The 115,343-nt window shown below is 38.1% G+C and carries 115 protein-coding genes and 1 pseudogene (2 of these 116 cut by a window edge); 28 read left to right on the top strand and 88 right to left on the bottom strand.

Annotated features, from left to right (window positions below; translation table 11 throughout):
- Positions 1-525 carry the 3' portion of a helix-turn-helix domain-containing protein gene (locus MMB68_RS11495; protein ID WP_221782914.1) on the top strand. The gene continues 711 nt to the left of window position 1, outside the view, so only the last 525 of its 1,236 coding nucleotides appear in the window; its start codon lies beyond the left edge, outside the window; it ends in the stop codon at positions 523-525.
- Positions 526-598: 73 nt separating this feature from the next.
- On the opposite strand, the gene MMB68_RS11490 is transcribed toward MMB68_RS11495, so the two are convergent.
- The 9 genes from MMB68_RS11490 to MMB68_RS11450 form a co-directional block, all read right to left on the bottom strand.
- Positions 599-2,086 (bottom strand): FAD-dependent oxidoreductase, encoded by a 1,488-nt coding sequence (locus MMB68_RS11490; RefSeq protein ID WP_221782912.1) that lies wholly within the window; start codon positions 2,084-2,086, stop codon positions 599-601.
- Between the two features lie 116 nt (positions 2,087-2,202).
- Positions 2,203-2,793, bottom strand: coding sequence for a superoxide dismutase family protein (locus tag MMB68_RS11485; RefSeq protein WP_221782911.1), 591 nt, complete (start codon positions 2,791-2,793; stop codon positions 2,203-2,205).
- 188 nt (positions 2,794-2,981) lie between these two features.
- Complete coding sequence (locus MMB68_RS11480; RefSeq protein WP_014460317.1) at positions 2,982-3,467, bottom strand: YusW family protein; 486 nt, start codon at positions 3,465-3,467, stop codon at positions 2,982-2,984.
- A gap of 116 nt (positions 3,468-3,583) precedes the next feature.
- Entirely contained in the window at positions 3,584-4,966 is a 1,383-nt protein-coding gene (locus tag MMB68_RS11475; protein WP_221782909.1) for an aspartate kinase, read from the bottom strand.
- A 197-nt stretch (positions 4,967-5,163) separates the two neighbouring features.
- A complete protein-coding gene (locus tag MMB68_RS11470) occupies positions 5,164-7,032 on the bottom strand; it encodes a PTS fructose transporter subunit IIABC (RefSeq protein WP_277447873.1) in 1,869 nt (622 codons plus the stop codon).
- A gap of 12 nt (positions 7,033-7,044) precedes the next feature.
- Positions 7,045-7,959 carry a 1-phosphofructokinase gene (pfkB, locus tag MMB68_RS11465; RefSeq protein WP_025752144.1) on the bottom strand — a complete coding sequence of 305 codons (915 nt, stop codon included), beginning with the start codon at positions 7,957-7,959 and terminating at the stop codon, positions 7,045-7,047.
- Positions 7,956-8,708, bottom strand: coding sequence for a DeoR/GlpR family DNA-binding transcription regulator (locus tag MMB68_RS11460; protein ID WP_013056834.1), 753 nt, complete (start codon positions 8,706-8,708; stop codon positions 7,956-7,958). Before MMB68_RS11460 ends, pfkB begins: the two co-directional genes overlap by 4 nt.
- Before the next feature lie 381 nt (positions 8,709-9,089).
- On the bottom strand, positions 9,090-9,230 hold the full coding sequence (locus MMB68_RS11455) for a hypothetical protein (protein ID WP_013056833.1): 141 nt from the start codon (positions 9,228-9,230) through the stop codon (positions 9,090-9,092).
- Between the two features lie 122 nt (positions 9,231-9,352).
- On the bottom strand, positions 9,353-9,706 hold the full coding sequence (locus MMB68_RS11450) for a YolD-like family protein (RefSeq protein WP_195780209.1): 354 nt from the start codon (positions 9,704-9,706) through the stop codon (positions 9,353-9,355).
- 248 nt (positions 9,707-9,954) lie between these two features.
- Between MMB68_RS11450 and MMB68_RS11445 the strand changes: the two genes are divergently transcribed.
- Complete coding sequence (locus tag MMB68_RS11445) at positions 9,955-10,794, top strand: YitT family protein (RefSeq protein ID WP_251396551.1); 840 nt, start codon at positions 9,955-9,957, stop codon at positions 10,792-10,794.
- Between the two features lie 31 nt (positions 10,795-10,825).
- Here MMB68_RS11445 and MMB68_RS11440 read toward each other — a convergent pair whose 3' ends face one another.
- The 18 genes from MMB68_RS11440 to MMB68_RS11355 form a co-directional block, all read right to left on the bottom strand.
- Positions 10,826-11,560, bottom strand: coding sequence for an ABC transporter permease (locus tag MMB68_RS11440; RefSeq protein WP_221782905.1), 735 nt, complete (start codon positions 11,558-11,560; stop codon positions 10,826-10,828).
- Positions 11,561-12,268 (bottom strand): ABC transporter permease, encoded by a 708-nt coding sequence (locus MMB68_RS11435; RefSeq protein ID WP_025752139.1) that lies wholly within the window; start codon positions 12,266-12,268, stop codon positions 11,561-11,563.
- Positions 12,243-13,178 carry an ABC transporter ATP-binding protein gene (locus MMB68_RS11430; protein WP_047751073.1) on the bottom strand — a complete coding sequence of 312 codons (936 nt, stop codon included), beginning with the start codon at positions 13,176-13,178 and terminating at the stop codon, positions 12,243-12,245. The genes MMB68_RS11435 and MMB68_RS11430 overlap by 26 nt, the downstream gene beginning before the upstream one ends.
- Before the next feature lie 85 nt (positions 13,179-13,263).
- Entirely contained in the window at positions 13,264-14,628 is a 1,365-nt protein-coding gene (locus MMB68_RS11425; protein WP_221782903.1) for a HAMP domain-containing sensor histidine kinase, read from the bottom strand.
- Positions 14,625-15,293, bottom strand: coding sequence for a response regulator transcription factor (locus MMB68_RS11420; protein WP_264409104.1), 669 nt, complete (start codon positions 15,291-15,293; stop codon positions 14,625-14,627). Before MMB68_RS11420 ends, MMB68_RS11425 begins: the two co-directional genes overlap by 4 nt.
- 82 nt (positions 15,294-15,375) lie before the next feature.
- Positions 15,376-16,371: a ketoacyl-ACP synthase III gene (locus tag MMB68_RS11415; RefSeq protein ID WP_277447876.1), complete on the bottom strand. Its 996-nt coding sequence runs from the start codon at positions 16,369-16,371 to the stop codon at positions 15,376-15,378.
- A gap of 108 nt (positions 16,372-16,479) precedes the next feature.
- Entirely contained in the window at positions 16,480-17,553 is a 1,074-nt protein-coding gene (locus tag MMB68_RS11410; RefSeq protein ID WP_221782897.1) for a sulfate/molybdate ABC transporter ATP-binding protein, read from the bottom strand.
- Between the two features lie 19 nt (positions 17,554-17,572).
- On the bottom strand, positions 17,573-18,439 hold the full coding sequence (cysW, locus tag MMB68_RS11405; RefSeq protein ID WP_269871313.1) for a sulfate ABC transporter permease subunit CysW: 867 nt from the start codon (positions 18,437-18,439) through the stop codon (positions 17,573-17,575).
- 12 nt (positions 18,440-18,451) lie between these two features.
- Positions 18,452-19,288, bottom strand: coding sequence for a sulfate ABC transporter permease subunit CysT (cysT, locus tag MMB68_RS11400; protein ID WP_028413543.1), 837 nt, complete (start codon positions 19,286-19,288; stop codon positions 18,452-18,454).
- Positions 19,289-19,382: 94 nt separating this feature from the next.
- Positions 19,383-20,447 carry a sulfate ABC transporter substrate-binding protein gene (locus tag MMB68_RS11395; protein ID WP_028413544.1) on the bottom strand — a complete coding sequence of 355 codons (1,065 nt, stop codon included), beginning with the start codon at positions 20,445-20,447 and terminating at the stop codon, positions 19,383-19,385.
- A 252-nt stretch (positions 20,448-20,699) separates the two neighbouring features.
- Positions 20,700-20,852, bottom strand: a complete 153-nt coding sequence (locus tag MMB68_RS11390) for a Fur-regulated basic protein FbpA (RefSeq protein WP_013056825.1) — start codon at positions 20,850-20,852, stop codon at positions 20,700-20,702.
- Positions 20,853-21,195: 343 nt separating this feature from the next.
- Positions 21,196-21,360 (bottom strand): YezD family protein, encoded by a 165-nt coding sequence (locus MMB68_RS11385; protein WP_013056824.1) that lies wholly within the window; start codon positions 21,358-21,360, stop codon positions 21,196-21,198.
- A gap of 370 nt (positions 21,361-21,730) precedes the next feature.
- The gene (locus MMB68_RS11380) at positions 21,731-23,119 is read right to left on the bottom strand and encodes a sensor histidine kinase (protein WP_277548856.1); all 1,389 of its coding nucleotides are present in this window, start codon (positions 23,117-23,119) and stop codon (positions 21,731-21,733) included.
- Position 23,120: 1 nt separating this feature from the next.
- Positions 23,121-23,795, bottom strand: coding sequence for a response regulator transcription factor (locus MMB68_RS11375; RefSeq protein WP_013056822.1), 675 nt, complete (start codon positions 23,793-23,795; stop codon positions 23,121-23,123).
- A 144-nt stretch (positions 23,796-23,939) separates the two neighbouring features.
- Positions 23,940-24,827 carry a UTP--glucose-1-phosphate uridylyltransferase GalU gene (gene galU, locus MMB68_RS11370; protein WP_221782891.1) on the bottom strand — a complete coding sequence of 296 codons (888 nt, stop codon included), beginning with the start codon at positions 24,825-24,827 and terminating at the stop codon, positions 23,940-23,942.
- Positions 24,824-25,228 carry a GtrA family protein gene (locus tag MMB68_RS11365; RefSeq protein WP_269871315.1) on the bottom strand — a complete coding sequence of 135 codons (405 nt, stop codon included), beginning with the start codon at positions 25,226-25,228 and terminating at the stop codon, positions 24,824-24,826. Before MMB68_RS11365 ends, galU begins: the two co-directional genes overlap by 4 nt.
- The gene (locus MMB68_RS11360; protein WP_221782887.1) at positions 25,221-26,186 is read right to left on the bottom strand and encodes a glycosyltransferase family 2 protein; all 966 of its coding nucleotides are present in this window, start codon (positions 26,184-26,186) and stop codon (positions 25,221-25,223) included. Before MMB68_RS11360 ends, MMB68_RS11365 begins: the two co-directional genes overlap by 8 nt.
- Before the next feature lie 13 nt (positions 26,187-26,199).
- Positions 26,200-28,440: a glycosyltransferase family 39 protein gene (locus MMB68_RS11355; RefSeq protein ID WP_277447878.1), complete on the bottom strand. Its 2,241-nt coding sequence runs from the start codon at positions 28,438-28,440 to the stop codon at positions 26,200-26,202.
- 242 nt (positions 28,441-28,682) lie between these two features.
- Here MMB68_RS11355 and MMB68_RS11350 point away from each other — a divergent pair, with 242 nt between their 5' ends.
- Together MMB68_RS11350 and MMB68_RS11345 are read left to right on the top strand one after the other, a co-directional pair.
- Positions 28,683-29,255, top strand: a complete 573-nt coding sequence (locus tag MMB68_RS11350) for a GNAT family N-acetyltransferase (protein WP_014460341.1) — start codon at positions 28,683-28,685, stop codon at positions 29,253-29,255.
- A gap of 68 nt (positions 29,256-29,323) precedes the next feature.
- Positions 29,324-29,800 carry a hypothetical protein gene (locus MMB68_RS11345; protein ID WP_221782881.1) on the top strand — a complete coding sequence of 159 codons (477 nt, stop codon included), beginning with the start codon at positions 29,324-29,326 and terminating at the stop codon, positions 29,798-29,800.
- A gap of 134 nt (positions 29,801-29,934) precedes the next feature.
- Here the strand turns inward: MMB68_RS11345 and MMB68_RS11340 are convergent, their stop codons facing one another.
- The 3 genes from MMB68_RS11340 to MMB68_RS11330 form a co-directional block, all read right to left on the bottom strand.
- The gene (locus MMB68_RS11340; protein ID WP_221782879.1) at positions 29,935-30,807 is read right to left on the bottom strand and encodes an STAS domain-containing protein; all 873 of its coding nucleotides are present in this window, start codon (positions 30,805-30,807) and stop codon (positions 29,935-29,937) included.
- 270 nt (positions 30,808-31,077) lie between these two features.
- Positions 31,078-31,710, bottom strand: a complete 633-nt coding sequence (locus tag MMB68_RS11335; RefSeq protein WP_260506628.1) for an LrgB family protein — start codon at positions 31,708-31,710, stop codon at positions 31,078-31,080.
- Positions 31,711-31,739: 29 nt separating this feature from the next.
- On the bottom strand, positions 31,740-32,144 hold the full coding sequence (locus MMB68_RS11330) for a CidA/LrgA family protein (protein ID WP_221782877.1): 405 nt from the start codon (positions 32,142-32,144) through the stop codon (positions 31,740-31,742).
- 194 nt (positions 32,145-32,338) lie between these two features.
- Between MMB68_RS11330 and MMB68_RS11325 the strand changes: the two genes are divergently transcribed.
- A complete protein-coding gene (locus MMB68_RS11325) occupies positions 32,339-32,770 on the top strand; it encodes a MarR family winged helix-turn-helix transcriptional regulator (RefSeq protein ID WP_221783425.1) in 432 nt (143 codons plus the stop codon).
- Between the two features lie 99 nt (positions 32,771-32,869).
- Positions 32,870-33,157 (top strand): phospholipase, encoded by a 288-nt coding sequence (locus tag MMB68_RS11320; protein WP_306460855.1) that lies wholly within the window; start codon positions 32,870-32,872, stop codon positions 33,155-33,157.
- 36 nt (positions 33,158-33,193) lie between these two features.
- Here MMB68_RS11320 and MMB68_RS11315 read toward each other — a convergent pair whose 3' ends face one another.
- The 4 genes from MMB68_RS11315 to MMB68_RS11300 all read right to left on the bottom strand — a co-directional run bounded on the left by MMB68_RS11315 (position 33,194) and on the right by MMB68_RS11300 (position 36,730).
- Positions 33,194-33,673: a GNAT family N-acetyltransferase gene (locus MMB68_RS11315; protein ID WP_221783424.1), complete on the bottom strand. Its 480-nt coding sequence runs from the start codon at positions 33,671-33,673 to the stop codon at positions 33,194-33,196.
- 139 nt (positions 33,674-33,812) lie between these two features.
- Positions 33,813-34,724 carry a manganese catalase family protein gene (locus MMB68_RS11310; protein WP_221782875.1) on the bottom strand — a complete coding sequence of 304 codons (912 nt, stop codon included), beginning with the start codon at positions 34,722-34,724 and terminating at the stop codon, positions 33,813-33,815.
- Positions 34,725-34,919: 195 nt separating this feature from the next.
- The gene (locus MMB68_RS11305; RefSeq protein WP_047751084.1) at positions 34,920-35,156 is read right to left on the bottom strand and encodes a YuzF family protein; all 237 of its coding nucleotides are present in this window, start codon (positions 35,154-35,156) and stop codon (positions 34,920-34,922) included.
- A 149-nt stretch (positions 35,157-35,305) separates the two neighbouring features.
- Positions 35,306-36,730, bottom strand: coding sequence for a phospholipase D-like domain-containing protein (locus MMB68_RS11300; RefSeq protein ID WP_221782873.1), 1,425 nt, complete (start codon positions 36,728-36,730; stop codon positions 35,306-35,308).
- Positions 36,731-36,903: 173 nt separating this feature from the next.
- Between MMB68_RS11300 and MMB68_RS11295 the strand changes: the two genes are divergently transcribed.
- Positions 36,904-37,170 carry a diaminopimelate epimerase gene (locus MMB68_RS11295; RefSeq protein ID WP_221782871.1) on the top strand — a complete coding sequence of 89 codons (267 nt, stop codon included), beginning with the start codon at positions 36,904-36,906 and terminating at the stop codon, positions 37,168-37,170.
- A gap of 2 nt (positions 37,171-37,172) precedes the next feature.
- Here MMB68_RS11295 and MMB68_RS11290 read toward each other — a convergent pair whose 3' ends face one another.
- From MMB68_RS11290 to MMB68_RS11275, 4 genes are all read right to left on the bottom strand, one after another.
- Positions 37,173-37,772 (bottom strand): DUF3298 and DUF4163 domain-containing protein, encoded by a 600-nt coding sequence (locus MMB68_RS11290; protein ID WP_221782869.1) that lies wholly within the window; start codon positions 37,770-37,772, stop codon positions 37,173-37,175.
- Between the two features lie 57 nt (positions 37,773-37,829).
- Complete coding sequence (locus MMB68_RS11285) at positions 37,830-37,985, bottom strand: hypothetical protein (protein ID WP_221782867.1); 156 nt, start codon at positions 37,983-37,985, stop codon at positions 37,830-37,832.
- A 147-nt stretch (positions 37,986-38,132) separates the two neighbouring features.
- A complete protein-coding gene (gene folD / locus MMB68_RS11280) occupies positions 38,133-38,987 on the bottom strand; it encodes a bifunctional methylenetetrahydrofolate dehydrogenase/methenyltetrahydrofolate cyclohydrolase FolD (protein ID WP_028408722.1) in 855 nt (284 codons plus the stop codon).
- Between the two features lie 248 nt (positions 38,988-39,235).
- Positions 39,236-40,636 (bottom strand): alpha/beta hydrolase, encoded by a 1,401-nt coding sequence (locus MMB68_RS11275; protein WP_221782865.1) that lies wholly within the window; start codon positions 40,634-40,636, stop codon positions 39,236-39,238.
- 201 nt (positions 40,637-40,837) lie between these two features.
- Here MMB68_RS11275 and MMB68_RS11270 point away from each other — a divergent pair, with 201 nt between their 5' ends.
- Positions 40,838-41,308: a staygreen family protein gene (locus MMB68_RS11270; protein WP_221782863.1), complete on the top strand. Its 471-nt coding sequence runs from the start codon at positions 40,838-40,840 to the stop codon at positions 41,306-41,308.
- Between the two features lie 52 nt (positions 41,309-41,360).
- Positions 41,361-41,840 (top strand): hypothetical protein, encoded by a 480-nt coding sequence (locus tag MMB68_RS11265; RefSeq protein WP_221782862.1) that lies wholly within the window; start codon positions 41,361-41,363, stop codon positions 41,838-41,840.
- Between the two features lie 33 nt (positions 41,841-41,873).
- On the opposite strand, the gene gltD is transcribed toward MMB68_RS11265, so the two are convergent.
- Both gltD and gltB read right to left on the bottom strand, forming a co-directional pair.
- Positions 41,874-43,355, bottom strand: coding sequence for a glutamate synthase small subunit (gene gltD / locus MMB68_RS11260; protein ID WP_050689958.1), 1,482 nt, complete (start codon positions 43,353-43,355; stop codon positions 41,874-41,876).
- Positions 43,356-43,371: 16 nt separating this feature from the next.
- The gene (gene gltB, locus MMB68_RS11255) at positions 43,372-47,925 is read right to left on the bottom strand and encodes a glutamate synthase large subunit (RefSeq protein ID WP_221782860.1); all 4,554 of its coding nucleotides are present in this window, start codon (positions 47,923-47,925) and stop codon (positions 43,372-43,374) included.
- A 134-nt stretch (positions 47,926-48,059) separates the two neighbouring features.
- On the opposite strand from gltB, the gene gltC reads away from it, so the two are divergent.
- Both gltC and MMB68_RS11245 read left to right on the top strand, forming a co-directional pair.
- A complete protein-coding gene (gene gltC / locus MMB68_RS11250; RefSeq protein ID WP_013056801.1) occupies positions 48,060-48,962 on the top strand; it encodes a glutamate biosynthesis transcriptional regulator GltC in 903 nt (300 codons plus the stop codon).
- Between the two features lie 160 nt (positions 48,963-49,122).
- Positions 49,123-50,193, top strand: a complete 1,071-nt coding sequence (locus MMB68_RS11245) for a DUF3900 domain-containing protein (RefSeq protein ID WP_208756400.1) — start codon at positions 49,123-49,125, stop codon at positions 50,191-50,193.
- Positions 50,194-50,264: 71 nt separating this feature from the next.
- Here MMB68_RS11245 and MMB68_RS11240 read toward each other — a convergent pair whose 3' ends face one another.
- Together MMB68_RS11240 and MMB68_RS11235 are read right to left on the bottom strand one after the other, a co-directional pair.
- Entirely contained in the window at positions 50,265-50,444 is a 180-nt protein-coding gene (locus MMB68_RS11240; protein ID WP_043982127.1) for an H-type small acid-soluble spore protein, read from the bottom strand.
- Between the two features lie 77 nt (positions 50,445-50,521).
- Positions 50,522-50,881: a hypothetical protein gene (locus tag MMB68_RS11235; RefSeq protein ID WP_221782858.1), complete on the bottom strand. Its 360-nt coding sequence runs from the start codon at positions 50,879-50,881 to the stop codon at positions 50,522-50,524.
- A 220-nt stretch (positions 50,882-51,101) separates the two neighbouring features.
- On the opposite strand from MMB68_RS11235, the gene MMB68_RS11230 reads away from it, so the two are divergent.
- From MMB68_RS11230 to MMB68_RS11220, 3 genes are all read left to right on the top strand, one after another.
- Positions 51,102-51,410 (top strand): hypothetical protein, encoded by a 309-nt coding sequence (locus tag MMB68_RS11230; RefSeq protein ID WP_014460362.1) that lies wholly within the window; start codon positions 51,102-51,104, stop codon positions 51,408-51,410.
- Between the two features lie 141 nt (positions 51,411-51,551).
- The gene (locus MMB68_RS11225; protein ID WP_013056796.1) at positions 51,552-51,698 is read left to right on the top strand and encodes a hypothetical protein; all 147 of its coding nucleotides are present in this window, start codon (positions 51,552-51,554) and stop codon (positions 51,696-51,698) included.
- Between the two features lie 129 nt (positions 51,699-51,827).
- Complete coding sequence (locus tag MMB68_RS11220) at positions 51,828-52,040, top strand: hypothetical protein (protein WP_013056795.1); 213 nt, start codon at positions 51,828-51,830, stop codon at positions 52,038-52,040.
- Between the two features lie 60 nt (positions 52,041-52,100).
- Here the strand turns inward: MMB68_RS11220 and MMB68_RS11215 are convergent, their stop codons facing one another.
- The 4 genes from MMB68_RS11215 to MMB68_RS11200 all read right to left on the bottom strand — a co-directional run bounded on the left by MMB68_RS11215 (position 52,101) and on the right by MMB68_RS11200 (position 54,617).
- Positions 52,101-52,535: a MerR family transcriptional regulator gene (locus MMB68_RS11215; RefSeq protein WP_221782856.1), complete on the bottom strand. Its 435-nt coding sequence runs from the start codon at positions 52,533-52,535 to the stop codon at positions 52,101-52,103.
- A gap of 523 nt (positions 52,536-53,058) precedes the next feature.
- Positions 53,059-53,667, bottom strand: a complete 609-nt coding sequence (locus MMB68_RS11210) for a methyltransferase (RefSeq protein WP_221782855.1) — start codon at positions 53,665-53,667, stop codon at positions 53,059-53,061.
- Between the two features lie 60 nt (positions 53,668-53,727).
- Positions 53,728-53,907 carry a hypothetical protein gene (locus MMB68_RS11205; RefSeq protein WP_133177156.1) on the bottom strand — a complete coding sequence of 60 codons (180 nt, stop codon included), beginning with the start codon at positions 53,905-53,907 and terminating at the stop codon, positions 53,728-53,730.
- A 92-nt stretch (positions 53,908-53,999) separates the two neighbouring features.
- Positions 54,000-54,617, bottom strand: coding sequence for a poly-gamma-glutamate hydrolase family protein (locus tag MMB68_RS11200; RefSeq protein WP_221782853.1), 618 nt, complete (start codon positions 54,615-54,617; stop codon positions 54,000-54,002).
- Positions 54,618-55,005: 388 nt separating this feature from the next.
- Here MMB68_RS11200 and cyoE point away from each other — a divergent pair, with 388 nt between their 5' ends.
- A complete protein-coding gene (cyoE, locus tag MMB68_RS11195; RefSeq protein ID WP_013056789.1) occupies positions 55,006-55,923 on the top strand; it encodes a heme o synthase in 918 nt (305 codons plus the stop codon).
- A gap of 24 nt (positions 55,924-55,947) precedes the next feature.
- Here cyoE and MMB68_RS11190 read toward each other — a convergent pair whose 3' ends face one another.
- Together MMB68_RS11190 and MMB68_RS11185 are read right to left on the bottom strand one after the other, a co-directional pair.
- A complete protein-coding gene (locus MMB68_RS11190) occupies positions 55,948-56,886 on the bottom strand; it encodes a carbohydrate kinase family protein (protein ID WP_221782851.1) in 939 nt (312 codons plus the stop codon).
- 1 nt (position 56,887) lies between these two features.
- Complete coding sequence (locus MMB68_RS11185) at positions 56,888-57,097, bottom strand: cysteine-rich CWC family protein (protein WP_221782849.1); 210 nt, start codon at positions 57,095-57,097, stop codon at positions 56,888-56,890.
- 169 nt (positions 57,098-57,266) lie between these two features.
- On the opposite strand from MMB68_RS11185, the pseudogene MMB68_RS11180 reads away from it, so the two are divergent.
- Positions 57,267-58,645 (top strand): annotated as a pseudogene (locus MMB68_RS11180) (D-serine ammonia-lyase).
- 35 nt (positions 58,646-58,680) lie between these two features.
- Here MMB68_RS11180 and MMB68_RS11175 read toward each other — a convergent pair.
- The 3 genes from MMB68_RS11175 to MMB68_RS11165 form a co-directional block, all read right to left on the bottom strand.
- Entirely contained in the window at positions 58,681-60,063 is a 1,383-nt protein-coding gene (locus MMB68_RS11175) for a PH domain-containing protein (RefSeq protein ID WP_260506600.1), read from the bottom strand.
- Positions 60,056-60,538, bottom strand: a complete 483-nt coding sequence (locus tag MMB68_RS11170) for a PH domain-containing protein (RefSeq protein ID WP_013056785.1) — start codon at positions 60,536-60,538, stop codon at positions 60,056-60,058. Before MMB68_RS11170 ends, MMB68_RS11175 begins: the two co-directional genes overlap by 8 nt.
- 142 nt (positions 60,539-60,680) lie before the next feature.
- Entirely contained in the window at positions 60,681-62,012 is a 1,332-nt protein-coding gene (locus tag MMB68_RS11165) for an NAD-dependent malic enzyme (RefSeq protein WP_014460373.1), read from the bottom strand.
- Positions 62,013-62,322: 310 nt separating this feature from the next.
- Between MMB68_RS11165 and MMB68_RS11160 the strand changes: the two genes are divergently transcribed.
- Complete coding sequence (locus tag MMB68_RS11160; protein WP_029321425.1) at positions 62,323-62,901, top strand: LOG family protein; 579 nt, start codon at positions 62,323-62,325, stop codon at positions 62,899-62,901.
- Between the two features lie 29 nt (positions 62,902-62,930).
- Here the strand turns inward: MMB68_RS11160 and MMB68_RS11155 are convergent, their stop codons facing one another.
- Positions 62,931-64,142, bottom strand: coding sequence for a cytochrome P450 (locus MMB68_RS11155; RefSeq protein WP_221782842.1), 1,212 nt, complete (start codon positions 64,140-64,142; stop codon positions 62,931-62,933).
- Between the two features lie 286 nt (positions 64,143-64,428).
- On the opposite strand from MMB68_RS11155, the gene MMB68_RS11150 reads away from it, so the two are divergent.
- The gene (locus tag MMB68_RS11150; RefSeq protein ID WP_221782840.1) at positions 64,429-65,160 is read left to right on the top strand and encodes a ZIP family metal transporter; all 732 of its coding nucleotides are present in this window, start codon (positions 64,429-64,431) and stop codon (positions 65,158-65,160) included.
- 83 nt (positions 65,161-65,243) lie between these two features.
- Positions 65,244-65,789, top strand: a complete 546-nt coding sequence (locus tag MMB68_RS11145) for a DUF4825 domain-containing protein (protein ID WP_221782838.1) — start codon at positions 65,244-65,246, stop codon at positions 65,787-65,789.
- A 20-nt stretch (positions 65,790-65,809) separates the two neighbouring features.
- Here the strand turns inward: MMB68_RS11145 and MMB68_RS11140 are convergent, their stop codons facing one another.
- Both MMB68_RS11140 and MMB68_RS11135 read right to left on the bottom strand, forming a co-directional pair.
- The gene (locus tag MMB68_RS11140) at positions 65,810-66,712 is read right to left on the bottom strand and encodes a GNAT family N-acetyltransferase (RefSeq protein WP_221782836.1); all 903 of its coding nucleotides are present in this window, start codon (positions 66,710-66,712) and stop codon (positions 65,810-65,812) included.
- Positions 66,713-66,867: 155 nt separating this feature from the next.
- Positions 66,868-68,727, bottom strand: coding sequence for an N-acetylmuramoyl-L-alanine amidase (locus MMB68_RS11135; RefSeq protein WP_221782834.1), 1,860 nt, complete (start codon positions 68,725-68,727; stop codon positions 66,868-66,870).
- 472 nt (positions 68,728-69,199) lie between these two features.
- Here MMB68_RS11135 and MMB68_RS11130 point away from each other — a divergent pair, with 472 nt between their 5' ends.
- Complete coding sequence (locus tag MMB68_RS11130; protein ID WP_013056777.1) at positions 69,200-69,580, top strand: plasmid mobilization protein; 381 nt, start codon at positions 69,200-69,202, stop codon at positions 69,578-69,580.
- A gap of 56 nt (positions 69,581-69,636) precedes the next feature.
- Here the strand turns inward: MMB68_RS11130 and MMB68_RS11125 are convergent, their stop codons facing one another.
- From MMB68_RS11125 to MMB68_RS11070, 12 genes are all read right to left on the bottom strand, one after another.
- Positions 69,637-69,816, bottom strand: a complete 180-nt coding sequence (locus MMB68_RS11125; protein ID WP_025752091.1) for a DUF8096 family protein — start codon at positions 69,814-69,816, stop codon at positions 69,637-69,639.
- A gap of 99 nt (positions 69,817-69,915) precedes the next feature.
- Positions 69,916-70,914 (bottom strand): N-acetylmuramoyl-L-alanine amidase family protein, encoded by a 999-nt coding sequence (locus MMB68_RS11120; RefSeq protein ID WP_221782832.1) that lies wholly within the window; start codon positions 70,912-70,914, stop codon positions 69,916-69,918.
- Positions 70,915-71,010: 96 nt separating this feature from the next.
- Positions 71,011-71,547 carry a hypothetical protein gene (locus MMB68_RS11115; protein ID WP_221782831.1) on the bottom strand — a complete coding sequence of 179 codons (537 nt, stop codon included), beginning with the start codon at positions 71,545-71,547 and terminating at the stop codon, positions 71,011-71,013.
- Between the two features lie 135 nt (positions 71,548-71,682).
- Positions 71,683-73,005 carry an LLM class flavin-dependent oxidoreductase gene (locus MMB68_RS11110; RefSeq protein ID WP_221782829.1) on the bottom strand — a complete coding sequence of 441 codons (1,323 nt, stop codon included), beginning with the start codon at positions 73,003-73,005 and terminating at the stop codon, positions 71,683-71,685.
- Position 73,006: 1 nt separating this feature from the next.
- Positions 73,007-73,729 (bottom strand): riboflavin kinase, encoded by a 723-nt coding sequence (locus MMB68_RS11105; protein WP_221782827.1) that lies wholly within the window; start codon positions 73,727-73,729, stop codon positions 73,007-73,009.
- A 165-nt stretch (positions 73,730-73,894) separates the two neighbouring features.
- Positions 73,895-74,668, bottom strand: coding sequence for an amino acid ABC transporter ATP-binding protein (locus tag MMB68_RS11100; protein WP_221782825.1), 774 nt, complete (start codon positions 74,666-74,668; stop codon positions 73,895-73,897).
- Entirely contained in the window at positions 74,665-75,375 is a 711-nt protein-coding gene (locus MMB68_RS11095; protein WP_013056770.1) for an amino acid ABC transporter permease, read from the bottom strand. The genes MMB68_RS11100 and MMB68_RS11095 overlap by 4 nt, the downstream gene beginning before the upstream one ends.
- 27 nt (positions 75,376-75,402) lie before the next feature.
- On the bottom strand, positions 75,403-76,101 hold the full coding sequence (locus MMB68_RS11090; protein WP_013056769.1) for an amino acid ABC transporter permease: 699 nt from the start codon (positions 76,099-76,101) through the stop codon (positions 75,403-75,405).
- 74 nt (positions 76,102-76,175) lie between these two features.
- Positions 76,176-76,997, bottom strand: a complete 822-nt coding sequence (locus MMB68_RS11085; protein WP_115653713.1) for an amino acid ABC transporter substrate-binding protein — start codon at positions 76,995-76,997, stop codon at positions 76,176-76,178.
- Positions 76,998-77,066: 69 nt separating this feature from the next.
- Positions 77,067-77,333, bottom strand: coding sequence for a glutaredoxin family protein (locus MMB68_RS11080; RefSeq protein ID WP_115653712.1), 267 nt, complete (start codon positions 77,331-77,333; stop codon positions 77,067-77,069).
- A 26-nt stretch (positions 77,334-77,359) separates the two neighbouring features.
- Entirely contained in the window at positions 77,360-77,884 is a 525-nt protein-coding gene (locus MMB68_RS11075; protein WP_221782823.1) for a GNAT family N-acetyltransferase, read from the bottom strand.
- Positions 77,885-77,894: 10 nt separating this feature from the next.
- Positions 77,895-78,425 (bottom strand): hypothetical protein, encoded by a 531-nt coding sequence (locus MMB68_RS11070; protein ID WP_221782821.1) that lies wholly within the window; start codon positions 78,423-78,425, stop codon positions 77,895-77,897.
- Positions 78,426-78,752: 327 nt separating this feature from the next.
- Here MMB68_RS11070 and MMB68_RS11065 point away from each other — a divergent pair, with 327 nt between their 5' ends.
- A complete protein-coding gene (locus MMB68_RS11065; protein WP_221782820.1) occupies positions 78,753-79,778 on the top strand; it encodes an LLM class flavin-dependent oxidoreductase in 1,026 nt (341 codons plus the stop codon).
- 398 nt (positions 79,779-80,176) lie between these two features.
- Positions 80,177-80,998 (top strand): Cof-type HAD-IIB family hydrolase, encoded by an 822-nt coding sequence (locus MMB68_RS11060; protein WP_221782818.1) that lies wholly within the window; start codon positions 80,177-80,179, stop codon positions 80,996-80,998.
- A gap of 47 nt (positions 80,999-81,045) precedes the next feature.
- Here the strand turns inward: MMB68_RS11060 and MMB68_RS11055 are convergent, their stop codons facing one another.
- On the bottom strand, positions 81,046-82,389 hold the full coding sequence (locus MMB68_RS11055; RefSeq protein WP_013082898.1) for a 2-hydroxycarboxylate transporter family protein: 1,344 nt from the start codon (positions 82,387-82,389) through the stop codon (positions 81,046-81,048).
- Positions 82,390-82,532: 143 nt separating this feature from the next.
- Positions 82,533-84,242 (bottom strand): NAD-dependent malic enzyme, encoded by a 1,710-nt coding sequence (locus tag MMB68_RS11050; RefSeq protein ID WP_221782816.1) that lies wholly within the window; start codon positions 84,240-84,242, stop codon positions 82,533-82,535.
- 496 nt (positions 84,243-84,738) lie between these two features.
- Here MMB68_RS11050 and MMB68_RS11045 point away from each other — a divergent pair, with 496 nt between their 5' ends.
- Complete coding sequence (locus tag MMB68_RS11045) at positions 84,739-85,143, top strand: hypothetical protein (protein WP_221782814.1); 405 nt, start codon at positions 84,739-84,741, stop codon at positions 85,141-85,143.
- Positions 85,144-85,169: 26 nt separating this feature from the next.
- On the opposite strand, the gene MMB68_RS11040 is transcribed toward MMB68_RS11045, so the two are convergent.
- The 7 genes from MMB68_RS11040 to MMB68_RS11010 all read right to left on the bottom strand — a co-directional run bounded on the left by MMB68_RS11040 (position 85,170) and on the right by MMB68_RS11010 (position 95,137).
- Positions 85,170-86,660, bottom strand: coding sequence for a peptide MFS transporter (locus MMB68_RS11040; protein ID WP_221782812.1), 1,491 nt, complete (start codon positions 86,658-86,660; stop codon positions 85,170-85,172).
- A 527-nt stretch (positions 86,661-87,187) separates the two neighbouring features.
- A complete protein-coding gene (locus MMB68_RS11035; RefSeq protein WP_221782810.1) occupies positions 87,188-88,552 on the bottom strand; it encodes an allantoinase in 1,365 nt (454 codons plus the stop codon).
- A gap of 513 nt (positions 88,553-89,065) precedes the next feature.
- A complete protein-coding gene (locus tag MMB68_RS11030) occupies positions 89,066-90,493 on the bottom strand; it encodes a sensor histidine kinase (protein WP_013056757.1) in 1,428 nt (475 codons plus the stop codon).
- Positions 90,483-91,157 (bottom strand): response regulator transcription factor, encoded by a 675-nt coding sequence (locus tag MMB68_RS11025; protein WP_221782808.1) that lies wholly within the window; start codon positions 91,155-91,157, stop codon positions 90,483-90,485. The genes MMB68_RS11030 and MMB68_RS11025 overlap by 11 nt, the downstream gene beginning before the upstream one ends.
- A gap of 368 nt (positions 91,158-91,525) precedes the next feature.
- Positions 91,526-92,401: a peptidylprolyl isomerase gene (locus tag MMB68_RS11020; protein ID WP_014460409.1), complete on the bottom strand. Its 876-nt coding sequence runs from the start codon at positions 92,399-92,401 to the stop codon at positions 91,526-91,528.
- 25 nt (positions 92,402-92,426) lie between these two features.
- Positions 92,427-93,428: an acyltransferase family protein gene (locus MMB68_RS11015; RefSeq protein WP_209369018.1), complete on the bottom strand. Its 1,002-nt coding sequence runs from the start codon at positions 93,426-93,428 to the stop codon at positions 92,427-92,429.
- Positions 93,429-93,724: 296 nt separating this feature from the next.
- The gene (locus MMB68_RS11010) at positions 93,725-95,137 is read right to left on the bottom strand and encodes an amino acid permease (RefSeq protein ID WP_025752074.1); all 1,413 of its coding nucleotides are present in this window, start codon (positions 95,135-95,137) and stop codon (positions 93,725-93,727) included.
- 363 nt (positions 95,138-95,500) lie between these two features.
- Here MMB68_RS11010 and MMB68_RS11005 point away from each other — a divergent pair, with 363 nt between their 5' ends.
- On the top strand, positions 95,501-96,154 hold the full coding sequence (locus tag MMB68_RS11005) for a GntR family transcriptional regulator (RefSeq protein ID WP_221782806.1): 654 nt from the start codon (positions 95,501-95,503) through the stop codon (positions 96,152-96,154).
- Between the two features lie 179 nt (positions 96,155-96,333).
- On the opposite strand, the gene nhaC is transcribed toward MMB68_RS11005, so the two are convergent.
- The gene (gene nhaC / locus MMB68_RS11000) at positions 96,334-97,740 is read right to left on the bottom strand and encodes a Na+/H+ antiporter NhaC (RefSeq protein ID WP_221782804.1); all 1,407 of its coding nucleotides are present in this window, start codon (positions 97,738-97,740) and stop codon (positions 96,334-96,336) included.
- A gap of 325 nt (positions 97,741-98,065) precedes the next feature.
- On the opposite strand from nhaC, the gene msrA reads away from it, so the two are divergent.
- On the top strand, positions 98,066-98,971 hold the full coding sequence (gene msrA / locus MMB68_RS10995; RefSeq protein ID WP_221782802.1) for a peptide-methionine (S)-S-oxide reductase MsrA: 906 nt from the start codon (positions 98,066-98,068) through the stop codon (positions 98,969-98,971).
- Positions 98,972-98,974: 3 nt separating this feature from the next.
- Here the strand turns inward: msrA and MMB68_RS10990 are convergent, their stop codons facing one another.
- Entirely contained in the window at positions 98,975-99,670 is a 696-nt protein-coding gene (locus MMB68_RS10990) for a YqjF family protein (protein WP_221782800.1), read from the bottom strand.
- Between the two features lie 19 nt (positions 99,671-99,689).
- Entirely contained in the window at positions 99,690-100,643 is a 954-nt protein-coding gene (locus tag MMB68_RS10985; RefSeq protein WP_221782798.1) for an NAD(P)/FAD-dependent oxidoreductase, read from the bottom strand.
- A gap of 199 nt (positions 100,644-100,842) precedes the next feature.
- Here MMB68_RS10985 and MMB68_RS10980 point away from each other — a divergent pair, with 199 nt between their 5' ends.
- The gene (locus MMB68_RS10980; protein ID WP_013056747.1) at positions 100,843-101,175 is read left to right on the top strand and encodes a hypothetical protein; all 333 of its coding nucleotides are present in this window, start codon (positions 100,843-100,845) and stop codon (positions 101,173-101,175) included.
- A gap of 35 nt (positions 101,176-101,210) precedes the next feature.
- Here the strand turns inward: MMB68_RS10980 and MMB68_RS10975 are convergent, their stop codons facing one another.
- From MMB68_RS10975 to MMB68_RS10965, 3 genes are all read right to left on the bottom strand, one after another.
- Entirely contained in the window at positions 101,211-102,044 is an 834-nt protein-coding gene (locus MMB68_RS10975; RefSeq protein WP_221782797.1) for a flagellar motor protein MotB, read from the bottom strand.
- The gene (gene motA, locus MMB68_RS10970) at positions 102,037-102,831 is read right to left on the bottom strand and encodes a flagellar motor stator protein MotA (RefSeq protein ID WP_013056745.1); all 795 of its coding nucleotides are present in this window, start codon (positions 102,829-102,831) and stop codon (positions 102,037-102,039) included. Before motA ends, MMB68_RS10975 begins: the two co-directional genes overlap by 8 nt.
- Before the next feature lie 129 nt (positions 102,832-102,960).
- Positions 102,961-103,104: a hypothetical protein gene (locus MMB68_RS10965; RefSeq protein ID WP_014460421.1), complete on the bottom strand. Its 144-nt coding sequence runs from the start codon at positions 103,102-103,104 to the stop codon at positions 102,961-102,963.
- A 140-nt stretch (positions 103,105-103,244) separates the two neighbouring features.
- Between MMB68_RS10965 and MMB68_RS10960 the strand changes: the two genes are divergently transcribed.
- Positions 103,245-103,523, top strand: a complete 279-nt coding sequence (locus tag MMB68_RS10960) for a hypothetical protein (protein WP_014460422.1) — start codon at positions 103,245-103,247, stop codon at positions 103,521-103,523.
- Positions 103,524-103,536: 13 nt separating this feature from the next.
- Here MMB68_RS10960 and MMB68_RS10955 read toward each other — a convergent pair whose 3' ends face one another.
- From MMB68_RS10955 to MMB68_RS10925, 7 genes are all read right to left on the bottom strand, one after another.
- The gene (locus tag MMB68_RS10955; protein ID WP_277447890.1) at positions 103,537-104,196 is read right to left on the bottom strand and encodes a serine/threonine-protein kinase; all 660 of its coding nucleotides are present in this window, start codon (positions 104,194-104,196) and stop codon (positions 103,537-103,539) included.
- A gap of 119 nt (positions 104,197-104,315) precedes the next feature.
- Positions 104,316-105,602, bottom strand: a complete 1,287-nt coding sequence (locus MMB68_RS10950) for a cytochrome P450 (protein WP_277448056.1) — start codon at positions 105,600-105,602, stop codon at positions 104,316-104,318.
- Positions 105,603-105,709: 107 nt separating this feature from the next.
- Positions 105,710-107,203 (bottom strand): aldehyde dehydrogenase family protein, encoded by a 1,494-nt coding sequence (locus tag MMB68_RS10945; RefSeq protein WP_013082880.1) that lies wholly within the window; start codon positions 107,201-107,203, stop codon positions 105,710-105,712.
- Between the two features lie 128 nt (positions 107,204-107,331).
- Positions 107,332-110,313: a type I pullulanase gene (pulA, locus tag MMB68_RS10940; RefSeq protein ID WP_277447891.1), complete on the bottom strand. Its 2,982-nt coding sequence runs from the start codon at positions 110,311-110,313 to the stop codon at positions 107,332-107,334.
- A 79-nt stretch (positions 110,314-110,392) separates the two neighbouring features.
- Entirely contained in the window at positions 110,393-111,787 is a 1,395-nt protein-coding gene (locus MMB68_RS10935; protein ID WP_269871267.1) for an L-cystine transporter, read from the bottom strand.
- Between the two features lie 253 nt (positions 111,788-112,040).
- Positions 112,041-112,409 (bottom strand): hypothetical protein, encoded by a 369-nt coding sequence (locus MMB68_RS10930; protein WP_013082877.1) that lies wholly within the window; start codon positions 112,407-112,409, stop codon positions 112,041-112,043.
- Positions 112,410-112,513: 104 nt separating this feature from the next.
- Positions 112,514-113,797 (bottom strand): ATP-binding protein, encoded by a 1,284-nt coding sequence (locus tag MMB68_RS10925; protein WP_269871268.1) that lies wholly within the window; start codon positions 113,795-113,797, stop codon positions 112,514-112,516.
- Between the two features lie 325 nt (positions 113,798-114,122).
- Between MMB68_RS10925 and MMB68_RS10920 the strand changes: the two genes are divergently transcribed.
- Positions 114,123-115,343: the 5' portion of a M28 family peptidase gene (locus tag MMB68_RS10920; RefSeq protein ID WP_277447892.1), read on the top strand. 156 nt of this gene lie beyond the right edge of the window; 1,221 of the gene's 1,377 nt are visible here — the first part of the coding sequence; its start codon is at positions 114,123-114,125; its stop codon lies off the right edge, out of view.

The following is a 115,343-nucleotide window of genomic DNA, read 5'->3' as shown; positions in this document are numbered from 1 at the left end:
GAAATGGTGGAGTCGGTCGGGGCATACATTTCTGAGTCTTCAGAACGCAGCGCAAGAGATGTAGAAAATATGTCTAAAAAAATTATCCGTTCTAACGAAAAATCGTTTGATGAAGTCACTTCTTTGATTGAAGATTATTCAACAATCGCTGAAGAGAAAACTGAGGATATGCGCCTGTTCATGAAAGATGTCATGGAGAATGCAGATGAATCCTCTAAAGAAATGCAGTATTTATTAGACCGATTCTCAAGCAACTCCACCGTTGCGATGAATCAAGTAAAATTTATGGTTGAAAAATTAAATAATTCTTCAACTAATACGACAGAAGAGCTTCGTGATTTAATTGATTCAATGAATGAGGAACGAGTCTATTATTTAAAAGAAATGGAGAAAGAACGTAAGCTTCATCGTCAAAGCGTAGCTGAACGCGAAGAGATGTTTAGTGATTTTGTCCAAACCTTTAGACAAACCGCGGCTGCTGATATGAAGCGAAAACGGAAGTGGTGGAAGCTGTTTCTCTCCTGAAAACACCGGCCCTATGGTAATGGGGCCGGTGTTTTTAATGGTATGAACAATAGTAGTTTGTATGTAAGAAATGTTAAGGTAACGTATGGCGGTGAGACGTTATACTTTGAAACACATGATAGCCGCTTACCGATACGCCTATAGTTCCCGCTCCTGGAAACACTGTATCTCCGCATAACCACAGTCCTTGTAAGCCAGATCGATGCGAAATACTGTTGAACAAGGCATGATCTAACGTTTGCGGAAAGCCTCCCACTCCGCCGTTTGGGCGAGAAGTGAACCTTTCCCATGCTTTAGGAGCTCCCGAAATTTGATGCTCTGCTTTTTCAATGCTAGGAATAATGGTTTTAATGCCTGCTACCATTTTTTTCTCAAGAACTTGTTTTTGAAGGTCATAGGCTTCTTTATTACTCCACTTGCTAAGATCAATGTGAGTAGACGCTGTAATTGTACGCTTGCCTTCAGGCGCTCGAAAACGATCATCAGGATGAGAGACTGAGATAAATAAATGATTTCCTTCTGTCATTTCCCCTTGTTCGGATTGAAGTACTTGCTGAAACAACTCTACCTTTTGCGGCAGATCTCTTTCATCAATGGCAAAATACATCGAAAACGTTCCCCACTGCGGAAGCTCGCTTTTTTCTTTTGCCCGCTTATGAATATGTTGGTAATCTTCATCATGCAGCAAAGACTTTAAGCTTTGAACCGGGGCGTTGCATACAACGTCTGATGCACGGTAACGGTTACCTCTATGATCATGCACGATCCACCCGTCATTATCACGCTCTATCTTTACTACTTTCCTTCCTAGAGTCGTTTTTCCTCCGTTGGCTTTAATCGATTTTTGCAGCGCTTCTGCGACTTTGTATAAGCCGCCATTCACATAAAAAGCTCCTTCGTGATAAATATCCAACGCTAAACATCCAATAAGCATTGAACAGTTCTCACTCGTTGTCTGCATGCTGTCTATTAATTGACCATCAACAAAATGAAGAAAGTCCGCTTCGTCTAACAAGCTGTGTTTTTTTAGTAAATAACTAAACGATTGATAAAAATAAGGCAACAGCTTCACAGAACCAAAATTCAACGAACTTACCAGCCTGCTCCACTCACCTACTGTCAGAGGAGGAAGAACCGGCAGAGACTGCATAAGCTTGCGAATTTCTTTTGCCATTCTAAACACATTTTCATAAAAGCTCCTAATATTTTTTGCTTTATGAGGAAATTGTTTTTGAAGATAGGAAATATGCTGATACCGGTCTTGATAATAAATCAGTGTACGATGAGGAAGATGAACTTTCATGATTTTCTCAAGAGAAACCTTTTCAATTTCTAGGCCAAGGTACGTGCCGATTCGCTCATGTATCCCTCCGTGCTCAAATCCCATTCCAAGCGTCGCTCCAACAGGAAACGTATACAAATGGCGCTGAAATTTCCCTGCACAGCCTCCCCATTCTCGAGAAGCTTCTAAAACCGTCACTTCATAGTCATGTTTAGCTAAAAGCGCTCCCGCTGTTAACCCACCTATTCCTCCGCCTATTACGACAACTTGCTTATGCATGTTTTCACCTTCTTTAGTTCTTTCTTCTATTGTGCAAAAAAAAGAAGCTCACCGCAATTTAGAAGCGGCTCGTTACTGAAATAAAAAAGCCGTGAATGATTTCACAGCTTTTTGGCCTATTTTGTAATCACTCCACAAACAATCCGATCTCCTGAGTTTCCTGAAGGATCCGTTGTGTAATCGTCGACTTTATCATGTATCACTAATGCTGATCCATCCATATCCAAAAGAGAATTCGGCTTTCCTTCTTGCAGCGTGACAAGAGAAGCAAAAATTTCTGTATCTACTTTCCCATTTGGAGCAACTTCTAGATTGGGCAAATCACCTGCATGCGGGCCTTTTGTATTTTTAAAGCCGTGTTCACGTTTAAAAGGATTAAAATGGGCACCCGCTGTTTTAAAATCCGGCACCTCACATTTTCCTATTTCATGAATATGAAATCCATGTCTTCCCGGTGAAAGACCTTGAGCAGTTAATTTAATGTGCACGCCGTTCTTTGCTTCTGACAGGGTAGCCTCTCCTACTCTTTTGCCTGACGTATTTGTTAAATCCACTTTAATAGGTTCTACCGATACTTCGCTTGTTTCTTTCGCTTCCTCTGTTTCCAAGTGGTTTTCATGAGCGTTATTTTGCTCTTTTACCATGCTGCATGCTCCCAGCAGTAATAAGATAAAGACTACACATCCGTTCATTATCAACTTTTGCATCCGTGATTCCTCCTTTTTCTTATTTATCACCATCCTTTCACTATTTTCCTTTTTTTAGACATCAAAAATAAGATTGAGACATACGTTCACCTTACCAATGAAAAAATCCAAACGAGTTGGATTCTTAATGAAGAACCTCGATTCATCGTTCGGATTTTCTTTCAACTAAAATACTTTGCTTTAACGTCTTACTTTTGTTTAAAGTTGTATTCTTTTTCCGTTCCGTTTGAAAAACGAACTTCTAATTCAAACGACTGAAAATCTTTTTTTAGACCAAACGCATCGATTACTTCCTTTTTTACATCTTCATCGGGGGTGCGCTGATCAAAATTTAACTTTTTAAATTTTGAAGATAATTTATTAAAAGCTTTGTCTCCGTTCAAGTGCTCATCGTTAATATTATCATCCACTTTGGCTTCTATCTCATCATTTTCGTTTTCATAGTCGGCTTCATAATCATTATTAAGTCCCTTGTAGTCCACTTCTAAATCAAATTTTGAAAAGTTAAAAGACGTGTTTTCACTTTGATTATCATAGCTCATCGGCGTTCCGCCATTCGTCACGCCTTGTTTATTTTGAGCTTCTCTCGCCGGTGCCGCATCATCATTGTGGCAAGCTGAAAGTACGCTCATACCTATAAGGGAAAAGAATATGAAAAAGGGTCTTTTCTTCACTGTATTTCCTCCTTTGACTTCACTCTTCCTTCCCTTTATGTCCACAAATTTAATTTTTATACGCCTTCACTAGAAAACCCCGCTCTCTAAAAAGAAAGCGGGGTTTTTCGTCTTGTTTATTTTACATTCGAATAAGAAATACTGTACATGCTGTTAAAATACGTATTGTAAAGAGCTTGAACAGCACGGTCTAAAGCGTCTGCTTTCACACCAAACATCATGCTTACCTCAGAAGAACCTTGGTTGATCATTTCAAGATTCACTTCAGCACGAGCAAAAGCTTCTGTAGCTTTTGCAGCAATTCCTACTGTGCTATTCATTCCTTCTCCTACTACCATAACCATAGCAAGATCACGTTCAATAAAGATTTCATCTACTTCAAGTTCTTTTTCAATTCGAGCAAATACACGTTTTTCCACATCTGGCGTAAGCTGATGCTCGCGCATGATGACAGAGATATTATCAATTCCTGAAGGGGTATGTTCGTATGAAATACCTTCATCCTCTAAAATTTCAAGCAATCTTCTACCAAAACCAATTTCACGGTTTAATAAGTATTTGCTCACGTGGATGTTGCAAAAACCTTTGTCCCCAGCAATTCCAACCACCGGCGTATCTCCGTGAGGACGCTCAGCTACAATGAATGTCCCCTTTGCTTCCGGATTATTTGTATTCTTTACACAAACAGGAATGCCTAGTTTATAAACCGGCTCTAGCGCTTCATCATGAAAGACAGAAAAACCTCCATAGGATAGTTCACGCATTTCTCTGTATGTTACTTCTTTCATTTCATGAGGCTTTTCCACAAGTCTTGGATCTACACTATAAATAGCATCTACGTCGGTAAAGTTTTCATACAAATCAGCTTTTACTCCCGCTGCTACAATTGAGCCTGTGATATCTGACCCACCGCGCGAGAAAGTAACCATGTTCCCTTCTTCAGAGTAGCCAAAGAATCCTGGAATCACCAAAATGCCTGAACGCTCTCTTAGCTGCGGTAATTTTTCATAAGACAGTGGAAGCACTCTTGCTCTTCCGGGTTCATCAGAAACAAAAATACCTGCTTCTTTTGGATTTACATAATGAGCTTCAAAACCTAAATGGTTTAGATAAGCAGCCATTACCTTTGCGTTATTATCTTCTCCACTTGCTTTTAGACAGTCTAATAAGCGAAATGGATCGTTTTTATGTAAATCAATAAGTGATTGTAAATTCGTAATAATGTCAGTAATAATCGTTTCTGGCATAGACAAGTCCACAACGATTTCACGATAGCGATCAATTACTTGCCCAAACTCATCGACGTAATCTTCTCCAAGCTGTATTTTGGCAGAAAGTGCGATTAGCAAATCTGTCATTTTTGTATCTTCTCCGTATCGCTTACCCGGAGCTGATACAACTACCAGCTTTCTCTCTTTATCAGACGTTACAATATGCGCAACCTGTTTAAATTTCTCTGCGCTTGCAACTGAACTCCCGCCAAACTTCGCAACCTTCATGTTTGAGACACTTCCTTACTTTGTTTTTAATATTCGATTATTGTACCATATTTTATCAAGTAGAAAAGCTTATCTATCTAACTTTTCTAAAAATTAAAGGAATACTAACGTAATTGTACTCTCATAAAGAACAAATGTCTACCACAAAAACACAAAAAAAGACTGATTTTACATCGTGTAAAATCAGTCTTTTTTTGTTATTCTGCTTTTGGCTTTTTTAATACACCTACAAGGACCGCTGTTACAATTGCACCAATTAAAATTGCTAGTGCATATAAAAGAGGATTTCCTTGTACAATTCCGATAACGAATACGCCGCCGTGTGGTGCTGGTAAACCGATGTGGAACATCATTGTTAAAGCACCTGCTACTGCAGCACCGATAACCGATGCGGGAATAACACGGCCTGGGTCAGCTGCTGCGAATGGAATCGCACCTTCTGTAATAAATGAAAGACCCATTACATAACACGTTTTACCTGTTTCACGCTCTTGGCGAGTAAATTTGTTTTTGAACAAAGTTGTCGCAATAGCCATACCTAATGGTGGAACCATACCGCCTGCCATAATCGCTGCGTGTGGTGCATAGTTTCCAGCATCAATCATTGCAATACCAAATGTAAAGGCTGCCTTATTAATAGGACCACCCATATCAATAGCCATCATACCACCTAAGATAATACCCAATAATACTAAGTTACCTGTACCAAATCCACTTAACCAGTGCGTTAATCCTTTGTTAATTGCACTAACTGGTTCATTTACAACATAAAGCATAATCAATCCTGAGATAAAAATCCCAAATAGCGGATAGAGAAGAACTGGCTTAATTCCATCAAGCGCTTGCGGTAAACCGCTGAATAATTTCTTTAATCCCACTACTACATAACCCGCTAAGAAACCAGCGATTAAACCACCTAAGAAACCACCTCCACCAGAAGCTGCTAAAAGACCTGCAACCATACCGGGAGCTAAACCAGGACGATCAGCAATACTCATTGCAATGAACCCTGCTAGTACTGGTACTAGTAAGAAGAATGCATTATCTCCGCCAATTGTTTTTAGCGCCGCTGCAAATGCATTGTACGTTGGATCTTTCGGCTCTGCTGAGTGAATGCCAAACATAAATGAAATGGCAATTAAGATCCCGCCCCCTACAACAAACGGAAGCATTGCGGATACACCGCTCATTAGGTGCTTGTAAAACCCTGTACGCTCTGATCCTTTACTTTCTCCGCCTTCTTTGCTGCCACCGCCGCTGTATACAGGAGCGTCTCCTTTTAACGCGCGGTTAATTAATTCTTCCGGCTTGCGAATTCCTTCAGCTACTGGAACTTGAATGACTTTTTTACCTGCAAAACGTTCCATTTCTACTTGCTTGTCAGCTGCAACGATAATAGCGGTAGCGTTTTCAATTTCTTCCTTCGTCAACGCATTTTTAACACCGCTGGAACCGTTTGTTTCAACTTTGAGCGTGACATTCATGTCTTTCGCTTTTGCTTTTAAGCTGTCCGCTGCCATATATGTGTGGGCAATTCCCGTTGGGCAAGCCGTTACAGCAAGCACTAATTGATCTGAAGCTGTATCTACTTCCTCTTCCGGCGCTTCATTTTCAGTTTCTTTATCATCAATTGCTTTGATGACTTCATCAATTGATGATGCTGTTAGCAACGTTTTTCGGAACGATTCGTCCATTAATAACGTAGACAAACGAGATAGTGTTTCTAAGTGAGCATTATTCGCTCCTTCACTCGCTGCAATCATGAAGAATAGGTGTGCAGGCTGTCCGTCTAATGATTCATAATCAATACCTTCTGTTGAGCGTCCAAATGCAATGGCCGGTGTTTTTACCGAGCTTGTTTTTGCATGTGGAATAGCAATGCCTTCCCCAATTCCCGTTGTGCTTTGAGATTCACGGTTTAAAATTGCTTCTTTATAGCCAGCTCGGTCGCTTAAGCGACCAGCTTCATCTAATTTTCCAACTAACTCATCAATAACATCAGCTTTTGACTTGCTTTTTAAATCAAGAATGATTGTATCTTTTTTTAATAGTTCTGTAATTCTCATTCTCGGTTCCCCCTACTCTACCTTTGTGATTGACACTTGTTCACGAAGCGTCTTTACATCTTCTGCTGTACATAATTCAAGTGAGAATGCTGTGGCACTTCCTGAAGCAACTCCTGTTTGAAAGGCTTCTAATAAATCCCCTTGTTTTACATAAGAAGCAATAAATCCAGCTACAAGTGAATCTCCAGCTCCAACAGAATTTTTTACTGTTCCTTTAGGGACTGTGGCACTGTAGACACCGCTTTCGTTAATAAGAAGTGCTCCATCTCCTGCCATGGATACAACGACGTTTTGCGCTCCTTGTTCCACGAGTTTTTTACCGTATACCAGCGCATCTTCTGCACTGTTTACTTCTACATCAAACAATTCTGCAAGTTCATGATGATTTGGTTTGATAAAAAACGGCTTGTGAGACACGACGTCTAGCAAAGTTTTTCCACTTGCATCTACTACTACTTTTACTCCGTTCGCCGCTGCTAGTTCAGTTAACGTTTCATACACAGAACTTGGAAGCGTTTTCGGTATACTCCCTGCTAATACGAAGATATCGCCTTCAGTCATTTGCTTCACTTGAGTCAATAAAGACTGAAGCGCTTCGTCTGTAATAGCAGGTCCTTGACCGTTAATTTCTGTTTCTTTTTCTGTTTTCAACTTTACGTTAATGCGCGTATCTCCCTCAACTCTTGTAAAAGCTGTTTCGATATTCTCCGCTTTTAAGTAGTCTTCGATATAAGTTCCTGTAAAGCCGGCTACAAAACCGAGGGCCTTATTATCAACACCTAATCGCTTTAAAACGCGAGAGACGTTAATGCCTTTTCCTCCTGGAAACTTGGCTTCATTCGTTGTGCGGTTAAGCCCGCCTTCTTCGAATGCTGAAACATGTACTACGTAATCAACGGATGGGTTCAACGTACATGTATAAATCATGATTTCACAACCTTTATGTCTGTTTTGTTTGCATACTGTATAAGTACATCGCTAGGTACGTCATTTGTTATAATTTTTGCTTCATGTAAATCGGCTATTTTCGCAAAACTTGTTTCAAAAAATTTAGTGGAATCTGATAAAATATAAGATTCTCTAGACAGCTTCATTGCCGTTTGCTTGATCAATGCTTCTTCTGGATCAGGAGTTGTATATCCGTATTGATGATGAATCCCATTCGCTCCCATAAAACATTTATCAAAACGATACTGTTCAAGACTTAAAAGGGCTCCATTGCCAATTAAAGCGCCCGTTTTATGTTTAACCGATCCTCCAATTAAATAGAGGGTGATACCTTGTTCTAGCATCGGGTTTAAATGCATTAAACCATTTGTCACGACAACTACATCTTTTTGCTTTAAAAAAGGAATCATTTCATACGTTGTAGTTCCTGCATCTAAAAAAATACAGTCACCTTCATTTATAATGGAAGCCGCATACTCTGCAATGTTTCGTTTATCTTGAACATTTTTAGCAGATTTTTCGATAACGCTCAGTTCGATTCGTTTACTGCGAATAAGCGAAGCGCCACCGTGAACACGTTTGAGCATTTGCTCTTCTTCTAGTTGACTCAAGTCTCTTCTAATTGTGGATTCCGAAGCGCCTGTAACTTCGATAAACTCTTGCACTTTTACAAGTTCTTTCTCTTTTAAAAGTTTTAAGATTAGTTGATGTCTCTCCGGCGTTAACATGTTCTAGCTCCTTTTTCAAAAAAGCGTTTTCATTTATTTCATGTACTTACTTTATCACGGTTTACATTCAAAATCAATCATAAAAAATCAAAAACATTCATTTTTTTAATTACAAAATAAAGTTTTTTGAACAAACAATTAGATTTGCATTTGGTTTAATAATAGTTAATATAAAAGGAAATATGCTGGTAATTCAAGAATTTGTCTACTTTTCTCATTATATGTAAAGGTTTTCTTGCAACTAATTAGCTATGACTGTTTTTGACTATTTCTTGACCGGTTGAATTTTTCTGACTGAATCGAGTATAGCTTGTCCTGACTTCATAAAAGCCTACACACTAAAAAAGTTGTCCACCTTTTTGGACAACTCGAAGTGACCCATCATTTAAATAAAAACAGAAGCATATATAATATGGAAGCAAGGGCAGAAGAAATAGCTAAACTTGAGATAAAACGAACGAGTCTTTTCTTAATGAACTGCGTTAATTCGATTTCTCTTACTTGAGTTTTTTCATTTTGCATACAATAATCCCTTCTTTAATTAAGATTTCCTAGTAGCTAGAAGTTACTACTCGCAGAATATGCTTTTATGTATTGTATGCATGCGTTAAAAAAAAGATACAAAACGAACAAAAAAGCTACTCTTAGCTAGAGTAGCTTTCGTCTTTCCATACATTTGCTTCAATTACTGCATCCGCTCGAATCGAATATGTATAACAAGGGCCTGTGACCATCAGCGTATTCGACTGCAGCGAGACTTTATCAATCGTCACTCGTTCATACCTTTGAATATGTCCTGCTTCATAGACGTGAAGCGTTACTGGATGATGCTCCGAGTAACTGTTCATAATGACATTTTCAATATGCTCAATCTTTTCTTTTTTCAACCCTAAGGACTGCTTATGTGCCTCGGGACTGTACATTTTCTTCATTTTCTCTAAATGCTCGGGCATTACTAACTTCGCATACTGTTTTAATTCATCTTGATACACGTTCATTCTCCCCCTTGACTCTTGCTTCTATTTTACCGAACGAACATTCTCATTGCAAAACTTTTTAATCAAAATAAAAGCAAACAATTTATTTTTTCATACTCCATAAAAACTGTCAAAAGATTTTATGTTGATAGCAGAAATTGATTTTTTAAAAAATAATAATATCCCATCTTTAATTCAGCCTCTAGAGTTGGTATAATACATTGTCATGACTGTGTTTTCGGAGTTTTTGATGATTGGAGGTAACGTTCATGATTAATAAAATAAAAGAAATTATCCTCATTATTCTAGGAAGCCTCATTTTTGCACTGGCCATTAATTACTTTGCTATTCCAAATGAATTAGCAGAAGGCGGCGTAACCGGTGTAACAATGATTACCTATTATGTACTAGGCTGGTCTCCTGGTATCACAAACTTTATATTAAACGGTTTGCTGGTACTGATCGGATACAAATTGCTTCACAAACGTGTGATTGCTTACACAATTATATGTATTATTTTCACATCTCTATTCCTACATATAACTGAAGGACTGGGAAATCCTCTTGACGATACGCTACTGGGGGCTATTTTTGCTGGTATTTTTGCTGGTGTAGGACTCGGACTTGTGTTTAGAGGCGGCGGAACTTCCGGAGGCTCTGCAGTTATTGCCCGCTTAGCTAATCAATATTTAGACTGGAATATTAGCAAAACGATGCTGGCAATTGATTTATTAGTTGTAGCAAGCGCTTATTTTGTCATCGGTGGAGAAAAGACGATGTATACGGTTATTTCTCTTTACATCGGAACGAAGGTGCTGGATTATATCATTGAAGGTCTCAACCCTCGCAAAGCAATCACTATTATTTCACACCGTTCAGCTGAAGTAGCCGAACAAGTCAATAAAAAGATGCAGCGCGGCGTTACTGTCTTTTCTGCTCATGGAAGCTATACAAAAGAAGCAAAAGACGTATTGTACGTAGTTGTGAACAAACAAGAACTGCTAGAATTAAAGCGTATTATTCATAAAGTCGACGAACAAGCTTTTGTGGTCGTACACGATGTACGCGACGTCTTTGGAGTAGGTTTTACCATTCCAAAAGCCAGTTGAAAACCCGCTATAAAAAAGCGGGTTTTTTCTATTATATATGTTTGCGCTGAAAATACAGCAAACCTGCTGCTCCAAAAAGCAGAAAGCTGCTTATAACAACCACTAAGAAATTCTGTGTAGTCAGCATCAACCCCCATGATGCTTTTCCGGTTACACCTAACATTCCATACATCGGCTGAGTCCATGGGTACCAGGGGCCAAATCGTTCAGAGTTAGCAACGAATAAATTCGGTAGTGTTAAAATGACGTTGACTGTCAAAGATGCTCCAAAGCTAGAACATGCCATCGACACAGCTAGCATAAACGCAAGAATGGGCAACACCGCAACCCATCCGCCTAGCATATTTCCAGCTATCATCTTTAACGGCACAGCGCTCGGATAGTCTTTTAACATGCTAACTCCTAATAAAACAACAAATACAAGCACTTGAAGAATTCCCATGAAAGCTGCTGCTGTAATCAATTTTGCTCCGTATACCGATGTCCTTGTCACAGGAAGAGATAATAATTGCTTCCACCCTCCCGCTTCGTGTTCATACCGACAGATGAAGGATGTTACTAACCCGCCAATTAACGGATAAAACAGCAATCCGTGAACATTGGCAATCAAGGCATCTGCCATTGCCCATTTCATTCTCCCGCTTGGCATTGCCTGATCACCTACAAAAAGGATAATAGCGATTAGAATAGGACTCACAAAAAGGTACGTCCAGGCTTTTGTTTTAAACAATTTAAACCATTCTATCTTACATAATTGCAAAAACATTTAGGCCACATCCTTTTTGATAAAGTGCAAGGCGCCTGCAGCATATAAGAAAATACCGATAATTACACCTGCTATCATGTACATATTTCGATAGTCAGAAAACGCTAGCATTGGCCATTGCCAGAAAAACCAGCTTGGTAATTCTCTCATACCACTCATCGTCACACTCATCACAATACCTAGTGCAAGAGAGCGGCCTTGATTTTTAAAAAGCATAGATAACCATATTTGAATAGCTACAAATGGAATGGCAGAAAAAAAAGGATAAAAGGTATACACAAAGAGATTTTTCCAAGAAGACGGAAAACCAAATCCTAACCACCATCCTAACCCAATTATACCGATTAATAGAACAGCAGAAGCGATAAGTAGCATAAACATAACTACTACAAATTTTGCTGTATAAACACTCAGTCTGCTCACAGGTAAGCTCAGCAGCTGCTTCCATGAGCTTCTATGATATTCAATATGCGCTACATTTGAAGCAAGAATCGTTCCTCCCAGTAAAAAAGCTATTGGAAGCGTGATGTTTAGTTCATGCAAAAGACCTTCCCACACATTCGGATTTTGCTGAATTAAATATTCATATCGAACGCTATAATCAACTAGCGTTAAGCCAATTACACCCGCTGGACCTAAAAATAGTAAAAACCAGAGCCATTTTCTTTTTAACTTTATACACTCAGCCTGCAGTATTTTTGTGAACATATCTATTCTCCTCGCTCGTCAGCTTTAAAAAGATATCTTCTAATGATTTCGATTTTTCTTCAACTCGGTAGATTGAGACATTTTCTTGCACAAGCTGATAAACAAGATGTGCCACTTGCTCATGATCAATATAATCTAAAAGAAGACTATGTTTGTCGATAGTAGGTACAAACCCGTTTGCTAATAGTATTGTTTTAGCCTTTTCTATCTCTCCCGTTGTAAATGCCACTTGATGCTTAGCTTTTTTGCGAAGCGATTCAATCGATCCATTAAATAGCATCTTTCCTTTTGTAATAATACCTACTTGAGTCGCTAAATGGTCAATTTCATAGAGTAAATGACTTGAAATCAATACGGTAACTCCGTTTTCCCCTGGCATTTCTTTAATTAACGAACGAATTTCTTGAATTCCTGCAGGATCCAGTCCGTTGGTTGGTTCGTCTAAGATTAATAAACGAGGATTTCCGAGGAGTGCAGAAGCAATACCAAGCCGCTGTTTCATCCCAAGAGAAAAGCCTTTGACTGGACGATTTGCTTCTTTTGTTAATTTTACAATATTTAGTACTTCATCCACTCTGTTTTTAGATACACCTAGTATTTTACGAAGTACCTCTAGATTTTCTCTTGCAGTTAAATGCGCATAATAGGAAGGGCTCTCTACAAGTGAACCTATCTTTTTTAAGGCTTGAATATGCTGCCTGTGATTTTTTATTCTTTCTCCGAACAGCTCAATTTCCCCGCTCGTTGGCTTCATTAGCCCGAGCAGCATTCGGATCGTTGTCGTCTTCCCTGCTCCATTAGGTCCTAAAAACCCGTAGATTTCTCCTTCTTTAATGGATAAATTCACTTCATTTACAGCTTCTGCTCCTTTAAATACTTTTATCAGCTGAGTCGTTTTAACAATTTCCACTTTTATCACCTCTCCTTTACTATAAACAGCTAAAGTTAAGAGGACGGAAAAGAAAGGTTAAAATTTGTTTAAAAAAGCGAGTGAATTAATCACTCGCTTTGTACACAATTTGAATATCCGTTCCATGTTTTGTAGAATGAATTGACCACGTTAACCCCATTTCTTTAATCATCGCATCCACAATCGCTAGACCTACACCGTTTTGCTTCGTATGGCTATTCTTTTTAAAGCCTGACCCTTTATCAGAAATGGTAAGAGAAGATAAATCATGCTCTTGAACAAGACGAAAGCCAATAAAGTTACCTTCTTTGGCATGACGAATGACATTTTGACATAAATTATCTATTATTCTTTCTAACCACTGAACATCTCCGCGCCAATATATGGACTGAGAAGACAGTTGAATATCCACTTCCATATTCTCTTCTTCAAATAGTGGATACCATTGCGCAATGCTTTTTCTAAGAAATCGAGCCATATCAACTTCCTCTTCCCGATATGGATATTTTCCATTTAACAGCAGCGTATAGGAAAATAAATTATCTATTAAATCACTAACAAATTCTACTTTTGTATCAATTACCTCAAGAGATTGTTGAACGTTCAAGGCCATTTCTTCGTTTTTCAGCTGATAAATATGCGTTCGAACAGTCGTGAGCGGTGTTCGTAAGTCATGCGATAGACTCATAATTAAGTCTTGCCGCAGCTGTTCTTCTTGCTGCTCTCGGTCCCGGCTTTCATGAAGCTGTTTAACCATTTGATTAAACGATTGTTCTAGCTGACCAATTTCATCCGTGGACTCAGATACAACAGGTAAAGGAATTCCTTGCTCGCCTTTGTTGTTCATAGCAGCTTGTAACACTCGCAGTCTTTTTCGAATTCGAAGAAAAAAGAACAGAGAAAATACAATAAAAGAAAGCACAATGATAAAAACAAATCCTAAATAAATATTATAGTAGGCTGGGTCTAGCCTTTGAATAGGGGGCTCAACGGCTTTTTCTGGCACTTCAATGACCATAAAACCTTGCTTTTTATCTGTTCCAATAAAGGTAATAACCGTATACGGATCGTTTCCGTATCGTTTTTTTATAAATTCAGCCGTATAAGACGATGACCATTGCTTCGGAAGGGATTCATGATAAGGAAGCGGAAGCTGTGTTTGTCCAGCTTCGTTTACCCAGAACATTGAAGCTTCAGGGTATTTTTCTTTTAATAATTTCAGCTTTTGATTAATTGTTTTCTCATTTGCTCCTTCTAGCTTTTGGGCTTCTTCATTCCACATTTGTTCGTAGTAGCTTTTTCCTTTATACTCTTCATTTAATAATCCTTGAATATGCATAAAAGGGACGGTGATCAGCCATGAGCCTGCAAAAAATGATACCGGTATAATTAGTACAGCTGCAATCATAATTAAGATATACTTCGTGATAAGAGACTGTGTAACGTTCATTGCTTCACCCTGTACCCAATCCCTCGTATTGTTTCAATAATTTCAGGATTAGCTGCATTTTTCTCTAATTTTTCTCGTAAATAGCGAATATGTACCATTAAGGTTTTATCTCCTTCTATATAACGCTCTTTCCATACCCCTTCATAAATTTGTTCTTTTGTTAAAATTTGATTTAAATGCTGAAGGAAATAAGTAAAAATATGAAATTGCTTACCTGTTAAACTAATTTCTTCACTTGTCTCTCTGTTCATCACGCGATAGTCTATCATTGAAATATGCAAATGTTTTACAATAAGCTCTTCTTTCTTTCTTGAAAATCTTCTTAACAATACTTCAAGCCTTGCAAGCAGCTCTTCTGGATGAAACGGCTTTGTGACATAGTCATCGGCAAACTCTAGTCCCATGATCTTATCTTCTAGAGCTGTACGAGCTGAAAGCATTAAAATTGGGACATCAGGTGCTAGTTTTTTAAGCTTTTTTCCCACTGTAAATCCATCTAACCCAGGAAGCATTACATCTAAAATGACAATATCCGCTTGTTTAATAAACTGACTGGCGATATCTCCTGATTGTAACCAAGTAACTTCATAGTTTTGCTTTTTAAGCTCATTTTGAATCATTAATCCAATTTCTTCATTGTCTTCAATGTATAAAACGTGATTCATATGCACACCCCTTTACTTCTTTTTCCATTTTATCGAATTCTCCTTAGCAGTAAAAGACAAAAAAGCTAAAAGGCATCGCCTTTTAGCTTTTTTCTTTACACGCCCATTTAATTAACAAGCCGCAGTGCGTTAATCCTCCTCCAAACCCATAGAGAATAAGAAGGTCATTATCCCGTACTTTTCCTGTCATTATTCCTTCGTTCAAGGCAAGCGGAATAGAAGCTGAAGATGTATTTCCGCAGTATTGCACACTCGTTAACGTTTTATCCATTGAAACACCTGTTTTAGCACAAATAGCTTCAATCATCCGAAGGTTTGCACTGTGCGGAATAAACCAATTTACATCTGAAAGAGAAATGGAAGTATTCTTTAATAATGCTTCTACTCCTTTTGGAATCGTTCGGACGGCAAAGCGATATACTTCACGCCCGTTTTGAACTAAATTCCCGCTCGAGTTAATTTCTTTTCCTAAAAGAGTGTTAGATAAGTTAGAACGGTATAAATTTACCCCTCCGCTTCCGTCCGTTCCGTAGTGACATCCTAAGAAACTTGGATTATGCTCATCGTACTCTACAAGCATAGCTCCCGCTCCGTCACCAAACAGCACGCATGTGGCACGGTCCGTATAATCTGTAATTTTCGACATGACTTCGGCACCAATAACTAAAATCTTTTTATGAAATCCCGACGTCACTAAGCCGTTCGCCACATGAAGGCCATATGTAAACCCAGCGCATGCGGCACTTAAGTCAAATGCTGCAGCCTGCTCAATATGAAAGTATTCTTGAACCTGACATGCTACGCTAGGAAAAAAGTGATCCGGCGTTGTTGTCGAAACAATAATTGCATCTACATCTTCTATTTCTACAGCATATCGGTTAAGCAAATTTTTAACGGCTTGAATGGCAAGCGTGGACGTGTATTCACCTTCCCCTGCAATTCGCCGTTCTTTCATTCCCGTGCGCTGCACAATCCATTCGTCACTTGTATCAACCATTTCTTTTAAATGGTCGTTCGTTAATTTTTGCTTTGGTGTATACGTCCCCATTCCTGCGATTCTAGCTTTTGATTGTATCATTTCTCCACCTCAAATCAGTTGATACTTAATTATAACACCTACTTTTAATATCTGATACTAATTTATTGTTAGATAAAAAGCGCAAAGGCATACCCTTTACGCTTTTTATTAAATAGAATAATCTTCTGGAATAAATACTTTTAGCTGCTTAGGCTTTACATACACCTGCTCTCCCACTTGAAGGCTGAGGACTTTATAGTGCTCTTTGCTCAATTCAGCTTCTAAAAATTCTTCTGCATCTTCTCTTTTTAATTCAATTTGCACAATAGGACCTATCACATGAATATGGCTAACGGTTGCAGAAACAGCATCTGCGCTTGTTTTTACCTTTTCAAGGTGAATATCATGAGGTCGTACATATCCAACAGCTGCTTCTTCATTTCTTCCGCTGAATTCTGGAACATCCATTTCAAAGCTTCCTTGTTTTAGTCTGCCTTTATGAATGCGACCCTTGAATAAATTGACGTTCCCTAAAAAATCGTACACAAATGGACTATTAGGATGATCATATACTTCCTCAGGACTTCCAATCTGCTCAATTTTACCGTTGTTCATCACAACAATACGATCGGCCACATCTAAAGCTTCTTCTTGATCATGCGTAACGAAAATACTCGTAATATGAAAATCATTATGCAATTTACGCAGCCATCTGCGCAAATCCTTACGAACTTTTGCATCCAGAGCGCCAAAAGGTTCATCTAGTAGCAGTACTTTTGGTTCCACTGCTAACGCTCGAGCAAGTGCTACTCGCTGACGCTGCCCGCCGGATAATTGAGAAGGATAGCGATTTGCAAGCGGCTCTAGCTTCACAAGCTGCAGCAGCTCGGTTACTTTCTTGTTAATGTCTATTTTAGCAGGTCTTGTTTTTTTAGGTCGTACTTTTAAACCATACGCAATGTTATCAAACACAGTCATATGCCTGAACAAAGCATAGTGTTGAAAAACAAACCCTACATTTCGCTCCTTTGGATTTACGTGCGTAATTTCCTTTCCATCAAATAAAATAGCTCCTTGATCAAGGTGTTCAAGACCGGCAATGATGCGAAGCAAAGATGTTTTTCCAGAACCGGACGGACCGAGTAAAGCTACTAATTCACCCGTTTGAATATCAATGTTAATAGAATCCAGCGCTTTAAAATCACCAAAGTTTTTTGATACGTGCTTAATATGGATACTCATCTCATAAGCTCCTTCCTATTTAAATATGTTTGGCTTTCCACTCAATAATATTTTTTACAATCAATGTAAATATAGCTAAAACTGACATTAAAGATGCTACCGCAAACGCTGCTGCAAATTGATATTCATTGTAGAGAATTTCAATATGAAGAGGCATCGTATTAGTCATTCCTCGAATGTGCCCAGACACAACGGAAACAGCTCCAAACTCCCCAATTGCACGCGCATTACATAAAATAATGCCATATAATAAGCCCCATTTAATATTAGGTAATGTCACTAGAAAAAAAGTTTTGAAACCGCTGGCTCCTAACGTTAACGATGCTTCTTCTTCGGCTGACCCTTGAGCTTGCATGAGTGGAATCAATTCTTTAGCAACAAACGGAAGCGTTACAAAAAGGGTAGCTAATATAATACCGGGAATAGCAAAGACAATTTTGATGTCGTGATTAAACAGCCATTCTCCGAATAATCCTTGTGCACCAAATAATAAAATAAAAACCAATCCAGCAATAACAGGCGAAACGGCAAACGGTAAATCGATAAGCGTAATTAAAATATTTTTCCCTTTAAAATCAAACTTCGTAATTAACCATGCAGCTACCACGCCAAAAACGGCATTTAACGGAACGGTAATCAGCACAACAACTAACGTTAGTTTAATAGCAGCTAAAGCATCCGGATTCGTAATCGCAGCTAGATACGTTTCCAACCCTTTTTGAAAAGCTGTCATAAAAATGGTGATGAGCGGGAGCACTAAGAATAGAGCTAAAAAAGCCAGTGCAATAAATGTAAGCAGCCACTGGACGACTTTGGGCTCTTTTAAACTAGAATGATTAAGTTTAACAGTCGTTTTTGCATGCTGCATTGGAACATGTCCTGCCAATGTCATCCCTCCTTAACTATGTACAAATTTGCGATTTGTCCACCATTGAATAATATTAATAAGTAATAACAGAAAAAATGATACAACGAGCATGACTGATGCAATAGCAGTAGCGCCCGCATAATCGTACTGCTCGAGTTTTGTCATAATAATAAGCGGCGTAATTTCAGTTTTCATCGGCATATTTCCAGCAATAAAAACAACTGATCCATACTCTCCAAGCGCTCTTGCGAATGAAAGAGAAAAGCCTGTTAGAATAGCAGGCACCAGCTCTGGAAAAATAACTTTTCTGAACGTTTGCATTCGGCTGGCTCCTAAACTAGCAGATGCTTCTTCGATCTCTGCATTAAAGTTTTGCAATACTGGCTGCACCATTCGGACGACAAACGGCAGACCAATAAACGTCAGAGCGATAATAATTCCGATAGGCGTAAATGCGATTTTAAACGTAAATAATTGACCAATCCATCCTTTCGGGACGTAAAGAGTGGTCAAGGCAATGCCGGCAACAGCCGTTGGTAAAGCAAACGGCAAATCTACAAGCCCGTCAATAAACCTCTTTCCAGGAAAATGATATCTCACTAATACCCATGCAATAATGGTTCCAAAAATAACATTAATAATGCCTGCTGCAAATGCTGCTCCAAAACTTAATTTATATGATGCTACTACTCTAGGGTCTGTAACAGTTTTAATAAAGTCGCTCCATCCCATAGATGCCGTATTAAAAAAAATCATAGCTAACGGAAAAAGCACAAGGATACTTGCATAAAACATCGTAAAACCTAAAGAAAGCCCAAATCCAGGTAAGATGCTTTTCTTTTTCTTCTGTCGTTGTAACACGCTCACGTCTTACACCTCTCTCTGCTTTCAAGATACATGTACACAGAAGATACGAATCACCATTCGTATCTTCCTCGTTCTACTTTTTTAATGAATCATATTACTTTGGCTGATAAATCTGATCGAATGTTCCCCCATCATTAAAATGCGTTTCTTGAGCTTTTTTCCAGCCGCCAAAATCTTTAATAGTGACTAGGTTAAGCGAAGGGAATTGATCTTTGTGTTTCTCTAATACTTTTTTATTTCGAGGACGATAGTAGTTTTCCGCTGCGATTTCCTGACCTTTTTCTGTATATAGGTATTTTAAGTATGCTTTTGCTACCTTTGTCGTGCCTTTCTTTTCAGCTACTTTATCTACTACAGCAACAGGTGGCTCTGCTAAAATACTTAATGACGGTGTTACAATTTCAAATTTATCTTTTCCTAGCTCATTTAACGATAAGTAAGCTTCGTTTTCCCATGCAATTAACACGTCTCCAATGCCTCGTTCTACAAAGGTAGTGGTAGCTCCGCGTGCACCTGAGTCTAACACTTCGACATTTCCATAAAGCTTACTCATGAAGTCTTCAATCTTTTTGTTATCGCCGTTATATTTATCCTTCGCATATGCCCATGCAGCTAAATAATTCCAGCGCGCGCCTCCAGACGTTTTTGGATTTGGCGTAATAACAGATGTACCTTTTTTCGTTAAATCATCCCAATCTTTAATTCCTTTTGGATTTCCTTTACGAACTAAAAAAACAATCGTTGAAGTGTATGGTGTAGAATTATGAGCCAATTCTTTTTCCCAGTCTTTGTTTAATAATTGGCGAGTTTGAGCGATTTCATCAATATCGTAAGCAAGCGCCAGCGTTACTACATCCGCTTCTAAACCGTCAATAACGGCTCGGCCTTGCTTACCAGATCCACCGTGTGATTGCTGTATCGTGACGTCTTGCCCTGTTTTATCTTTCCAATAAGACGCAAAGCTCTTATTGAACTCCTGATAAAGCTCACGTGTAGGATCATAGGAAACGTTTAAAAGTTCTACCGGTTTTTTTGAATCGTTTTTACTCGCAGAACTATCTTTTCCTGCTGTTTCAGTAGATTTTCCATTACCGCAACCTGCTAGCACCACGAGCAGTGCTGTCAGCACCATTAAAAACTGAACTGCTTTTTTCTTCATGTTTTACTCCCCTTTTTATAAAAAAATACAAAAAGGCCGCTATCTCTTTGAAAAGAGAAGCAGCCTTCAGTTAGTCTGATCAGCGTATATGCTCTTAAATTATTCTTATTAAATTTATTAGTAAGAATAAAAAGAAAATAATTTCTGAAAAGACAATTTATTCTTGTTTTTATAATAAACACACTTTACCTATTAGTCAACTAGGTTTTTAATCTTTTTTACACTTATTTTAGTTCTTTTTGCGTATTTTCCTTACTTACTGCGTGCCTGATACTCTTTTTCTAAGTCAGAGAGTGTGAGTTCAAAAAGATGATGATTTTCTTTTTTGTAAATCCCTTTTTTGAGTAACTCTTCAATGAGGTATTGTTTTCTTTGCCGCACCGCTGCTCGTAATAAATTTTCCATCTTTTCTCCTCCTATTATATTAATTTAAGAATAAAAAAAGACTCCTAACACAGGTCAGAAGCCTTCGGTAATCCGATCAGCACAGGAATGAAACTGTCAGATCTTTATCATTTTAAAAAGTACAAAGCTGCTTTAGCAGCTTTACACTTCTCATCGTCATACTCATACAACCTATAACTCAATTTTAATTCGAAAAATTCTAAATCTTTGACCGGAAAGAAAGTCAATTCTTCTTCGAATACGCACGTTTTCTATATTTAATACAGCACTTGCTTGCCCCGCCGTCAAGCGTTCGCTATCTAGGCCGGCCCTTCAGTTTCTCTAAATACGTATTTAAATAGGCTTATTTGTGGCTTGCTACTTTGCTTTTAGCTAAAAAGCGGTTTTTTTCCGTGCTGTCCACTTGAGTAATTTGTCCGTCGTGAAGAGTAATTAGTACAGATCCATAGTTGATTTCAGTTAGTAATTTAACAATATAATCTAATTTTTCTTGTGTAATTGAAGCCATTTTATCATTCTCCTATTCATAGATAAATTTATATTTTAGTTGCAGTTGAATAAACAAAGGGAACAACATCTATAAGTACTTGTATAATGTGCAGAAGATAAATACATGGTAATCCTCCCCATATGTTCAGTTGAAGATTGAGATTTTAATGACCACAACCAATGTACAGAAAAGGCCCACACTAGTAGCGAACAAGTATGAGCCTTCGGTTGACCGATCAGCTTCTTTAGCATCCCAATTTTTTCAAAAGATTTATACTATCTATATTATTTACACTTTACCTATATGTCAAGTAGGGATTAAAAAAATAAATAGATATTATTAAATTTTTTTATATCTTTGACCTAATAAAAAACTCATCTGTATGAATTTACACAGATGAGTCTTTTTTATTCCTATTTTTTTGGATAGGTAATGTTACAGTAAAGGTGCTTCCTTGATCACTTTTGCTTTCTACATGTATGGATCCCTCATGCAGTCGAACAATTTTTTTGGTAATAGCTAAACCAAGCCCGCTTCCTTTTAACGTTCTGGATTTATCTACTTTATAAAAGCTTTCAAAAATATATTTTTGATCTTCTTCGGCAATACCAATTCCATTATCTTTTATTTTCACGTCTATTTCTTCGTTTTTTAGAGAATTTAGAGAAATGGATATTTTCAAAAATCCATGTTCAGGCGTATATTTAATAGCATTTGTTACTAAATTTAGCCAAACTTGCTCTAACAAATCTTTATCTGCTTCCATTTGAACATTGGCTAAATCAAGGTCAATTTCTATGTTCTTTTTTGTCCACTGAGGTTCTAAAGCCATGACTACATGCCTGATTTGTTCATCTAACCGGTAGTGCTGCAGCATTAGCGTTTGATGTTCAGAGTCAAGAGAAGCAAGCTTTAGCAAATTGGAACTAAGCTGAGATAGTCTTGTACTTTCTTTTTCGATAATCGTTAAATATTGTATCTTTTTATCTTCACTGACGATATCATCTTTAAGTGCCGCTGAAAAACCGCGAATAGAGGTCAGCGGTGATTGAATTTCATGCGAAACGCTAGCAATAAACTCTTGCCTCATCGTTTCTATTTTGTTTAATTCTTTAGTCATTTGATTAAAGTTTTTAGTTAACAGACCAATTTCATCATTCGCTGCGTGCTCGACTTGCACATTGTATTCGCCTTGTCCGACAACTTTCATCGCTGTACTGAGACGCTTAATCGGTTTAATAATAATCGTTGAAACATATGCAAACAATACAATACCTACTAATAAAATCGTAATAAGCTGAATATTTTGAACATCTTGAATAACTGAAAATTGCCGCTGTGGATGAGACTGAATAAATAGAGCATACGACCGTCCATTTTCTTTAAAAGGAAGACCCACTACGTTTGGCTGTGGACGATCACCTTTTTCCTCGTTTAAATTAGAATAACGCTTCCCGTCTAATACTTGATCTACTTCTTTCGGTGTAATTGGAATAGGCGGTCCTGGCTGTCCTAATACTTTTTCTTTATGCTGATCATCAATAATAATAAACGAAAAATGAATGAATGATGAATTAGATAAAAACCTTGCAGCTTTGTCGGAGTCTTCTGCTCCGTACAAATCGATAAAATCTTCTCCCATCTTCACCATATCCTGACCTAATCGCATTTCGAGCTTCTGCTTGCTAAGAAATGTCGTAACGACAACGGTAATCACAACGCTCAATAAAATTGTAATGATGAACGACAGAACCAGCTTTACATAAATTGATTTCACGTTAACACCCTTCTGCTCTATAGCCTAGTCCGCGAATTGTTTTGATTTCCATACCGACGTTTTTCATATGATTAAGCCTCTCTCGCAGACGTTTTATGTGAACGTCTACCGTGCGCTCATCGCCTTCATAATCATATCCCCAAATTAATTGAATAAGCTGATCACGAGTAAAAATCTTTCCTGGAGAACTAACGAGCGTGAACAGTAATTCGAACTCTTTTAACGGCAGCTGTTCGCTTGTTTCTCCTGCACTCATCTCTAATTTGGTACGGTCTAGTTTTATATTCCCCATATAGATTACATTGTTGGCTTCTACTCGGTACCTGCGTAAAAGCGCCTTTACACGAGCAACCATTTCCTGAGGATCAAAAGGCTTGACGACATAGTCGTCTGTTCCGATATCAAATCCTTTTAGTTTATCATGCGATTCGCCTCTAGCTGTTACCATCAAAACCGGTATATCAAAATACTCCTTAATTTCCTTTGTTAGTTCCCATCCGTCTTTAAATGGCATCATGATATCAACGACCGCTAGATCAATTCGAAACTCTTCCATTTTCGCCCACGCTTCTTCACCATCTGCTGCTTTTATAATTTTAAATCCTTGATTTTCTAAATATAATGATATCAGCTCTCGAATATGTTGATCATCATCTGCAACTAATATTTGAATCATACATGTCTCTCCCTATTCCTAAGTTTGTCCAGCTTTTACGCACAGTAAGCTCTCTGTTTATACCAAACAGAGAGCCGCATAAGATCATACAATGATTTTATACTTCAAATATGAACTGAATATGAACAAACTGATTAACTCTTATTAGCTGAAGTTGTTTGCTTGTTCTTTTTCTACAATTCCCTCCAAATACGATAAAAACGTTTGACGTAAATCTCTGCGCTTTAACGCAACTTCTACCATCGCTTTCATATAGCCTACCTTATCTCCAATATCAAAGCGCTGCCCTTCCAGTTCAAGAGCAAACAATCGCTCTTTTTCACATACCACACGCAGTGCATCTGTTAATTGTAATTCATTTCCTACCCCTCTTTCAATCGTTTTTAGATAAGAAAAAATAGAAGGATTTAAAATGTAGCGGCCCATAACGGCAATAGTTGACGGAGCTTGTTCTATCGATGGTTTTTCAATCAAGTCATTCACTTCATGAAGGCTGCCAGATTTATTTTTCGGCTGAATGATTCCGTATTTTGATACCTCTTCAACATCCACTTTTTGAACTCCGATAACTGATTGATTATTCGTTTCATACGCTTGGATCATCTGTTTGAGCGCAGGTTCTTCAGAAGTCATAATATCGTCTCCAAGAAGAACAGCAAACGGCTCATCTCCAATAAACTGTTCGGCACAAAGAATAGCATGACCGAGTCCTAACGGCTCTTTTTGACGAATATAGTGAATGCTGGCCATTGATGAGATCGTTTGTACTTCTTTTAACATGTCAAACTTGTGTTTTTCTTCAAGCATTTGCTCTAACTCAATTGATTTATCAAAATGGTCTTCAATTGATTTTTTGTTTCGTCCTGTAATAAAAATAATACTTTCAATGCCTGATTTCACAGCTTCTTCTACAATATATTGTACAGCAGGCTTATCGACAATTGGCAGCATTTCTTTCGGCTGCGCTTTTGTCGCTGGCAAAAATCGAGTTCCTAAACCGCCTACTGGAATAACTGCTTTTTTTATCATCATATATGAATCCCTCTTTCTTTTTTAGTAGTAAATACAAATAATTTAGTACCAATAAAGTTGATACCGACACTTGCGATTGTAATTAAAAGTTTACTGATTAGCAGCGGTATACCCCATTTATTATAGAGAACAGTCAACAGAAATGATGTTAGGGATAAAGTGATCAAATTTACGATCACGAATGAAATCACTTCACGCTTACTGCTTTTTTCTTTTCTCTCAAACGTCCATTTGCGATTCATGACATAACTGTTTAAAATGCCCGCACTGTATGAAATCCACTGCGCTAGTATGTAGTTAACACCGATTGTTGTTAAAAGTGCGTATACTACAAAATCAATCAGTGTATTTACAACTCCTACTAACGCAAATTTAATAAAAGATATCCATTTGTTAGTCACGAAGTGATACTTCCTTGCGTGTTTCAAGCTGATACTTTTCACGGACGATATAGAGTGGACGATTTTTTGTTTCATCGTAGATGCGGCCAATATATTCTCCAATCATCCCAAGAATAATTAAAATGATGCCGCTAAAGAATAGCTGAATGACAATTAATGACGACCACCCAGTGATGGTGCTGTCTGTAAATAACTTCAAATACACCACCACTAAAAGATAAATAAAACCGATACCAGATAGAGTTACACCAGCATAGCTAGCTAGCTTTAATGGTTTATAGGAAAAAGATGTAATGCCATCCATTGAAAGCTTCAGCATCTTTTTCAAAGGGTATTTCGACTCCCCGGCCAAACGCTCGTCTCGCTCATATTCTACTGCTATTTGCTTAAAGCCAACCCAGCTTACTAATCCGCGAACAAAGCGATTTTTTTCTTGAATGCTATTCATTTGGTTGCATACTTTGCGATCTAGCAAACGAAAATCCCCTGTATCGAGCGGAATATCAATATCGGTCATCGCACGTAAGAAACGATAAAACATAGCAGCCGTTTGTTTTTTAAAGTATGTTTCTCCTTTTCGCTTTGTACGCTTAGCGTATACAACGTCAAACCCTTGCTTCCATTTTTCAATCATCTCTAAAATCAATTCGGGCGGATCTTGCAAATCAGCATCAATCACAACGACCGCCTCTCCTCTTGCATAATCCATACCAGCTGTAATAGCAATTTGATGACCAAAGTTACGGGCAAAATCTAATAAAACAACCGCTGGGTCTTGCTCACTGTACTCTTTAATGATTTCTGCTGTTCGATCTCTACTGCCGTCGTTCACGAAAAGAAGCTCGTAAGCTTCTTTCGTTGAACGCATCACTTCTGTGAGACGGCGGTAGGTTTCATGTATCACTTCTTCTTCGTTGTAGACAGGAACAACAATAGAATATTTAACAATTGAACTCATGTTCATGCCCTCCTTATTTAAGCGTTATTTCGTATAGTGTTCCGTTTCCAGATGGCCCTTGCTGAGAACTTGATGAAGTAGACTGCCATTTGGAAGAAGGAATCTCCTTACTATTTTCTTTAATCCACGTGATAACGTCAGATTGACCTCCCTTGCCCATTCCAGACAAGTAGAAATATTTCACTTCACCTTTTTTAATCATGGCTTTTAATTTACTCACCGTTAGAATTGGGTCTGAACCGCTAAATCCTCCCATTGCCATGACTGGCTTACCCGTTTTAATAATGTAAGGCGCAGCTGAAGTTGAATCCGTTGTGGCAAATAAATATTTTTCACCTGTGTTATTTTTTGTTAAATAGTTTAGTAGCTTTTGGTTTACTTCTGCGTTCATCCCTCCACTTTTTCGTTTTAAAGATGATGATTTGCTTGAAGAGCTATTTGGCATTTGACCGCTGTTTGACGATCCACTTGGCGGCTGCATTTGACCATTATTGGACGAACCGCCCGGCATTTGCATTTGACCGCCGTTCGATGAACCGGTTGGCGGCTGCATTTGATTGTTTGAAGATGAACTGCTGCTAGAGCTTCCTGGAGGCTGCATGCCGTTAAAGCCAGACTGTTTGCTATTTGTAGCTGTGCTTGGAGGTCCTCCCATACCGCTTGAAGAATCAGGACCTGCTGCTGGAAGCATGCTATTTCCACCATAAATAATTGGTGTCATCGCCCAGTAAGCCGGCATTGCAAGCAAGACAACCATTGCTGCTACTCCTAAATAATTCGTTACAGAATTTTTACGCTCTTTACGAATAGCTAAAACAAGAGCTAAAATGACGCCCAGTGCCCCTACACCTGCAATTGGCGCTACGCCGATTGAGCTGACATAAGGAGACATAATATATACTTGAAGCGCTGCTGTTGTTAAAATACCGCCCGGCAACAGCCATGATTTCCAGCCACGCTGTTTGTACATACTCCATAAAGCTACTGCTCCCGCTCCTGCAAATGCTGCGATTGGAGGTGCCAGCATAATTAAATAATACTGATGGAAAAATCCTGCGATACTAAAGAAGACAGCCACTGGCAACAGCCACGCTAACCAAAATAAACTTTCTTTTTGTTTTGTCGTGTAAGGCCCTTTAAATTTCACTCCTGCAAATAGACCCACGATTGAAAAGATTACAAATGGCAATAACCAGCTGATTTGATCTGATAACCCTTTTTGGAACAGTCGGAATGGACCAGGGTTCCCCGTGTTGAACATTCCGTTTTGATTTCCTCCACCTGGAGCCTGCATCTTTTTAGAAGAGCTGCTCTTGCTTTGATTTGAGCTTTGTGAAGAATCAGCATTTGAATTACTAGTTTGTTTTGTTTCACTGCTTGCTGTTTGCTGCTGAGTTTGAGCAGGTTGTTTATGACTGCTTCCCGTCACGCTTGTATTTCCAGTTAAACGATTGATACCGTTATATCCAAAAGCAAGCTCTAGAACTGAATTTGTTTGACTGCTTCCCATATAAGGCCGCTTATCAGCAGAAGTTGAATCTACCACAACTGCCCACGAGACAGAAACAGCGAGCATCAGTGCAGTTGCTGTTGTTAAAAAAGCAATTTTCTTTTTCCACGTAATTTTGGTTGCCACTACATAGAAAACATAGAATGCTGGTAAAACCATGTATGCTTGAAGCATTTTCATGTTAAATGCAACACCAATCATCGCAAAAGCCGCTAACACCCAGCCAAATTTAGCCGTACGCACAGCACGAAACAACATCCACGTTGCTACTAATAATGTAAACACAAGCATACTATCAATATTATTTGTTCGGCTTACCGCGGGCACAATTGGCGTCAGAGCCATGGCAAGAGCAGCAAACCTCCCAGCCCATACGCCAAACGTACGTTTTACGAGTACGTATAGTAAAAGAACTGAACCGATGCCCGCTAAGGCTTGCGGTAAAATGACGCTCCATCCGTGAAACCCAAATATTTTGGCGCTAATTGTCTGAATCCAAAACACAACCGGCGGCTTATCAATCGTTACATAGCCTCCTGGATCAAAAGATGCGTAAAAGAAATTATGAAAACTTTGAAGCATACTTTTGACAGCTGCCGTGTAATAAGCGTTGGCGTATTCATCTGTCCAAATTTTAAATAAATTCAAAAACGCTGCAATTAAAACAATGGGAACTAAAAATAAGTCTATTCTTTTTTTGTTTGAAGTCCGTTCTTCTTTCACTTCACTGTTCATGTGTTTCATTTCACTCCTTCGTAATTTCTGACTTTAGTCTAACAAGCTTATGTGAACTGATTATGAACAGTAAAAATAATGTTTTTATTTTTTTAAAAAGCTATTTGACCTCTTACGCTCAGCAATGAAATATTTTACAATTAAAGAATCAAGTACATGAAATGAAAAGCATCTTTCTTGGATGCTGCAGCTTCTATGAAACATTATTATCAACACTTCATCCACTTCTTGCCGAGAAAGGAGACAACTTTATGATTCAAGTAAAAGATATATACGGAAATTTACCCACACTAGAAACAGAAAGACTACGCTTGCGGAAAGTTACCAAAAAAGATGTGCGTGACATGTTTGAATATGCCTCAAATGAAAAGGTAAGCAGATATGTAAATTGGGAAAAGCACCGAAAGCTTCAAGATACAAAAGAGTTTGTTTCCTTCGTTTTAAAGCAGTACAGCAACCAATCCATTTCTCCTTGGGCTATGGAAATCAAAGCCTTGAAAAAATGTATTGGCACCATTGACTTTGTCACTTGGAACCCCACTCATCGCATTGCGGAAATTGGCTATGCGATTTCTGAAGCATATTGGAATAAGGGATTTGTTACGGAAGCAGCTGAAAAAGTAATTGCGTTTGGATTTGAAGAAATGGATTTGGTCCGCATTCAGGCGAGGTGCTTTGTTGAGAATGCCGCATCTGAGAAAGTGATGAAAAAAATCGGTATGTCTTATGAAGGAACGATTCGAAAAGCCATGTTTATTAAGGGCGCTCATCAAGACTTAAAGTTATATTCAATCTTGCGAGAAGAATATACGCGCAACGCGTAGAAAATGTATAAAATACTTTCCATAACATAGGCTAACTTCAACACTAACTCTTCCTTTTGAGGTGAACAATGTTGGAGCAAGCAATTCAGCATTTAGACTTATCTGCACATGGTTTGTGGTTTCCGATTACCGTTAGTTTATGTTTATTTATTCTTGCCTTTGTTTTATTTAAACGACAGCTAACTTGGCGAGATTTTTATATCACGTTTAGCGCAGTTGGATTTGTCGGATGGCTTTGTGATGTTATCATTACGCGTGTTTTTAACATGATTGATTTGGGAGATCCAAAAGTTACAGGACTTGGAGATATTCTAAGCTATACGTTTATTCCACCTTCCCTTTCCATTTTATTTTTGACTTACTTAACAGCTAAAAATAAATGGGTTTTATCACTTCTCTTTTGCGCTGGTTCACTACTCATAGAATACGGAATGATTAAAAGTGGCTATATGCATTTAAACGGCTGGTTTTTTATCTATTCAATCGTGGTATACTTCCTCGTTTATGCTTTTGTGCTGCCATGGCATATGGCATTTATTAAGTAAAAAAGCGGATGTTAATTAACATCCGCTTTTTTACTATGCGCTTACTTTCTATCTGCTGAAATCCATATTTCCTACGACGTTTAGAAGAATGGATCTCTACATATGTAACACAGGTTCCGCGTGTTCATAGCCGGTCATTTTATTCGCCGTGATGACACATGCGCGCGGCTATGTTCTTCAGGGCGTATAAACCCAATTTTTAAAAGCGCCGCTTCTAAATTTGCTTCTGTTTTAATTTGATTAAAATCAATTCCTAGTTTCACTACCGTTTGGGCAATTTCCGGTCGTATCCCCGTTATAATAGCTTCCACTCCCACCAATTTAAGAGATCGATGAATTTTAAAAAGATTGTCTGCTACCATTGTATCAATAATCACCACACCTGAAATATCCAAAATAAGATAAGATAATTGAAGGCTTGTCCCTTTTTTTAAGCAAGTTTCCATAATAACTTGCGAGCGGTGGGTATCAATTTCTCCAATAATCGGCATAATAGCAATCCCTTTTGTGACAGGTACAAGCGGAACTGAAAGTTCTTCTAGTGACGTATAAGCTAGATTCATCATATATCGATTATGCTCGTCATAAATTTGACCAAAAACACATGTTACCGTATCTAAAAGTGGATCAATTCGTTCACTGACATGCAGCATGGTAATTGCAGCAAACTGATGCTCCTCTAGTTCTCGTGTAAATACATCCCAAATAACGCTGCGATAGATTGGAAGGATACCTAGTGCTTTTTCTAAAGGAATATTTTTTTCCACTGCATATTTTCCCGTTTCTAGTGCCCATTCTTTAACAAGTTTAAGTAAAGTCTCTTGTTCTTCAAATAGAGATCTTCCAAAGTATTCCATAATTAACACTCGCCACTTCAAAATTTCCTTTTCTTTCAATTCCTCTAGACTTAGCGTATGTGTAGCATCTAAACGTTCGGCTAATTTTTCTGACAAGCTATATTTATGTTCAAGAATCTTTTTTCCTATATACACGAGCTCCTCTTTCATAAAATACGCTCAGCTCCTCTTTTCTGCTATTTTTACTGCGTATATAACCTTGACTAAGCCTACTTACTCACTCGAAAATTGACTAGCCTTCCTAAAAATAACAAAAAAGCGGTTATTTTATGAATTTTCTTTCTTTTTATTATAGTACCTGAAAAAGAGCTGCACAACTTAAAGTTTGATGCGGACAAAATTTATGCTTTTATAAAAAAAACCAATCCTGTTCCAATTGGAACAGGATTGGTTTTTATATTCACTTTCTTTTACCTCACCTTACACTTGGAATAGCCAGACAACAATCGGTCCAAAAACCGATCCTAATACAGCACTTAACGTCATTGATACTGAACTCATCGATACCGTTAGCTCACCGTATTCAAATGCTTTAGAAGTTCCTAGGGCATGAGAAGCACTGCCTAGTGCAATGCCTTTTCCTAAAGAACTTTTGATCCTAATCCATTTTAAAAGTAGCGGTCCAAGGATTACCCCTGAAAAGCCTGCAATCATAACAAATACCACGGTCATCGATGGAACGCCCCCTAGTCCTGTGGCAATTTGAATCGCTACCGGGGTAGTAATAGATTTAGGAATAATGGATAAAATCAGGCTTCGATCAATGCCAAATACTTCAGCAAACACAAGTCCGCTGATCATGCCTGCGAATAACCCTACAAATACCCCTCCAATAATAGGAACGCTGTATTTTACTAGCATCTCACGCTGTTTATAGAGTGGATACGCTAATGCAACAACAGCTGGTCCTAGAAGTGAATTAATCCATTTGCCTCCAATCATATACTCATCATAGGAAACATGAAAAGCAAGCAAAAGAAGAATAACAAATATGGTTGTAGTTAAAACAGGAATAAGAATCGGATAGGAGAACCGCACGTATACTTTTGCCATGACTAGATACAAAGCAACTGTAGCTACGATTATAAAGACCGCGATAAAGAATTCTTGCACTGTTGTTTCTCCTTTCGTTTGTTCGATTTCTTTTCCAAAAGTTGGCTAGCAGTCCCTGCGGCGGCCATCGTAACAATCGTACTAAGCACAATAATTAAAAATAGAACCGCTCCGCTGCTTGAAAGAAGCGAAGGATAATTCATCACACCTGCCATAGCTGGTATGAATAATAGCGGTAAAAAAGATAACAAGAAACTTGCTCCGTCTTCAATTATTTTGATGGGAACAACTTTGCACGTTAAGCAAATGAGCATTAAAATTAAGCCTATAATACTGCCTGGAATAGGCAGGTGAAGCACATGGTGAACAGCTTCGCCAATCATAGAAAAAGCATAAAGAATCGCAATTTGTAAAATGATTCGTATCACTTTCATTATAGGTCACTGTCCTATAGATAAAGAACAGCTGTCCTCCTCTCTTTATTTTGTCATGTTGTCTAACATTTAACTATATAAACACCTTTACTTTACCTATTTTTACTTGTACTATACAACTATATATATATACATTTGTATTATACAAGTATATATTTCTTTGTCAATGAATGATTTTGTAAGGGGCGATTATGATGCAAAAAAAGAATTCAATTGAATTGATTGAATATGAACTTACTACCTTTATTAGACGAGCCGTCTATCTTGATAATTCTGAAAATAAAATAGGAAACCTAGAAAGATCAGCTTATTTATTATTGCGGCAATTAGATGAATTTGGACCAGCTCGTGTAAAAGAACTGGCAGAAGCATTTAAACTCGACATTTCAACTCTTTCTAGACAAGCAGCTGCTCTAGAAAATAAAAAGCTTATTTCTCGCTCCTCTGATCCTTCGGATGGACGAGTCAGCCTATTTGACATCACAACACGCGGGAAACAAATGCTGCAAACTGATAAGCAAATGCGTCTTGAACGCTATCATAGTATGTTGAAGAAATGGTCCAGTGAAGAAAAGGAGCTGTTTGGCAAACTATTAATGCGGATGAATGACGCATTTATCGATTAAATAGAAATTCATGAAAATTAGGCTGCTGCTGCAAGGTGTTTGTCCCTGTCCCTTTTCTTCTTATTGCATTTAATGTAAAGAGACTATTGAAAAGGATGTATGATTATGTCTGTTCCGAACAAACGGAAAGCCACGCCCTGCCTCTTCCCCGGCTATAAATGGTGTGGCCCCGGATGCAGTGGTCCCGGATGCCCCGTAAATGATGTAGACTGCTGCTGTAAATACCATGATTTATGCTATGAAGATTACGGATCATGCCGCTCATGTGATGAGCAATTTCTTGAGTGTCTTTGCTCCAAAGCAAATCCGTACAGTTTAAAAGGAAGACAGGCATACGCTATGTATACCTATATGCGGCTGAAGTTAGCTTTAAAACAATATGACTAAGCAGAAAAGAGATGAATTAAAAAATTCATCTCTTTTTTATGCCATTTTATCCGTATGAATCCAAAAGCGTTGAACAATAGCCCCGTCCTCTTCTATATAATCCTCGTCTTGTACACCACCGTTTGCCAAAATGGTTCGACGAGAAGCGGTGTTCCAATCATCACACACAACTAATGCCCGTTGAACTCCCAGCTTTTTAATTTCTTGAAGAGATAACTTCAGTAGCAGCTTCGCATATCCTTTTTGTCTTTCGCTAGGCCGAATACCATAACCTATATGTCCTCCGCTGTTTCGAAGTATTTCACTTAGCTCATGACGGATATTAACTACGCCTATTACTTTTTCGTGATGCATTAGCCAGTAGGTGGAATCGGGTACATATCCTTTTTTTAACCCGATCCCTTTTTCTGCATCTAACAACTCTTGAATCATTGCTTCAAAATGAGTAGGATCTTTAGCAATTACCCATGGAATCATTTTTTCTCCACTTGCTTTCCATTCATGATAAAAACTCATATAAGCGTTTCGATAAGCTGCATCTGGTTTTATTAATAAAGCTGCCTGCACGTACCCGCCCCTTTTTTCATTTACTATCTTTATATTACCTGTGGTCTCCAATAAGTAAAAGAGAATAGTGGAAAATTTTTCACTGAATTTATTTTTTATAGTCTGAAATTCCTGCAGACTGCTGCAAACGACGGGCAATTTCTGCAAATTCATCCGGACCGATGCCAGGAGCAAACTCTTCTGGTATGTCATCTAAATCAGGAATGCTGCTTCCGTTAGGCGTTCCTTCGATGACTTCTAATAAACTGCCATCTTCGGGATGCGTACCTTTCCATATTTGAGCTATTTTTTTGTAATCGCCGTCGCTGAACGTATAAAGTCGACGATGAATTCCTTGATCTTCAAATTTCCTTGCTGTATCAAATGCCTTGTTGCTCAAATTAGGAATTGGAATAAGCTTTGTCATCTCCACGCCCGTTGCTATTTCGAGTGCTTTTGCGTAGGCAATAACATGGACTCCGCCTCGTACTAATAAATACCCAATCATTTCACGAGCTACGGGATTATCCGTCATTTCGTATACACGCATTTTATGTGTACGTGCTCCGCATTCTAAAAAGAAATTATGAAGTAAATCTAAGATTAAATTTCCGCTGTTAAACACGTTACTCCCTGTCCATGGTCTTCCCATCGAATCAAAAGGGTACGCTGTTTGAGCGGTTTCAATAAAATGAGAAGTATTTCGAAGGTTCTTCGCATTTTGTAGTGGTGCAATGTTTGGGTCCCCTGGAAATGTTGTTCCTTGCAGCATAAGATTGATTGTATTGGACACAAGTTCCACATGTCCAAATTCTTCTGCAGTAATACTTGCTACTAAATCATAAAACGGTCTTAGCTTTTTCTTGGAGCGAAAATTGAATGATTGATACATGTAATTATTCAGCGTTGACATTTCTCCAAACTTGCCGCCCAACAATTCTTGAACGGCAGCAGCCGCATTTGGATCTGGGTTTTTGGATTCGGGTAAATCGATGAGTAACTTATCTATTCGTTTGAACACAGCACATTCCCCCAACCTAGTATAATTAGATATTGACTTATTTCGATACATGTAAATAAAATTAAAACGTAAATCCGTCTATTTACTTGTATGTGTCCAAAAGGTTGTTTCATTCTCTCTATAAGAATTAAGTATGAAGAATTAAGTATGTTTTCCACATAAAAAAACAGCAGAGATAACTCTACTGTTCATTACTTATTCGGGCATAATCCACACAATTTGCTGAATTCGAACAAAAAAGGTGGAGCCTTTAGCTGCAATCACAACATGATCAATTTTCACATCTTTCACTCTGCCTCTTACACTTCCTCTTACCGTCTCAATCACAACATCCTTCCCTTGAACAGACTGCAGTGTAGCATATACATAAGGATCGACGTGTGTCACCATCGACGGCGTTTCATAGTTGCGTTCATCTTCTTCATAAGACATGAAATCGCTCCTTTCACTTTAAAGATTCGCTTTAATGTATGCTTTTAACATCGCCTCCTGAACCAAAACTTCTTTCTTCTTAGGATATAATAAAAAACAGCCAATGAATGAACATTCATTGGCTGTTTTTTTATTATATCGTCACTCGTTTAAATAAATTCCTTAAAAAACCTCGTTACTTTTGCAAGGGTGTACAGTAATGTTCGCTTCATAAAAGGTTCTTCTTTCTTTTGGATGTCAGGAGATTTAATCCATCGCTTATGGTTAGCAATAAGGATACTTTTATCCATTTTGTTTTCCATCGCCATCGTCAGCTTTTTTGCAAATTCCTGACTATCGATAATGACCATTGATTCATTATTCAAAAATGTAGAACGGGAATCTAAATTAAAAGAGCCTACGGCACTGAGTCTTTGATCATAAATCACAGACTTTGCATGAATCGAATAAGGTCCTTGGTATTCGTAAAGCTTTACACCTGTCTTCATAATCGTATCACGCATACTTATATACCCGGAAAAAGCCAACACATTGGGCGTAGATGTAACTGAATTTGTGAGTAGCGTCCATTGAACAGCTGGATTCTTTTTCATTGCTATATACTTTCTCATCGCATTGGTTGGCACCACATAAGGACTTTGAATAAGAACAGAGCGGTTAGCTGCTTCTGCCAGATTAATAAACGTTTTCCACATAAAAGGTCTTTTATTAAAGCGTTCAATTGGATTATGAATAAAAGAAACACGCTTTGTAGGAACGGTGGAAGCATTCCACTTAATCTTAGGCGTCGCAAACGTTTCTCCTACTTGCTTAGCTTTATCATATTGCTGCAGCAGCAAAGCTTTCATCCTCTTTCCCTGATCGACCTGGTACTGCGTGAGATGATAAAAAGCTTTTTTAGTGTAAGGATGAGCCCATAATTCATTTATATAATTTTGCATTTGAGTGATGACGCTATCTTGTTTATGTTTGCTGTTTGTAATAAAGACATCACGATCATAGACGAAGTCTGGAGGAGGCTTTTTAGCCAAATATTTGTCCCCTATATTCCGTCCTCCTATTATACCTAGTCTCCCGTCTACAATCATTATTTTGTCATGCATACGATTTTGCCACGCCCAAGGTTTAAACAATTGAAACGGTTCGTAATACTTCACTTCAATATTAGGATGTGAAGCTAATGCATAGAGCACGCCTCTTCGATTTCCTCGTAAGCCGTTAGCTATCCCATCTAAAAGAACGCGAGTATGGACGCCTCGATCAGCTGCTTTAAAAAGAGCGGCCATAATTAAATCAGTTGACTCTCCTTTTCCTATTGAGTAATAAGCAATATCAATCGATTTCTCAGCTTCTTGAATCATTTGAATACGAACTCTTCCTGCCTCATAACCATCTTCAAGAAGTCTCACTCGATCCGTAGACTCCCTGTGACCAAAAAAGCTAGCCGGTTTAATTGAGGTCGTTTCCTCTCCTGTTTTTAAAGGTACATAAAAGAGAACCACCGCTGTTATAACCACATACAGAATATATAAAGATAAAATAATAAGTAATCCTTTGACTGCTATTTTTATCATCGCAACTCCAGCTTTTTGTCTTTTTCTGTTATCGTTCACAAATAGTGATCATTACATGCAAGAAACTGCTTCCTTGATTGCTTTGCGCTTTGTCTTTTTGACACATTTATTTTTTCTGATTCACTATTTGTATAGTATGCTAGTACATATCATAGAAAAAAAGGATGATGGTGATGGAGGAATATTCTTTTCGTTTTCATATTACAGACTCTTACCCTTTGCAAAATGAAAACGATAAAATAGAAGCTGTTGTACGCACCAAAATCAAGCATGCGGAGCAGGGATGCTTGTATGAGGGTTATCTTCGTGTTCATATCACTAATGTTGGGGTATTTCCTGTAGCAAAAGATATTGCTGAAGCGATTAGCGTTCGTTCGCTTCGTCAGCAGTTAGCGGCCGAATTAAAAAGATACGTACGGCCGCACCGCAATTTTTTATAACTTTATCCAAACATTTGTCCAAGTGGACTTTCATCTGCAATAATATCTTGAATAGCATAGATAGAAATTGGAAAGTAAGGAATTCCATATACGTAAGGAGCCAGGTCATACAGCTGATAAAATAGTACAAGTGATTTATCGGCGATATAAAAATCTTGATCTGGTTTAATTCCTTTATATTCTCCAAGAACCATAATATCGCGCTCTTTTATTTGCTCTCCTACTATTTTAGAAAGAACACTCGCGTAATTACTGTCTTTTTTAAATAAATCTTTTAGTTGATACGTTTTTCCAGTCAGCACATTAAACGTTAACGGAACTACCACGGTCAATCCGTGCGCTCCCCCGGAATAAGCAAAATTAACAAGCGTTAAGCTGAGCACATTTCGCTCGTTCGTTTTCAACTCATAATAACCCGTTTCTTCTGTATCCGGATTTTCTCCATATCCCTGCTGACGAATTAATTCATTCGTGCGCTGCAAGATCTTACTGTTTATGCTATGCTGAACAGCTTGATTGGTCAAATGAACAACTGGATAGTAAACGTTTAACTTCTTCTTCACTATTTGCTGAGAATATACCGTTGCAGGTAACGTAACCATCGCTTCCTCCTCTTTCTATACAGATTGTTACATTCTATTCTTTTAGCTTTCATTCCATTACTGAAGCAAAAAAAGAGATTGAGACATAATAAAATCAGTCCAACCTAAAGACAAATAAATGGGATAAATGATCTGGACTGTTTGTGACACCGCTTTTGATTTACGCGCAGGACTTCGCTTTTCTTGGGAGTCTTCGCCTTGCCCTCCAATCACCAGCTAGAAGCACCTCCATACATGAAACCTATGTTGACTTTATCAATGAAAAAATCCGAACAAATTTGATTCTCAATCAAGAATCAAACTCGTTCGGATCTTTGTTCAACAAAAATACCTTTGTCTTAGCCTCTTTTTAACTTCTTATTATTTTACGTTGTTAATTGTTTTAGCAGCGTCTACCGTATTTTTCAATAACATAGTAATTGTCATTGGACCAACTCCGCCTGGTACTGGTGTAATATAGCCTGCTACTTCTAAAGCCGCTTCGTAATCAACGTCACCAACGAGCTTGCCATTTTCCATTGTGTTACCTACATCAATTACAATGGCACCCGGCTTAATGTCATCCGCTTTAATAAGTCTAGGTTGTCCCACAGCAGATACAAGAATATCAGCTTGTTTTGTTAAAGCAGATAAATCTTTTGTGCGAGAGTGAGCAATTGTTACCGTTGCACTTTCTTGAAGTAAAAGCATAGATACTGGTTTACCCACGATATTACTTCGTCCGATTACTACCGCGTGTTTACCTGAGATTTCTTCACCTGAACGTTTAATTAACTCCACGATACCGTGTGGTGTACATGGTAAATAGCACTCATCGCCAATAACCATATTCCCTACGCTTACCGGATGGAAGCCATCTACATCTTTTTTAGGAGATACAGCATTTAATACTGCCTTTTCATCAATATGTTTTGGTAATGGAAGTTGAATAAGAATACCATGAACAGATGGATTTCCATTCAAGTGATGGATTTCGTTTAAAAGCTCTTCTTCCGTAATCGTTACGTCACGTTTGATAATTTCAGACGCAACACCGATTTCTTCACAAGCCTTTGCTTTTGCTTTTACATATGATTGCGAAGCAGGATTTTCTCCTACTAAAATCACAGTTAAACCAGGAACGATGCCTTTTGTTTTTAATTGAGCTACCTCTTCTTTTAATGCGGCGCGCAGTTCTTGCGCTACTTCTTTTCCTTTAATTACTTTCGCTGTCATGATGTTTTTTGCTCCTTTCAACTGTAGCCATTTAATAAATGTACGAATTATAGTTATTAATCTAACACAAAAGTTCGGTTTTGTTCAATGTTTTTATTATTTTTATTTTAAATAGATGAAAATAAATAACAAATAACGTATATTCCGTTCTTATCGTACTATAATATTTTGCATTCACCAAAGGTGTTTTTATTCAAACATTGCTTTTCCAAATTAAAAACCGCACCTTCGGCACGGTTTTGAACGATTTATTTTTCTGTTGATATGCTTTTCTTTGTAGTCAACGGCAGCACGTCTTCCTCTGTTTTTAGATCCTTTACATGCATTTCCTTGAGAGGCGCACTTATTTTCTTATTTTTCGGAGGTTCTTCAAAATTCTCCACCCAATCACATAGCAGTTCAAATCCTTGATACACATAAGGCAGAAGAGGCTGAAGCTTTCGATCTGGATCAATTTGATGATTCCACACTAAGCTATCAATATGGTTTCCATTTTCAATTACATAGTGACGATGAAGGTGCTGTTTACCAGAATCTTTTACTAGTTGTTCATAAGGATAAGCATGAATATCCGGAAAAATAAGTGCATCTAACGACCCTGTAATGCTTATCAATGGAACGGAAATATCACCTGTATTTTCAATTTCACGGACGCGTTTCTTTACATCTTGCGGTCTTTCTCGATAATCATATTTTTCAAAAATAGAATCTAACGAGCGATCTCTCACTCCGTTTTCAAAAAGCGTTAAGTATTTTTGCCACGGAATACTTCCGGGTGCTTGACTGTCAAACTCATCTATATATATATTAAGCGTTAAAAACCAATAATACTGGTCATGATATGGCCATAAAAATTCAGATCCTTTTGGCAATCCTGCTTGATACAACCGGTGCAAAGCTTCTTTTTGCGATTCACCTACCGTGTACAGTGCTTCTTCCGCATGATTTACAACAGGTGTTAAGGAAGTAATCAAGTTATCGTGATCAGCTCGCCACATAACCCCTTCCCATTCAACGCCTCCATTAAAAAGCTGAGGCTCTCCATTTTTTCCATCGTTTTCTAAAGCATAGCGAACAACATAACCCCCGTTAGAAATGCCTAACGCATACGTTTTTATATCAAAATATTCTGTCACTTCTTTTTGAAGTTTGTGACGATAATTTTCAAACAAAAATCTCTGAGCTATTTTTGTCACTTCTCGGTATTGAATATGCCATTTTCTAATAGAGTCTTCTTCTTTGACTAGAGCGTTCTTTGCTTTAGCAAATGGATCATCTCTCACTTCTTCTCCCTGAGTTCCTTTATCAGAAGCAGCAAACGCAAACCCTTTTGCCAACACATAGTCGCTGAATAGTAAATCCGTTGATTTCTCATCTCGGGTAGCTGGGACTCCTGACATAACTAACTTTCCATTCCAATCATCAGGAATTCGAATGAGAAACTTACCACCATCAACTTCACCTTCTACTTGAACGCCCGTTATTTCTTCAGGCTGATACATGTAATACCATCCATTTTTTTCTTCTTTTGTTCCCCAATAGATAGGAGCCAGCCCAATGTTCCCATAGGCAGTCGCTGCTTGAAATTGAAGAGGGTTTTTAGTCGTTAGCCAGTTTCCATACTTACCGTCAAACGTTGTGATATTCAAGTGATAACCTCCATTCACATTTGCTTTTGAAGACACTCTTGGGGACTGTACACGCATAATTTTAGCTAAATATTACCATCTATTTCTCAAAAAGTACATCAAAACGCCTTTCTTACAGAAAGAAAGTAGACATTTATCACAACTGATCCTATAGCGCCGTATAATATTGAAATTTATTCAAAAAAAGGAGTGTCAATGACTATGAGTTCGTTTAATTCTTCAAAACTTTCTACGACTCTTATTCCCCCTGCTACTTCCTCCTATCCGGTTTCCGGAAGAAAATATACTCTTACTCATTCTGATACAACCGGTCAGCTTTTTTTAAGCATCGGATGCTCATATAACAACAAGGCGATAGATGAAAATATGCGTGATGAAGTACTGGCTGCTCTTCACGTAACAGACCGACAAGCAGTTATTCAAGGCGAAGTTTTTGTTAGCGGAGGTGAGTTCAGCCGCGAGCAGGCGCAGCTTCGTTATCAGATTTTCCGTCGTGAACTCCCCCTTGCTTTAGAAGCAATGTTTTACGGAGACCAAGCGTTTTTTCAACATTATCCCGACTTGCTAAATACACCGATTTACATTTATTTTGTATCGACTTATCAAGAATTTAGAGGGTGGTCCTATTATCAAACTCCTAAATTTTATTTAAAACAAACATGCAGCAGCTAGCACGCTAGTGCATAAACTAATGGGAAATGAACGAGGAAGGTGTGAATGTTTCATGTACAGTCAATGGGTTTACCCCTATATGCCGCGCTATTACCATTCAGTGGTTCCTACTACGAATGAAAATTATTTAGAACCTTATAGATACAATGAAGACTTATTTTCTTATATCCTGCATGAGGAAGAGGAAGTTAGATCTACACGCGATGTAGACAGAGTGATGAAAATTTTAAAACGCCAGTATCAGTCCATCTACAGAGATGCTCAACGAGGCGGGATGGATAGCAAACTAACAGAATACTTATTTCGTTCCATTGTAAGATTTGTTGATGATAACTATAACAATTACAGCGGATCTATTAACGAACGTGTCGAAAAAGCCGCGCGACAGCTGAAAAAACGTGACCCCTGGATATTTGAACTTTTTAACTTATACACCGTTTCCCCCGCTTCACAAGTTCGAATTACCAACACGATTTTAACCGTTTCATTTGAAAATTTACGTAGAGGAAATGAAGTGCCAAATCCTAGATAAACAAAAAACCGCCACAATTGTGGCGGTTTTTTGTTATGGTAATACAGTTGCTCCCATTAGATGACTATCAACTTGTTTAGCTACTTCACGACCTTCATGAATAGCCCATACGATTAAACTTTGCCCACGACGAGCATCACCAGCAGCAAAAACACCTTCAACATTTGTTTTGTAATTTCCATACGCTGCATCTACGCGACGATTTTTCGTTTCAACACCAAACGCTGATAGAACCGGATGCTCTGGACCTTCAAACCCAATCGCAATAAAGACAAGCTGAGCTGGCCATACTTTTTCTGTTCCTGGAATTTCGGTAAAGATGTACTGTCCATTTTCACCTTTTATTTTTTCCATTTGAACCGTATGAAGTTCTTTTAGATTGCCTTGCTCATCTGCCACGATTTTTTTCGTTTGAATTGAATATTCACGTGGATCGTCCCCAAATTTTGCCTGTGCTTCTTCATAAGCATATTCAAGATTAAATACATGTGGATATTCAGGCCACATATTATCTGCCGTACGCTCAGCAGGAAGCTGAGGATGTTTACCAAACTGAACAACGCTGCGGCATTTTTGACGAAGAGCAGTAGCTACACAGTCAGCTCCCGTGTCTCCGCCTCCAATAACAATAACGTCTTTTCCTTCTGCATCAATAAATTGACCATCTTTGAAGTTAGAGTCTAAAAGGCTTTTTGTTGAAGTTGTTAAGTAGTCCATTGCAAAGTGAACTCCTTTTGCTTCACGACCTTCTAATACTAGATCTCTTTGCTTCTGAGCTCCTGTACACAAAATTACAGCATCATATTGTTCTTTTAACTCTTCAGCAGTAATGTCTTTTCCAACTTCCGTATTCGTTACAAAATCAATACCTTCTTGCGTCAATAAACGAACACGTCTTTCCACTACTTCTTTATCTAGCTTCATATTTGGGATTCCATATGTTAATAAACCGCCAGCACGATCTGCTCTTTCATATACCGTTACTGAATGACCCGCTTGGTTCAGCTGATCTGCGCTTGCTAAGCCTGCTGGCCCAGAGCCAATAACAGCAATTTTTTTGCCTGTTCTTTTCTCCGGAATTCGCGGAGTAATCCACCCATTCTCAAAGCCTTTATCAATAATAGCGCGTTCGATATTCTTAATCGAAACGGCTGGATCTGAAATAGCAAGCGTACAGGAACCTTCACACGGAGCAGGACAAACTCGTCCTGTAAACTCCGGGAAGTTGTTCGTTTTCATTAAACGCTCTAAAGCTTCTTTCCAGCGTCCTTTATAAACTAAATCATTCCACTCTGGAATTAAGTTATAGATTGGACATCCAGAAGTAAAAGCATTAATATCCATTCCCATGTGGCAAAAAGGTGTGCCACAATCCATACATCGTGCCCCTTGACGGCTTAGCGCTTCATCAGATAAAGGAGCAGCATACTCTTTCCAATCACCTAAACGTTTTAACGGGTCACGTTCCTTCCCTTTTTCACGTTTGATTTCCATAAATCCTGTTGGTTTTCCCATCGTACTCTCCCCTTTCTTACTGAGCTACCGCTTCTTGTTGTTTTGCCGATGCTTTCTTTTCTTGTTTTGCATTTTCCTCAAACGCACTCATAGCTGCTTCTTCTTCCGTTAGTCCAGCTGCTTTTTGCTCTTCAATGCGATTCATCATGCGTTTATAATCATTCGGAATCACTTTTACAAATTTTGAAAGTGATTGCTCCCAATTTTCCAAGACAAATGCTGCTTTATGGCTGTTCGTATATTTCAGATGATTTGAAACCATCTCTTTCACTTCTTCTGCTTCTTCGCCTTTTAAGCTCTCAAACCCAATCATGTCTTTATTGCAAAGGTTTTTGAATGATTCTTGATCATCAGCAAATACGTAAGCAATACCGCCTGACATTCCCGCGCCAAAGTTTTTACCTACATCGCCTAATACGACAACACGTCCGCCAGTCATATATTCACAGCCATGATCGCCAATTCCTTCAACCACTACGTTCACACCGCTGTTACGAACTGCAAAACGTTCCCCTGCTAGCCCGCTAACATAGGCTTCACCGCTTGTTGCACCGTAAAATGCAACGTTCCCGACGATAACATTCTCGCCTGACACAGCTGTTGTTTCCTTAGGTGGAGCAACAATAATTTTACCTCCTGATAAACCTTTTCCGATATAATCATTTGCATCTCCAGTTAGATACATAGACATTCCTTTTGGAACAAATGCACCAAAACTTTGTCCTGCAGAGCCAGTGAATCGAAGAGTAATCGTATCTTCTGGCAGACCTTTCTCACCGTAACGTTTTGTAACTTCACTTCCTACAATTGTTCCAGCTACACGGTTAATATTAGAAATTGGCAGTTCTAACTCAACTTGATACTTATGCTCGATTGCTTGCTGTACCGCAGGCAAGATTTTTTGCATATCAAGAGATTCGTCAATTTTATGGTTTTGAGGTGTTTTAAAGGTACGTACACCTTCAGCTTGATATAAAAGAGTTGTTAAGTCTAAGTGCTGCGCCTTCCAGTGATTTTTTGCACGTTCGCTAACGCTTAATACGTCTGTACGTCCAACCATTTCATCTACTGTTTTAAATCCAAGTTCAGCCATAATTTCGCGCACTTCTTGTGCAACAAATTTCATATAGTTAACGATGTGATCCGCTTCTCCTAGGAACTTTTTACGAAGCTCTGGGTTTTGCGTCGCCACTCCAACTGGACATGTATCTAAGTGACACGCACGCATCATGATACAGCCTAAAACAATTAAAGGCGCCGTAGCAAAACCAAACTCTTCTGCTCCTAAAAGTGCTGCCATGACTACATCTTTACCCGTCATTAATTTCCCGTCTGTTTCAAGCACAACTTTTTCACGAAGACCGTTTAACATAAGCGTTTGATGAGCTTCTGCTAAGCCAAGTTCCCACGGTAGTCCCGTATGTTTAATACTTGTTTTTGGAGATGCTCCTGTACCTCCGTCGTAGCCGCTAATAACAATAACGTCCGCTACTCCTTTTGCTACTCCGGCAGCAATCGTTCCTACTCCTGCTTTTGAAACGAGTTTGACGCTGATTCGTGCATCACGGTTTATATTTTTCAAGTCATGAATAAGCTGTGCTAAATCTTCAATCGAGTAAATATCGTGATGTGGAGGAGGTGAAATTAAGCCTACTCCTGGCGTTGATCCACGCACATCTGCTACCCATGGATATACTTTGTTTCCTGGAAGCTGACCGCCTTCTCCGGGTTTTGCACCTTGTGCCATTTTAATTTGAAGCTCATCCGCATTCACAAGGTAGTGACTTTTCACCCCAAAACGGCCAGAAGCAATCTGTTTAATCGCACTGCGGCGATTATCTCCATTTTCATCCACAGTGTAGCGGCTAGGATGCTCGCCACCTTCTCCACTGTTACTGCGTGCTCCTAAACGGTTCATTGCGATCGCTAATGTTTCATGAGCTTCTTGACTTAAAGAGCCAAACGACATAGCACCTGATTTAAAACGTTTTACAATCGAATCAACTGATTCCACTTCATCAATGGAGATAGATGAACGCGTTCCATTAAACGAGAACAGGTTGCGCAAGAAACCGATGCGTTCTTCATTAGCCGATTCAGAGAATTTTTTAAATAAGCTGTAATCTCCCTTACGGCAAGCCCACTGCAGCGTATGAATTGTTTTTGGATTAAACGCATGATGCTCGCCCGTGTGTCTCCACTGAAAGTCACTTCCTGATTCTAACGTTTGCTCAATTGTTTCAACATAAGCATTGTCATGACGCGTTTTCGCTTCTTTTGCAATAACATCTAAACCGATACCGCCAAGCTGCGAAGCAGTACCTGTAAAATATTGCTCGATAACCTCTGCACTGATTCCAACTGCTTCAAAAATTTGTGCGCCCCGATAACTTTGCACCGTTGAAATACCCATTTTAGACATTACTTTTACGACACCTTCAGTAACGGCTTTTACATATTTCTCAACAGCATAGTCATACGATACGTTCAACGTACCGGCGTTAATTTCATTTTGATATGTTGCAAAAGTAAGATATGGATTAATTGCGTCTGCGCCGTAACCAATCAGCGCTGCAAAATGGTGCACTTCACGCGCTTCTCCTGTTTCCACAACAATGCTCGCCTTTGTACGGTTTCCTTTTCGCACTAAGTGCTGGTGCAGCCCGCTGACCGCTAATAAAGCTGGAATAGCTACAGATTGAGCTCCCGCTTCACGGTCTGTCAGAACAAGAATGCTAGCACCGGCGTTAATTGCCGCTTCAGCTTCAGCAAATACGCGATCAAGATCTGCTTTTAAATCATTTGTAAACACAGCAGATATAACAGCACTTTTGAAATCTGGATGAATGGCAGACTTCAGCTGATGAGTTTGGTCGTTTGTTAAAACCGGCGTCTCAAGCTGAATTCGATGAATATTTTCTTTAGTTGGATGCAGTAAATTCCCTTCTGCACCAAGCAATGTCATTGTTGATGTAACCAACTGTTCACGAATAGCATCAATCGGTGGATTTGTTACTTGAGCAAACAGCTGCTTAAAGTAATTGAACAGCGATTGAGGACGATCAGACAACACGGCTAATGGAGTATCATTACCCATTGAACCAAGCGGATCTTTTCCTTCTGTAATAACTGGAACTAAATATTTATGAATATCTTCATACGTATAGCCAAATGACTTCTGGCGAATGACCAAATCATCGAAGTATTCAGATTTTTCTCCCTGCACTTCTGGCAACGTTACCAGCTGTTCATCTAACCACTCTTGATAAGGCTCAGCCTGTGCCATTTCAGATTTAATTTCTTCGTCTGAAATAATTCGGCCTTCCTCTAAATCGATTAGAAGCATTTTACCTGGGCTTAAACGATCTTTATATAATACATTTTCATCTTCAACATCAATGACGCCTACTTCTGATGAAAGTATGATGTAATCATCTTTTGTAACGTAATAGCGAGCTGGACGTAAACCGTTACGGTCTAAAATAGCACCGATTTGCTTTCCATCCGTAAACGAAATAGCAGTCGGACCATCCCATGGCTCCATTAATGCGCTATGATACTCATAGAAAGCACGTTTTTCTTTTGACATGTGCGGATTCTCAGACCAAGGCTCTGGAATAAGCATCATCGCTGCATGCGCTGGCTTGCGGCCGGCCAATACAAAGAACTCTAGCGCATTATCTAACATGGATGAGTCGCTTCCTTCAGCATCTAAAATTGGAAGAACCTTCGGCAAATCCTTACCAAATGCGTCCGAAACAAACTGCTGTTCACGTGCTCTCATCCAGTTTTGATTACCGCGAAGCGTATTGATTTCACCATTATGAATTAAATAACGGTTTGGATGTGCTCTTTCCCAGCTTGGGAACGTGTTTGTGCTAAAGCGAGAATGCACTAAAGCGAACGCTGAAGTAAAATCTTCATCTTGTAGGTCAAGATAAAAAGCATCAACTTGCTCAGGCGTTAATAACCCTTTGTACACAATTGTTCTACTTGAAAGACTCGTAAAATAAAAACGGTTTTGACGCGCCTGCGCCCAATTTTCCGCTTGCTTACGAATAACATATAGCTTGCGTTCAAACGCTAAGTCATCTTGAATACTGTCATTTGCCCCAATAAATACTTGTCGCACGTACGGACAGCTTTCTTTTGCAACTTTTCCGATTTTTCCGACATTTACAGGTACAGTTCTCCAACCTAGTAACGTTTGTCCCTCTTCTTCAATTAATTTATTAATATAAGCTTCGATTTCTCGACGCTCGTCTTCGTTATTTGAGAAAAAGATCATTCCAACTCCATAACGACCTTTTTGTGGCAAGTTCAATTCAACGCATGTCTTTTTAAAGAACGCGTGTGGAATTTGTACCATTAATCCAGCTCCATCTCCTGTTAACGGATCGCTTCCCTGTCCGCCTCGATGGTCAAGCTGGCAAAGCATATTTAGTCCTTTTTTAACGATATCATGTGACGCTACGCCTTTCAATTGAGCGTATAGTCCGATTCCACATGCATCGTGCTCAAATTCAGGACGGTAGAGACCTTGAGCTTTTGGCATTTGATTGTATGTCATCTTCTTCTCCCCCGTTCGTTTTCTTTATCTTTTTAAGATCACCTGTTTACATTGTAAGTTTTCAAATCAATATAAACAATATATAATTTAGATAAAACTAATCTAATTTTGATATATATAGATGGAGGATGCCTATGGAACTGCGTCAATTACGCTATTTTATGGAAGTTGCAAAAAGAGAACACGTATCTGAGGCGGCAGAATATCTGCATGTAGCTCAATCAGCGATCAGCCGTCAAATCGCGAATCTGGAGTCTGAGCTAGGTGTTAGTTTATTCAAACGCGAAGGAAGAAATGTCAAGTTAACAGCAATAGGAAAAGTCTTTCTTGAGCATACGGAGACGGCTATGAAAGCTATTGACTATGCGAAAGAACAAATTGATGAATACCTGGATCCTGAAAGAGGAACGATTAAAATCGGATTTCCAACAAGCCTTGCTAGTCACCTTCTTCCTACTATTATATCAGCCTTTAAAGAAGAACACCCAAATGTTGCTTTTCATCTTAGACAAGGTTCGTATAAATTTTTAATTGAATCGGTTAAAAAAAGAGATATTAATATCGCTTTTTTAGGCCCTGTACCTGTAGAGGACCAGAGTATAGAAGGGCATATTCTATTCACTGAAAATCTTTTAGCCCTTGTTCCTTCTCATCATCCGCTCGCTGAACGGGATAACATTCGGCTGCGGGATTTAAGAAATGAAGATTTTGTGCTATTTCCAAAAGGATTCATTTTACATAAAATGGCCTTTGACGCTTGCAAACAAGCAGGATTCATGCCCAATATTTCATCTGAAGGAGAAGATTTAGATGCGATTAAAGGTCTTGTATCCGCAGGAATCGGCGTCACGCTTCTTCCTGAAAGCACAGTGTCTGAAACGACTCCTCGTTTTACAACTAAACTTCCTATTCATACGCCGCAGCTTCAGCGTACAGTCGGGATGATTATTCCTCGAAATCGTGATTTAGCACCTTCTGATAAAATTTTTTATAAGTTTGTCAAAACCTTTTTTGAACGGTTGGAGCAGTATAAATAAGAGAGGCCCCCTGCCTCTCTTATTCTTTGCTTTATACACTATTCCTCAGCTGATCAATTGTATAAATAGATCTTCTTCCCCTAAAGCTAACAGGCATTGACGCTTACCGGACTCTTTCTTATACTGAAGTAACTGACTAAAAAGAAACAAGGTGACTGCTATGGATTTTAAAATTAATTTTTTATCATTTTACGTAATACAAGTAGAAGGAAAAGAAGAACAAGCTTCTAAACAATATAAGCATTTTCAAACGCTTGATACAGAAGAATATGAAGAAAGTTCCATCAAAGATTTTTTAGACGGTGAATTTAAAAAAATTGTAAAGCGCAAAGTAGAGCGACACCCCAAAGCAGAACAAGTGCCTACAAAGCTCGGGTATTTTATAGTTGAACCAGGACACGCTCTCGACTCAAACCCTAATTATAATTTATTTCACCGCACTCGTTTTGCCACAACCAAAGAAGAATTTGAAGAAAATAGCGAACAGTTTATCAATGCATACCTTGATACTGCAGCCGTTCGAGGAGGAGCATTTTTAGTTGTATCTGCTGTTCCAAGAAAATATTTTGATCATGCTTTTGTGTTTATTTTAAAATGTGACTTCGAACCAAAAGTGGCTTCAATTTCAGATGAATCAACCCTTATTCGTCACGTAGAAATGGCGATTACTACTAAAAACATGAAATCTATTCAATACCCATACATGCCTGAAGAAGGCATGGTCGAAGAAAGCGAACTTGTCATCCATCAAGCGTCTCACGCCCGTTATTTTGAAGACTTTTTGAAATTCATTGACTACAATGAGCCGATGCCTGAGATTATGAAAACACAAGTGATGGATATGGTGCGTGAACACGTCAGCGAAACGTTTGAAGCAGAAAGCGTAGAACTTGAACAGTTTGAATCGGACATGGAACTGTGGGCAACAAGTGAAAAGCGTGAGCTTCAAGAACGTTTAGATACGCATCAAGTCATGGAAGCTGCTGCTCATATCGTCGAGCATACGCCTGATGCAGAGTTAAAAATGAAGCTTGGTGAAACAGAGATTAAGGGACTGTTAGCTGATTTCGGGGAAAATATTCACTTAGCGAAAGTGAATGGACGCTACGTAGCTGTAATTGAAGCCGAATCGATTCTGTTTGAAAAAGGCGCGTCTCCGATTGAGTTTCATAAGCCCGATGATTTGCACGGAATTATTGAGAAAATCAGCAGTAAGAAATGGGAAGAATAAATAAAAGCCAGAGAGTACAACATAGCTCTCTGGCTTTTATTTAACTGAAAAACCAGCTCTATTTATCCACCTTAATTCTCTACTAATTGGCTCACGGAAACATTTTGTTCATTTTCTGGCTGACCTAGCGGATAAATTCTTACCATATCATTTTCTTCGCTTACATGTTGAATATAAACGGCCGTATCGTTATACGTAACGTTAGCCATAACGGGTGAATCAGCAATTTGTTTTGCTCGCTGCTTGTCCACGTTTCTTCCCCCCTCTATGCTGATATACATATAAGGTTTGTTTAAAGAATAGATGCTATTCGCCCCCTAGAGCAGTTCTACCGTTTTTTAGCGGTGCGGTAGCCAAGGTAAAAAACGAAAGAAGTATAGGTAATGAATGCAACTCCAGCCAGCAAGAGCATTTTGTGATGATGCCAAAGGGCCGCATATGTTTTGATGAAGATTCCCTTTGTAAGTAAAATATATTGATACACAATAAAAGCAACCACTAAAGCAAGAAACAGCACTCGAAACAAACGAATGAAATCAATGTTAGATAAAGTGGAAGCAGCTTTTACCCAGGGCGATGCAGGAGGCTGCGCTTTTTTAGTGCTTCGGCTCTTCGACTTTTGTTTCTTTGCAGGCGGAGCTTTTGATTCTTCTATTTTAGGTGCTGGTTTTTGTTTTCCTTGAGCCATTAGTCACTTTCCCTCTTTCTTAAATAAAGTGTCTAAAAAAGAAGCTTTTCTATTTTGCATATTCAAGAAGAGACCGGCTATCTCCTTTTGACTTTTAAAAATACTTTCCTTTTTTAAATACAGAATGTCTTTAGGTATGTGCCTATAGCATTTTTCTTATCTTCGCATACGTTATATCGTGTTTGATTTGAAATTACTATGTAAAAGGAGCGGTGCCCTAATGAACCCTTATTATTTCAACTCTGGATACATTCCTCAGCAAGTTGATTACTCAGTTCAACAATACTATCCCCCTTACGTACCACAGCATGAAGAATACGATGAAAGACAGCAGCTTCAAAATCTTGGAGGATTTGAACGAAGAATTCGTGCCCTTGAGAGACAAAATGAGGAGCAAGTCAGAGAAATTACTCGTTTAAATCGCGTTGTGGAGCGACATACTGATCGTATAAACAGATTAAATCAGCGCTTACGCAATGTAGAAAGAAGACTTAACATTCCATTTACAGCAAGCCAGGACGGATTTTAAACTCACCTTAAGCATTCCCGTTTCTTTTGAGCGAGAATGCTTTTTTACATGTCTTCCGTCGTTTTTGATAGCACAAAGGATATTTGAATAAACTTTACATAAAATAAAATTTGACTATGAAAAAGAAAAGGAGAAAATCACATGAAATCCCCTGTTGTTATTTGTCCTAACTGTCATTCTCAAAAAGAGCTTGCTACCGTTTTAACTGCTCAGTCCAATCAAAACGTTATCTACACATGCTCAGCTTGCGGCTATAAGCTGACAAACATTAAAACAAGCAAAGGATAATTAGTATCTCTCACCTCACTTAGTACCTATACTCAATACGTTCTTCTGTCCATATACAAAAATTAACGTTTACGTAAATGTTATTAATTTTGTATACTGATAGTATTATGGGAAAGGGAGTTGAAGAAGTTGAAGTTTAAAATGAAGGAACGCGGGCAGCTGCATTTGAGTCCCGAAGGAAAACAATTAATTTTAGACTTGTACGAATCAAATATGATGGAATCTGTAAATGAAGCTTTGGATGCTGAAACAAGAAGCTTTCACAGTGGAAAAGCCGATGGGATACAGGCTATTTTACTTCTTTTAGGGGTACAGCTAGAAGAAAACACTTCACAATCGTAAATCAATGCCCTATAAAAACCGTAAAAGCAGACGCACTCTTCTGGTGAATGCGCCTGCTTTTTATAATTCTTCCTGCTCAAATTTTACAATTGCAGTCTTAGCACGATCTCTCAGTGACAGAAGGTCAGACTCTACTTTTAAGATATTTTTCTTTTTCTGTTCAATCAGCTTGAGCTGTTCTTCTACCGTATGTAACACTTGCTCTAACTTTTCTTTTTGTTGACTTGTTCCTTTCACTTGCCTATAATCCATCTTTTGTATTTCAAGAGTATCACTTAAAGCAAGAAATTCCTGTAATTCTTGAAGTGAAAAACCCATGACTTCTTTGGCATTCGTAATTTTCTTTAAAAATTCTACATGTTCTTCGGTGTACAGACGAAATCCACCTTCACTTCTTGGAGGTGCTGGCATCAGTCCAATTTGTTCATAATAACGAATCGTACGTTTTGTTAAACCGCTTTGCTTCGCCACATCATCTATTTTTAGTTCACTCATTTTTAAATCCCCTTTAATCAATTCACAATGTCAACTTTTCGTACTTGTTACTATTATACACTAACGCTAGATATCTCAAAACAAATCTGAACAGCTGTACACTTATTTAAAAATAAATAAGCAATTTCTTTACCCTTTTTTAGAGTAAAAAAATTGCTTATACAGTATATGCTGGGTTCTTTTCTCTAAAACCTTATCATAAATGCCGTTTTTGTTAATTTACGATTTAGCATACAAATTAATAAATTTGTGTTTGAGAGTTCTTATTTCTATCCATTAAATGTTTATTAACCTGTATGTAGCCTTCTCTTTCTGTACTAGCCCCGCCTGCGCTGAGTACACCGATAGCCACGCATGCTATCCAACCTAATTTCATTATAACAGAAAGCGCTTACATAATAAAGTGTTATGCTTTAATTTCTAAAAAGTTATAAATAAAATCAGCAGGTCTTTTTCCACTTCCTGCTGATTTGTTAAATAGAACCGGCACGATACAGCTTTATCAAACAGTAAATAGTTCGTCTTAATAAGCTACTTTATAAATCAAAAACCGTTCATATGGGTTTTTACGATCCAACTCTGGCAGCATTACCTCTTCTTTTAAAATGAAAGAAGGATGTTTTTCGAGGTGATGAAGATAATCCTCCGAACTATAATACAAAATCAAATCAATCTCGCGTTTATTCTCTTCCCACGAAAGCAAAATATTGTTCACTACTTGGATAAAAATTTGAACTGAAAAAGGATTAAAAAAATAAAAGCAGTTGTCTAGCGGATGAATCTTATATTCTTGGGCTAAACAACATTGAAAATGAATATGATGTTTGCGGCCCTTGGCTTTTTTTAAATAGCGCCTCTGATTATCTATGGCCTGCTCATAAAAGTGCTCGTTCATTTCTACCCCTACAGCGGTGGCATTGCACAGGTAGTTCACATAAAAATTTAGCCTTCCTTTTCCACACCCGAAGTCGACAATTCTATCGCGGCTTGTTAGCTCATACTGAGTGAAAAGTGTTTCTAATGCACTATAAGGCGTGGGTTCATAACGATGGTAATGAAATGAATCATTGAATCCCTTTTGTTCTCCCGTTGTTTTTATATTTAATAAAGCGTCATAATATTGCTCATTCATGGCCAATCTCCTGTTTATAGTTGTTGAAAAAGAGAAGGACAGATGTCCTTCTCTTTTTTCTCACTCTACTTTCACACGCATTTCTGATATTTTAAGACCAATCTCTTCAATTAACTGCACAGCTTCCGCTCGTTTTTGATCATCTAATGTGCTGATTCCCCGTACGTCTACGCTTTTTAAATATCGATAAGAGGCTTTAAGACGTTCTAGGGTATCTTCTTGGTCAAATGTTTTCATCATTATCTCCTCCAGTATATGTAGTTACTATATGTATACCACAAACATGTCCGTAATAAATCTAACCTGTTTAATAAATACTAAACGTATCTGACTTATCTAAGAGGAAATGCACTTCTAATAGCTGATATATACTCAAAAAATTCCTGGGTTTTCGAATTTTTACGTTCATTTCTCGTGTTAGTTGCAAAAAAAGCTTCTCTTTGGGCTTTACTTATCTCAATTTGCACACCCATCCGCCTAGCTGTTTTATTGGTTATATTTCTAGGGCTTGTACCGGAAAACGGGTCTTGATCTGATAAAATTTCTGTACTAAAACCTTTGGAAATAAGCGCTTCATACACTTTGGATCTTAATGCCTTGTCAGCACCGCCGATTTTAGTGTGTTTTTCACTTTTATCATTGTATCCATGAAAAGATACGGCATAGTCTTCTTTCGATATAATAGTTAGCGCATGAGGTTCATCAAAATGAGTGGAGGTGATATGAAGATCGGCATTTCCTGATTTCTTTAACCCTTCAAATATATAGTACGAGTATTCGTTTCCTGCTAGCCCAACAGCAAGTTCGGTTGTTCCAGTTTCGATACCTCCGCCGTGTATCGCGAGCATAATAATGTTAGAAGGTCTGATTTCGAATTGAATTTTGTAGTCTTGGTTATATACTTCATGAGAGGCAAGTTCAGAGAAGCTAGCATATTTATCTGGCATCATATATCCTCCTTGTGAATAAGACATAGTAAATAAACTTATTAGTTCTTTCTTTAATGTACCACATCTTTTCTTTCATCACATACTATGTGATTGCAATTACCAATAAATATGGTACGATTAAGTTCGAGTTTCTTGCTCGTTAAAAGTTCACCAGATAGTCAAAATTTTCATTTTTAAGCCCTCCATTTTTATCTTATAATAAAGGATGTACTTATTTTTAATTGGTAATTCGACATTATTCTTTGTTTTTTTAAAAAGTTCAAGGAATGTTAACAAATTTTACGAGCAACCTTGATGTAATTACGATATTTTTTTGTTAAAATAGTTTAGTTGATTAATAAAGATTAGGTTTATTCATTTAGGAATAAGCTCAAAAAGGAGAATTGCTGTGAAAAATACCGAAGTTATCACAAAGGAATCACTTCCTATCAATCAGTATTTTTCCCGGGAAGTAATCAGTGCTATTATAAAAACTGGGATTATTAAATCGAACTCACTAGGAATGGTTGCTGGGCTTTGTCTCGCAATTGCTGTTAATGACTTAAGCTTTGTGACACAAATTCCTATCATTATTTTGGCTTTAATTGGGACATCCTTTGTCGTAGGAGGAGCTGGGGCAGTTAATAACTTCTATGACCGTGATATTGATGCGATCATGAAACGTACGAAAGACAGACCGACGGTAACAGGAGCCGTCAACCCTAAATTTGCTCTATGGTTAGGACTGGCTTTATTTGTTATCGGTGTAGGCATTTTATTTTTAGTTTCTAACATGGCCGCCATTATGGGTATTTTAGGATTTTTCTTTTATGTAGTGCCTTATACTATGCTTACAAAACGTACAACTATTTATAATACCGAAGTCGGAAGTATTTCTGGAGCTATGCCTCCAATCATTGGCTGGGCCGCTATTTCACCAGACTTATTTCATCCGGTAGCCATTGGATTGTTTGTATTTATGTTTTTATGGCAGCCTCCTCACTTCTACGCTATTGCGATTAGAAGACTTGAGGAATATAAAGCCGCAGGTGTACCAATGCTTCCTGTAGTAAAAGGTATCCGTCGTTCCAAAGTCCAAACGCTTGTATATCTAGTTATTTTACTAGCGGCATCTTTCTTATTTTTGTCGTTTAGTAAAATTATCGCATTTACAATGTTCGGTTTAACACTAGTGTGGATGCTTCTTGGGATTGTTGGATTTAAAAAATTAGAAGATACAAAATGGGCTACTTTAATGTTTGTGTTCTCATTGAACCATCTTACGATTATTTTTGCCCTTATGATTATACTGTCATTTTTTAAATAACAAACTTTCAAAAGCAGGTAGCTATCAGCTACCTGCTTTTATACTAGATACATCTTTTGCTTTAAGCGAAATCATTCCTCCGTACCTTGCCGAAACTGCTCCAGCTAACGCGTTAGCAAACATTGTGTACTGCTTCTGTGACTCCTCACTTTCAGGTAATCCTTTTTCGTGAACACACCATAAAATTCCTGCCATAAACGCATCACCCGCTCCCGTCGTGTCTATTACCTGCACTCCATTTGCACTCACATGAAGCGTTTGATTTGCAGTAACGGCTACTGCGCCATTTTCTCCCTGAGTCACCCATACGTACGGAATATGATACGCTCTCAGTTTTTCTAGACTTTCTGTCAGGTCTGCTGAATTCATCAAAAATAGGAGCTCATCTTGAGAGATTTTCAAAATGTCTGTTTCGGACAAAAACGGTGTCACGATATTTCTACATGCTACTTCACTTTCCCATCTTTTCATTCGAATATTTGGATCAAACGCTACAAGCATACGATGTTTTTTTGCGAGCTTCACAGCTTCTTTTGTAGTTTCCTGGGAAATCGGATGAAACAACGTACCTGATCCAAAATAAAAAATCGCTGCCTGCTCAAATATAGCTTCCTGCAGCTCATGTTTACACACTTGCTCATGAGGTGTAGAATCTATGTAGGAATGGAAGTAACGATCTCCTTCTTTACTTTTATGTACATACACTTCACAAACTTTTTTAATCTCCGATATTACACAGCCGCTTTGATTCACTCCTTCAATTAAAAGGTTTTTTCTTACAAAATCACTTGTTTCATCACTGCCCAACTTGCAGATATAATATGCTTTTGCTCCTAACTTCTGAACTCCGACTGCTACATTAACGGTTGTGCCTCCTAAAAAAGAGTCAAAGCTGGTGTTAAATTCGTTTTTAGCGATATAATCAATAAATGCCTCACCGTATGAAATAATTCCTTTTTTCAAGTTAATCCTCACCTTCTTTCTTCTGTCTCCCAACGCATTTGACACATACACACGCTTTTCCTCTGCTTTCTAAAGGAATTTGTTTAAATAGATCAGGGGTAAAAACTTTCTGCATACACCAACACTTTTCTATTTCTCTACCTTGTACAGAAGCACAGTTATTTCTCTCTCCGCAGATAGGGCATCTGCTATCATCGCCTGAAAATGCCATGAATTCATCTCCTTTTTTCTATGCAGTTGTATAGATTATCTTTATTAGTATACAAGAGGTGGTTAAAATGCGCTTTCTGCTTTCTATTTTTTGATATTTTCGTTTTCAACTTCTTTTATTCTTGATACTATACATATAAAGGAAATAACATATTGCGAAAGGAGCCTTTATGACGACACATTTATTTCACCAAAAACCCCTTGCTACATGGATGCATGAATATCCTTTATTAACACCTTTAATCAATAAACAGGAAATACTTTGGATAAATCCTTATATAAAACCTGCTCAAGAAGCACTTTCTTCTCTTTCTTTACATACCAAAGATATAAAAGATGCAAAAGAACGTCTTTCTCGCTTTTCTTCTTTTCTTCAAATCGCTTTTCTTCTTTTCTTCAAATCGCTTTTCCGGAGCTGAAAGCATCAAAAGGAATCATTGAATCACCTCTTCAAGAAATTGCATACATGAAAGACTATTTAAATCAACAAATGAATAACATGCTGCAAGGAAAATTACTGATGAAATGCGATCATGATCTTCCCATATCAGGTTCTATTAAAGCAAGAGGCGGCATTTATGAAGTATTAAAATTTGCTGAAAGTCTTGCTATCAAAGAAGGACTGCTTACCGAGGAAGACAGCTACGCTCTTCTAGCTGAAGACCGATGTAAAAAGTTATTTTCTTCTTATTCTATTGCAGTAGGATCTACGGGTAATTTAGGTTTAAGCATTGGTATTATGAGCGCTACTCTCGGCTTTAACGTCACCGTCCATATGTCAGCGGACGCTAAAAAATGGAAAAAAGATCTGCTTCGTTCTAAAGGTGTAACCGTTATTGAATATCAGTCTGACTACGGAAAAGCCGTGGAAGAAGGACGAAAGCAAGCCGAAGCAGACCCCGCCTGTCATTTTATTGACGATGAGCAGTCTAGAGATTTATTTCTCGGTTATTCCGTCGCTGCTTTACGTTTGAAAAAGCAGCTAGCCGAGCTGCGGATTCAAGTAGACGCCGAACACCCTTTATTTGTCTATTTACCTTGCGGAGTGGGCGGAGGTCCTGGCGGTATTACGTTTGGATTAAAAGCAATATACGGTGATCACGTTCACTGCTTTTTTGCTGAACCTACTCACTCTCCTTGCATGCTGCTTGGATTAATGACCGAGCTGCATGATGGCATTTCCGTTACGGATATTGGACTTGATAACGCAACAGCTGCCGATGGACTAGCTGTAGGAAGGCCATCTAGCTTTGTAGGCGAAACGATAAAATCGCTTATTAGCGGAATTTATACCGTAGAAGATGATCAGCTTTTCCGATTTATTTATGAGCTAGCCAATCGTGAAAATATGTATATAGAACCTTCAGCAGCAGCTGGTCTACAAGGACCTCTCCACCTGATGAAAAACGGGTCTTCCTATATACAAGCGCAAGGACTAGAAAACGATATGTCAAAAGCTACTCACCTTGTATGGTCAACTGGAGGCAGTATGGTGCCAGTTGAAGTGATGAATAGCTATTACGAGCAAGGGAAAAAATTTAATGAATAGATAACGTCAAAAGGCATGGAGAACAATGATGTTCTTCATGCCTTTTTAGACGAAGTAACTTGCAGAAAGATAGGATGCCAAATCTCAAATGGAAAATATCCCGACTTATAGCTGCCGCTTGTACCCATAGTTGCAATTTTTATTTTTCTGTATCCTTTTTTCCATAAAAAGGTGCCTGCAAACACCTCAATTTCTTCTATTTTCTTTTTTCTAATAATCGTTGTTTTTCGTGTTAAAAACTGCGATCGAATACTGACAAATACATCGTTCATCATTAAGCCGCCTTGACGATAGCCGCCCCAGTGAATAAGTACGTATACAAGGCATAGCACAGCAATAATCCACACAAACATGGATTTCCAAAAGCTGATGCCAATCCCTGCCGCGGCAAATAACAAGACCGGTACTAGTAATGGATACCACGCATATTGAATTGCTGTATTTCTTGGACACTTTATATATTCATAGTGCGGCACATATACCTTCATTAACGCTGCAATCTTTTTTTGCTGGATAAACGGGTGCAAATAGACCTTTTCTTTTAAATCAGAGGTTACGACGTTTAACGAAACGGAAGACCATCCAAATAAGCGTCGAACCAACCCTTCCTCTATCGTAACAGCCTGTATTTTATGAAAAGGAATCGTAAGGGATTTCTTATTTAACAGTCCGTATTTAATATGTAGATAATGATCGTAGCGTTCTACGGTAAAACCACCAAATCGTATCACATATAAAACGATAGACAGCAAATAAGCAAGCACCACAATTACAGCCACTAATACAAATAAACCAAGCATCGATTGATGAATCACTTCTTCGTAAGCTGTCTTCACCCAGCGGTTGATATACGTATCAATATACTGATAGAGAAAACCAAGAGCAGCAAATATATAGCCAAAATTCCCGGAAAACGCAGCAGCTAACGCCAGCTGTTTCACCGACACTTTCATCGTACGTTCAGGACTTTTTTCTGTTATTTCCGGCTGACTCCCTGACAGCTTTAATGTATCTTTAAGATGGTGCGCTTCTTTTAGTGAAATACCAGATAAATCAATTTCAGCATCCGTACCGCTGCTGGCCGTGTCAATACGAAGCCGGGCTAAGCGAAGAATTCTAAAAATAAACGGCTGATCTAACTGAATCGATTGGATGCGATTTCGTTGAATAAATCGTTTTTCTTTTTTAAAAATCCCTTTATACAGACGCACTTCCGTTTCCGTTACTTCATAACGAAATTCCTTCCAAGTAAAAAAAGCAAATAAAGCGACTACGCCTCCCGCTAATAGCGTTGCCCACCAATATGTAAACAACAGGTGCCGATTGACGATAAATACAAACACAAAAGGCAGGATATTATTTTTTATATGTTCAATAAATGCTATTGCAATATATAACGGATGCAGCCGCTTACTCATCTTCATCATCTACCTCTGCTAGTCTAGCAATATATTCTCGCAGTGCTTCAGCATCTCTTTGTACAAGTGCAGGAATTTCAACGCTTCCAGCTGCTGTGATGATTTTAACAGATGCCAAGTCAAATTTTCGAAAAATTGGCCCTGTCAACGTTTCAACGTGCTGCACTTTCACAAGCGGAATTTTCGTATGATACCAGATGAATAGCCCTCTTTGTACATCAATTTGAGTATCTGTGACTTCATATGAATATACATTCATATATACATTTGGAGCTATAATTGTATATATGATAAAGCTCACGACTAATAGTCCAGCTGATATCCATCCAATAATTGACCACCAATCAAAAAAATGAACGAGTAGAAAATAACCCGCTGTTGCAAGAAGCCACAGGCTATGCGTAAAAATGGATTGCCAGCGCATTGCTTTTTTAGCTTCGAGGGGCAATTTGCCCTTTAAATGTTCAAACTCCATAAAAACTCCTTTCTCTACCTTTTTTACTATTTCTATTACTATATTACGTTAAAAAAGGAAAAAAGTTTCATAGTTTGCTATTTTCTTATTATTTTTTGATAAAAAACAAACAAGGCTGCCTATTTCGAGGCAGCCTTGTTTATTATCGATAAACGCCGTCTTTCTCTCCGTGTACAACAGCTGCTCTTTCAACTGCTTCAGATACTGCTTCATGTACAGCTAGATTAAGAGGATGAGGAACTAAATCGCCTGGACGCGTTGAATTCGCAATGGCTTCAGCTGCAGCTACCAGCATCGTATGCGTAATATCGCGCACCCCCGCATTTAACACTCCTCTGAAAATACCTGGGAAGCCAAGTACATTATTCACTGACCTTCCGTCAGTAGCGTAAATAGCTCCTGCTTCAAGAGCATCTTCAGGTTCAATTTCTGGCTTTGGATTAGAAAGTGCTAGAATGATTTGGCCTTTTCGGATCCATTCTTTTTGTATTAAGCCAGGTACACCTGTTGTCGCAATAACAATATCGCAGTTCTCCATAAGCTCTTCTAATGAATCCGCTACTTTTCCACCGTAGCTGACTAAGCGCTCATTCGCTTCAGGAGACTTATCAGCTCCTATCACCTGTTTGACACCGTAAGCCATGAACATTCTGCAAGTAGCGATGCCGGCAGCTCCTAAGCCAATCTGCCCTACTTTAGCTTCTTTCAAATTCACACCTGTGCTGCGGCAAGCTGAAATAGCTGCTGCTAGTGTCACCACCGCTGTTCCGTGCTGATCATCATGCATAACTGGAATATCGAGCTCTTCTTTTAAACGTTCTTCAATTTCAAAGCAGTGAGGCGACCCTATATCTTCTAGTAAAATACCGCCAAATCCCGGTGAAATATTTTTAACCGTTTGAATGATTTCTTCCGGCTCATTTACATTCAATAAAATAGGGATAGCGTTTACATTGGCAAGTTGATCAAATAACGCAGCTTTTCCTTCCATAACGGGCATTCCTGCAACGGGACCAATATTTCCTAATCCTAGTATAGCGGTACCATCTGTTACAATCGCAACCGTGTTTCCAATGCTCGTGTAAATTTTAGCTTTATCAGGCTGTTCTTGAATAGCACGGCAAACGTTTGCTACACCCGGTGTATATACTCTTCTTAAGTCAGCGATCGACTCAATTTTCATTTTGCTTTTCATTTGAATTTTACCGCCTTCATGCGCATGAAGAACTTCATCTGATACTGTATGTAAAGTAATGCCTTCTAAACTGCGAACCGCTTCAAGCAATTCCTCAAGCTGGTCTTCACTTTCTACTTGAACCGTAATGCTTCTCATGGTGTAATTATGTCCTACTTTAACGGTTTCAACCTCCCCAATATCTCCTCCAACATTTCCAATAGCTGTCGCTACTCTTCCTAAGTTTCCCGGTACGGTCGGTGTTTGTACCATTAATGTGCGTATTAAATTGTTCATCATATCCCCATATCCCCCTTGTCCTAATCCTGCAAGTACGTATGCTTACTAAACGAAACGTTTAAAACAGTCAAATTCCCTATAAGTTCATGTTATCTACTTATCTTACAAGTAGATCTATACGTACTGTCTTTTCCATTAAAAGAAAAAGCAAAAGATAACGCTTTCAAACAGACGTTTCGCTTTGATTATAAGCAAAGTTTTTAGAATAATCAAGCGATGACATTGTGAAAATTCATAAATTATTAAGAAGGAATTTGTTCTTCACAAACAGAAAAGACTTATATAGAGAAGAAACAAAGGAGTGAATCAATTGAAATCAATTTGTGTGTTTGCAGGATCAAGCGCTGGAATAAAAACAGAATATAAAGAGGCCGCCGTCTCGCTAGGGCGCTACATGGCCCAAAAAAACTACCGGCTGATTTACGGAGGCTCACGAATGGGCCTGATGGGAGAAGTCGCAAATGAAATGCTTCAGCATGGAGGCGAAGTCATCGGCATTATGCCCCGCGGTTTGTTTAGCGGTGAAATTGTTCATACCGCGCTGACAGAACTCATCGAAGTAGAGAGCATGCATGAGCGAAAGGCAACTATGCACGAGTTAGCTGATGGTTATATTGCGCTTCCTGGAGGTTTCGGGACATTTGAAGAGTTGTTTGAAGCTCTTTGCTGGGCTCAAATTGGTATACATAAAAAACCAGTAGGGCTATTAAATGTGAACGGCTACTACAACCCGCTTATGCAAATGGTTCAGCATGCCGTAGATGAAGGGTTTTCTACGGATTCTGCTATTCGTCTCATCAACATTTCTGATACTCCCGAGCAGCTTATCTCTTCAATGGACACTTACACGTCCCCTTCAGAGGACCAAAAATGGAACACTGAACGCTAAAAAGCAAGCGCATAATTTGCGCTCGCTTTTCAAGCGTTATCAAAAGCAATTTCATATTTTTTTACGCCAAAAACAAAAGGGCTGTCTATTGGCTTTAAAGACTGATTCTCAACTTTTAAAAACTCGCCTTTCTCTAGTAACTTAGTAAAAGCAATTTTCCCTTCCATTCTTGCAAGCGGTGCCCCTAAGCAAAAATGGATGCCAAACCCAAAGCTCACGTGAGGATTTGTTTTACGATGCACGACAAAAGTGTCAGGACGTTCAAACTTAGCTGAATCTCTATTTGCACTTGCTGCCCAGCTAATTACCTGCTGCCCTTTTTTAATCTTACACTCTCCAAGTTCTACATCTTCAGCAGCTATGCGTCCAATCGCTTGAATAGGAGGATAATAGCGAAGCGTTTCTTCCACCAGGTTCGGCACTAGCGATATGTCTTGACGAACTTCATTCTGCACGTCTACGTCTTCTGTCATATACCGGACTCCGTTCGTAATTAAGTTTGTGGTTGTTTCATTGCCTGCTACTAGTAATAAAATACAAAATCCCAGTACTTCCCCTTCTGTTAATTTCTCGCCGTCAATTTCTGCTTCTAAAAGCAGCGAAATGAGATCTTCTTGTTTATTTTGCTGACGCTCAGCGATAATTTCTTTAAAATACCCTTGTAAAAAAAGCATGCCTTCATTACGCTTTTGCATCATTTTTGCAAAAGCTTCGTCTGAATTATTTTCAGCACCGCTCACTAAATCATCAGAGTACTTTTTAAACAGTGCTCGATCTTGTATAGGTACCCCTAGCAGCTCTGCTATTACAATAATCGGGAGTGGTCCAGCAAAGTCTTCTACTATATCAAACTGTTTTTTACTGCTCACTTCATTTAATAAATAATCTGCAATCTCTTCAATATGACCCTCTAAGTGCTGAATAGCTCTTGGCGTAAACGCTTTGTTTACTAAGTTTCGTAACTTTGTATGTTTTGGAGGGTCCATCATTAAAATACTTTCTTGGCCCTCTTCCATTGCTCGTTTGGACGAAAAAAGCGATGGTTTTTTTAAAATATATTTTACTGTTTCATAATCAAATACATCCCAGCAGTTTCGGCTTTTATCGTAACGAATAGGTGCCTCCTGACGAAGACTATTATAAATATCAAATGGATAAAGCTGCTGTTCAACGGATTGGATTTCTTGCATAGGAATCAAATTAGCATAGCGATTTTCTCTTTTTACTGCTTTTGAATTCATCTCTTATTCCTTCTTTCGTTTAAAAGTGACCTCGTTAAGTTTTTTAATCTTCTACAGATGAAAAGAATTTTTTTCCATATTTATATCTTTTGATCAGACTATCACAAGGTTTTTTCACTTTCAACGGACATAATAAGAAAATTTTGTCAATTATACAGAAGACTTATTTTATTTAAGGTCTAAATCAGTGATTTTTTTACATTTTTCCAGTTCGTTTATCTTATTTCATAATAATTACATAGATGGTTACACTACAAATAAGTACGCAAGAAAGTAGGGATCTCATGTGATAGATGCCCTTATCTGGGGTGGTGTCTCAGGCTCAGCTGTATTAATTGGAGCTATTATAGCTATTTTTGTACCTTTAAAAAAACAGTTGACCGCTTATATTATGGCTTTTGGCACGGGCGTTTTGTTAGGAGCTGCTGCTTACGAGCTCATTCAAGATTCGGTAAAAGAAGCGGGAATCATTGCTTCTTCTTTAGGCTTTTTAACAGGCGCAGCTCTTTTTACTCTTCTTGACATCTCTTTAGCTAAAAAAGGCGCTCACAAAAGAAAACGTTCGGACCACCTTGTCCCAGCTAGCTCGGGACTAGCCATTTTTATTGGTACCATTATGGATGCTATACCTGAGTCACTGATGATTGGCGCAAGTTTGATTGAACAGCACCACGTTAGCTGGCTGCTTGTTGTTTCTATTTTTATCAGCAATATACCCGAAGGAATCTCCGGGACAAGCGGACTACTTAAAAGCCAATATAAGCAAAAGAAAATTTTTTCATTATGGCTTTCTGTCTTCTTTATATCGGCTCTTTGTTCTTGGATTGGATATCTATTTCTTCAAAATGCTACCCCAAACATGATGGGTTTTATTGCCTCATTCGCCGGGGGTGGAATTGTGTCAATGGTTGCTTCTACGATGTTGCCGGAAGCTTTTGAAGAAGGTGGCCCTGTTATTGGTTTTATTGCTTCATTAGGGTTATTAACTTCTATTATTTTGGATTATCTGTCTTTTTAATGAATAAACTTATATTTTGTATGAAACAAAATATATAGGTCTTTCGTCTTTACAAGTAGATATAAACAAAAGGAGTTACCATTATGAAAAATATATATGCTTCTCTTACACTTTGCACAGTGCTCACTTGCCTATCAGGGTGTGCTTATGCACCTCATAATAATCTATCTGCCGAAAGAGTCTCTGCTTCTTCTATTCAACATACTTCTTCTTCAAAACATGAGGCTTCAGTAGAGGAAATTACAAATAAGCTTCCGGGACACGTTTATTTAAAAGGTATAGCCTTTCAAGATACGCAAAAACCTTATTACTTAGCAATTAATTACGCTGCAATAGATAATCAGCATACGTTTGAAAAAAGCTGGACGTCTGTTAAAACCAAACGCATACTTTTACATAACGCAACCACCTTACTTTCTGCCATACAAAATGTTGACAGCGTTCACTTTACTATTAATACGACTGTTCCTCAGACAATCACGATTACTCGAAAAGAGTTAACCGACTTCTACGGAATAGATCTTCGGAATTATAATGACGTGAAACAAGTATGGAAAGAAAAATTCGAAGGACAGCAAGAAAAAATCGAGGAATTTTATGATGCACATCCAATTACGGAAATGCAGTAAAAGCGGCCCATGGCCGCTTTTTAAAGTTGTTTTTTCATAAACACCTGCTCAAGTTTGATTCCTTCATCTGTATATAAATCTTGAAAACCAAATGTTTTTAACATTTTCACGAGTAAGCTATTTCCTTTCTCAGGTACATTATATGTATTGTAAGCAATTGGTCCATACATATTAAAAATGGTTGCTAATAAAAAGCCCAGAACGTCCTCTGAATTTGAGATATGTTCCTTAACGCTTCCTTGATAAAAAGTAACGGAATTCACGATGCCTATGGAAGAAAAATTCTTTTGAAATAACAAATAGCCAACTTCTTCGTTTTTTTCATTCAACGCAATAAACGATTCTCCATCATGAATACAGTCAAATTGATTTTTCCACGGAACGTCGTATGTATAAAAGGGTAGGTTTCGAATATCTTTTGCAAGCCTTCGCTTTAACGAATACGTAAGCTGATTCTTCTTTTTAAGTAGAGAAGCGTGAAAACTACCTCTATGCTTTAGAAATAAAAGCGTATCTACAATCTCATATCCGTATTTTTGATAAAGGTGAATGGCTTTTTCATTCACTTTAAATGCTTCCAGACTGGCTTCCACTACTCCTTGCTGCTGGTATCTCTCAAGTGTAGCTTTTAGTAAGGCTTCTCCAATTCCCATTTTTCGGTAAGGTAAGGCTACGCTTGTACCTCCATTCCAAGCATGTTTTTTTCCCTTGACCTTTTTTATTCCATTTAACATAATTCCAGCTGGTGTATTATTATAAAAAGCCATAAAAGAATGGTCGACAGATAGCTGATCGAAACCAAATCTACAAGTGAATTGATCTAGTGACAGCTCAATCGGAAGATAATAATCTTCAAAACCTTTATTGAATGCTTGTAATGCATCAGAAAAAGAACACTGACTTAAAGGCTTAATTATAATCACGGGACATTCCTTCCTTTTGTAAAAAGATAATAAGCTAGAAAATCATTACAAGAAAACATCATCAATAACCTTCTGAATTTTTGTGGTTTTTAAAAGAAAAGAAAGAGACATACCGCTTAAACACCCTGTCTCTTCCTTTCTTTTAACAGTCTATTCTATTGTCTTTTAACCTCTACATCTGACGCTTTCACAAACGCATAGCGGTGATTAAAATAAATTTGATAATATTCGTCTTTTCCAATAATCATTTTGTGATCGTTTGGATTTGTTGTAAAAGTGGGTGCATAGTAATAGTCACTCCTTACTTTTTCTATCCCCACGTACACCTGCTCCGGGGAGATCGTGTACTGAAGCGGGACCATGTCTTTAACCGGTATATTAGAAGGATAGGCTGAAGCTTCAGGAAAAGCTCCTCCGTATACTTGAATGCTTTCTTTTCCTGCTTTTGGCGTTAATAATATGCCTGTACCTTTACTTGTATTTTTATTATGCGGATTATAAAACCAGGCTTTTTGCCCTCCGTACCAAATCGCTGTCCATTCTCCTTTTGTCTCAGCTACTGCATACGTTTGGCCAGTTACAGCTTTGCTTCCCCAGTCTAACGTTTGTTTCGTTCCCGGCCCTGAAGCTGCAGGCTCATTCAGTAGCGGTGAATCATTGCTGGGAGCTTGATGCAAATACACAAAGTTGGCCGGCTGCTTTGGTGCATCTGATACCTCCGGCTGATTGTTTTGAAAGACTGGATTAATCGTAACGGCTAGTTTGTTTGTGTGCTGGCGCTCAACCGGGCTTCCTACCAAATCCATATAGTGTCCCCAATCCCAAAACGGCCCGGGATCTGAATGCATACCTGATTGAGCCTTAGGAGACAAACCTGGCACCTCGTCATGACCAATAATGTGGGCTCGGTCTAACGGAATATTATATTCTTTGGCAAGGTGGCGTACGAGTCTTGCCGAAGAACGGTACATTTCTTCTGTAAACCACGTAGATCCTTCAAGGGCGAATCCTTCATGTTCGATTCCAATACTGTGCGTATTAAAATACCAGTTTCCTGCATGCCATGCTACGTCTTTGTTATGGATCATCTGTGCGATGTGACCATCCCTTGAACGGATTACATAGTTTGCAGCGGCTCTATTAGGGTTAGCAAACAAATCAATCGTTCCATCATAACTTACTTCTGTATCATGAATAACAATATAGCGAACATCTGATTTTTGGCGATTTGCAATATCATAGTTTCCGTAATCTGAAGGACTTTCGCTGAATTTTCCGTAAAAAGCAGGGATGTATTCACATTTTAAAGATGCGGGACAGTCTGCTTTATTCGTATTGGAATTTTCAGTGCGAGGAATCGATATATCTATGTTTTGAGGAGAAATTTTAAGATGCTGTCCGTCTGACGTTGTATGCTCTGCTCCTTTTTCCAACGTTTCATATACATCATTGGCAAATACTTGAGCGTTTTCTTTATCCTGAGAAGAACTGTAAGCTGCGACTGCTTCGTACCATTTTTGATCAGTGGACGGTACATTTCCATTTTTATCTTTTGCGATAAAAGCTAGCACAGCAGCGCCACCGCGAATATTTTGCACAGGATCTTTTTTTAATCTTTCTTTATCTGAGTTAAGCAGCTTAGCAGCTAAGGAGAGCGTTTGCTGTTTGTCATATGCTGGTTTTGAAGGTGCAGCTCCGTTTCCTTTTCCATCTTCTAAAGAAGGGATGTCTGTTAAATGCATAAGACCGTATCCTCCAGCCGCACTAGGTTCTCCGTTATGATTTTCCCAACGCGACTTGTTGTAGGAAATTGCCTTTAAAAGCGAAGCTGGCACACCAAATTCTTTAGATGCTTGTGCAAATGCTAGCTCCAAAGAATCTGACTGATTCTCTGCAGCCAAAGCGACTACAGGCTTTTGCAGCGTATGAAGGGGCATATAAGCTGTACATATGACACCAGCCGTAATCATGGCTACCCCCATCTTATTTAGTTTTAATCTTTTTTTTAGTTTCAAACGTATTCCTCCCCCGTAAAGTATGTAAATGAGGTCAATAAAGACATAATATGACTTTACCTCATTCTCAACCATTTCGTCTTCTTTCTTTCTATTCCCTTGAGACAATAGTCTAGAAGATTCGACAGAGTTACTAGGAGGAAAGATGTGGTACGAGGAAAAAATCATAAAAATCATCCCTCTTCTTTAAAGCTGCGCTCTCAAAAATGGTTGAGTACAAAGGCGGTCCATTCATCCCTTTTGCTGCCTTTTTAATAAAGTAGCAATATTGTAGATAATGACATTCCTTCTATAATTCAACTATTACTAAACCAAATTTCTTAATTTACCAGTTTTTTAACAGACTGTACGTCCGACATTTTAGTAACTTTTCACCATAGTTAACCATGGAAAAGGTTGCTATTATTAAAGACAAGAGAATGTTTACATATGATTGAACGCAGCAAGAACTGCTCTTGAAAGGAGATACCTTATGAGAGGACACAGCATTCCAGCAATTAAGTTGAATGAAGAAGAAAAAGAAAAATTAGAGGAACTTATTGAACACTATAATTTAAAACGAACGTCTCTCATTCGAAAATTTATTATGGATGGAAAAGTTAAGCCTCCTTTAATCGGCAAAGAAGCAGGTGTGGAACTATTGGTTAACCTGCGAAAAATTGAGTCTGAACTAAGCCGGCTAAGCAATAATATGCATCAAATTGCAAAGTACTTACATAAACCAAAAGATAAGCAAAACCATTCACAGAACCTTGAAGAAATCCTATTAGAAATGATGAAAAAACAAAAACATGTACAAGAAGATGTAGAGACTATTTCAGAGCAGCTTAGCGATCATTTATACGTTAAATAGAGAAAAAACGCTCTTTTCATTTCAGAAAAGAGCGTTTTTTATAAAGAAGTAGGGATTTAAATGCTTTTTTTCATCCCGCACTTTGCGCATGTACGGATAAAAATAAAGTCTTTTACTAAGCTTTTAAATTTCACATGTCCACAGTTATCGCATCTGCCTGCAACTTTATCCGGAAACTCCTCATATACATATACTTTTGTTAAATCAATCGCTTCTTGTTGCTCTTCCATTTCCATCACACCTTTATGCATCTTTACGATTCAGCTCTTTATATTCTATCAAAAATAAGTAAAATTACTAGGGTGAAAGCTTCAAAAAACAAGCAGGTTTTTTCACTATTTTTTTATCCGTTCAGCTTTGTACCACCATTTTTCTCTATCTAAAAATGCTTTTACATTCAGGATTTTTTTATCCCGAAGTGTAATGATGGCTGCTGCAGCTCCTTCTTTGGAAAAGGTTACCGCTGTTTCTAACTTTTCTTTCGTCACAAATACTTTTAATGTTTCCATATTCTCTTTTGTTAATTCCGCAGTTGTGATGGTTTCTCCTTCAATGATTGTATCTTTTTTTTCAATAAAATGTTCTCCATCAATCACCCAGGCTGCACGCGTTTCACCATAAACTTGAAAGAGGGTATTCTTTTTTAAATAACCTGTTCTCTCTGACATATTTGCATCCTTATATGTCTCCGTATCCTCAGTTGTTTTGATCCATAAAGGTTTATATAAAAAAGTAGGCTTTGGACAACCTTCCTCGTCAGAATCTCCCAAAGGATTTGTAGATTTAGGCTCCAAGTTTAAAAACTGTGCAACCCCTTTTGCATATGCCACCCCCATATCTTTTAGAAATTGAGGATTTTTCAAGAGCTTTGCATCATGTTCTGTATCAATAAACCCAATTTCAGTTAGTACAGACGGCATATATGAACGCCTTAACACACTATGATTAGCCAATTTCCTGCCTCGGTTAGAGTGATTGTATTTAGTGAGAACAAATTTCACATGATCGTGAATATCGTTTCGTAACACAATGGTTTGGTTATTTATATTTTTGCTATAAATAAAATCTTCATATCCCGTTTCGCCACCTGAGTTTATATGAATAGATAAGTATACATCAGCACCCCACGCATTGGCTTTGTTGACCCGTTCATTTAATGACAAAAACACATCGGTTGTACGCGTTGTACAAAGAGAAAATCCTTGATAGTGAGTAGAAAGAAAAGAGATGATGTACTGTTGAACAGCTAACACTAAGTCTTTTTCATATAGCCCGCTGGCGACAGCCCCTAGATCTGCCCCTCCGTGACCTGCATCTAAATAAATTTTTTTCATATAACCTGTCTCCTCCTTATCCGTAGCATATGCACGAATAAGCGAAGATGTTTGTTATACAAAACTACTTTTATGTATAAAGCTTTTTGCTATCGCTCATTTAGAAGTCTTTACAACTGATTTACCATAGCTGGTAACATCAAAATATGTATTTGATCCATCGTCTTCATTGATCACAACATCTAAGTCATGAAAATAACGATGAAGTTCTTTTAACAGTGCTTGATCTTTCGTCTGCTCTAGCTGTCCAGCGAGCTTCTCCATATGCTGAAAGTCTTTCTTTAAAACAGAATCTTTTACTTCAATCGTGCCAATCGTATTTTTAATGGCTGTCGCTTCTTCTTGTACGGCAGGCCAGTCTGGGTGCTCAATGGCACTCCACCCCGTCAAATCATTTAGTACGTCATGATGTTCAGCTATAAAATCTTTTGCCTGCTGATCACTGCTTTCCAGCTTATCAACTTTTTGTTGATTCACTTCAATGGCACTTGCCTTTATACTTTGCTGTGATAAAAAAGGAATTTTTCCGTTTTGGTACAATATCCATCCTGTCGCTCCTCCCCCGACTAAAAGAACGGATAAAGATATCGAAATGATCATACGCTTTTTCTTACTTTTACGTCTTTTTTCCATTTTACTCCTTTCCGGGTATTCAAAACCCTTTAGGCCTTATGAACTGAAACGAATAACCTACAAAAAGAATTTTACCATATTTTTAATATTAAAAATATTAAAAAAGAGACTCCTTCGAGTCTCTTTGAATCCACTTCAATTAACTTTCACCTGTGTGTAGCGATTTTTAGGAACATTCAACTGCAAGTTACTTCTTAACGTACTCCCTTCATATTCTGTACGATACAGGCCTCTTTCTTGCAGTATCGGTACAACGTGTTCAACAAAGTCATCTAAGCCATGGGGAACGCTTGAATGAATAATAAAGCCGTCAGCTCCTTTTTCTTCAAACCACTGTTCCATCAAATTAGCGATATGCTCTGGCGTCCCAATAAATTGTGTTTTAGGTGTAGCAATTCGCAGCGCTGCTTCTCGCAGTGTCCACTTATATTTTTTAGCATTTTCTTTAATTTTGTCTGTTGTACTGCGGAAACTATTACTTCCTATATCTCCTAAGTCAGGAAATGCCTCATCTAATGGAAACTGTGAAAAATCAAAATGATCGAAGAAGCGTCCTAAGTAGTTTAGCGCATGTTCAATTGTCACCAATTGAGAAAGTTCTTCATATTTTCTTTCGGCTTCTTCGTTTGTACTACCAATTATAGGACCAATTCCCGGGAAAATTAAAAGTTCGTTTTCCTCTCGTCCTTGTGCCAAGGCTCTTGATTTTACATCTTGGTAAAAAGCTTTTGCTTCTTCTAAATTGTCTTGTCCCGTAAACACTGCGTCAGCCGTTTTCGCTGCTAGATCTTTGCCGCTTTCAGAAGAACCTGCTTGAAACACTACGGGCTGCCCCTGAACTGAGCGGCCAATGTTTAACGGGCCTTCTACAGAAAAAAATTCGCCTTTGTGATGCAATCGGTGCAGCTTTTTCTCCTCAAAAAATTGTCCGGTTTCTTTATTTCGAATAAAAGCATCATCTTCCCAAGAATCCCATAATCCCTTTGTTACTTCTAGAAACTCTTCAGCTATTCTATAGCGTTTGTCATGAGTGGGGTGCTCTTTTCCATAGTTAAGCGCAGATCCTTCTAATGGAGATGTGACAACATTCCATCCCGCTCGGCCGCTGCTAATATGATCAAGTGAAGCAAATTGTCTCGCCACCGTAAACGGTTCGCTATACGAAGTCGATAGAGTGCCGACTAAACCAATATGAGAAGTGACAGAAGCAAGTGCTGATAGAATAGTAAGAGGTTCAAAACGATTCAAAAAATGCGGAAGCGATTTTTCATTAATATATAACCCATCTGCAATGAACACTAAATCAAATTTTCCTTCTTCCGCTTTTTGAGCCTGCTGCTTGTAAAAATCGAAATTAACGCTGGCATCTGACAAAATTTCAGGGTGTCTCCACGCCCCCATATTTCCTCCGACTCCATGAATAATAGCCCCTAGCTTTAATTGTCTTTGATGTGTCATATTACCATTCTCCTTTTTCATATCCATTCATAAATTCTCGTAATTGATTAGTTAAACCGCCTGCTCCAAAGCGAAGGACTCCTTCTTTTTCTGTCTTTCTTTCATTTCCTTCTTGTGCAAATTGTAAAAAAGCGATAACGTGAACTCTTCTAGGGTGAATATTTTCAATTCCTTCGTCATAAAACCATTGATCAATTGTATTGTAAATCCCTTTATTGACTTTGAATTGACTGTGGCACCAATTAAAAAACTGGAGATCAGGCAGATTTAAATATCTCGCTTGCCCTAGCTTGGAAGCTGTAGCTTCACTAGATACATAGCCCATATGTTGAAATCTTTGCTTAGCTTGCAGCGTATCCGCTTTAATTTGATGCTTTAAAAACTCAATAGAAGGGAACTTTTTCTCTCCTCGCACCCGAAAGATTACGTCGCATTGAACTGTCTCTCCATAAATAACGTCATTAAAATCCAAAATATGAACCTCAAATGTTTTAGATAGTTCCGATCCAAATGTCGGCTTAACCCCTACATTCATAACTCCTCTATGTTCAAGTCCCCGCAGATGAACGAGGACACCATACACGCCATTTTTTAATTCCTCATGATGAGTATCTATATTAGCTGTTGGAAACCCTAAGTATCTTCCTTGCTGCCTTCCAGGTACAACCTGGCCTTTTATAATAAGTTTTTTGCTTGTTTTAGCTTTTAATGCTCCTCTATTCACTACGTTCACCCTTCTTCCCTTAAGTCTAGTAAAAAATAAAAGGTTCTTTGCACAATGTCACACATTGTGCAAAGAACCTCTAGTGATCTAGTCGGTCTGTTTAATTTGATGATTTTATCATATATTTATTATTCCTATGAGTCAAGTTGGTTTTTAATTAAAATATTAGATTGTTTTTTCATAAATATAAGAGTAAGGAGAATGCGTTGGGTTAATACGCTTGAAAAATTGCTTTGTTCGATCTTCTTTTGGGTTTAAAAATATGTCTTCAGGACGACCTTGTTCGACAATCTTTCCTCCGTCCATAAACACCACGTGATTAGAAACTTCACGGGCAAAACTCATTTCGTGCGTCACAATGATCATCGTAATTCCTTCTTGAGCAATTTTACGAATAACAGACAGTACTTCACCCACCAGTTCAGGGTCCAAAGCAGACGTCGGCTCATCAAATAAAATAACTTCAGGATTTAAAGCAAGCGCTCTAGCAATGCCCACTCGCTGCTGTTGACCTCCTGATAACTGACTTGGATAAGCATTTGCTTTTTCAGCAAGCCCAACTTTTTCAAGGACGTCTAAACTGCGTTGTTTCGCTTCTTCCTTTGGCAGCTTTTGAACAATAACTAGCCCCTCCATAATATTTTCAATAACGGTTTTGTGTTTGAACAAGTTGTATTGCTGAAAAACCATCGTTGTTTTTTGTCGAAGAGTTAAAATGTCTTTGCGATTTGGCTTTTGGCACTGAACCGTAAATTGATCAATCGAAACTTCTCCTTCATCTGCTTTTTCTAAGAAATTAATGCAGCGTAAAAACGTAGTCTTTCCAGAACCACTCGGTCCTAAAATGGTCACAACGTCGCCTTTTTTAACAAGTAAATCAATACCGTCCAATACTGTGTTATGACCAAATGTTTTTTTTATATTTGTTAGTGTAATCATACAACCCCTCCTCGATTATAAACAGTTAATTTACGTTCAAGCAGCGCTGTTATTCCTTCTATTAACATCGTCAGCATCCAATAAATAAGAGCAGCAGCAATATAGGCTTCTAAAAACTTGAGATTATTCGAAGCTACGATATTAGCAGCACCGTTTAGCTCTTTTTGCGATACGATGAATGCGATAGAAGACGTATGCAAAAAGCCGATGAAGATATTACATAAATTCGGTAAAGACAAAGCAAACGCCTGTGGAAAAACAATTCGTTTCATCGATTGAAAACGATTCATCCCAATAGCATACGCAGCCTCAATTTGTCCTTTTTCTACAGCTAACAAACCAGAGCGAATAATCTCTGACATATAAGCTCCCGCTGTAAAAGACAAAGCAATTAATACAAATACGACAATAGGAATGCTGTTTGCATTGAAGCCCCATCCATAGTAACTCGATAGTTTATTAATAAATAGCGGGAACCCTAGGTAAATAACCATAATATGAAGAATAGCAGGCGTTCCTCGGAAAAATGATACGTATACGTTGGCAATTGGCGTTATTATTTTTACTGAATTGATTCTCACAGCCGCAACGGCAATACCAATAAGCAACCCGCCTAGTAACGGACCGATGGTAATAAGGAGCGTTAAAGGTAATGCCTTTAAAATTTCTACAAATGCTGTCCATATAAACGGTACGTCAATAATCATGTTTACACCTCTTTTAGTAAGCTCGTTTTATACATGAACAGGCTGATCATGTTTTTGCAGCTTCTGTTCTGATTTCACAAAAAATTTCTCTAATATAATCGCCACAAAATAATAAATAATGGCAAGTGCGATATATACCTCCACTGCATGAGCCGTTGCAGCGATAATGGTATCTCCTCTTCCCATCATATCCATCACACCAATGGTAAAGGCTAAAGACGTATCTTTTAAGGACCCAATCACAAGATTTCCAAAGTTAGGAAAGGCTACAACGAGAGCTTGCGGCAGCACAATTCGAGTGAACGTTTGTTTTCCGGTCATTCCTATACTATAAGCTGCTTCAGTTTGCCCTTTATCTACACTATTAATGGCACCGCGCATCATTTCAGAAAAAGACGCCGCCGTGCTCAGTGAATACGTGATAATAACGAATACGAGCGGAGCCATTCTTGAAACGTCAATATGAATCAATTGTAAAAGGGCAGGTATCCCGTAAAAAACTAAAAATAATTGAATTAAAATAGGCGTTCCCCTCATAAAAGAAATATAAACTGCTGCTATTTGACTTAACACCGGTACTTTATAAATACGAGGCAGGGCAATAAACAATCCCAAAGTACTGCCAATCACAAGTGAAGCAATCAAAATCCAAATTGTAATATGCAAATAAGATAATAATTGAGGAATAGAGGTGAAAATCAGCTCTATATCAAATGCTTTTCCCATCTTTTTCTCTCCTTTTTTTCCCTCTACAGGTAGCGAAAGGACCCAAGTTCAAGGCTTGGGTCACAGTAAGTGCTTTAGTTATTTCCAGCTGCTTTTGTATAATCTTCTCCTAGCCATTTTTTACTTAATTTTGTCAATGTTCCGTCTTCTTTTATTTCTTTTAGCGCTTTATCAACATCTTTTTGTAAACCTGTTTCATTTTTTCGAAGCATAAAATATACTTTTGAATTTGAAATAGCAGGTCCTACAACTTTTTGCTCTGCGTCCGCTTGCTTATTGACAAAGTCAACTGCAAACGGCGTACTAATTGTAGCGTCCGCACGTCCTGTTTTTAGCTGCGTTTTTGTATCATCAGATCCTTGACCTGAATAAACGATATCAATTTTATTTCCATGTTCTTTGTTATACTTATCGATTAAGTTAGCAGAGTTACTCGTTGCTCCTACAATTACCTTTTTACCGCTCAAATCTTTGATTGATTTAATTGACGTATTTTTTTCATTTACAACTACATGTAGCGGAAAGATATTATAAGGTTCTTTATTAAAAAGGAACTTTTGTTTTCTTTCTTCATTCACTTCCATCTGATGGGCTACTAAATCAATTTTGTTGGATTCCAAGCTCAAAAGTAAATTAGAAAAATCCATGGTTTTGAATTCAAACTTATAGTTTGGAAGACGTTTGTCTATTTCTTTAACAAGCTCTACGTCATACCCCGTTAGATTTCCTTTATCGTCAAGAAAGCAAATGTTGGGAAATTGCGTACCCGTTCCTACAATAATTTTTTGCACTTTATCTTTGCTTGCGTTAGCTGCTGTTTCTTTATTGGGTGTTCCGCAAGCGGCTAATAATAAAAGAAGTGATAAAAAGATAGCTGTCAGCTGTAGTTTTTTCATGTGTTTGGTCCCTCACTATGTCTCAAAATAATTTATTGTTTTAACGAATGAATAAAATGGATGTTGCAGCTATTTAACGATTGGTGAATAGTCTTCAATCAACTTTTCTATTTGTTCATAATCTTTTTCAATAACTCCTTTAAACTGCCCCTTATCTCCAATTTCAACGACCGGTACATGACGAATACCGTATTTAATTTCAAGTAAATCTCGCAAATAATCTTTTCCTTCTACATCGATACTTTCATATTGATAGCCTTTTTCATGAAAATATGCTTTTAGTTCTTCGCAATGATGACAACCTTTTCGATTCCATAATAAAATTTTTACTGACATGGTTTCTCCTCTTTTCTTTTAAATTATTAATTAGCTTGTTGTAACTCCTTGTGTTTTTCTAACTCATATCTTTCGGGATGCAAGATCTTTCTTAAGAATACGCCTTTTCCTTCTTCTCCTTGATCGACTTCAAAAAAGCGTTCATACCCTTTTCTTTCATACATAGGAATCAACCATGGATGTCGATCAGAAGTAGCTAATGTAACAGCAGGAGCCCCCAGTTGATCTCGAATAACCGTTTCTTCAACCCACGTTAAGAGTTTAGAACCTACTCCTTTCTTTTTAACCAAAGGATCTACCGCAAACCACCATAAGAAAGGCCAGTTCGTTATTTCTTTATACGTTCTTGCTGTAATTGTAGCTACTATTTTTCCATTAATTTCTATAATGTAGCAGCGGCTGTTTTGAATGTTTTCTTTTACAAGTTGAATCGTTGCCGTCGCAGCAGGAAATTTAATTCCTAGCTTTCGAATCGGCTCGTATGCTCGAAGCGTTAAATTCAACAGTTCTTCAGCATCTTCTACGGTTGCTAATCGAAATAATTCACTCATTTTCTTCACCTCATTTTATAAATGTTTGAAGAGATAGATTCCCTTTGTAAATCAGCTCATCCACCGCTTCCTTTAAACGACTTTTGGCATTCATATTGTTGATGCCTGCAAAAGACACGTATTCATGCAGCAGAAAAAGACTGCTGAGCCAGTAAGGTCTACCTAAAAAAGACGCTAAAAGTTTTAAATCATACTTAGCTTTTAGTAAAGAATTCACATTTTCACCAATAAGAATTGGCAGAAGTATTTTTTTATACAATAAATCTTCCGGCAATATTTTTGTTAGCCGTTCAAAAGATTCTACGTATGTTTCATTTACTCCCGATAACAGAACGACAATACTTTTAGCTTGGTTCACTTTTGAAATGAATACCTTTACTTCTTTCTGAGCTTCCTCCGTTAAAGCGTGTACATCATGATACGAGATAGCTTCTGCGTGCACTCCTTTTGAGGTTAAGCAAGCTTCTAGCTCATCTTTCACTGAGGCTATTTGTTGATAATTATGGGAGCTTCCGTTATATAAAATACATACATCGCTCACTTTTTTCCCCTCCTTTTTACAGCAAAAAGGCTCCTGGAGTTTCCTCAGGAGCCTTTGGTAGACCAATCAGCTTTAACTGTTTCTTTGATAAAACCGGAGAATAAAGTGAAGTGTCTTTGAAACATACTCACTCAATTCTTATTTATCCAAGTTGTTTTATCGGCTTTTCTGTTTGATGATTCAACTATATAGCCTCAAAATGGCAAAGTCAACTTATTTTTCAAAAAATATTTTTCTTTCAAAAAACTCTTTTCATCTGGAAAATCCTTTGCTAAAATTAATCCCAATTATTCTTACCTTTTTTATCAACTTTAAGGAGTGTTTTCAGTGAAATTAAGTATTTTAGATCAAAGCCCACGTTATGAAGGTGAACGTGCTGAAGATGCATTTCAGCATACCATTCAATTAGCTCAGCTAGCAGAAGAACTTGGTTACCATCGTTTTTGGGTAGCGGAGCATCATGACTCTGAACATGTTGTAGGATCATCACCCGAAGTGTTAATTTCTCACCTGCTCGCTAAAACGCATCATATTCGTATTGGTTCAGGAGGTGTTATGCTTCAGCACTACAGCCCTTATAAAGTAGCAGAAAATTTTAACGTTTTAGCCTCATTATCTCCAAATCGCATCGATCTTGGAATCGGCAGAGCACCAGGAGGACTACCTCATTCTACTCAAGCCTTGCAACAAAACTCTCAGCCCACTAAGTCCTTAACAGACAAACTGATAGAACTTAAACAATACCTAAACGATACGCTGCCGGAAGATCACCCTCTTTACGGTTTAAAAGCCTATCCAAGGCCCCAAAAAGCAGCAGATATGTTTTTACTGGGAGCAAGTGCTTCAAGCGCAGAGCTTGCGGCATCTCTAAACCTTCCTTATGTATTTGCTCAATTCATTAATGGTGATCAAAAAGTACTGGAAGAAGCGATTTCTGTCTATAATCAGCACGTTTCATCCCATGCACGCTCGCTTGTCGTTGCGCTTTCCGTCATCGTAGCGGATACCGTAGAAGAAGCAAAAGCATTAGCATCCAGCACAAAAATATTTAAAGTACATTTACAAAATGGGAAGTCCGCTACATTAGGCTCCAAAGAAAAAGCAGAAGAATTTGGTCAGCAGTCCAAAGAAAGCTATCGAATTGAAGAAAAAGAAGCAAACGTCATATACGGTACAAAAGAAACCGTTCGTCAAAAGCTCCAAGCGTTGAAACGGGAATTTTCTATTGATGAATTTATCATACTTACTGCTATTCAAAATTTCGAACAAAAAAAGCGATCTTACACGCTCTTAAAAGAAGCATTCAATGAAGGAGATGTGCAGAAAACTAATCACACTCTAGCTGCTTACTAATTCAGAAGCTCAGACAAAAGTATTTTAGTAGAAGTAAAAAACGCACTAATAATCAAAATTACCGATTATTAGTGCGTTTTTTTTATTGATAAGAAGAACGTACCTTTCATGTGTTTAGTTGCTTCTGGCTGGTGATTGGAGGGCAAAGCGAAGTCTTGCACGGAAATCACCAGCGGTGTAACAAGTCATCCATACTAGATCATTTATCCCATTTGTTCGTCTGTAGATTCGAGTGATTTAGTTATGCCTCAATTTCTTTGTTTTATCTACTTCCGAGGAGTTCAAACAAAGTATACACATACCTCTCATTTTTTCAAAAAATCATTAAATTGAATCAAACGTTTTTTTATAGTACCATATGAAGATATGAGTCTAGTAGAAGAAGGGAATTTAAAAATATGCCTTACAAAATGATTGTTTTAGATTTGGATGATACACTGTTATGCGATGATCACACTATTTCTCCGCGCACAAAAGAAGCATTAATGAAGGCGCAAGAATCGGGAGTGAAAGTTGTACTTGCTTCCGGACGACCAACTTACGGAATGGTTCACATTGCGAAAGAGCTAGAATTAGAAAAGTACGGAAGCTTTATTTTATCGTTTAATGGGGCAAAAATCATTAATTGCCTAACAAATGAAGAGCTATTTAGCAGCACATTATCGCCGAGAACCGTTGCACGTCTCGACGATATTAGCCGCGAAGAAGGCGTTTTAATTCATACGTACGTGGGAAATGAAATTATAACCGAAGTAGAAAATAAATTTACGGATATTGAAAGTGACATTACAGGTCTGCCGATCCGTGTTGTTTCATCTTTTACTGATGCCGTTACAGAACCTGTTGTAAAAGTACTCATGCTTGCAGAACCGGAAATGCTGGTTCACGTTGAAAAGAAACTTCAAAAGCAGCTTCAAGGAGAGCTAAGCGTAATGCGCTCTAAACCATACTTCCTTGAATTTACAGAAGAAGGCGTCACAAAAGGGACAAGTCTCCACTTATTAATTCAACAGCTTGGCATTACACGCGATGAAGTGATTGCCATTGGCGACAGTTATAATGATCTTGCCATGATTGAATTTGCTGGCCTTGGCGTAGCAATGGGAAATGCTCCTGAAGATATTAAAGAAAAAGCCAACCACGTAACAGATACAAACATGAATGACGGTGTGGCAAAAGTTGTGGAAGAATTTATCTTAAAACCTGTTAGCATTTCATAAGACAAAAAAGCAGCTCGTACGAACCGAGCTGCTTTTTTGTTTTGATTTTATACTCCTAACAGTTTCATAAGAAGCGTCGCTAAAATAACAGTGGAAGCGCCTCCAAGTCTTGTTGCTACTTGAGCAAATGGCATAAGTGACATACGGTTGGAAGCTGATAAAATCGCTACGTCTCCCGTACCTCCTAAACCGCTGTGACAGCCGGTTACAATAGCAGCATCTACAGGGTGCATTTTCATCATTTTACCTACAAAATAACCCGTTGCTACCATAGCAATAACAACTGCAGCACATACGACTACATAACCTGGTGTAACAATTTTCACTACATCTTCAAGAGGAATATACAAAATTCCTAGCCCTACCATTAACGGCCATGTTAAGCTCGTAGAAATGAATTTGTACATATGATAAGCACCTTGCTCCATTTTAGCAGGCATTACTTGTAAACATTTGACTAGCGTTGCCGCTACGATCATTAAAACTGGACCTGGAATTCCTAAAAACTTATGTGCTAAGCCTCCGAAAATAAAGAAACTACATGCAATTAAAAGACCTGCGCCCATTAACGAAAAATCTACTGGTTTCTTGATATTTGTATCTTCTGAGATGCCATCTCCGCCTTTTGTCTTCACAAGAACTCCATTACCTGTTAATTCTGGCTTTTTCTCTCCTAGACGTTTCATTAAGCCAGCACATACGATAGCAACGATGTTTCCGATAACAGCAGCTGGAATCATTTGCGACACAAAAGATTCTGCTGAACTACCTAAAATTTGAGAATAAGCAAGTGAAAGCGGTAAAATACCTTCACCAATCCCTCCTCCAATAATTGGTACAACAATATAGAAAAATGTATGTTTTGCTCCGTAGCCAAATAACATCCCAACAGCTACGCCTGCAGCTACAGCAGCTAGCGTACCTAATACAAGCGGTACGAACATACGTGTAAAGCCTTGAATTAAAACTTTGCGGTTCATACCAAGAATACTTCCGGCTACTAAACAAGAAATATAAAGATATAAAAAGTTTGATGTCTTCATCAAAGTTGTTACCGCTTCCATAGATGCGGGATTTAAAACATTATAAAAAACTAATACGGAAGGTACAAGCAGTGATAAAATAGCTGGTCCGCCAATATCTTTTAAAATCGGAATTTTTAATCCTAAATCACCAAGCAGCATTCCCATTACCATAATAATCGCAAATCCGCCAATCATATCTGGAGGAAGCTCGTTGTAAACGGCCGCACCATATACAATTAATGCAAGTAAAACGTATAGCGGCAGAGGAATAACTCCTACTTTAATATTGTTGATTCGGTTCCAAAAACCCTTATTTTCAGGCTGTGAATCTTGAGTAAACGTTTCCAATTTACGTGCTGTATTCATCTCATAACCCCCTGTGGTTCTAATATAGAGAATCATACACAAATTCCAAAAAACTATATACGTTATGTAACTTAAGAATTCTTTTTGTAACTAAAAAAAGCACAGCTTCTTTTTTCAGAAGCTGTGCTTTTTCTATCTAAAAATTAAGCATTTACTGTTTCTAAAGCTTTAATTTCTTTGTATGTTGGTTCCCACATTGCTGCTTTTACTGCCGCTTTAACATCTGTTGGAACTTCTTTTGCAACGCCATCTTTAATTGCTGCGTTAGCAACTGCTAAAGCAACGTTATATGATACTTCACGTAATTCTTCTACGCGCGGTAGTAATGAAGCACCTGGTTTGCTGCTGTCTACCATCTCAGCTACAGCGTGTGCACATGCTGCGAACATACTGTCTGTAATAACTTCTGCTTTTACCACGATTGATCCAAGACCAAGACCTGGGAAAACAAAAGCATTATTAGATTGACCAATTTCATATTCTACACCATCGTATTTAACTGGTTCAAATGGACTGCCAGTTGCTACAAGTGCTTTTCCTTCTGTCCAATTTAATAAGTTTTCAGGAGTAGCTTCCGCAAGCGGAGTTGGATTTGACATCGGTAAAATAGCTGGGCGTTCTACATGCTTCGCCATTTCTTTTACGATTTCTTCTGAGAATGCGCCTGCTACACCAGACGTACCAATTAAGATTGTTGGCTTAATTTGTCTGACAACTTCCAAAAGAGAAATTTTGTCTTCTTCACGGTTCCAGTCCTTCACTTCTTCTGCTTTTCGTGCATAAGGCGTTTGGAAACCTAATAAGTCGTCCATGTCATCTGTTAAAAGGCCTCGGAAATCAACTGCCCAGAAGTTTTTGTATGCTTCTTCTTCTGTAATACCGTCTAATACCATTGCGTCACGAACTTGGTCTGCAATACCGATACCTGCTGTACCCGGTCCAAAGATTAAAACGCGGTGGTCACGAAGTGGCATTTTAGACACTTGAACTGCTGAGAAAATAGCGGCAAGCGTTACAGCACCTGTTCCTTGGATATCATCATTAAACGTTAGAATTTCTTTTCCATACTTGTTAATAATGTTACGAGCATTTACATTACCGAAATCTTCCCAGTGTAACAGTGCATTAGGGAATATTTCAAGAGATTTTGAAATGAATTGATCTACGAAATGATCATAGCGCTCACCGCGGATACGTTCGTGACGGTTTCCGATATATAAAGGATCATTTAATAATTTTTCGTTGTTTGTTCCTACATCAAGAACAACTGGAAGTACTCTGCTTGGGTCGATTCCTGCTGCAGCTGTGTATACGGCTAATTTACCGATAGCAATATTAATACCGCCAACGCCCCAGTCGCCAATTCCTAAAATACTTTCTGAATCTGTAATAACCATTAAATCAATGTCTTCACTATTTGCATCGATATTTTTAAGAGCTTCTTCAATGCCCTCTACATTATCGATTGATAAGTATACGCCACCCGGACGGCGATATTCGTGGCTGTACTCTTGGATTGCTTGTCCAACTGTTGGTGTATAAACAACAGGAAGCATTTCTTTTAAGTGATCTTGCAATAAACGATAAAATAATACAGCATTACGGTTTTGTAAATCGTTTAAATATACATTCTTACCAAGGTTATCTGGCTGAGCTAAAAATTGCTCATATGCACGTTTTGCTTGCTCATCTAAAGTTAAAGTCATTGGAGGAAGTAAACCTTCTAATCCTAACGTTTTGCGCTCTTCTTTTGTAAAAGCTACCCCTTTGTTTAACATTGGAGCTCCTAAAATTTCTTTCCCGCGTAAAGTCGTTTCGATTGTTTCATTATCTGCAAAAAATACGTTGCGCATACGACTATCTTCCTTTCTGTAGACTTGTATGACAAGCATACAAGTTGGTTAGATTTAAGTAATTAACATCTTATATGGATATTACATATTATTCAAATGTCCGTTAACTTTTTATGAATAGCATGCTAATTCATTTGACAATAGTATATTTTATGCCTATCTATTTCTGCTGTCAACTATTTTAGTAGAGCAATTTTTTAGTTATAAAGAGGTAGAAATTTCTGAATTTAATATCTTTTATTAATTTTCTTTTTATATAGGTATTAAGAACCTTATTTACAATGGTTATTTCTTTTTGAGAGTTAAAACAGTTCTTTAATATGGGAAAAATGTTTAATTATAAAAAATTTATTTTAAAATAATTTCAGTTTACCTTTAAAAGAATAATTTTTATTTTTTTGTCTATGCTGATTAGTAAATTACTATGAATATTCTTTCTCTTCTCTTTATACATATAAACTACATAGTTCTTTTTTATAATAATGGAGGTTATTGCATGCTAAAACCAGATACAGCTATTATTTTTGGATTTCTTATCGAAGAGGCGTCCAGTCGATTAGACGATCAAGAAATTAAAGAAATTGCGGCTAAAGAGCTAGAAAATGGAGAATTGGTTTTTGAAGAAGCGAGTTATTTTTATAAACGCTTTTTTATTCCGGCTTCCTCTGAATTAAGACAAGCTCTTCGCCGAGAGGTCTTATCACTTCATTTAACATTAAATCAAATCAAAAATGCGCATGGCAACGGATCCATGTCTAAGATTGCTCATATGCATCAAATTATTGCAGAAACTGAAAAATCAACAAACAAACTGAACAGACTTTTAAATCTTGCGTTTTACGAAGGTGAAGACGATCAGACATACGCCTCCTTCATGAATATCTTTTCAAATAAATCATAAAAAAACCGCCCTTAAGGACGGTTTTTTTATTGAACACCTTTCATTAAACGCTGAATTTTTGGCGAAATCATTAGTACAATTACACCTAAAATGACCGAAACTCCGCCCAATGCAGCGAAATAAACAACTTGCGAAATGTTTTCATAATATTGAACAAGCTGAGCATTGATTGCCTGCGCCGCTGCGCTTGTTAGGAACCATAAACTCATTGTCTGAGCAGAAAACGCTGCAGGTGCTAGTTTTGTTGTAGTTGATAGCCCTACTGGTGATAAACAAAGCTCTCCAACTACAACTAAGAAGAAGCTTAGCACTAGCCATAGCGGGCTCGCTAACGTTTCATTTCCATGAATGCTAGCCGGGATAACCATAACAAGGAAAGAAAGCCCTGCAAATAAAAGTCCTAATGAAAACTTCTTTGGTGTAGAAGGTTGTCTGTTTCCCAATTTTACCCAGATCGCTGCAAAAACTGGCGCAAATATAATAATGAATAGCGGATTTAAAGATTGGAACCAGCCAACTGGAATTTTAAAACCACCATACGTTAGCTGCGTATGATCTTTTGCATACGTTGCTAAAATTGTTGACCCCTGCTCTTGAATCGCCCAGAACATTACTCCAGAGACAAAAAGAGGAATGTACGCTAATACGCGTGAACGCTCATCAGCTGTTGTCTTGGGGCTCTTATACATAACAACAAAGTAAATAATAGGAATAACTATCGCTAAAATACTTACAAATAAAATAACACCTTCAACAGTTAAAATACCCGCTAAAGAAGTCAGTACAATAAAGATTGCCAGTACAACTACAACAAGTGCAATGGTACCAAAAACTTTTTTGCGTTCTTCTGGTTTTAAAGGGTTTGGAACTTGTCTACCTGCACGACCTAGGTTTTTGCCTCGTGTAGCCATAAATACGATTAGACCTAAAAGCATTCCTACTGCCGCGATTCCAAAACCTAAATGGTAGTTATACTTTTCACCTACTGTTGAAACAACTAGCGGCGCAATAAATGCTCCAGCATTTACACCCATATAGAAGATACTAAACCCAGCATCTCGACGGTTATCAGTCGGGCTATACATATCGCCCACAACGCTTGAAACGTTTGGTTTTAATAAACCTGTTCCGATGATAATCAAGAACATTGAAATAAACAGCGCTGTTACACCTGCTGGCAACGCAAGCACTAGATGTCCGAGCATAATAAATATACCGCCGTAAAACACCGTATTAGACGTACCTAAAATGCGGTCTGCAATCCAACCGCCAATAATTCCAGACATATAAACAAGGGAACCATAAATAGAAAAGATCGCTAAAGCGGTTCCTTGTTCCATTCCTAATCCACCGTTTGCAATTGTATCGTACATGTACAATACAAGTAGCGCACGCATTCCATAGTATGAAAAACGCTCCCAGAATTCTGTAAAGAACAAGGTAAATAAACCTTTAGGATGTCCGAAGAATCCTTTTTGAGGAACTGTTTCATACACTTTTTCTCTCTCTACCGACATATTCCTTAACCTCTCTTTCAACCGTAAACCATCATAGACAAAACTGTCAAAAAATTATGATGATATAAAAAAATAGAAACAAGAAAATTTTATTCTTATAAAATGATTCTGTCAATATCAGAATTTTACAATGAGTGCATAATATACGGTTTTTCGTTATAAAATTGCACCTATAAAAAGCTTTAAATCAAGATTTCTTTTCTTGAAATATCTTTTTGAAAAATTTTTTATACAAAACCCTTGATTACAAAGCATCTGATTATCTACTTTTCATACAACCAGATAATATTTTTCTTTTTGGGAAATTTTTCTTTATATTTAAAAAGAAGCTTTATTCTTTTTAAATTATGCTTCCCTCAATCAAAAATATACTTTTTTAAAATAATAAAACCTTCTTTAAAAATGTCTCTTTTGTTATAGTAGATACTCTTTTTTCACCTATGTAATACTTTTAATATAAGTCATCCTCATTTTTTTATGTAAAAAAAGAGATAAAAGGTTTATTTTTCATCTCTTTTTTACTGTGCCTACAATTTTACGTATTCACCATTTACCATTTGTCCTTTGTGAAGAGGAAACACACCTTCTTCTTTAGTGTATACAATCGTTCCTCTATTAATGGTAGTTAAAATAACGCTATTAAATACCGTTCCTTCATATATACTGTGCTTATGTTTGAAAACCATTCCTTCTTTTGTCACTTTTTCAGTTTGATCCAGATCAACGATAACCAAATCCGCATCGGATCCGAGCAAAATGCTTCCTTTTTTAGGATATAAGCCGAATCGTTTAGCTGGATTGGTTGATACAAGCTTTGAAATGTGAGAAAGAGAAATCCCTCTAGTGATCGCTCCTTCACTAATCATTGCTTGCAAAGAGTACTGACCGCCTGATATTCCACCCCACACTTTAAATAAATCATTCTGATGAGCTGTTTTTAACTCAATCGGGCAAGGAGAATGATCCGAAGAAATCATATCTACTTCCTCTGATTGAATACAAGCCCATAATTTTTCTTTTTGACTCCTGCTGCGAAGAGGAGGTGCACACTTAGCCGTTACGCCAATTTCTTCAAAGTCTTCCTCTGTAAAAAGTAAATAATGCGGACAAGTTTCCAGCGTAACGTTCATTCCATTCTTCTTTGCTTCCGTAATAAGCTGCACTGCTTCATAGCTACTAATGTGTACAAAGTGAAGCGGACATCCCGTTTCTTCACCGTACTCAAGTGCTTGCTTTACTGCGTTTACTTCTGCTACAACCGGTCGCGTTTCTAAATAATCTTTAATAGCCGTTTGTTTTTGCTTCTGTTTAGCCTGTTCAAGCTGTTGTATTAAGTCATTTCTTTCAGCATGCAGGGCAAGCACTTTATTTAGTTTTGCAATCTCTTTCATTCCTTCGTATAATGTGAGGTCATCTGAAAAATCAAATTCAGAACCGGCTTCTGACATAAATGCTTTAAAACCTATTACACCCGAATGAGCCATTTTGGCTAATTCTTCTTTATTACCAGGAACCAACCCTCCCCATAAACCGTAGTCCACTACCGACTTTTGATCAGCCAGCTTTTTCTTTTCCCGCAGCGCTGCTTCTGTTACGGTCGGAGGGACGCCGTTTAAAGGCATATCAAAGTATGTAGTGCAGCCTCCTGCGGCCATAGATGCTGAACCGTAGTCAAACCCTTCCCAATGATCTCGGCTCGGTTCATCAAAATGCACATGAATATCAATCATTCCAGGCAGAACATATTTGCCTTTAGCATCTACGTATTTTTTTGCTGGTATGCTAACACCTTGCGCTATTTCTGCAATCTTTCCTTTTTTAATACCTATGTCCGCTTTTACTATTTCGTCTTCTAATACGACCGAACCATCCCGAATAATTAAATCGTACATGTTATCAAACTCCCCTTTATTTAACTACTCCATCTTCTTATTAAACGAAGCAGTCTGCTATTGTTCTATCATGCATTGTTTCCTTTAAAAAGTCTTTATCCTTGTAAAGAAACCTGACACATAGACTGGTTATTACGCTAGTAAATATAACTGAATTATCTGATTTTTACACTCGCCATTTTGTCTAAAGTTTTCTTTTTCATTTGGTCACTTTCACTAACTAAAAAGAGATTGAGACATAACTAAATCAATGGACGAACAAATTGGATAAAGGAGCTAGTATAGATTCTTTTGACCTTGCTGTTGATTTCCGTGCGAGCCTTTCCTTTCTGCTGGGTCTCACCTATTTCGCTTTTCCCGCAGAAGTCTTCTCCTTACCCACCAATCAACAGCTAGAAGCAACTACATACGTGAAATCCTAACCATAAAAAATCCGAACGAGTTTGATTTCTCATCAAGAATCAAACTTGTTCGGATTTCCCTTCGACTAAAACCCTTTTGTCACAGCCTCTTTTAACTCTTTTTCACTTTTTGTGACATGGGCAATCTTACTGTAAATGTACTGCCTTTTTCCTGTTCACTTTCTACATCAATTTTTCCTTTATGTGTTTCTACGATCCATTTAGCGATTGCTAGGCCTAGTCCATGACCTCCCATTTGACGGGAACGCGATTTGTCAGCACGATAAAAGCGGTCAAAAATCCGATCCTTTTCATCTGGATGGATCCCAACGCCCGTATCACGTACTTTTAATATACATTCACTCCCATGCTGAACCACTTGAATGTTTACACTTCCATGAGGAGTCGTATATTTAATCGCATTATCTAACAAAATGTAAATCAGCTGAGTTAGACGCTCTTGATCTCCAGTTACCACTAATTTTTCCGGCGTATCCAGCTGCAAATCAATATGTTTGGAAATCGCTAGAGTTTCAACAGATTCCATTACCTTTTGTACCGCATCTGTAATATCAAAGGGCATCATTGCTTTTTCTACTTTATTAGAGTCTGAGCGTGCAAGCGTAAGCAAATCACTGACGAGACTCGTCATGCGCTTCACTTCAGCTTTCATATTATTGATTAATTTTTTAGAAAAAGGATCTTCTGTTACTTCCTCCTGCATTTCTAAAGCATTGATAGAAGAAAGCATAACGCTAAGCGGCGTTCTTAACTCGTGGGATGCATCAGCCACAAACTCTTTTTGCTTTTGAAAAGCTGTTTCAATTGGGACCATAGCCCGTTTTGACATTAAGCGGCTGATATAAATGGCTACTCCTACAAACAGTACGGTAAGGCTTAACATAATAATAAGGAGCCATTTTAACAGCTGATAAAGAAATGAAACGTCTTTTCCAATATAAAGCATCCCTAAAAATTGACCTTTATAAAAAATAGGTTCACCCGCCATCATCAAATCAATATCTATTTTGCCTTCCCCGTTTTGCCCTTTTACTCCTTCAATGTGTTCGAAACTAGGACGCGGGGCTTTTATTCGTTCTTTCCTCACTTCATTTTCAATAGGGATCCACCCATCAATTAAATCTAGTAAGTTAGAGCGAAGCCGCTCGCTCGCTTCGTTTCCCATAATAAGGTCCCCTTCAGGGCTGATTACATAATAAAAAAACTGATCTTCACCGGCTACGACAATGTTTTTGTACTCTTCTTTTGACTGCTGATTCGAGCTGTTTATCGCTTGTTTAATTAAGATGCTTTGGACAATTCGAGACTCTTGCTTTAGCATGCTATTTAAGTTTTGCTGCTGACTGTTGGATACAACCACATACACCAATGCATAAACAATAAACACGAATAATAGCAGAAACAGCATCAGTAATGCGCTATATCGGAATGTTAAACGATTTTGCGTCTGGCTGAATAAATCTTGCTTTACTTTTTGTTTTACTTTCTGTTTAGCTCTTGTAAGGAGTTTAGCTTTCAATTTTGTAGCCTACTCCGCGAATGCTTTGAATAAGATCCTGTTTGTTGAATTTCTCTAGTTTTTTCCGCAAAAGTTTAACCGTCGCATCAATCGTTTTAATAGAAACATCTGATTCATATCCCCATACCCGGTCTAAAATAATATCTCGAGAAAGAACTTGTCCTTTGTTTTTCACTAAAAAATCTAGCAGTTGAAATTCACGAGGACTTAATTGAATAAACTCCTCGTCAAACTGCACGGTTTGACTTGCTCTTTTTAATAACATGCTGGCAATCTCTACTTCTTCTTCTAAAATTGGTGCATAATTACGACGAGACAAAGCGCGAAGCCTTGCAAGCAGCTCGTCAATTTCAAATGGCTTAATAACGTAATCATCCGCTCCCGCATCTAAGCCTTGTATACGATCTTGAACCGCATCTTTTGCTGTTAACATAAGAATAGCTCCCGCGTATCCTTCTTTTCTTAGACGTTTACATACATCAATTCCGTCTCCGTTTGGCATCATCCAGTCAAGAATCAACACATCATAATGCGCTTCAGATGCATAATCATATGCATCATTCCCTTCCGTCACCCATTCGACGTTATAGCCTCCTTTTTTCTTTAGCATATAACTAACTAATTCACCTAGCTGCAAATCATCTTCTGCTAGCAATACGTTCATTCCGCGTAACTCCTTCCTTCATCCGATACATGTCGCTGCATCCTTTTGTTTACTTTATTATACAAAAAGAATCAGCAGAAACAAGCTGCCTCTACTGATCTCTTCTTATTTTACTTTTTCCTATCTGTATTTAGTAAGGGAGCAAACTTCCGTCTACTAGTTTGCATCTTTTGTACTCTTTATGAATGCCTAACGATTTGATTTGAATATGAAGGATTTGATCCATTAACAGTTTCTGTCACCTTTACAACACGCCGGCATATTTCAGCTCGTACACCTCTGTGCTTCAATTGTTCGACGATTTTTTCTAATTTACTATAAGACGCTGTTTGTTTCATATCCATCCCCTCATTTCGTTAAGGTATTATTTATGAATCAAGTTTGTTTGTAATATCATACTTTTTCTTTAGCTTTTGTAACCATGTTGGATACTCTGTTTGGTATTTTTGATCAAGCAGCGTTTGCTTGATTTTTGCTTTGCTATTTTCATATGTTGCTTTTTGCGCTTCTTTTTTGCCTGTTACTTTAATAATGTGATAACCGTATTCTGTTTTAACAGGATCACTTACTTCATTTACCTTCATTGAAAATGCTTTGTTGGCAAATGCTTCGACCATATCGCCTTTTTTGAAGTATCCAAGGTTTCCGCCATCTGATTTAGAAGCTGTATCTGTTGAATATTCTTTTGCTAGCTTAGCAAAATCTTCTCCTTTATCAAGCTTTGCCTTTACTTCTTTTGCTGTTTTTTCGTCTGCTACTAAGATGTGGCTAGCTTTCACTTGTGCTTCTGTAGCTAGTGAATCTTTATTTTGATTAAAGTACGATTTCATTTCACTATCTTTAATACTAATAGTCGACTCGACCATTTTTTTTGCTTCAATATTCGTCTTTAAATCTTTTTTCAGCTCTGACAATTTTACACCGCTAGATGCTAATGCTTGATTTAGTGCATCTTCTCCCCCATACTGACTTTTAAGGTTTTCTAATTCAGCATTAATTTCTTTATCGGTTACTTTAATATTTTGTTTAGCTGCTTCTTTTGAAATGACTTTTTGTTCAATTAGTGAATCAAGGACGCTTGATCCTCCTTGAGCAAGAAGAGCATCGTACAGCTGATCTTTTGTGATTTTTTCATCACCAACGGTAGCAACCACCTTTGATTTATTCATTGCTACGGCACCAATAGCTACTGCAGCAATAATCACAACGGCTGCAATAATCATAATTATTTTGTTTTTAGACATCGTTAAACTCCTTTTCCATTTCTCATTACTTACCTAAACTTAAACTTTTGCGCCTTGGTAACGGTTTAAGCTCAATTAAAGGTCTTGCAATAGTAGATACGTATTTACTCGACAACAACCACGCCACTCCACAAGCTCCAATTAGAAGAATACTGTATCCTTGTACACTTTCTATCCAATCTCCAAAAGAAGATAGGCGGATATATTTAATCAGAAACCCATGTAGCAGATATACATAAAAGGTTTGAGCACCTCGAGATGTAAAAGACATCGTTTGTGTAGGGATCAAAGCTAGAAAGGAAATCGTCATTGCTAAGCTGATGCTATAAAATAGCATACGAATGGTCATTCCCTCTAATTGATTTACACCTAAAGAGGCATAAGATTTTGAACCAAATAACCACTCTTTCTCAAAGTCCGGTGCTATATACTGGATCCATAGAGCAATAATCAGCAAAGTGCCTCCAGCTACTTTTTTGCAAGAAACAGACGTCAACTTTTTAAAATGTTCTTTTTTCATATAAAATCCTGCTAAGAAGAAGGGAAAGAACACAAAGGTTCTAGAAAGGCTTAACGTTGTTTCCAGCGGTTCACATAAGCCAATCATAATTCCTAAAACTGCCGCAACGGCTAATGGATATTTGATTTTTGTAAAAATGAACAACATGGCGTTCCAACAAAATAAACTCAATAAAAACCATAGCGACCAAGCCGGCTGAAACACTGAAACTTCGAATGTGGATTCATCATACAGTTTATAGTCGTATACCGCATAGATAAGCTGAAAAATAATATAAGGAAGTAATACTTTCTTCGCCACCTTCCACATATATCCTTTTTTTCGATATCCCTTTGCAAAATAGCCGCTTATTAAAATAAACGCTGGCATATGAAAGGTGTAAATAAATATGTAGAGCGTTCGTAGCCACTGTTTATCATTGATGAAGGGAGTTAACAAATGGCCAAACACTACTAATACAATTAAGATAAATTTTACGTTATCAAAATACGCATCCCGCTTAGCCATTTGATCTCCTCCTTTCTTTCGCGTTCTACGGATCTGTACGACGTGCTGCTGCGAATATCTTTTCTTTACATTCCTTACTATACATAGTGAAAATGAAAAAACAGTGAAAACCTTGCTTACTTCTATTTTTAAACAAGGCGCGGCTAAATAAGTTTGACAAATGGCTCCTCTTTCTCTACTATATAGATACGCACCCTATCCAATTCAATTTCGCTTGTTGCGGGACACTTAACCAGTACGGATGGATAGGGTGTTTTTGTATGCAAAAAAAGCAGAAGACCTAGGTCTTCTGCTTTTTATTTTGCTATAGGCTGACTTTCGTTTTTTCTATTTCCTTTTTTATTTTTCAAATAATAAAACAAGTAACAAAAAAGGACAAAGGGGATACCGCAGTATAATGCGATACGCTGACTCTCATCAAAAGCCAGTCCTACACAAGCAGCAAAGCATAAAACAAACGCTAAAATAGGTACAATAGGATATAAAGGAGCTTTGTAAACAAGCTTCGATACATCATTCCCTTCTTTAATATAGCGTCTTCTGAACATAAAGTGAGAAGCCGCAATAGCCATCCATACAGCTACAACCGCAAATCCAGAAATAGAAACTAATACTAAGTAAACAGTTGTTGGTGCAACTACGCTTGACAGCAAGGACAGGCATGCCACTCCCATGCTGATAAGCAACGAATTAAATGGAACTCCTTTAGACGTTACTTTCCCTAACCAAGTGCTGACCATTTTTTGATCAGATAATGACCATAGCATTCTCGAACATGCGTATAGTCCTGCATTAGCGTTTGATAATAAAGCTGTTAAAATAACCAAGTTCATGATATCTGCTGCGTAAGGAATACCTATTTGATCGAATACCGTCACAAAAGGACTTTCTAATACTCCTGCTTGTTTCCATGAAATCAACCCAGATAGTACAAACATGGCGCCAATAAAAAAGAAGAACGTACGCCAAATGATATTTTTAATTGCGCGAGGTATGTTCTTTTCCGGATCCTCTGTTTCCCCCGCTGTAATACCAATTAATTCTGTTCCCGAAAAAGCAAAGCTAACAGAAACCATCGTAATTAATACAGGCATAAGTCCATTTGGAAATAAACCGCCCTCTCCTGTAAAATGAGAAAGCATCGGCGCTTTTTCATGACCGCTAAGAGGAATGAATCCAAACATCGCTGCTGCGCCTAAAATAATAAATACAATAATCGTTAATACTTTAATACTTGAGAACCAAAATTCTGTTTCGCCGAAAAAACGTACAGATGTTGCATTTAAACCAAATAATAAAAGAGCAAACAGCGCGCTCCATATCCAAACCGAAACGTCAGGAAACCATCTTTGCATAAGCAATCCAGACGCTGTAAACTCTGACCCGACAGATACTACCCAAGTCAGCCAGTAAAGCCAGCCAACCGCAAAACCAGTTCCCGGCCCGATAAACTTTGTAGCGTATACTTGAAATGATCCTGACACAGGCATTGCTACGCTTAGTTCCCCTAGACATATCATGACTAAATACATAATTAATCCACCGATTAAATAAGCAAGGAGTGTTCCTCCAGGACCTGCTGCATTAATTGTGTAGCCTGAATTAAGAAACAACCCCGTACCGATAACACCGCCAAGAGAAATCATAAATAAATGACGGCTTTTCATTTTTCTTTGTAACTGATTCATAGATGTTGTATTCTCACCCATTATGTACCTCCTTTTTTATAGTAAACCCATCCAAAAACTTGGTTTTTTTACATATTCTCTATAGTCTTTTCTCTGCAGGAGTAGGCTCTATTTCTTCGATATGTACGAATTTTGTATATTGTATACAATATACACTTCTTAAATCTTTTTACGATTATATCATTTTTCAGATTTTTTACAACAATGAATAGTAAAAAATATTTCAATAATTCTATTTTTTATATTCTAACTAAGATTAAATGAAGTGATATGATATGATTACTTTTACACCTGTACGTTCTTTCACGCTATTTTTATACTTTTTCATCACCATAACATGAAGAGAAAGAACGGCTGATGCGATATTTATTTTGGGGGGAAACAATGAACAAGGGGCCTATGATTTATCATTCATTAAAAGATCATGTATATAACTACATAGCAAGTCAAATTCAAGACGGTACACTGCTGCCTAACGACAAAATAAATGAAGCCAGTATTTGTTCTCAGCTGAATGTCAGCCGAACGCCTGTGAGAGAAGCGCTTATTAAATTGGCTTCAGACAACCTATTAGAATACAGACCGCGCAGAGGGTTTACTGTAAAGGAAATTGATACACCAAAAAAACTAGAAGTATTTGAAATCGTCGGTGCTTTAGATGGTCTTGCAGCTGCCCTGTCGATTGATCACTTAACTGAAGAAGATTTTACGAAGATGGATGAGCTTATTAAAAAAATCGATGTTTCAATTGAATTAGAAAATTATCAGGATTATCAAAAATATCAAACGTATTTTCATCGAGTATATTTGAACCGATGCGGTAATGTGACCTTAAAAGAACAGCTTATATCTTTACAAGACGGATTCATCAGACAAACGTACTTTAGCAATGACAATAAAGAGCTATACGCCATTTTACATGTGATGAATGAACATCACCGCCATATTCTGAAACTTCTGAAGCAGAAAAAAAAGGCGGATGTTCAGCTTTACCTTCAAAATGTCCACTGGAAAATCGAATATCCAGAAATGATTTGATCAAAAAGAGATTAAGACATAACTAAATCAATCCAATCAACAGCTAGAAGCAACGAAATACATGAAACCTGCGTTTATCATACCAATAAAAAAATCCGAACGAAGTTGATTCTCCATCAAGAATCTCAATTCATCGTTCGGATCTTCTTTCAACTAACATACTGTTGTCTCAGCCTCTTTTATTTTGCTATAGAAGAACGCTGTTTTTCTTTGGTTACGTACCAAATGAATTTTCCCGTATATCCGTAAATAATCGCCAAAATAATAGAGACAAAGCTTAGCCACATAAACGGCAGATAAGCGAATGTAGAAATCCCAAGCGTTGTAGCTAGAAATACACCGTTGTCCGTCCACGGAACCATCCCTGAAGTTAAGGTTCCCCCTACTTCTGAGTTACGGGCAAGCACTAGACGCTGTATTTTTAACTTGTCATAACTTTTCTCCATAATTTTCGGTGTTAAAATTAATGAAACATACATTGCACAACCAAATATATTCCCTAATAACCCAACGAAAATAGTAGAAGCCGTAACGTTTCCTGAATTGACAAGAATTTTTTCGAATTTAGATAGCAGGACTTCTAAGACTCCGAGCTCATCTAATAACCCGCCAAAGCCTAGTCCAAAAATAATGACAATAATGGAACCGACCATGCTTAAAATTCCGCCACGATTTAACAGCTCACTTAAAAATGTGTTGTCGGTATTAATTTTAAATCCTTCATAAGCCGTATTAAATGCGCTCGCCACATCCATATGTTGAAAGACAACTGCCCATATAATTCCTAATAATGAGCCAATCGCAATTGCTGGAAGAGAAGGTTTCTTTAATGCTAAAAGGACAATGACAGCCAAAGCCGGAATCAGCATCCACCCGCTGATATGGAATGTATCCAACAGCGAAGATTTTAATCCTTCTACCCGTCCAGCATCAAAATCTTTTCCTCCATACATAAACCCTGTTACCGTAAATAGTACTGCCGTAATGAGGTAAGCAGGAATATCCAACACTAACATTGCTTTTACGTGATCAATAACATTCACTCGAGCCATTGACGCAGATAAAATGGTACTGTCAGAAAGAGGAGAAAGCTTGTCTCCAAAATAAGCTCCTGAAATCACAGCTCCAGCTACTAAAGGAAGCGGCATACCTAAGCCTTGTCCGATTCCCATCATCGCGATTCCGGCTGTACCAACCGTTCCCCAAGATGTTCCTGTTGAAATCGAAGTAATAGAGCAAATGATAAGTGTAGCAAGTAAAAAGAATGTTGGATTAATAAACTCTAATCCGAAATAAATAAGAGAAGGAACAACTCCTCCAGCAATCCATGTTCCAATTAACGTACCGACGGCTAATAAAATTAAAATAGCTTCTAAACCGTTTGATATTCCTCTTGTAATGGCCCCTTGCAGGTGATTATACGTATACCCAAGTCGTACTCCTAGCGCCATAACAATAAACCATGAAATAAATAAAGCGAGCTGAATAGGTAAATCAAAAACAGTTGCAAATGAAATAACAACTGCTAAAAATAAAGCAAGCACAATCATTATTTCCCACATAGATGGTAAACGGGTTGTGTTCAAACTAGCTCCTCCTAAACTGGTATGTAGATTCTGGAATGTGGTATCGTTTAAGAGTAAAACGTCCTTATTCTATTCTTTAATTGTTCCTCTTACTGCTTGAACGTATGTACTTCTTTGAATGCTTAAACAATAAACTGCATCTTTTTAAGAACATAAAATAAGGATACTCGTGTAAACAATAAGCCATTTTTCTTTTATCCAGTGGTCATAATACCACAAGAGCGTGCTTTCTTACAAGACTAGTTATAAAGCGCTTTCTGGTTATTTATACATTCTAATACATAAATATATTTTTTATTTCATTCAATGAAAAGAGGTAAGTAACGTGAAAGAATATGCAACATTTGCGGGAGGATGCTTTTGGTGCATGGTCGCTCCTTTTGATCAGCTTCTAGGAATCAGCAGTATTCGCTCGGGCTACGCTAAAGATGAACAAATCACTTCTGAAGCTAAACAGGAAAGCGAATACGTAGAAGCAGTACAAATTGTATGGGATCCTTCTCATATTACGTTTGAAGAACTGCTTAACCTGTATTGGCAGCAAATTGACCCTACGGATTCCGCCGGACAGTTTTCAGACCGCGGACCGTCGTATCGAGCCATTATTTTTTATCATAACGAAAAACAAAAAGAAGCGGCTCTTGATTCTAAAAGAAAGCTCGCCCAAAGCGGACGTTTTAAGAACCCTATCGTCACACCTATTTTACCTTTTTCTTCTTTTTACGAAGCAGAAGAGCAGCAGCAGGATTATTATCGAAAAAATGCATTTCACTATAAATTATACAAAGAAGGCTCGGGGCGAACTGATTTTCTGACGCAGCATTGGCCCAAGGACCGCTCTTACCTTAAAAAGATCCTAACGCCTATGCAATATTTTGTTACGCAGGAAAACGGAACCGAACCCCCTTTTACAAATTTATATTGGAATAACAAAAAACAAGGAATTTACGTTGACCTTCTAACTGGAGAAGCACTGTTTAAAACGTCAGATCAACTCCCTTCCCATACAGGGTGGCCGGTTTTCAAACGCCCTATCTTATACGGAAATATAAAAAAAGTTCCGATGCAGCGTGAAACAGCACTAAAAAGCAAAGAAGGAGATAACTATCTGGGTTTACTTTTCACAGAAGAAAACAGCGAATACTATCAAGTAAATTCCGCGGCTTTGCGCTTCATTCCAAAAGAGAAGCTTAAAGAAGAAGGGTATGAAGACTTTTTAATTTTGTTTTGATACTTATACTTTTTTAAAAGGATAAAAATAAGCCGTGACTTGATTCGCATAGTGCACAATTAAATCGCGATTGTCCGCCGGACGCAAAAAAGGCTGAGTAATAGAATCATCTCTTATTTCACACTCCCCTTTTTGCAGCTCCCAAGGATCATGATAAAGGTCTCCTCTGTAGACATTTCCTTGATGAGTGGTAAATAAGCAGTAGCGCTCTGTAAGCCAATGAGCTAATTCTCCTTTTCTACTGCGACAGGACGGAGAAATACCTCTATATGTAAGCTTTACTCGCTCTTTTTTTGAGTCTCTGTGCGTTCGAACTGACTGAAAAGAAATATGGTTCTGAGTTTTGTTGAATGTCATAGCAGCGTGGTAATAAGGCAAGTGAAAAAACTGACGAGCAATCCATACTCCTAGTGGATTGCTTGCGTCTAAACTAAAAAAATAAACGCCTTTTTCCCCTTTATATGTAACATATGTACGCACATTCAGCTCATATAGCCGTGAAAAGATGGGAACTGCGGGCGTTCCTTTAAATCGAATGTCTGTCATCGTAAAAGGCACAAGTGCAATCCATCCTTGACCATCATAGGTGTCAGGCTCTAACTGACTAGGCAATAAAGAAGACAAAAATGCCGGATTTACAGGCCAATGAATAAACAGTAAATCTTTCCACGTTTGTTTCATTATCCAATTATTTTTCACTTCTTAATCCCTCCTTTTTCTAGATGTTCTTTCCCATTAATTCAGCGGCTGCCGATTTGCCTGACAAATATGCGCTCTCTAACCGTGAGTGATTCGTCTCGTCTTCCTTTCTTAAAAAAGCATCTCCTGCCACCAGTAGCGACGGCATAATTTTAGCAAAGGGCTGATGAAGAACTTGTTCAACCTCTGCATAGCGCCATTTCTTTAACTGAATGCTTTTAATATGATTTGCACCTATCCATTCTTTTATTTCATTTTTTATCGCCCGCAGCAACTCATGTTCATGCTCATCAAAATGTTTTTCTGACCAGTCTTTATTCATATATATGCTAAGAACGGGCGTCTTTGATATTCCTTTTTGCTCATGATTAACGATTCTTTGGATTGTGCTAGATGGATTCGTGATTTGACCATGATCACTATACAGCATCTCTGTGTAAAGCTCCACGATAGCAACCAAGCAGGGGCTAAATTTCAGTGTTTTAAGAATAGATTGGTCCGCTTGCAGCTTACTATTATTAAGTACCTCAATAACCTGAGGAGACGGAGGTGTAAGAATGATATCAGTCGCTTCAAAAATCTCATTTTCTTCCGTATACAGCTGATACCTTCCGTTTTGAAAATCAATGGCTTGAACTTTTCGATTCACGTATACACGTAGATCTTCAGCTAAATATTTAGCTAGCGCATTCATCCCATTCATACTTTGATACCGAGGGTGATGGTCACCAAACCACTTCTTAACCTTTCTATCAGCTATCCATTTATTTACGTCTTGTTGAAATTCATCGGATCTCACTGTAAAAAATTGAGCTCCGTGATCTGCTTTTCCATCTCCTACTCTTCGGGTAGCCATTCGTCCCCCTACACTTTTACCCTTATCAAGAAGAAAGACCTCTATTCCCTCTTTTTGTAATTCAGCCGCTGCTGTAAGGCCCGCCATTCCAGCACCTACTATTCCTACTCGTCTCATTTTTTCCTCCTTATTTAACGCATTTACTTACAGTATAAAAAAAGCGGAATGATTCAGCTAATTTAAACTGTCTTTTTCATTTAACTGCGTTTCTGCTTGTCTCAAAAAAATAGTCTACGATTCCTTTCAGCTGAGTATACTTGTTGTATACAAATATATCTTTACCTGCTAGCACGTCTATAGATAGGAGGACTGTCATATGATGCTCTATGATATTAAGCACAAAGTATATTACGAAGTATTTAATACAGCTCGCCCTAAAATGAAGGACGCTCACCAAGGCCGAAGCTGGGGATATGTTTATAAAAACCTCAATGGACAACCTACAAAGTTTTGGATTGACTTTACGCATGGACGTTTTATGTACTTTCAAGTTGAAGACAAGTGGTATCGGGTGCAATATTTGCAGTCCAATGATAAGAAAAAAACAGCGGATGTCTTTAAAGGCGCTCTCATTGACTTGATTTTAGATGGAATGGATCTCAAGTTAGTACGAGGAAACTTTGAAAAGAGAAGACTCTTAGCTTTATAACACATAGAAAAACAGCCGTAAAAGCAGGACTGCTTTTACGGCTGTTTGATTGTACGAGGAGTAATCAATATTTCAACCCTTCTATTTTTCGCTTGCCCCTCTGCTGTATTGTTAGATGTCACCGGTTTGAACTCTCCAAATCCTTTTGCACTGAACATGCTTGGATTAAGCTTATCGTTTTTTAAGATAACTTTCATAAAGTTAACTGCTCTCATCACGCTTAACTCCCAGTTGGATTCAAAACCAGCGTTGCGAATGGGTACGTTATCAGTATGACCGCTAATAATAATATTACGAGGAGGATCAATCACCAAAAGTTCTGAAATATCATTGGCGATTTTTGTATCTTCACTTCGAACTTGCGCTCTTCCCGAATCAAACAATACATTATCTCGAATGGAAATTAAGAGACCGTCATCAGTTAGCGCAGTCTGTAATTGATTTGTTAGGTTTTTCTTTTGAATATACGCATTAATTTTAGATTGAATTTGCTGAAGCTCTTCTTGATCAGCTTCTCGAATGGTTTGCTCCTTTTGTTCGCTCGTTAACGATTGTGAAGAAGCAGGAGACTGATTAGGAGCTGTCTCCACTTCATTTGTTTTTTCCGTACTTTTAGCTGCAGGGGTATTTGAAGGCTGAACCGCTTCTTCAGATTCCTCCAGAGATTGAAATTCCATCACGCCCGTTCCTCCAACGAACGCTTCATTAAATGCGCGAGAAAGGTTCTTAAATTTTTGCGCATCCACTGAGCTCATTGCAAACAATACAATGAATAAAGCAAGTAAAAGTGTAAGCAAATCTGAGTAAGGAAGCAGCCAGCTTTCGTCAACATGGTCCTCTTCATGCTTTCGTTTTCTGCGTCTACTCATTTATGCCCACTTCACTTTCTTGAAGAAGCTTTTTACGTTCCGCTGTTGGCAAATAAGAAGCCAGCTTTTGCTCAATTACTTTTGGTGTTTCTCCTTCTAGGAGTGAAAGCACTCCTTCGATCATCATATACTTTACCTTTACTTCATGTTTCGATTTACGCTTTAGTTTATTTGCAAACGGATGCCATAGTACATACCCAGTAAAAATACCAAGAAGCGTAGCAACAAACGCCGCGCTGATCGCATGTCCTAGCGTATCTGTATCTTCCATGTTCCCAAGCGCAGCAATTAACCCTATAACAGCTCCAAGTACACCGAGAGTTGGAGCATATGTACCTGCTAAAGCGAAAATACTTGCACCTGTTTGATGTCTTTCTTCCATAGCATCAATTTCTTCAGACAACACGTCTCGTATATAATCCGCACTTTGACCATCAATAGCTAAATTCAAACCATTTTTTAAGAAAGGGTCATCTACATCAATAATTTGGGCTTCAAGTGATAGTAACCCTTCTTTTCGAACAACTTGTCCCCATTCAGAAAACATGGATACTAAATCAACGGGCTGCAGCATTTTTTGTTCTTTAAACAGGACACCAAACAGTTTTGGGACTCTTTTGATTTCATTTGAAGGAAATGCAATCACTACTGCTCCGACGGTTCCGACAATAATAATTAAAATAGCAGCCGGATTTCCCAACACAGATGGATTAACCCCTTTGAAAAACATGCCTACAATAAGAGAGGCTATTCCTAAAATCAGTCCAATAAAAGATGTTTTATCCATACGTAATTCTCCTATTCTTAACTTCCTGTTCTTTCTTTTTGTGTATTTTATCCTCATCTTTTATTTCGACTATTTCATAAAATTTTTAAGCTTTTTATGAATCATATTTACAATTAAAGCTTTTCTCTATTATAAAAACACTTTTTTCAACTTTTCATACAGAATATCTGAAGGTCCAGCTATAATCGCTACAATTTGATTTTCCACATAAATAGCAGCCGTCATCTTATTATCAATATCAGCTAAAATTGCAAATCCGACGTTAATGTTCAACTTTACTCACCTCTGTAACGTTCTTGTTTATTCAACATATAAAAAGAACAGTCTTACCATTTATTTTTCCGTGTTTTATTGACATTTGTAAATTTTATATTAAGATTATGTAAATGAGTTGACAAAATGGAGGTGATATTATGCTACTAGAAAAATACTGTAAAGACACTGATTTAATGATTATCCAATTTACAATCGAATTAACAAAAGACATTCACGCTAAAATCTCCGCACGTACTTTATTTTATGAAGAACAGGTGATACGTTATGCTGAAAAAAGAATACGTTCTTTCTTACATCCTCTTTCCCTTAAACATACGCTAAAATTTGTCTATCAATCTGAGATACTACAAACCATTCTATTCAAATTAAAACCAACTTTTGAGCAGCAGCATGTATTGCGCTGTATTTCATCTTAAAAAGGAGTTCCCTTTAGCGGAAACTCCTTTTTGATTTGATTCTACGATATAGACGATATGCTTTTCTAATAACGTTTAACAGCGGGTATGGCAAGCGGATATGGTACTTATCAATAAACGGATAAAAGGTGTAATAAGCTTTTACAAGGTCTGTCCATTTTTTATCAATACCCTCCTTATAAAAGTCAGAAATATCCACCACATACCCTCTTCCATCTTTTATCATGACATTTTTACCATGCACATCATACGGGTTTAAACCCTGGCTTCTTGCATAGTCCAAAGCTTTGTTCACGTCTTTTATGACTTGTTCTGGAATCTTTATGCCCCTCTGGACGGCATCATACAGTGTAACGCCTGTAAGCCTTTTTAAAATCAAGTATGTCTTTCCCTCGTGAAAAAGTTGAGAATAAGCTGGGTGAACGCCCAGCTTTCTATACACTTGCGCTTCTTTTTTTACACCATAAATTTCTCTTCCGTATACTTTCACGACAAATTCAGGATAATTTTCGTGCGTAAACACACCGGCATAGTTTCCTTTACCGATTAGTACCCACTCTTTTGTTTTGTTCGTAACTTCAACTGGATCATAGTCACTTTCACTTTGAATCGTAACTTGCGTTAGTAATGATGTTTCAACTAGCGACACCAACTGTTCAATTGTTTTATCCATAGTCCCCTCTAAAAATCCTTCAGTAATCTCTATCAAATATTACCCTATGATAAATCTCAATGCAGGATGTGTCAATAAATTGACAGCCTGATATAAAGAGGGAAAGTATTCCCGTTCATTCAAGACTGCGTGTGAACTTTGTGAACATTCACATTCAGTTCTTCTTTCATATTCAGCATTACGCCCGCCATCGGAGCAATAGATTCGGACTTAGTCAGCTGAATTAAAAAGCGTTTTGACATTTCCGACAGAAAAATGGTTACTATTTCAGTGATATAGTCCATGCCCCTTTCCGCTTGATGCTCAATTCCAAGCGGCATATACATATAACTTGGGACATCAATGGACCCTCCTTTTTCAAAACGGTCGGGTAAAAATTCGGTTGGCTCTAAAAAATAATCTTCATGGCGATGCATCATATAAGGGCTAATTAACATAATCTCCCCTTTTTTAATACTGTAACCATCTATTTGTATATCTTCACGTGCTTGACGCCCAAATAACCAAAGAGGCGGATATAACCTCATGCTTTCAGCAATTATTTTGCGCATATAGGTCAGATTTTTGGTTGAAAGCGATTCGCCGCTAGCATAGGCCTGAATTTCTTTATGCAGCTGAAGGTGCTCCCTAGTATTTTGAGACAGTAAATAAATAGACCAGCTGCATACGTGCGTAATCATTTCATACATCGAAAGGAATATAGAATTTAGCTGTTCGTATATTTCTCTTTCATCGCTGTCTTCTCCGCAAGAATTCAATATATACTGCAGTAAATCATTTCCTTCGGTTTTGTTTTGAACACGCATTTGAACGCGTTCAAAAAGGAGTTGTTCTAGCTGCTCATCTGAGTCAGGCTGGTGCAAAGGCAGACGAATATAAATTTTGCCTAACTTTTCTTTCTTTCTCATAAGCGCTTGAACATAGTGAATTTTATCTTTATCCTCAATCGAAATGCCAAATACAAGTTGAAGGAGTACAGCTACGACTATCTGTCTTATGTCTTTTACTATCGTTCGAAGCTGCCCTTCTTCCCACGTTTCCGTATGCTTTTCAATTATTTTTGCGATTGCTTCCTTATTATAAGTTAGATGTTGTTTTAGTTGTGAGGGTTGAATGGGGCTCATATATAATGCTTCATCTGTCCATAACATTTCTTCGCCTAGCAGCGTTTTAAACATATGCGTTAATTTAATTTTTTGAAACGCCTTGCTGTTTGTAATGACTACATCTTTAATAAGTTGAGGGTCTCTCGTTACATAAAAGCGTTTGTGCGCAACTCTAAATGTTGCAATTTCTCCATACTGAGTCAAGTTTTCCAAAAAACCCAGGGGGTTCTCTCTAAACTTTTGCAGGTGACCGGTAAGCTTATACGACGAGGGGCCCTGTATAACCGGCAATGTTATCACTCCTTTTCTAAAAATGCGGGACTTAAACAAATAAAAGAGTAGTCCACTAAAGACTACTCTTTTTCACATAAAGATATGCTATTGATTTTCACAAAAATTCTTACTTATTATTCCATATTGATCCATACGCTTTTCACTTCAGTGTAGTTATCAAGCGCATAGCTTCCCATTTCACGACCAATTCCCGACTGTTTATACCCTCCAAACGGGCTTGCTGCATCAAATACGTTGTAACAGTTCACCCAAACTGTACCTGCTTTAATACCATGAGCAATATAGTGTGCTTTCTTTAAATCTTGTGTCCAGACGCCCGCTGCTAGACCATATGCTGTATCATTTGCTTTGGCAATCAAATCATCAAGATCGTCAAACGGCATAGCAGCTACAACCGGACCGAAGATTTCTTCACGAGCAATCGTCATTGAATGATCGACATCTGCAAAGATAGTCGGTTCTACGAAATAGCCTTGATCAAATGGAATGTTTCCTCCTGCAAGTACTTCCGCTCCTTCTTCAATTCCTTTATCAATATAGGTTTTCACTCGTTTTTGCTGCTGCGCAGATACAAGCGGACCCATTGTTGTCTCATCTGCTAGTCCATTTCCTTGTTTAATAGATTTCGTTTGAGAAACTAAATCAGCTACGACATTATCATATAAGCTTTTTTGGACATACAGACGACTTCCAGCACAACATACTTGTCCTTGATTAAACATAATACCTGAAAGCGCACCAGGAACTGCTTTTGTTAAGTCTGCATCCGGCAGGATAATGTTTGGTGATTTACCTCCAAGCTCTAACGTCACACGCTTTAAGGAGTCGCTAGCTTGCTTCATAATGGCTTTTCCGACAGCAGTAGATCCTGTAAAAGCAATTTTATCGACAAGATCATGATGAACGAGCGGTTCACCTGCTGTTTTCCCGTAGCCTGGCACAATGTTTAGCACCCCTTTTGGGAACCCTGCTTCATCGGCTAGTCGAGCCAAGTAAAGTGCAGAAAGCGGCGTTTGCTCTGCTGGCTTGAGCACAATTGTACATCCAGTTGCCAAAGCGGCTCCGAGCTTCCAAGCGGCCATTAAAAGCGGGAAGTTCCACGGAATAATTTGGCCAACAACTCCTACTGGTTCATACCTTGTATAGTTAAAATACGCTCCTTGCACAGGAATAGTTTGTCCAACCATTTTAGTTGACCACCCAGCAAAGTAGCGGAAATGTTCGATTGCTAATGGAATGTCTGCATTTGATGTTTCACGAATTGGTTTTCCGTTATCAAGCGTTTCAAGCTGCGCAAGTTCCAATTGATGTGTTTCCATTAAATCAGCTAATTTATAAATAAGTCGACTTCTTTCAGCCGCTGACATCTTTGTCCAAGGTCCATGATCAAAGGCTTCTCTAGCCGCTCTGACGGCACGATCAATATCCTCTGGATTTGCTTCAGCTACATCTGCCAACTTTTCACCCGTTGCTGGATTTACTGTTTCAAACGTTTTTCCTGAAACAGAGTCTACCCACTCGCCGTTAATGTATAGCTGTTTAACTCCTTTTAAAAACTCCACTACTTTCGGACTCATTTCAACTTTTTTCGCTCCAAGATTTTGCATCAAATACATACCTCCCCACGAATTTTGAAAACGCTAACAATGAATATTTTACCATGTTATCTAGTAAAATCAACAATTTTACATACAATATTCTGAATTTTTCTACATTCATTCTAGCTATCTAAAACTTATCTTACTAGTACAAATGTCGAAAGAGGCGAAACGTTTACTGTATTTCCTTTCACCGTACGGAGCGTTTTTGTTCCTGCCTGCTCGCCGTCAACAAGTAATCTCCACGTTCTGTTAGAAGGCAGATGAACCGTTTGAGCTTGTTTATTTGCATTATGAATCACCATTATTTCGTTTGCTTTATCTTTATTGGCTTTAGCATTTAACGTATAACCTACTACGTTTGCTGGTGCATCAACAAAGCGTAAATTTTGATGAATAGCCTGTGCACTCGTCATTCTAAATGAGGAATATTGCTTTCGAAGCGCAATAAGTCCCTTCATGTAGTCTACTTCTTGGCTGAAAGCTGCTCGGCGCTTCCAATCTAGCTGATTGACAGAATCGGGTGACTGATAGCTATTATGATCTCCGCCTTTTGTTCTCATAAACTCTTGACCTGCATGTATAAAGTTCATTCCTTGAGATGTTAAAATAATAGAAGAAGCAAGCTTATGCATCTGCTTTCTCGTTTGCTCGGTGTCAGCAGGGTTCGTCAGCTGAAGCTTATCCCATAACGTATGGTTATCGTGTGCTTCTACATACGTCACAACTTGATCTGGATCTTCATATGTGGCAGTTGAACGATCATAATCTATTCCAGCTGCTATACTTTGCTGTATGAGCTTTTCTTGACCCTGTTTTCCATTAACAAATCCGTTTTCACGATCAAAAAACACGCTGCCTTTAAGACCATCTCGCATACCATCATTGAAGTGAGCGATGCGCTTCATATCCTGAGCGTTTTTCTGATTAGCTTTTAGCTTAGCATCAAGCTCGGTTCCTAGATCCCAGCCCTCTCCTAAGACGATAATGGAAGGGTCAATTTCATCTAACTTCTTTCTCACTTCATTCATTGTCTTTGTATCGTGAATCCCCATTAAATCAAATCGAAACCCATCAATGTGGTACTCTTTTGCCCAATACGCAACAGAATCTACAATAAACTTCCGAACCATCTTCCGTTCAGACGCCGTGTCGTTTCCAACACCTGTTCCGTTGGATAAAGTTCCATCTTCTTTATAACGGAAGTAGTAGCCTGGAACTAGTTTATCAAAGCTATGCTCACTTACTGCATACACATGATTATAAACCACGTCCATTACCATACGAAGCTGCTTGTCATGAAGCGTTTGAATCATTTGTTTAAGCTCAATAATTCTCGTCTTAGGATTATATGGGTTTGTTGAATATGAACCTTCTGGGACGTTGTAATTTTTTGGATCATATCCCCAATTAAACTGCGGCTCGTTTAATTTCGTTTCATCCACCGTACGATAATCGTAAATAGGCAGGAACTGAACGTGCGTCACACCTAAATCTTTAATATGACTGAGTCCTGTTTTTACTCCATTTGGTCCTTTCGTATTCCACTCCGCTACACCTAAATATTTTCCTTTATTTTTGATACCGCTCTCTTTTTGAGACGATAAATCTCGTACGTGCAGTTCATAGATAATCGCATCTTCTGGATTTTTAAATTTCGGCTTATTTGCACTCCACTTTCTCGGATTTGTCTTAGCCAAATCTACGACAGCTCCGCGATCTCCATTCACCGTTGTTGCTCGTACATATGGATCAACCGCTTCGCTCCAGCTGTTCCCAATTTTTACTTTGTACGTATAAATTAGTTCATCTTGATTTCCTTTTACCTGCGCTTTCCACGTTCCTTTTTCACTTTTGGTCATAGAAATTTCTTTTACAGCTTTGGAGTTCCATGACGAATAAGTCACTAGCTTGGCTGCACTTGCGGTTGGAGCCCATACGCGAAAATTTGTTTGTTTCTTAGAATACGTGTTTCCTAAATCGTTTCCGCTATATGCATACTTTTCGTCAAATTCTTTCGTGCGAACGACATTTCCATTAACTACATCAGCTGATCCGTAGCCTTTTTGCTTAACTTTATACGTTTTTGTAACGTCCAAAGGCTGTTTTGTTATGATTTTAACTTTAGTAGTAGCAGCGTCTTCTCCCTCTTTATAAGGTATCACTTTCTCAATTTGAGCTCCGTCAATTTCAATGTCTCCTAAACTCTTAGAAGAGTCAAACGGCACGTTTGTTTCTAAGGTGATTTGATTAAATGTATCCATAGTCGCTTTCGTGATTTTCCGAGTGATATCTACTCCTGCTCTATCATAATAAATTCGATTTTGTCCTTGAACAATCCATACTTCTACATTCCCATCTTTACCAACCTTGGTAATAAAACGGTCTCCTCCGTCTTTATTTTCCCAATCGCTGTCACTAGTAGAATGGCGTACAATAAAACCAATTTTGTCAAATAAATTACCACTTCCACTGTTAATGGCGTAAGTCGCTCTCTTCCCAAAATTCGTGTCTTCCGTAAATTCGATTTGCTTGCCTTCTTTTTCATCACCTGGCCATGTCCAAATGTTCCACCCGCTGTAATCTCCGTCGTACCGATGATAATTTAAGGTAACGTTTACTTTATCAAACTTCGGTAAATCTCGGTATTCACCGTCAGGAGGAGACGTATATGTATGTTCATCTCCACTTTTCACCCATACTTCTCCTTCACCGTTCTCCACTGAAACGAAGCGGTCTCCTCCATCTTTTTCCCACGACTCTGTTCGAACAATAAAACCTACTTTGTCATAAGCACCGGGTAATTCAACTTCCGCTACTTTTCCAAATTGATCTTCCCCCGTAAATGCGTAAGGCTTTCCTTCTCCTCCTTCAGGAAAAACCCATAATCCCCATTCCTTTGTATCATTTGGAGCAGGCTGATAGTGAATCTTGATTTTTGTTGCGTCTGCTGCAGATGCAAACGATTGCATAAACGGGCTAAAAAAAGAGCTTACTAGTAAGAGTAAAGCCGTCAGTACCATTGCATATCTAGTCCAACTACGTTTCAATGAAAACCCTCCCGTAAAATAAAGTACGTACACATTTTTCACTATAACCTTTTTTGAAAGCGTTATCATAAGTATTTTTTCCTATTTTATGTGGATAAAGAAAAAAAATCCATAGTTAACAATGTTAACTATGGATGACGTATCTCTTTTACACTTCTGCTGTTTCAGGTGAGATGGTTTGATCGTTGTATACGTTTGTATCTAGCTCTTTTGTTAATTTACTAGTGACGACTCCGGCTGTCATGCTTCCACTTACATTAAGCGCCGTACGCCCCATATCAATCAATGGCTCTACTGAAATTAATAAGCCTGCTAGCGCTACGGGCAAATTCATAGAAGATAATACAAGTAAAGCCGCAAATGTCGCTCCTCCGCCAACGCCTGCTACGCCAAACGAACTAATTGCTACAATGGCAATCAACGTGAAAATAAATGAAGGCGTTAAGGGATCAATACCTACCGTTGGTGCAATCATAACGGCTAACATAGCTGGATATATTCCAGCGCATCCGTTTTGACCAATTGTAAGACCAAATGAACCTGCGAAATTCGCAATTCCTTCTGGAACCCCTAACTGTCTTGTTTGTGTGTTAACATTCAAAGGTAATGCTCCAGCACTTGTACGGGAAGTAAAGGCAAAAGCCAATACAGGAAATACTTTCTTAACATATGTGATCGGATTTACACCGATGATTGTTAGAATAACTAAGTGAACAATAAACATAGCTGCCAATGCGACATATGATGCTACAACAAATTTTCCAAGTTTAACAATTGCATCAATATCACTCGTTGCTACTGTTTTGGTCATAATCGCAAGTACCCCATAAGGAGTTAACCGAAGAATTAGCGTCACTACACGCATGACAATTGCATAAAACGTATCAATAATTTTTGAAAATAACGCCGCTTCCTCCGGCTTTTTACGCTTCACGCCTAAATACGCAATTCCAACAAATGCCGCAAAGATGACAACGCCAATCGTGGAAGTTGAGCGTGCGCCTGTTAAATCAAGAAACGGGTTAGCAGGTAATAATTCTACTACTTGCTGCGGGATTGTTTTTGCTTCTAAACTAGATAAATTGTTTTCTAAGTCCTCTCCGCGCTGAAGTTCCGCTTCCCCTTTTGTGATTTGAACAGATTCTAAATTAAAGCTCGTTGTTGTAAAAATACCAATTGCAGCTGCTATCGCTGTTGTAACAAGCAAAATCCCAATAATTAAACTACTAATCTTTCCAATATTGCTCGTCAATTTTAAGCGAGTGAATGCCGCTACAATCGATACAAATACAAGCGGCATAACAATCATTTGAAGAAACTTAACATATCCGCTTCCTACAATGCTAAACCAATCGGCGGTCGTCATCGTTACTTCATGAGTCGGACCATACACCCACTGAAGAGCAAAGCCAAAAATAATCCCTAGTCCAAGCGCTGTAAACACACGCTTTGAAAATGATACATGTTTTTTCTGCATCATAAACAGCCCCGCAAGCAATGCAAGCATAATGAGGATGTTTAGGATGACTAATAAGTTATTCATAGATGTTCCCCCTGTAATTTTTTCCATAAATTATGTCTCTATTACTTATAATATAACAATACCAATAAGTCAACTAGGTTTTATATTTTTTCCTGAAGACAGTTTTTTTGAATAATTTTGACAAAACAAAAAAGCTAAGGATTTTCCTTAGCTTTCTATTTTACGCTTGTATGTACTTCAGTGGTCTTTTGCTCCGTTACCAGAGATGGCCTTTCTTTCATCAGACCGGATGTACTACAATTCATGTATAGGATTACATTTCATATAATTCATTTAGCCATTTTACAAACAAATGTCTGGGTAATTCTAGTTCGTGAAGCTCGACATATTGAATATCAGATAGCGTCGTTCCTCTAGCCATATAAAAGTACCACTGCCAGCCAATATCTTTAGCAATAGCATAGGATTTAGCTAGATCTTGCCTATTATCTGTCTGCTGCATATCATTCATCCACTGCGTTTCATCCGCTTCATATTCATAATAATGGAGAGTATATTTATCACACCAATACGTAAGGTCCTGATGGGAAAACGGATTTTCTCCGTCACATACTTGAAGCAATAGCATTCTTAAATTTTCCGGTGTATACGGTAATATAATTTTTTGATCTGCACGTCTCATTTTGCTACCTTCCTGACATGTTCGTTTCTTTTATTACATCATGTACGGCTGCGTTTAGCAATAAGAAATGGATGACGTTTTCATTACTTTTCGTTTACAACATTTCATTTGCTTGCAAAAACCGCCGTATCTTTGACATACAGAGGCAGTCGAATTTTAACAATCGTCCCTTTGTTCTGCTCACTCTCAATCTGCAGGGTACCGTGATGATCATGAATAATTTTGGAGCTGATTGTTAATCCAAGCCCCATTCCTTTTTCTTTTAAAGTAAAAAACGGTTCTCCTATATGTTCTAGACGGTCTTTAGAAATTCCTACTCCTTCATCTCTAACTTCTATAAAAATATGGTTATCCTGCGCTGTTTTGATTGTAATATAAATATTTCCAGGCCTATTCATGGCTTCAATTGCGTTTTTAAAAACATTAAGTAATACTTGAATAAGGTGATTTTTATTTCCATACACACTAGCGTTGTTTGTTTGTTCATCGTATAAGAAGTCAATGTTTTTCAATAAAGCTTCATGGGAAGTTAAACTCATTACATACTTAACCGCTTCTGTAAGAGAAAACACGCGAAAATGTTCACTTTCAGGTTTTGACAAAAGGAGCATTTCACTGACAATACCATTAATTCGTTCCAGCTCATCAAGCATGATGTTAGCATACCCTACCGCGGATCGGTCTGTTTCTTTCATGAGCTGAACAAACCCTTTAATACTCGTAAGCGGATTTCTAATTTCATGAGCAATTCCAGCAGCTAATTCGCCTACTACAGAAAGCTTTTCCTTTTTTATCAGAAGCGCTTCTGCAAGCTTTTGCTGAGTTATATCTCGTCCAATCGTGATAAGAGCTTTTCTCGAGCCATCATCAAAAAACACAGGTACTTTAATAACATCAAATGTTTTGACCTCGCCGTTTGGTATTTCAAATGCTTCTTCCGTGCGTACCTTTTCCTTTTTTCTCCAAGCTTCTTCATCCGATGAAATACAGTGTAAGAAAGCGGCTTGAAAGAAAGGCACAAGCTCACCAAGTTCTGCATCGGTTTTACCCCTGTAATCAATACCCTTTAAATGATAAAGTTCTCTTCCAAAATCATTCACCGCCACCCATTTGCCAGCTCCATCTTTAAAACAAATAAAATCTGGCATTGAATTTATTAATGTAGCAAGCTGATACTGTTCATCAGACACCTGGGTATGAACCGAACGCTTATGAAGTAAATAAAACGTGCCAGCCGTTACGCCCACTAGTAAACTATCTTTTATCAAACTGCTAAGAGCATATGCTCCTTTAAAAAATGCCATTGTTTGAAAGACGATGTACACCCCTACAAGCAGAAGACCCGCTACCGCCGCTGCTTTTCGTACACCCTCCCTATTTTTTATCAATATTTCCCACCAGCCTTTGTTTTTTACGTGAATACTCTCTATGTCTCATCAATTAAGTTCTGAATATTCTTCTTACTTTTAAACTAGTTTATCTTATTTTTTTATTCTTATCTAATACCTTTTTTTATTACTTTTGACACAGTTTCTTTTATCCTCTTTATTTGTTTCCGCATTTTCATTTTATTTGAATTATTTTCTCTATCAAAATAGGAATTTAGATACGGAATACTCTGGAACATTTAGGTAATAATACTCTTTTTTGTATTTTCTTAATATTGTAAATTCGAGTAGTACCAACTACATCGATAAATTTAGGGGGATTTTAATGAAAAAAACCGTGATTTCTTTGGCTGTAGCAACAAGTTTGACTTTATCTTTTACAAGTGCACAAGCTTCTACTTCTGCAAATGCTTCTCACCATCAAAGTTCTGAACAAAAAGTATTAAAAAAAATCAATGCTGAGAAAATTTATCAAGACATTGCGTATCTCTCAAAAAAACCTCGGGTGGCAGGAACTGAAGCTGAGCGCGAAGCTGCTACATTTGTTCAAAAGCGTTTGTCTAAACTAGGCTATGAGAGCGCAGTAGAGCCTTTTACCTTTACCGGTTACACACCAGCAGCGAGTTTTTCACTAAGCGTAAACGGTACCAGCTACTCTCCAACAACTTTTACTTATAGCACCAATGGAAATGTCACAGCTGAAATTGTAGATGGAGGGCTGGGTACAAAAGATAATTTAGCAAACAAAGATGTGGCAGGTAAAATTGTATTAGTTCAGCGAGGCACTATTACTTTTGGTGAAAAAGTATTAAATGCTGCTGAAAAAGGGGCTGCAGCCGTCATTATTTTTAATAATACAGACGGTGAGCTAAACGGAACGCTTGGCGGCGCTAATGATAACTACATTCCGTCTCTTGCTGTTACCAAAGAAGAAGGTGAAAAGATTCTTACTTCTATTCAAAAAGGCGAAAAGCCTTCAGGTACAGTAAAAATTGAAGGAGCTGTCGTAAGTGAGCGAACCTCTTATAATGTAACCGCTACTAAACCTTCTACTTTTAAGAAAAAAGGAACAAATGATATTATTGTAGTAGGTGCTCATCATGATTCTGTGGCCGGAGCGCCTGGGGCAAATGACGATGCTTCTGGAACAGCAATGGTGCTTGAATTAGCTCGTGTATTTAAAACTCTTCCTACTGATACAGAACTGCGATTTGTCACATTCGGAGCTGAAGAAGTAGGCTTACTAGGATCCGAGCATTATGTTAGTGAGCTATCTGAAGATGAGAAAAACCGTATTGTTGGAATGTTTAATTTAGACATGGTAGGAAGTCGAGATGCGGGAGATTTGGTGATGAATACAGCTGATGGAACACCAAATCTTGTCACAGAATTAGCTCAAGCTTCAAGTACAAGATTAAATGGATCACCTACGCCATTCCAAGCTGGCGGCCGCAGTGATCACGTTCCTTTTGCAGAAGCAGGAATACCGGCTGCTCTATTTATTCATAGTCCGTCTGAACCTTGGTATCATACGCCTGAAGATAAC

Source organism: Priestia sp. Y58 (assembly GCF_029522095.1).
GTDB lineage: Bacteria > Bacillota > Bacilli > Bacillales > Bacillaceae_H > Priestia > Priestia megaterium_E.
This window is presented reverse-complemented; position numbering and strand designations above follow the sequence as displayed.

Bases quoted from the DNA above. Each gene is read 5' to 3' on its own strand.
- MMB68_RS11390 (WP_013056825.1), bottom strand. From the start codon at position 20,852: ATGGAAAATTTATTACGAGCAGCGGTGCGGCAAAGAAAACAATACCTC.
- MMB68_RS11335 (WP_260506628.1), bottom strand. From the start codon at position 31,710: ATGGCAAAAGTATACGTGCGGTTCTCCTATCCGATTCTTATTCCTGTT.
- MMB68_RS11075 (WP_221782823.1), bottom strand. From the start codon at position 77,884: ATGAGTGAATTATTTCGATTAGCAACCGTAGAAGATGCTGAAGAACTG.
- MMB68_RS11350 (WP_014460341.1), top strand. From the start codon at position 28,683: ATGATTCAAGTAAAAGATATATACGGAAATTTACCCACACTAGAAACA.
- MMB68_RS11010 (WP_025752074.1), bottom strand. From the start codon at position 95,137: ATGGGTGAGAATACAACATCTATGAATCAGTTACAAAGAAAAATGAAA.
- MMB68_RS10985 (WP_221782798.1), bottom strand. From the start codon at position 100,643: ATGAGACGAGTAGGAATAGTAGGTGCTGGAATGGCGGGCCTTACAGCA.
- gltD (WP_050689958.1), bottom strand. From the start codon at position 43,355: ATGGGAAAACCAACAGGATTTATGGAAATCAAACGTGAAAAAGGGAAG.
- MMB68_RS11415 (WP_277447876.1), bottom strand. From the start codon at position 16,371: ATGATACAATCAAAAGCTAGAATCGCAGGAATGGGGACGTATACACCA.
- MMB68_RS11375 (WP_013056822.1), bottom strand. From the start codon at position 23,795: ATGATTCAAATATTAGTTGCAGATGATGATCAACATATTCGAGAGCTG.
- MMB68_RS11340 (WP_221782879.1), bottom strand. From the start codon at position 30,807: ATGAAAGAGGAGCTCGTGTATATAGGAAAAAAGATTCTTGAACATAAA.
- MMB68_RS11205 (WP_133177156.1), bottom strand. From the start codon at position 53,907: ATGATGAAAACATTTGACCAAGAAGATACCCTAGAACGTCTTAAAGCC.
- MMB68_RS10975 (WP_221782797.1), bottom strand. From the start codon at position 102,044: ATGAGTAGACGCAGAAAACGAAAGCATGAAGAGGACCATGTTGACGAA.
- MMB68_RS11410 (WP_221782897.1), bottom strand. From the start codon at position 17,553: ATGAGTATCCATATTAAGCACGTATCAAAAAACTTTGGTGATTTTAAA.
- MMB68_RS11060 (WP_221782818.1), top strand. From the start codon at position 80,177: ATGCCTTACAAAATGATTGTTTTAGATTTGGATGATACACTGTTATGC.
- MMB68_RS11095 (WP_013056770.1), bottom strand. From the start codon at position 75,375: ATGATTATTGACGTACCGTTTATATGGACAGCATTTGTAGAAATTTTA.
- gltB (WP_221782860.1), bottom strand. From the start codon at position 47,925: ATGACATACAATCAAATGCCAAAAGCTCAAGGTCTCTACCGTCCTGAA.
- MMB68_RS11455 (WP_013056833.1), bottom strand. From the start codon at position 9,230: ATGCAAAATGAAAAAACTCAAGTAAGAGAAATCGAATTAACGCAGTTC.
- MMB68_RS11115 (WP_221782831.1), bottom strand. From the start codon at position 71,547: ATGGAAAAAAGACGTAAAAGTAAGAAAAAGCGTATGATCATTTCGATA.
- MMB68_RS10980 (WP_013056747.1), top strand. From the start codon at position 100,843: ATGATGCTCTATGATATTAAGCACAAAGTATATTACGAAGTATTTAAT.
- MMB68_RS11265 (WP_221782862.1), top strand. From the start codon at position 41,361: ATGTACAGTCAATGGGTTTACCCCTATATGCCGCGCTATTACCATTCA.
- MMB68_RS11470 (WP_277447873.1), bottom strand. From the start codon at position 7,032: ATGAGAATTACAGAACTATTAAAAAAAGATACAATCATTCTTGATTTA.
- MMB68_RS11110 (WP_221782829.1), bottom strand. From the start codon at position 73,005: ATGACACATCAAAGACAATTAAAGCTAGGGGCTATTATTCATGGAGTC.
- MMB68_RS10955 (WP_277447890.1), bottom strand. From the start codon at position 104,196: ATGGATAAAACAATTGAACAGTTGGTGTCGCTAGTTGAAACATCATTA.
- MMB68_RS11355 (WP_277447878.1), bottom strand. From the start codon at position 28,440: ATGAAACACATGAACAGTGAAGTGAAAGAAGAACGGACTTCAAACAAA.
- MMB68_RS11330 (WP_221782877.1), bottom strand. From the start codon at position 32,144: ATGAAAGTGATACGAATCATTTTACAAATTGCGATTCTTTATGCTTTT.
- MMB68_RS10960 (WP_014460422.1), top strand. From the start codon at position 103,245: ATGCTACTAGAAAAATACTGTAAAGACACTGATTTAATGATTATCCAA.
- MMB68_RS11315 (WP_221783424.1), bottom strand. From the start codon at position 33,673: ATGAGTTTTTATCATGAATGGAAAGCAAGTGGAGAAAAAATGATTCCA.
- MMB68_RS11450 (WP_195780209.1), bottom strand. From the start codon at position 9,706: ATGAACGTGTATCAAGATGAATTAAAACAGTATGCGAAGTTAGTAATG.
- MMB68_RS11360 (WP_221782887.1), bottom strand. From the start codon at position 26,186: ATGAGTTCAATTGTTAAATATTCTATTGTTGTTCCTGTCTACAACGAA.
- MMB68_RS11015 (WP_209369018.1), bottom strand. From the start codon at position 93,428: ATGGCTAAGCGGGATGCGTATTTTGATAACGTAAAATTTATCTTAATT.
- gltC (WP_013056801.1), top strand. From the start codon at position 48,060: ATGGAACTGCGTCAATTACGCTATTTTATGGAAGTTGCAAAAAGAGAA.
- MMB68_RS11325 (WP_221783425.1), top strand. From the start codon at position 32,339: ATGCAAAAAAAGAATTCAATTGAATTGATTGAATATGAACTTACTACC.
- MMB68_RS11320 (WP_306460855.1), top strand. From the start codon at position 32,870: ATGATTATGTCTGTTCCGAACAAACGGAAAGCCACGCCCTGCCTCTTC.
- MMB68_RS11090 (WP_013056769.1), bottom strand. From the start codon at position 76,101: ATGGGAAAAGCATTTGATATAGAGCTGATTTTCACCTCTATTCCTCAA.
- MMB68_RS11270 (WP_221782863.1), top strand. From the start codon at position 40,838: ATGAGTTCGTTTAATTCTTCAAAACTTTCTACGACTCTTATTCCCCCT.
- MMB68_RS11050 (WP_221782816.1), bottom strand. From the start codon at position 84,242: ATGCGCAACGTATTTTTTGCAGATAATGAAACAATCGAAACGACTTTA.
- motA (WP_013056745.1), bottom strand. From the start codon at position 102,831: ATGGATAAAACATCTTTTATTGGACTGATTTTAGGAATAGCCTCTCTT.
- MMB68_RS11025 (WP_221782808.1), bottom strand. From the start codon at position 91,157: ATGAACGTATTGCTAGCAGAAGATGATTTGCAGCTAGGTGAATTAGTT.
- MMB68_RS11210 (WP_221782855.1), bottom strand. From the start codon at position 53,667: ATGAATGAGCAATATTATGACGCTTTATTAAATATAAAAACAACGGGA.
- MMB68_RS11445 (WP_251396551.1), top strand. From the start codon at position 9,955: ATGATTAATAAAATAAAAGAAATTATCCTCATTATTCTAGGAAGCCTC.
- MMB68_RS11215 (WP_221782856.1), bottom strand. From the start codon at position 52,535: ATGAGTGAACTAAAAATAGATGATGTGGCGAAGCAAAGCGGTTTAACA.
- MMB68_RS11300 (WP_221782873.1), bottom strand. From the start codon at position 36,730: ATGATAAAAATAGCAGTCAAAGGATTACTTATTATTTTATCTTTATAT.
- MMB68_RS11475 (WP_221782909.1), bottom strand. From the start codon at position 4,966: ATGAAGGTTGCGAAGTTTGGCGGGAGTTCAGTTGCAAGCGCAGAGAAA.
- MMB68_RS11155 (WP_221782842.1), bottom strand. From the start codon at position 64,142: ATGAATTCAAAAGCAGTAAAAAGAGAAAATCGCTATGCTAATTTGATT.
- MMB68_RS11035 (WP_221782810.1), bottom strand. From the start codon at position 88,552: ATGTACGATTTAATTATTCGGGATGGTTCGGTCGTATTAGAAGACGAA.
- MMB68_RS11170 (WP_013056785.1), bottom strand. From the start codon at position 60,538: ATGGAGTTTGAACATTTAAAGGGCAAATTGCCCCTCGAAGCTAAAAAA.
- MMB68_RS11395 (WP_028413544.1), bottom strand. From the start codon at position 20,447: ATGAAGAAAAAAGCAGTTCAGTTTTTAATGGTGCTGACAGCACTGCTC.
- MMB68_RS11125 (WP_025752091.1), bottom strand. From the start codon at position 69,816: ATGGAAATGGAAGAGCAACAAGAAGCGATTGATTTAACAAAAGTATAT.
- MMB68_RS11290 (WP_221782869.1), bottom strand. From the start codon at position 37,772: ATGGTTACGTTACCTGCAACGGTATATTCTCAGCAAATAGTGAAGAAG.
- MMB68_RS11175 (WP_260506600.1), bottom strand. From the start codon at position 60,063: ATGAGTAAGCGGCTGCATCCGTTATATATTGCAATAGCATTTATTGAA.
- MMB68_RS11230 (WP_014460362.1), top strand. From the start codon at position 51,102: ATGAACCCTTATTATTTCAACTCTGGATACATTCCTCAGCAAGTTGAT.
- pulA (WP_277447891.1), bottom strand. From the start codon at position 110,313: ATGATAACGCTTTCAAAAAAGGTTATAGTGAAAAATGTGTACGTACTT.
- MMB68_RS11305 (WP_047751084.1), bottom strand. From the start codon at position 35,156: ATGTCTTATGAAGAAGATGAACGCAACTATGAAACGCCGTCGATGGTG.
- MMB68_RS11200 (WP_221782853.1), bottom strand. From the start codon at position 54,617: ATGATGCCAGATAAATATGCTAGCTTCTCTGAACTTGCCTCTCATGAA.
- MMB68_RS11295 (WP_221782871.1), top strand. From the start codon at position 36,904: ATGGAGGAATATTCTTTTCGTTTTCATATTACAGACTCTTACCCTTTG.
- MMB68_RS11490 (WP_221782912.1), bottom strand. From the start codon at position 2,086: ATGCATAAGCAAGTTGTCGTAATAGGCGGAGGAATAGGTGGGTTAACA.
- MMB68_RS10935 (WP_269871267.1), bottom strand. From the start codon at position 111,787: ATGAATAACTTATTAGTCATCCTAAACATCCTCATTATGCTTGCATTG.
- MMB68_RS11420 (WP_264409104.1), bottom strand. From the start codon at position 15,293: ATGAATCACGTTTTATACATTGAAGACAATGAAGAAATTGGATTAATG.
- MMB68_RS11485 (WP_221782911.1), bottom strand. From the start codon at position 2,793: ATGCAAAAGTTGATAATGAACGGATGTGTAGTCTTTATCTTATTACTG.
- MMB68_RS11055 (WP_013082898.1), bottom strand. From the start codon at position 82,389: ATGAATACAGCACGTAAATTGGAAACGTTTACTCAAGATTCACAGCCT.
- galU (WP_221782891.1), bottom strand. From the start codon at position 24,827: ATGATGATAAAAAAAGCAGTTATTCCAGTAGGCGGTTTAGGAACTCGA.
- MMB68_RS11385 (WP_013056824.1), bottom strand. From the start codon at position 21,360: ATGGCTTCAATTACACAAGAAAAATTAGATTATATTGTTAAATTACTA.
- MMB68_RS11235 (WP_221782858.1), bottom strand. From the start codon at position 50,881: ATGGCTCAAGGAAAACAAAAACCAGCACCTAAAATAGAAGAATCAAAA.
- MMB68_RS11345 (WP_221782881.1), top strand. From the start codon at position 29,324: ATGTTGGAGCAAGCAATTCAGCATTTAGACTTATCTGCACATGGTTTG.
- MMB68_RS11165 (WP_014460373.1), bottom strand. From the start codon at position 62,012: ATGATGAACAATTTAATACGCACATTAATGGTACAAACACCGACCGTA.
- MMB68_RS10945 (WP_013082880.1), bottom strand. From the start codon at position 107,203: ATGCAAAATCTTGGAGCGAAAAAAGTTGAAATGAGTCCGAAAGTAGTG.
- MMB68_RS11245 (WP_208756400.1), top strand. From the start codon at position 49,123: ATGGATTTTAAAATTAATTTTTTATCATTTTACGTAATACAAGTAGAA.
- MMB68_RS11120 (WP_221782832.1), bottom strand. From the start codon at position 70,914: ATGAAAAAAATTTATTTAGATGCAGGTCACGGAGGGGCAGATCTAGGG.
- folD (WP_028408722.1), bottom strand. From the start codon at position 38,987: ATGACAGCGAAAGTAATTAAAGGAAAAGAAGTAGCGCAAGAACTGCGC.
- MMB68_RS10930 (WP_013082877.1), bottom strand. From the start codon at position 112,409: ATGAGACGTGCAGATCAAAAAATTATATTACCGTATACACCGGAAAAT.
- MMB68_RS11005 (WP_221782806.1), top strand. From the start codon at position 95,501: ATGAACAAGGGGCCTATGATTTATCATTCATTAAAAGATCATGTATAT.
- MMB68_RS11440 (WP_221782905.1), bottom strand. From the start codon at position 11,560: ATGTTTTTGCAATTATGTAAGATAGAATGGTTTAAATTGTTTAAAACA.
- MMB68_RS11045 (WP_221782814.1), top strand. From the start codon at position 84,739: ATGCTAAAACCAGATACAGCTATTATTTTTGGATTTCTTATCGAAGAG.
- MMB68_RS11460 (WP_013056834.1), bottom strand. From the start codon at position 8,708: ATGTTAACGCCGGAGAGACATCAACTAATCTTAAAACTTTTAAAAGAG.
- MMB68_RS11080 (WP_115653712.1), bottom strand. From the start codon at position 77,333: ATGTCAGTAAAAATTTTATTATGGAATCGAAAAGGTTGTCATCATTGC.
- MMB68_RS11425 (WP_221782903.1), bottom strand. From the start codon at position 14,628: ATGAACGTTACACAGTCTCTTATCACGAAGTATATCTTAATTATGATT.
- MMB68_RS11435 (WP_025752139.1), bottom strand. From the start codon at position 12,268: ATGTTCACAAAAATACTGCAGGCTGAGTGTATAAAGTTAAAAAGAAAA.
- MMB68_RS11040 (WP_221782812.1), bottom strand. From the start codon at position 86,660: ATGTCGGTAGAGAGAGAAAAAGTGTATGAAACAGTTCCTCAAAAAGGA.
- MMB68_RS11185 (WP_221782849.1), bottom strand. From the start codon at position 57,097: ATGGCATTTTCAGGCGATGATAGCAGATGCCCTATCTGCGGAGAGAGA.
- pfkB (WP_025752144.1), bottom strand. From the start codon at position 7,959: ATGATTTATACATGTACGTTGAACCCATCCGTTGATTACGTAGTACAT.
- MMB68_RS11020 (WP_014460409.1), bottom strand. From the start codon at position 92,401: ATGTCTAAAAACAAAATAATTATGATTATTGCAGCCGTTGTGATTATT.
- MMB68_RS11225 (WP_013056796.1), top strand. From the start codon at position 51,552: ATGAAATCCCCTGTTGTTATTTGTCCTAACTGTCATTCTCAAAAAGAG.
- MMB68_RS11100 (WP_221782825.1), bottom strand. From the start codon at position 74,668: ATGATTACACTAACAAATATAAAAAAAACATTTGGTCATAACACAGTA.
- MMB68_RS11085 (WP_115653713.1), bottom strand. From the start codon at position 76,997: ATGAAAAAACTACAGCTGACAGCTATCTTTTTATCACTTCTTTTATTA.
- MMB68_RS11145 (WP_221782838.1), top strand. From the start codon at position 65,244: ATGAAAAATATATATGCTTCTCTTACACTTTGCACAGTGCTCACTTGC.
- MMB68_RS11130 (WP_013056777.1), top strand. From the start codon at position 69,200: ATGAGAGGACACAGCATTCCAGCAATTAAGTTGAATGAAGAAGAAAAA.